Origin of the sequence: Bacillus sp. FSL K6-0042 (genome assembly GCF_038006685.1) — a bacterium.
GTDB classification, from domain to species: Bacteria; Bacillota; Bacilli; order Bacillales; family Bacillaceae_G; genus Bacillus_A; species Bacillus_A pseudomycoides.
Window position 1 is genome coordinate 3,546,029 of record NZ_JBBOVS010000001.1, and the last position, 115,343, is coordinate 3,661,371.

General features: G+C 37.0%; 114 protein-coding genes, 1 tRNA gene, 1 other RNA gene, 1 pseudogene and 1 other annotated feature (1 of these 118 cut by a window edge). Of the genes and pseudogenes, 84 read left to right on the plus strand and 33 right to left on the minus strand.

Going from position 1 to position 115,343, the window contains the following annotated elements; all coding sequences use genetic code 11:
• On the minus strand, window positions 1–523 hold the 5' end (the start) of the coding sequence (locus MHH45_RS18075; protein WP_016112550.1) for a glycosyltransferase family 4 protein. Its footprint begins 548 nt before the window's first position; the window shows 523 of its 1,071 coding nt (coding positions 1–523); its start codon is at window positions 521–523; its stop codon lies beyond the left edge, outside the window.
• A 643-nt stretch (window positions 524–1,166) separates the two neighbouring features.
• Here MHH45_RS18075 and MHH45_RS18080 point away from each other — a divergent pair.
• Together MHH45_RS18080 and wecB are read left to right on the plus strand one after the other, a co-directional pair.
• Window positions 1,167–2,057, plus strand: a pseudogene (locus tag MHH45_RS18080) (nucleotide sugar dehydrogenase).
• 460 nt (window positions 2,058–2,517) lie between these two features.
• Window positions 2,518–3,636, plus strand: a complete 1,119-nt coding sequence (gene wecB / locus MHH45_RS18085; protein WP_016112547.1) for a non-hydrolyzing UDP-N-acetylglucosamine 2-epimerase — start codon at window positions 2,518–2,520, stop codon at window positions 3,634–3,636.
• Window positions 3,637–3,705: 69 nt separating this feature from the next.
• Here the strand turns inward: wecB and MHH45_RS18090 are convergent, their stop codons facing one another.
• Window positions 3,706–4,806 (minus strand): LCP family protein, encoded by a 1,101-nt coding sequence (locus MHH45_RS18090; RefSeq protein ID WP_016112546.1) that lies wholly within the window; start codon window positions 4,804–4,806, stop codon window positions 3,706–3,708.
• A gap of 27 nt (window positions 4,807–4,833) precedes the next feature.
• Complete coding sequence (locus MHH45_RS18095) at window positions 4,834–5,475, minus strand: YigZ family protein (RefSeq protein ID WP_016112545.1); 642 nt, start codon at window positions 5,473–5,475, stop codon at window positions 4,834–4,836.
• A 239-nt stretch (window positions 5,476–5,714) separates the two neighbouring features.
• Between MHH45_RS18095 and MHH45_RS18100 the strand changes: the two genes are divergently transcribed.
• From MHH45_RS18100 to MHH45_RS18170, 15 genes are all read left to right on the plus strand, one after another.
• Window positions 5,715–6,557 carry a DegV family protein gene (locus MHH45_RS18100; protein ID WP_016112544.1) on the plus strand — a complete coding sequence of 281 codons (843 nt, stop codon included), beginning with the start codon at window positions 5,715–5,717 and terminating at the stop codon, window positions 6,555–6,557.
• Window positions 6,558–6,939: 382 nt separating this feature from the next.
• Entirely contained in the window at window positions 6,940–7,254 is a 315-nt protein-coding gene (locus MHH45_RS18105; RefSeq protein WP_016112543.1) for a winged helix-turn-helix transcriptional regulator, read from the plus strand.
• Window positions 7,255–7,532: 278 nt separating this feature from the next.
• Window positions 7,533–8,840 carry a C40 family peptidase gene (locus tag MHH45_RS18110; protein ID WP_088093766.1) on the plus strand — a complete coding sequence of 436 codons (1,308 nt, stop codon included), beginning with the start codon at window positions 7,533–7,535 and terminating at the stop codon, window positions 8,838–8,840.
• A 127-nt stretch (window positions 8,841–8,967) separates the two neighbouring features.
• Window positions 8,968–10,314: a DEAD/DEAH box helicase gene (locus MHH45_RS18115; RefSeq protein ID WP_016112541.1), complete on the plus strand. Its 1,347-nt coding sequence runs from the start codon at window positions 8,968–8,970 to the stop codon at window positions 10,312–10,314.
• Window positions 10,314–11,018, plus strand: coding sequence for a ComF family protein (locus tag MHH45_RS18120; protein WP_088093765.1), 705 nt, complete (start codon window positions 10,314–10,316; stop codon window positions 11,016–11,018). The genes MHH45_RS18115 and MHH45_RS18120 overlap by 1 nt, the downstream gene beginning before the upstream one ends.
• A 126-nt stretch (window positions 11,019–11,144) precedes the next feature.
• Window positions 11,145–11,342, plus strand: coding sequence for a cold shock protein CspC (gene cspC / locus MHH45_RS18125; protein ID WP_001162040.1), 198 nt, complete (start codon window positions 11,145–11,147; stop codon window positions 11,340–11,342).
• A gap of 662 nt (window positions 11,343–12,004) precedes the next feature.
• Window positions 12,005–12,547, plus strand: coding sequence for a ribosome hibernation-promoting factor, HPF/YfiA family (gene hpf / locus MHH45_RS18130; protein WP_016112539.1), 543 nt, complete (start codon window positions 12,005–12,007; stop codon window positions 12,545–12,547).
• 413 nt (window positions 12,548–12,960) lie between these two features.
• Window positions 12,961–15,471 carry a preprotein translocase subunit SecA gene (secA, locus tag MHH45_RS18135; RefSeq protein WP_016112538.1) on the plus strand — a complete coding sequence of 837 codons (2,511 nt, stop codon included), beginning with the start codon at window positions 12,961–12,963 and terminating at the stop codon, window positions 15,469–15,471.
• A gap of 304 nt (window positions 15,472–15,775) precedes the next feature.
• A protein-coding gene (gene prfB / locus MHH45_RS18140; RefSeq protein WP_097786915.1) for a peptide chain release factor 2 occupies window positions 15,776–16,877 on the plus strand; the annotation gives its coding sequence in 2 pieces (ribosomal slippage) (window positions 15,776–15,847 and window positions 15,849–16,877; 1,101 coding nt in all).
• Window positions 16,878–17,330: 453 nt separating this feature from the next.
• Window positions 17,331–17,654, plus strand: coding sequence for a cytochrome c551 (gene cccB, locus MHH45_RS18145; protein ID WP_016112536.1), 324 nt, complete (start codon window positions 17,331–17,333; stop codon window positions 17,652–17,654).
• Window positions 17,655–18,512: 858 nt separating this feature from the next.
• Window positions 18,513–19,199, plus strand: coding sequence for a cell division ATP-binding protein FtsE (gene ftsE, locus MHH45_RS18150; protein WP_077294635.1), 687 nt, complete (start codon window positions 18,513–18,515; stop codon window positions 19,197–19,199).
• Window positions 19,189–20,082 (plus strand): permease-like cell division protein FtsX, encoded by an 894-nt coding sequence (ftsX, locus tag MHH45_RS18155; RefSeq protein WP_016112534.1) that lies wholly within the window; start codon window positions 19,189–19,191, stop codon window positions 20,080–20,082. Before ftsE ends, ftsX begins: the two co-directional genes overlap by 11 nt.
• A gap of 118 nt (window positions 20,083–20,200) precedes the next feature.
• Window positions 20,201–21,637: a S41 family peptidase gene (locus tag MHH45_RS18160; RefSeq protein ID WP_077294632.1), complete on the plus strand. Its 1,437-nt coding sequence runs from the start codon at window positions 20,201–20,203 to the stop codon at window positions 21,635–21,637.
• A 321-nt stretch (window positions 21,638–21,958) separates the two neighbouring features.
• Window positions 21,959–23,161 (plus strand): PDZ domain-containing protein, encoded by a 1,203-nt coding sequence (locus MHH45_RS18165; RefSeq protein ID WP_051124575.1) that lies wholly within the window; start codon window positions 21,959–21,961, stop codon window positions 23,159–23,161.
• Between the two features lie 90 nt (window positions 23,162–23,251).
• The gene (locus MHH45_RS18170) at window positions 23,252–23,563 is read left to right on the plus strand and encodes a heavy metal-binding domain-containing protein (RefSeq protein ID WP_016112531.1); all 312 of its coding nucleotides are present in this window, start codon (window positions 23,252–23,254) and stop codon (window positions 23,561–23,563) included.
• A gap of 145 nt (window positions 23,564–23,708) precedes the next feature.
• Here MHH45_RS18170 and MHH45_RS18175 read toward each other — a convergent pair whose 3' ends face one another.
• From MHH45_RS18175 to MHH45_RS18190, 4 genes are all read right to left on the minus strand, one after another.
• Window positions 23,709–24,434, minus strand: coding sequence for an ATP-binding cassette domain-containing protein (locus MHH45_RS18175; RefSeq protein ID WP_016112530.1), 726 nt, complete (start codon window positions 24,432–24,434; stop codon window positions 23,709–23,711).
• 289 nt (window positions 24,435–24,723) lie between these two features.
• Window positions 24,724–25,257 (minus strand): flavodoxin family protein, encoded by a 534-nt coding sequence (locus tag MHH45_RS18180; protein WP_016112529.1) that lies wholly within the window; start codon window positions 25,255–25,257, stop codon window positions 24,724–24,726.
• A gap of 6 nt (window positions 25,258–25,263) precedes the next feature.
• Complete coding sequence (locus MHH45_RS18185; RefSeq protein ID WP_016112528.1) at window positions 25,264–25,632, minus strand: MerR family transcriptional regulator; 369 nt, start codon at window positions 25,630–25,632, stop codon at window positions 25,264–25,266.
• 51 nt (window positions 25,633–25,683) lie between these two features.
• A complete protein-coding gene (locus MHH45_RS18190; protein WP_003201848.1) occupies window positions 25,684–26,577 on the minus strand; it encodes a LysR family transcriptional regulator in 894 nt (297 codons plus the stop codon).
• Between the two features lie 302 nt (window positions 26,578–26,879).
• On the opposite strand from MHH45_RS18190, the gene MHH45_RS18195 reads away from it, so the two are divergent.
• Complete coding sequence (locus tag MHH45_RS18195) at window positions 26,880–27,902, plus strand: YeiH family protein (protein WP_016112527.1); 1,023 nt, start codon at window positions 26,880–26,882, stop codon at window positions 27,900–27,902.
• 38 nt (window positions 27,903–27,940) lie between these two features.
• Here the strand turns inward: MHH45_RS18195 and MHH45_RS18200 are convergent, their stop codons facing one another.
• Complete coding sequence (locus MHH45_RS18200) at window positions 27,941–28,294, minus strand: hypothetical protein (RefSeq protein ID WP_016112526.1); 354 nt, start codon at window positions 28,292–28,294, stop codon at window positions 27,941–27,943.
• A 95-nt stretch (window positions 28,295–28,389) separates the two neighbouring features.
• On the opposite strand from MHH45_RS18200, the gene MHH45_RS18205 reads away from it, so the two are divergent.
• The 5 genes from MHH45_RS18205 to MHH45_RS18225 all read left to right on the plus strand — a co-directional run bounded on the left by MHH45_RS18205 (window position 28,390) and on the right by MHH45_RS18225 (window position 30,770).
• Complete coding sequence (locus tag MHH45_RS18205) at window positions 28,390–28,587, plus strand: helix-turn-helix transcriptional regulator (protein WP_016112525.1); 198 nt, start codon at window positions 28,390–28,392, stop codon at window positions 28,585–28,587.
• Between the two features lie 13 nt (window positions 28,588–28,600).
• The gene (locus tag MHH45_RS18210) at window positions 28,601–28,990 is read left to right on the plus strand and encodes a hypothetical protein (protein ID WP_016112524.1); all 390 of its coding nucleotides are present in this window, start codon (window positions 28,601–28,603) and stop codon (window positions 28,988–28,990) included.
• Window positions 28,991–29,014: 24 nt separating this feature from the next.
• Window positions 29,015–29,230, plus strand: coding sequence for a hypothetical protein (locus MHH45_RS18215; protein WP_016112523.1), 216 nt, complete (start codon window positions 29,015–29,017; stop codon window positions 29,228–29,230).
• Between the two features lie 170 nt (window positions 29,231–29,400).
• Entirely contained in the window at window positions 29,401–30,162 is a 762-nt protein-coding gene (locus MHH45_RS18220; protein ID WP_016112522.1) for a MerR family transcriptional regulator, read from the plus strand.
• Window positions 30,159–30,770, plus strand: coding sequence for a hypothetical protein (locus MHH45_RS18225; protein WP_016112521.1), 612 nt, complete (start codon window positions 30,159–30,161; stop codon window positions 30,768–30,770). Before MHH45_RS18220 ends, MHH45_RS18225 begins: the two co-directional genes overlap by 4 nt.
• Window positions 30,771–30,789: 19 nt before the next feature.
• Here MHH45_RS18225 and MHH45_RS18230 read toward each other — a convergent pair whose 3' ends face one another.
• Entirely contained in the window at window positions 30,790–32,199 is a 1,410-nt protein-coding gene (locus MHH45_RS18230) for an amino acid permease (protein ID WP_016112520.1), read from the minus strand.
• A gap of 212 nt (window positions 32,200–32,411) precedes the next feature.
• On the opposite strand from MHH45_RS18230, the gene MHH45_RS18235 reads away from it, so the two are divergent.
• The 19 genes from MHH45_RS18235 (at window position 32,412) to MHH45_RS18325 (ending at window position 52,693) form a co-directional block, all read left to right on the plus strand.
• Window positions 32,412–32,840: a DUF4362 domain-containing protein gene (locus MHH45_RS18235; RefSeq protein ID WP_016112519.1), complete on the plus strand. Its 429-nt coding sequence runs from the start codon at window positions 32,412–32,414 to the stop codon at window positions 32,838–32,840.
• A gap of 309 nt (window positions 32,841–33,149) precedes the next feature.
• Complete coding sequence (gene uvrB, locus MHH45_RS18240; RefSeq protein ID WP_016131105.1) at window positions 33,150–35,126, plus strand: excinuclease ABC subunit B; 1,977 nt, start codon at window positions 33,150–33,152, stop codon at window positions 35,124–35,126.
• A 5-nt stretch (window positions 35,127–35,131) separates the two neighbouring features.
• Entirely contained in the window at window positions 35,132–38,002 is a 2,871-nt protein-coding gene (gene uvrA, locus MHH45_RS18245) for an excinuclease ABC subunit UvrA (RefSeq protein WP_033670868.1), read from the plus strand.
• Window positions 38,003–38,472: 470 nt separating this feature from the next.
• Window positions 38,473–38,847 carry a phage holin family protein gene (locus MHH45_RS18250; RefSeq protein WP_016112516.1) on the plus strand — a complete coding sequence of 125 codons (375 nt, stop codon included), beginning with the start codon at window positions 38,473–38,475 and terminating at the stop codon, window positions 38,845–38,847.
• A gap of 162 nt (window positions 38,848–39,009) precedes the next feature.
• Window positions 39,010–39,939 (plus strand): HPr(Ser) kinase/phosphatase, encoded by a 930-nt coding sequence (hprK, locus tag MHH45_RS18255; protein WP_016112515.1) that lies wholly within the window; start codon window positions 39,010–39,012, stop codon window positions 39,937–39,939.
• Window positions 39,940–39,962: 23 nt separating this feature from the next.
• Complete coding sequence (gene lgt / locus MHH45_RS18260) at window positions 39,963–40,775, plus strand: prolipoprotein diacylglyceryl transferase (protein ID WP_016112514.1); 813 nt, start codon at window positions 39,963–39,965, stop codon at window positions 40,773–40,775.
• 66 nt (window positions 40,776–40,841) lie between these two features.
• Complete coding sequence (gene ppaX, locus MHH45_RS18265; protein ID WP_016131103.1) at window positions 40,842–41,480, plus strand: pyrophosphatase PpaX; 639 nt, start codon at window positions 40,842–40,844, stop codon at window positions 41,478–41,480.
• Window positions 41,481–41,501: 21 nt separating this feature from the next.
• Window positions 41,502–42,023, plus strand: coding sequence for an acyltransferase (locus MHH45_RS18270; protein WP_003201873.1), 522 nt, complete (start codon window positions 41,502–41,504; stop codon window positions 42,021–42,023).
• Between the two features lie 131 nt (window positions 42,024–42,154).
• The gene (locus tag MHH45_RS18275; RefSeq protein WP_016112512.1) at window positions 42,155–43,666 is read left to right on the plus strand and encodes a tetratricopeptide repeat protein; all 1,512 of its coding nucleotides are present in this window, start codon (window positions 42,155–42,157) and stop codon (window positions 43,664–43,666) included.
• Window positions 43,667–43,743: 77 nt separating this feature from the next.
• Window positions 43,744–44,700, plus strand: coding sequence for a thioredoxin-disulfide reductase (gene trxB, locus MHH45_RS18280; protein ID WP_016112511.1), 957 nt, complete (start codon window positions 43,744–43,746; stop codon window positions 44,698–44,700).
• Between the two features lie 230 nt (window positions 44,701–44,930).
• Window positions 44,931–45,740, plus strand: a complete 810-nt coding sequence (locus tag MHH45_RS18285; RefSeq protein WP_016112510.1) for a DUF368 domain-containing protein — start codon at window positions 44,931–44,933, stop codon at window positions 45,738–45,740.
• A gap of 214 nt (window positions 45,741–45,954) precedes the next feature.
• Window positions 45,955–46,680 (plus strand): (Fe-S)-binding protein, encoded by a 726-nt coding sequence (locus tag MHH45_RS18290; RefSeq protein WP_016112509.1) that lies wholly within the window; start codon window positions 45,955–45,957, stop codon window positions 46,678–46,680.
• 16 nt (window positions 46,681–46,696) lie between these two features.
• A complete protein-coding gene (locus MHH45_RS18295) occupies window positions 46,697–48,130 on the plus strand; it encodes a LutB/LldF family L-lactate oxidation iron-sulfur protein (protein ID WP_016132402.1) in 1,434 nt (477 codons plus the stop codon).
• Window positions 48,111–48,812 (plus strand): LutC/YkgG family protein, encoded by a 702-nt coding sequence (locus MHH45_RS18300; protein WP_016112507.1) that lies wholly within the window; start codon window positions 48,111–48,113, stop codon window positions 48,810–48,812. Before MHH45_RS18295 ends, MHH45_RS18300 begins: the two co-directional genes overlap by 20 nt.
• Window positions 48,813–49,056: 244 nt before the next feature.
• Window positions 49,057–49,515, plus strand: a complete 459-nt coding sequence (locus tag MHH45_RS18305) for an NUDIX hydrolase (protein WP_001190078.1) — start codon at window positions 49,057–49,059, stop codon at window positions 49,513–49,515.
• A 20-nt stretch (window positions 49,516–49,535) separates the two neighbouring features.
• Window positions 49,536–50,417 carry an RNase adapter RapZ gene (rapZ, locus tag MHH45_RS18310; protein ID WP_016112506.1) on the plus strand — a complete coding sequence of 294 codons (882 nt, stop codon included), beginning with the start codon at window positions 49,536–49,538 and terminating at the stop codon, window positions 50,415–50,417.
• Between the two features lie 3 nt (window positions 50,418–50,420).
• Entirely contained in the window at window positions 50,421–51,374 is a 954-nt protein-coding gene (locus MHH45_RS18315; protein WP_016112505.1) for a gluconeogenesis factor YvcK family protein, read from the plus strand.
• Window positions 51,375–51,461: 87 nt separating this feature from the next.
• On the plus strand, window positions 51,462–52,412 hold the full coding sequence (gene whiA / locus MHH45_RS18320; protein WP_016112504.1) for a DNA-binding protein WhiA: 951 nt from the start codon (window positions 51,462–51,464) through the stop codon (window positions 52,410–52,412).
• A 23-nt stretch (window positions 52,413–52,435) separates the two neighbouring features.
• A complete protein-coding gene (locus tag MHH45_RS18325; RefSeq protein ID WP_016112503.1) occupies window positions 52,436–52,693 on the plus strand; it encodes an HPr family phosphocarrier protein in 258 nt (85 codons plus the stop codon).
• A 247-nt stretch (window positions 52,694–52,940) separates the two neighbouring features.
• On the opposite strand, the gene MHH45_RS18330 is transcribed toward MHH45_RS18325, so the two are convergent.
• From MHH45_RS18330 to ric, 4 genes are all read right to left on the minus strand, one after another.
• A complete protein-coding gene (locus MHH45_RS18330) occupies window positions 52,941–54,170 on the minus strand; it encodes a DUF438 domain-containing protein (protein ID WP_016131099.1) in 1,230 nt (409 codons plus the stop codon).
• A gap of 12 nt (window positions 54,171–54,182) precedes the next feature.
• A complete protein-coding gene (locus MHH45_RS18335; protein ID WP_016112501.1) occupies window positions 54,183–54,410 on the minus strand; it encodes a DUF1858 domain-containing protein in 228 nt (75 codons plus the stop codon).
• 322 nt (window positions 54,411–54,732) lie between these two features.
• Complete coding sequence (locus MHH45_RS18340) at window positions 54,733–55,419, minus strand: Crp/Fnr family transcriptional regulator (RefSeq protein WP_016112500.1); 687 nt, start codon at window positions 55,417–55,419, stop codon at window positions 54,733–54,735.
• Between the two features lie 278 nt (window positions 55,420–55,697).
• Window positions 55,698–56,405: an iron-sulfur cluster repair di-iron protein gene (gene ric / locus MHH45_RS18345; protein ID WP_016112499.1), complete on the minus strand. Its 708-nt coding sequence runs from the start codon at window positions 56,403–56,405 to the stop codon at window positions 55,698–55,700.
• A 522-nt stretch (window positions 56,406–56,927) separates the two neighbouring features.
• Here ric and MHH45_RS18350 point away from each other — a divergent pair.
• From MHH45_RS18350 to MHH45_RS18375, 6 genes are all read left to right on the plus strand, one after another.
• Window positions 56,928–57,650, plus strand: a complete 723-nt coding sequence (locus tag MHH45_RS18350; RefSeq protein ID WP_016112498.1) for a YwiC-like family protein — start codon at window positions 56,928–56,930, stop codon at window positions 57,648–57,650.
• 164 nt (window positions 57,651–57,814) lie between these two features.
• A complete protein-coding gene (locus tag MHH45_RS18355) occupies window positions 57,815–58,522 on the plus strand; it encodes a class I SAM-dependent methyltransferase (RefSeq protein ID WP_016112497.1) in 708 nt (235 codons plus the stop codon).
• Window positions 58,523–58,682: 160 nt separating this feature from the next.
• Window positions 58,683–59,918, plus strand: coding sequence for an FprA family A-type flavoprotein (locus MHH45_RS18360; RefSeq protein ID WP_016112496.1), 1,236 nt, complete (start codon window positions 58,683–58,685; stop codon window positions 59,916–59,918).
• A gap of 21 nt (window positions 59,919–59,939) precedes the next feature.
• Window positions 59,940–61,160, plus strand: a complete 1,221-nt coding sequence (locus MHH45_RS18365) for an NAD(P)/FAD-dependent oxidoreductase (protein WP_016131098.1) — start codon at window positions 59,940–59,942, stop codon at window positions 61,158–61,160.
• A gap of 25 nt (window positions 61,161–61,185) precedes the next feature.
• Window positions 61,186–61,350 (plus strand): rubredoxin, encoded by a 165-nt coding sequence (rd, locus tag MHH45_RS18370; RefSeq protein ID WP_000759862.1) that lies wholly within the window; start codon window positions 61,186–61,188, stop codon window positions 61,348–61,350.
• Window positions 61,351–61,569: 219 nt separating this feature from the next.
• Entirely contained in the window at window positions 61,570–62,280 is a 711-nt protein-coding gene (locus MHH45_RS18375; protein WP_016112494.1) for a Crp/Fnr family transcriptional regulator, read from the plus strand.
• 311 nt (window positions 62,281–62,591) lie between these two features.
• Here the strand turns inward: MHH45_RS18375 and clpP are convergent, their stop codons facing one another.
• The 8 genes from clpP to MHH45_RS18415 form a co-directional block, all read right to left on the minus strand.
• Entirely contained in the window at window positions 62,592–63,173 is a 582-nt protein-coding gene (gene clpP / locus MHH45_RS18380; protein ID WP_001049163.1) for an ATP-dependent Clp endopeptidase proteolytic subunit ClpP, read from the minus strand.
• 251 nt (window positions 63,174–63,424) lie between these two features.
• Window positions 63,425–64,300 carry a DUF421 domain-containing protein gene (locus MHH45_RS18385; protein WP_088094067.1) on the minus strand — a complete coding sequence of 292 codons (876 nt, stop codon included), beginning with the start codon at window positions 64,298–64,300 and terminating at the stop codon, window positions 63,425–63,427.
• Window positions 64,301–64,320: 20 nt separating this feature from the next.
• Window positions 64,321–64,527, minus strand: coding sequence for a DUF1657 domain-containing protein (locus MHH45_RS18390; RefSeq protein WP_003201916.1), 207 nt, complete (start codon window positions 64,525–64,527; stop codon window positions 64,321–64,323).
• 11 nt (window positions 64,528–64,538) lie between these two features.
• Window positions 64,539–64,889: a stage V sporulation protein AE gene (gene spoVAE / locus MHH45_RS18395; protein WP_016112492.1), complete on the minus strand. Its 351-nt coding sequence runs from the start codon at window positions 64,887–64,889 to the stop codon at window positions 64,539–64,541.
• The gene (gene spoVAD, locus MHH45_RS18400; protein ID WP_016112491.1) at window positions 64,886–65,902 is read right to left on the minus strand and encodes a stage V sporulation protein AD; all 1,017 of its coding nucleotides are present in this window, start codon (window positions 65,900–65,902) and stop codon (window positions 64,886–64,888) included. Before spoVAD ends, spoVAE begins: the two co-directional genes overlap by 4 nt.
• Window positions 65,903–66,379 (minus strand): stage V sporulation protein AC, encoded by a 477-nt coding sequence (gene spoVAC / locus MHH45_RS18405; RefSeq protein WP_016112490.1) that lies wholly within the window; start codon window positions 66,377–66,379, stop codon window positions 65,903–65,905.
• Between the two features lie 34 nt (window positions 66,380–66,413).
• Window positions 66,414–66,902: a YhcN/YlaJ family sporulation lipoprotein gene (locus MHH45_RS18410; protein WP_016112489.1), complete on the minus strand. Its 489-nt coding sequence runs from the start codon at window positions 66,900–66,902 to the stop codon at window positions 66,414–66,416.
• A gap of 115 nt (window positions 66,903–67,017) precedes the next feature.
• A complete protein-coding gene (locus MHH45_RS18415; RefSeq protein ID WP_003201925.1) occupies window positions 67,018–67,224 on the minus strand; it encodes a DUF1657 domain-containing protein in 207 nt (68 codons plus the stop codon).
• A 182-nt stretch (window positions 67,225–67,406) separates the two neighbouring features.
• Between MHH45_RS18415 and MHH45_RS18420 the strand changes: the two genes are divergently transcribed.
• The 17 genes from MHH45_RS18420 (at window position 67,407) to ssrA (ending at window position 83,946) form a co-directional block, all read left to right on the plus strand.
• Window positions 67,407–67,482: transfer RNA gene (locus tag MHH45_RS18420), tRNA-Arg, on the plus strand.
• A gap of 456 nt (window positions 67,483–67,938) precedes the next feature.
• Window positions 67,939–69,246 (plus strand): RNA polymerase factor sigma-54, encoded by a 1,308-nt coding sequence (gene rpoN / locus MHH45_RS18425; RefSeq protein WP_016112488.1) that lies wholly within the window; start codon window positions 67,939–67,941, stop codon window positions 69,244–69,246.
• Window positions 69,247–69,255: 9 nt separating this feature from the next.
• Entirely contained in the window at window positions 69,256–69,501 is a 246-nt protein-coding gene (locus MHH45_RS18430) for a glutaredoxin family protein (protein ID WP_016132395.1), read from the plus strand.
• A gap of 135 nt (window positions 69,502–69,636) precedes the next feature.
• Window positions 69,637–70,665, plus strand: a complete 1,029-nt coding sequence (cggR, locus tag MHH45_RS18435) for a gapA transcriptional regulator CggR (protein WP_016112486.1) — start codon at window positions 69,637–69,639, stop codon at window positions 70,663–70,665.
• 26 nt (window positions 70,666–70,691) lie between these two features.
• Window positions 70,692–71,696 (plus strand): type I glyceraldehyde-3-phosphate dehydrogenase, encoded by a 1,005-nt coding sequence (gap, locus tag MHH45_RS18440; protein ID WP_016112485.1) that lies wholly within the window; start codon window positions 70,692–70,694, stop codon window positions 71,694–71,696.
• Between the two features lie 134 nt (window positions 71,697–71,830).
• Window positions 71,831–73,015: a phosphoglycerate kinase gene (locus MHH45_RS18445; protein ID WP_016112484.1), complete on the plus strand. Its 1,185-nt coding sequence runs from the start codon at window positions 71,831–71,833 to the stop codon at window positions 73,013–73,015.
• A gap of 32 nt (window positions 73,016–73,047) precedes the next feature.
• Window positions 73,048–73,803: a triose-phosphate isomerase gene (gene tpiA, locus MHH45_RS18450; protein WP_016112483.1), complete on the plus strand. Its 756-nt coding sequence runs from the start codon at window positions 73,048–73,050 to the stop codon at window positions 73,801–73,803.
• Window positions 73,800–75,329: a 2,3-bisphosphoglycerate-independent phosphoglycerate mutase gene (gene gpmI, locus MHH45_RS18455; RefSeq protein ID WP_016112482.1), complete on the plus strand. Its 1,530-nt coding sequence runs from the start codon at window positions 73,800–73,802 to the stop codon at window positions 75,327–75,329. The genes tpiA and gpmI overlap by 4 nt, the downstream gene beginning before the upstream one ends.
• Before the next feature lie 33 nt (window positions 75,330–75,362).
• Entirely contained in the window at window positions 75,363–76,655 is a 1,293-nt protein-coding gene (gene eno, locus MHH45_RS18460; protein WP_016112481.1) for a phosphopyruvate hydratase, read from the plus strand.
• A gap of 176 nt (window positions 76,656–76,831) precedes the next feature.
• Window positions 76,832–77,380 (plus strand): hypothetical protein, encoded by a 549-nt coding sequence (locus MHH45_RS18465; protein ID WP_229161399.1) that lies wholly within the window; start codon window positions 76,832–76,834, stop codon window positions 77,378–77,380.
• Window positions 77,381–77,698: 318 nt separating this feature from the next.
• Entirely contained in the window at window positions 77,699–78,067 is a 369-nt protein-coding gene (locus MHH45_RS18470; RefSeq protein WP_016112479.1) for a CidA/LrgA family holin-like protein, read from the plus strand.
• A complete protein-coding gene (locus MHH45_RS18475) occupies window positions 78,064–78,756 on the plus strand; it encodes an LrgB family protein (RefSeq protein ID WP_016112478.1) in 693 nt (230 codons plus the stop codon). Before MHH45_RS18470 ends, MHH45_RS18475 begins: the two co-directional genes overlap by 4 nt.
• A gap of 94 nt (window positions 78,757–78,850) precedes the next feature.
• Window positions 78,851–79,084: a preprotein translocase subunit SecG gene (secG, locus tag MHH45_RS18480; protein ID WP_016112477.1), complete on the plus strand. Its 234-nt coding sequence runs from the start codon at window positions 78,851–78,853 to the stop codon at window positions 79,082–79,084.
• Between the two features lie 199 nt (window positions 79,085–79,283).
• Window positions 79,284–80,024, plus strand: a complete 741-nt coding sequence (locus MHH45_RS18485; protein WP_340862754.1) for an alpha/beta hydrolase — start codon at window positions 79,284–79,286, stop codon at window positions 80,022–80,024.
• Between the two features lie 330 nt (window positions 80,025–80,354).
• Window positions 80,355–82,778, plus strand: a complete 2,424-nt coding sequence (gene rnr, locus MHH45_RS18490; protein WP_016131097.1) for a ribonuclease R — start codon at window positions 80,355–80,357, stop codon at window positions 82,776–82,778.
• Between the two features lie 215 nt (window positions 82,779–82,993).
• Entirely contained in the window at window positions 82,994–83,461 is a 468-nt protein-coding gene (smpB, locus tag MHH45_RS18495) for an SsrA-binding protein SmpB (protein WP_001123909.1), read from the plus strand.
• A gap of 126 nt (window positions 83,462–83,587) precedes the next feature.
• Window positions 83,588–83,946: a transfer-messenger RNA gene (gene ssrA, locus MHH45_RS18500) on the plus strand.
• Between the two features lie 484 nt (window positions 83,947–84,430).
• Here the strand turns inward: ssrA and MHH45_RS18505 are convergent.
• On the minus strand, window positions 84,431–85,198 hold the full coding sequence (locus MHH45_RS18505; protein WP_016132394.1) for a hypothetical protein: 768 nt from the start codon (window positions 85,196–85,198) through the stop codon (window positions 84,431–84,433).
• Window position 85,199: 1 nt separating this feature from the next.
• Complete coding sequence (locus MHH45_RS18510) at window positions 85,200–85,529, minus strand: PadR family transcriptional regulator (protein WP_088094068.1); 330 nt, start codon at window positions 85,527–85,529, stop codon at window positions 85,200–85,202.
• Between the two features lie 519 nt (window positions 85,530–86,048).
• On the opposite strand from MHH45_RS18510, the gene psiE reads away from it, so the two are divergent.
• The 5 genes from psiE (at window position 86,049) to MHH45_RS18535 (ending at window position 91,557) form a co-directional block, all read left to right on the plus strand.
• A complete protein-coding gene (gene psiE / locus MHH45_RS18515) occupies window positions 86,049–86,453 on the plus strand; it encodes a phosphate-starvation-inducible protein PsiE (RefSeq protein WP_016112471.1) in 405 nt (134 codons plus the stop codon).
• A gap of 262 nt (window positions 86,454–86,715) precedes the next feature.
• Window positions 86,716–87,234, plus strand: coding sequence for a spermidine N1-acetyltransferase (gene speG, locus MHH45_RS18520; RefSeq protein ID WP_016112470.1), 519 nt, complete (start codon window positions 86,716–86,718; stop codon window positions 87,232–87,234).
• Window positions 87,235–87,726: 492 nt separating this feature from the next.
• Window positions 87,727–89,271, plus strand: a complete 1,545-nt coding sequence (locus MHH45_RS18525; protein WP_016112469.1) for a spore germination protein — start codon at window positions 87,727–87,729, stop codon at window positions 89,269–89,271.
• Window positions 89,268–90,374, plus strand: coding sequence for a spore germination protein (locus MHH45_RS18530; RefSeq protein ID WP_016112468.1), 1,107 nt, complete (start codon window positions 89,268–89,270; stop codon window positions 90,372–90,374). Before MHH45_RS18525 ends, MHH45_RS18530 begins: the two co-directional genes overlap by 4 nt.
• Entirely contained in the window at window positions 90,355–91,557 is a 1,203-nt protein-coding gene (locus MHH45_RS18535) for a Ger(x)C family spore germination protein (RefSeq protein WP_016112467.1), read from the plus strand. The genes MHH45_RS18530 and MHH45_RS18535 overlap by 20 nt, the downstream gene beginning before the upstream one ends.
• Window positions 91,558–91,721: 164 nt before the next feature.
• Here MHH45_RS18535 and MHH45_RS18540 read toward each other — a convergent pair whose 3' ends face one another.
• On the minus strand, window positions 91,722–92,636 hold the full coding sequence (locus MHH45_RS18540; RefSeq protein WP_016112466.1) for a phosphotransferase family protein: 915 nt from the start codon (window positions 92,634–92,636) through the stop codon (window positions 91,722–91,724).
• 199 nt (window positions 92,637–92,835) lie between these two features.
• Between MHH45_RS18540 and MHH45_RS18545 the strand changes: the two genes are divergently transcribed.
• From MHH45_RS18545 to tyrS, 5 genes are all read left to right on the plus strand, one after another.
• Entirely contained in the window at window positions 92,836–93,231 is a 396-nt protein-coding gene (locus MHH45_RS18545; RefSeq protein WP_003201985.1) for an SET domain-containing protein, read from the plus strand.
• A 115-nt stretch (window positions 93,232–93,346) separates the two neighbouring features.
• Entirely contained in the window at window positions 93,347–93,907 is a 561-nt protein-coding gene (locus MHH45_RS18550) for a sigma-70 family RNA polymerase sigma factor (protein ID WP_016112465.1), read from the plus strand.
• Complete coding sequence (locus MHH45_RS18555) at window positions 93,877–95,271, plus strand: DUF4179 domain-containing protein (protein ID WP_016112464.1); 1,395 nt, start codon at window positions 93,877–93,879, stop codon at window positions 95,269–95,271. Before MHH45_RS18550 ends, MHH45_RS18555 begins: the two co-directional genes overlap by 31 nt.
• A gap of 667 nt (window positions 95,272–95,938) precedes the next feature.
• On the plus strand, window positions 95,939–96,856 hold the full coding sequence (gene murB / locus MHH45_RS18560) for a UDP-N-acetylmuramate dehydrogenase (RefSeq protein ID WP_016112461.1): 918 nt from the start codon (window positions 95,939–95,941) through the stop codon (window positions 96,854–96,856).
• 75 nt (window positions 96,857–96,931) lie between these two features.
• Window positions 96,932–97,152, plus strand: a binding site (T-box leader).
• Window positions 97,153–97,220: 68 nt separating this feature from the next.
• Window positions 97,221–98,495, plus strand: a complete 1,275-nt coding sequence (gene tyrS, locus MHH45_RS18565) for a tyrosine--tRNA ligase (protein WP_016112460.1) — start codon at window positions 97,221–97,223, stop codon at window positions 98,493–98,495.
• Between the two features lie 307 nt (window positions 98,496–98,802).
• Here tyrS and MHH45_RS18570 read toward each other — a convergent pair whose 3' ends face one another.
• The 3 genes from MHH45_RS18570 to MHH45_RS18580 all read right to left on the minus strand — a co-directional run bounded on the left by MHH45_RS18570 (window position 98,803) and on the right by MHH45_RS18580 (window position 101,277).
• The gene (locus tag MHH45_RS18570; protein ID WP_016112459.1) at window positions 98,803–99,981 is read right to left on the minus strand and encodes an NAD(P)/FAD-dependent oxidoreductase; all 1,179 of its coding nucleotides are present in this window, start codon (window positions 99,979–99,981) and stop codon (window positions 98,803–98,805) included.
• 44 nt (window positions 99,982–100,025) lie between these two features.
• Window positions 100,026–100,466, minus strand: coding sequence for a DUF1641 domain-containing protein (locus MHH45_RS18575; RefSeq protein ID WP_003201998.1), 441 nt, complete (start codon window positions 100,464–100,466; stop codon window positions 100,026–100,028).
• Between the two features lie 460 nt (window positions 100,467–100,926).
• Complete coding sequence (locus MHH45_RS18580; RefSeq protein ID WP_016112458.1) at window positions 100,927–101,277, minus strand: winged helix-turn-helix transcriptional regulator; 351 nt, start codon at window positions 101,275–101,277, stop codon at window positions 100,927–100,929.
• A gap of 219 nt (window positions 101,278–101,496) precedes the next feature.
• On the opposite strand from MHH45_RS18580, the gene MHH45_RS18585 reads away from it, so the two are divergent.
• The 4 genes from MHH45_RS18585 (at window position 101,497) to MHH45_RS18600 (ending at window position 105,359) form a co-directional block, all read left to right on the plus strand.
• Window positions 101,497–102,714, plus strand: a complete 1,218-nt coding sequence (locus tag MHH45_RS18585) for an MFS transporter (RefSeq protein ID WP_016112457.1) — start codon at window positions 101,497–101,499, stop codon at window positions 102,712–102,714.
• A gap of 55 nt (window positions 102,715–102,769) precedes the next feature.
• On the plus strand, window positions 102,770–103,612 hold the full coding sequence (locus MHH45_RS18590) for an aldo/keto reductase (protein ID WP_016131095.1): 843 nt from the start codon (window positions 102,770–102,772) through the stop codon (window positions 103,610–103,612).
• Window positions 103,613–103,754: 142 nt separating this feature from the next.
• Window positions 103,755–104,315, plus strand: a complete 561-nt coding sequence (locus MHH45_RS18595; RefSeq protein WP_016131094.1) for a biotin transporter BioY — start codon at window positions 103,755–103,757, stop codon at window positions 104,313–104,315.
• A 141-nt stretch (window positions 104,316–104,456) separates the two neighbouring features.
• Window positions 104,457–105,359, plus strand: a complete 903-nt coding sequence (locus MHH45_RS18600; protein ID WP_016131093.1) for a thioester domain-containing protein — start codon at window positions 104,457–104,459, stop codon at window positions 105,357–105,359.
• Window positions 105,360–105,395: 36 nt separating this feature from the next.
• On the opposite strand, the gene MHH45_RS18605 is transcribed toward MHH45_RS18600, so the two are convergent.
• Window positions 105,396–106,034 (minus strand): NAD(P)-dependent oxidoreductase, encoded by a 639-nt coding sequence (locus MHH45_RS18605; RefSeq protein ID WP_088094070.1) that lies wholly within the window; start codon window positions 106,032–106,034, stop codon window positions 105,396–105,398.
• A gap of 324 nt (window positions 106,035–106,358) precedes the next feature.
• Between MHH45_RS18605 and MHH45_RS18610 the strand changes: the two genes are divergently transcribed.
• The 3 genes from MHH45_RS18610 (at window position 106,359) to MHH45_RS18620 (ending at window position 110,818) form a co-directional block, all read left to right on the plus strand.
• On the plus strand, window positions 106,359–107,786 hold the full coding sequence (locus MHH45_RS18610) for an alanine/glycine:cation symporter family protein (protein ID WP_088094071.1): 1,428 nt from the start codon (window positions 106,359–106,361) through the stop codon (window positions 107,784–107,786).
• 323 nt (window positions 107,787–108,109) lie between these two features.
• Window positions 108,110–109,291, plus strand: coding sequence for a NupC/NupG family nucleoside CNT transporter (locus tag MHH45_RS18615; protein WP_016112452.1), 1,182 nt, complete (start codon window positions 108,110–108,112; stop codon window positions 109,289–109,291).
• 345 nt (window positions 109,292–109,636) lie between these two features.
• Window positions 109,637–110,818 (plus strand): NupC/NupG family nucleoside CNT transporter, encoded by a 1,182-nt coding sequence (locus MHH45_RS18620; RefSeq protein ID WP_016112451.1) that lies wholly within the window; start codon window positions 109,637–109,639, stop codon window positions 110,816–110,818.
• A 44-nt stretch (window positions 110,819–110,862) separates the two neighbouring features.
• Here the strand turns inward: MHH45_RS18620 and MHH45_RS18625 are convergent, their stop codons facing one another.
• The 3 genes from MHH45_RS18625 to MHH45_RS18635 form a co-directional block, all read right to left on the minus strand.
• On the minus strand, window positions 110,863–112,035 hold the full coding sequence (locus tag MHH45_RS18625) for a DUF418 domain-containing protein (RefSeq protein ID WP_016131091.1): 1,173 nt from the start codon (window positions 112,033–112,035) through the stop codon (window positions 110,863–110,865).
• A gap of 172 nt (window positions 112,036–112,207) precedes the next feature.
• A complete protein-coding gene (locus tag MHH45_RS18630; RefSeq protein WP_016112449.1) occupies window positions 112,208–112,714 on the minus strand; it encodes a ferritin in 507 nt (168 codons plus the stop codon).
• A gap of 55 nt (window positions 112,715–112,769) precedes the next feature.
• The gene (locus MHH45_RS18635) at window positions 112,770–113,090 is read right to left on the minus strand and encodes a MazG nucleotide pyrophosphohydrolase domain-containing protein (RefSeq protein WP_016131090.1); all 321 of its coding nucleotides are present in this window, start codon (window positions 113,088–113,090) and stop codon (window positions 112,770–112,772) included.
• Between the two features lie 73 nt (window positions 113,091–113,163).
• Here MHH45_RS18635 and MHH45_RS18640 point away from each other — a divergent pair, with 73 nt between their 5' ends.
• Complete coding sequence (locus MHH45_RS18640; protein ID WP_044880770.1) at window positions 113,164–113,742, plus strand: LOG family protein; 579 nt, start codon at window positions 113,164–113,166, stop codon at window positions 113,740–113,742.
• Window positions 113,743–113,769: 27 nt separating this feature from the next.
• Here the strand turns inward: MHH45_RS18640 and MHH45_RS18645 are convergent, their stop codons facing one another.
• On the minus strand, window positions 113,770–113,967 hold the full coding sequence (locus tag MHH45_RS18645; protein WP_033670863.1) for a hypothetical protein: 198 nt from the start codon (window positions 113,965–113,967) through the stop codon (window positions 113,770–113,772).
• 206 nt (window positions 113,968–114,173) lie between these two features.
• A complete protein-coding gene (locus MHH45_RS18650; protein ID WP_016112446.1) occupies window positions 114,174–114,614 on the minus strand; it encodes a Dps family protein in 441 nt (146 codons plus the stop codon).
• 212 nt (window positions 114,615–114,826) lie between these two features.
• Here MHH45_RS18650 and MHH45_RS18655 point away from each other — a divergent pair, with 212 nt between their 5' ends.
• Window positions 114,827–115,261: a DUF3920 family protein gene (locus MHH45_RS18655; protein ID WP_016131088.1), complete on the plus strand. Its 435-nt coding sequence runs from the start codon at window positions 114,827–114,829 to the stop codon at window positions 115,259–115,261.
• The last annotated feature ends 82 nt before the right edge of the window (window positions 115,262–115,343 follow it).

The following is a 115,343-nucleotide window of genomic DNA, read 5'->3' on the forward strand; positions in this document are numbered from 1 at the left end:
AGGCCATATATGCTAATGTTGCAAGGACGATAGATGAAATCCCAGCGGATAATCCATCTAATCCATCAATTAAGTTAATGGCATTTGTAATACCTACAATCCAAAATACTGTAATTGGATATGCAAGGATACCAAGTTCAGTATCTCCTAAGATTGGAATATATAGCACCTGTACTAATAATCCACTTTTTACAATAAGTACGGCAACTAATAGTTGTCCACCGAATTTTACCTTCGCTGATAATTCGTACATATCATCTAAAATACCGATGATGATAATGATAATAGCACCTATAGTAATCGACATCATTCTTTGTTCATATAATCCACTAACAAAGAACCCAACGGCTACACCAATGAAAATTGCCAGTCCACCTAGACGAGGCATAATTTTTTGGTGTACTTTACGTGCGTTTGGCTTATCAGTTGCTCCGATCTTAAATGCTAATTTGATAACGAAAGGAGTAACAACTAATACGGTAATGAAAGATGCCAAAACAGCATAAATCACTTGTGAGTCCATTAATACCCCACCTTTTATATTTTAACGTAATTTTTGAAAAAGTTATCTGAAAATTATGATGATTGTTTGCAGGCTCATAACATATGGTATCACAAAAAGATTAGAATTCAATCTTTTTTTCTATTCACTGTAATTGGAAATAGATAAAATATATGACAAGTTTATAATAAATACGATGTCGCACAAGAAGGTTATAATATATCTTATCATTAACTTGTATTGCATAGTTTTTAAATTGTGGTACAGATTTATGACATTTACATATAAGTCTGTCCCTAGTAGGGATGGTAGGATGTGACCGATTCTCTTTACTATAAGTGTTGCACGTTAAAATACGTACGTTCCGCGTTAAAATATGGAAACTTCAAATGTGCCGATAATAGAACAGTTTGTAAAGAAATACATCCAAATAAACGATGTTATTTTACAAAATCTTAAAAAAAGAAAGAGCAGGCGTCTCATATAATAGGGAGTGAGGGCTTGCATGCTATCTCATTTTTATATACTTAAAAGCAACAACTTCATGTCTTAGTATGGGAAAAAGGGTGCCTTAAAGACATCGACATATATTCAGTTTTAGTATGAAAGGGGGAAGCCTAGAATATCTAAACTATAATCTTAGGTATTCTGGGCGGAACATCTAATGAAAATTACGGTGATAGGTACTGGATATGTAAGATTAATTACTGGAGTAGGATTAACCACATTAGGTCATTCGGTTACTTGTTTTGATATAAATCAAGGGAAAATAGCGAGAATGAAGCAAGGGGAAATGCTAATTTATGAACCTGGTCTGAGGCAATTAGTAGATGCAGCAGTCCAAGAAAAATGATTAGCATTTACATCAAGTCAAACAGAGGCATTTAAACATTCAGATTTCATATTTGTAGCAGTAGGAACACCATCTTTACCGGATGGAACGGCAGATTTAACATATATTCGTAATAGTTGTTATGAAATTGGTATGTGTGCCAATTCAGATATAATTGTGGTTACAAAAAGTACGGTTCCTGTAGGTACGAACAATCAAATGAAAGAATGGATTCAGGAGAAGCTACAAGGGCGGCATATGTACCATATGATACATATGGTATCAAATCGGGAATTTTTACATGAAGGTTCTGGTATACATGACTTTTTTCATGGTGATCGCATCGTCATAGGAGCGGAGACAGAAGAAATCGCGCAGAAGGTAGAGAGGCTATACAGTAAGCTGTTAATTGAAACGTTTGTTACAGATATCCGCAGTGCGGAGATGATTAAATATGCTTCAAATGCTTTTTTGGCTACGAAAATTAGCTTCATAAATGAAATTTCTAATATATGTGAGAAAGTGGACGTAGCGTTTATTGTAACCGATTGGGAATGCATACGAACGTATCCATTAGAAAGGTATGTGCAACTTATGGGTGAACCTATTTTATTTGATGGGAGAAATTGTTATACTGGGAAAGATGTTGAGAAACATAGAATGGATTACTATTCCGTTGGCAGAAAGAGCATTCGTAATAGGAAAGTTTCTACCGTCTATTAAAAACGCTTTTTTTTGTCCTTTTGTTTTCTCAATATATAATGGTGAGTGTAACAATACTATATAAATCCATGTTGATTAGCTGGCATATAAGTTGCGGTTATGAAAACAAAAGGCGATCTCCACTCGTTTTCTCCGTTTGTTTTCACATGGCATGGGGGCTAAAGGGTCTGACCGCTACTATGCATAGCCGGACGTTCTCTTCTACCTAAAAGAGAAGATTTTATGTTAGTTTTTCAATTTGTATTTATATAAATCTATGTTGATTAGCTGGCATATAAGTTGCGGCTATGAAAACAAAAGGAGATTTTCACTCGTTTTCTCCGTTTGTTTTCATATGGCATGGGGCTAAAAGAGGGTCTGACCGCTACTATGCATAGCCAGACGCTCTTCCCACTCAAAAGGGGAGGTTTTATGTTAGTTTTTCATATATCGTAACTAGTGAAAGAAAAGAGGCATTGAAATGACTGAACGTTTAAAAGTAATGACGATTTTTGGAACACGTCCAGAAGCGATTAAAATGGCACCTCTTGTGTTAGAGTTGCAAAAACATCCTGAGCAAATTGAATCAATTGTAGCAGTGACAGCACAGCATCGCCAAATGTTAGATCAAGTATTGAATATCTTTGGTATTACGCCGGATTTTGATTTGAATATCATGAAAGATCGTCAAACATTAATTGATATTACAACACGTGGTTTAGAGGGCTTAGATAAAGTAATGAAGGAAGCAAAGCCGCATATCGTTCTTGTACATGGTGATACAACAACTACTTTTATTGCGAGCCTTGCTGCTTTCTATAATCAAATTCCGATTGGCCATGTTGAAGCTGGACTTCGTACATGGGATAAATATTCTCCATACCCGGAAGAAATGAACCGTCAATTAACAGGTGTAATGGCAGATCTTCATTTCTCTCCTACTGCAAAATCAGCAACGAATTTGCAACAAGAAAATAAAAATGAAGCACGTATTTTCGTAACAGGAAATACAGCGATTGATGCACTAAAAACAACAGTAAAAGAAGAATATAGTCATCCAGTACTAGAGAAGCTTGGAAATGACCGACTTGTACTTATGACAGCACATCGTCGTGAAAATTTAGGTGAACCAATGCGCAACATGTTCCGTGCAATTAAACGCCTTGTTGAAAAGTACGAAGATGTACAAGTTGTGTATCCAGTTCATATGAATCCTGTTGTTCGTGAAACAGCTAACGATATTTTAGGAGATCATAATCGTATTCACTTAATTGAGCCACTAGATGTAATTGATTTCCATAATGTTGCAGCACGTTCATACTTAATGTTAACAGATTCTGGTGGTGTGCAGGAGGAAGCACCTTCTCTTGGCGTACCGGTTCTTGTTCTACGTGATACGACAGAACGTCCGGAAGGTATTGAAGCAGGTACATTAAAATTAGCAGGTACAGACGAAGAAACAATCTTTACACTTGCAGACGAATTATTATCTAATAAAGAAGCACATGACAAAATGGCACAAGCATCTAATCCTTATGGTGATGGCCTTGCTTCAGAGCGTATTGTAGAAGCAATTTTACAATATTTTAATAAAAAATAAGTAGAAAAAAGAGCCGCTCCTCATATCTGTTGATATAAGAAGCGGCTCTTTTCTTTTAAGTAGTAATCTCTACTGATGATTTCGCATTAACCATTCCGCGTTAGCGTTCGTAGACGGAGGTTCCTGTTCTTTTTTCTTAGTAGATGAATTTGTTGAATTCGTATCAGAATTAGAACTTGTATTGGTTGTAGAATGCGTGTCTGTTTTATCTTGTCCTAAGTTTTTCAAAATTTCATTACGAACATTTTGAACGCTCATTTCATTTGGAATAAAGTAATAGATACCATTTAGTTTTTTATCTTCACCTTCTAATTTAATCGTTTGTATGGTAGAAGGATCGAATCCAGATAACTTATTATATAAGGCAAGTCCATCGGATACAGGTATATCAGTTTTTACGTATTTCCCAACAACCTCTGCTAAGTCTTTAATTTTAAAGACTGTAGAAGCGGAATTTAGTTTATGGACAACCGCGGCAAGTACTTGTCGTTGTCTTGCAGCTCGGCCATAATCTCCATTTGGATCTTGCTTTCGCATACGGACATAAGCGAGTGCTTCTTCGCCATTTAATTCTTGCTGTCCTTGTTTAAATTGAATCAGTTTGTAGTAATCTATATCAGATCGTTCCTCGAAATTAAACGGCACATCGACTGTAATGCCACCAACGGCATCGACAATCCCTTTAAAGCCTTTGAAATCAATTTTAACGTAGTGGTCAACAGGCACCTCTAAAAAATTCTCGACTGTGTCTAATGCCATTTTTTCTCCGCCGTAAGCATGCGCCGCGTTAATTTTATCTTTTTTATTTTTTCCAGCAATCGTAACACGTGAGTCACGCGGGATACTCATGAGTGAAACATTTTTTGTTTTTGGGTTAATTGTTGCGAACATAAGAGAATCTGTTCGTCCATTTTGTCCATCCGTTGCATAATCTTCAATTCCCATAATAAGGACGCTGAAAGGTTCTTTTGTAATTTCTACATCTTTCGCACGTAATTTTGATTTATCACGAGTAAAGCCACTATACATCTCCATGAGTGAAGAGTAAGAGTTAAACATGTAAAGCCCTACACTACCAATTAAGGACATAAAAATGAGGTAGATAAACAATCTACGTCTGCGCTTTTTTTTCACTCTTCTTTTCTGGAGATGATCATAACGCTCTTCCATACATAAACTCCTTTTAATATATATATGTTATTGTTGCACAATGTCTTGTTCTAAATACAGCATGTCATCTTCTTGTATTGTACATTTCCCATTTGTTAGTTCAATCATCCACTCTGTGAAAGTTTGTTTTTGATCTTCTGCCACATAAGTGTCAAATGTCACATTTTCTAGGTAATGAATCTCCTTAATAACATATTTTGAGTGGCGTAATTCATTTTCAATTTTTCCAAGTAGTGTATAGTCAATTTCTGTCTTCATAACTCGCATTAATTTTCGTTCGACAACACCTACATAGTTAATTCCTTCACTTGTACATTTTCCATATGCACGAATTAAACCACCGGCACCAAGTTTAATGCCGCCAAAATATCGTGTGACAACAACAACGGTATCTTTCAATCCGCGTTTTTTTAATACTTCTAGCATAGGTACACCAGCTGTACCGCTTGGTTCACCGTCATCATTTGCCTTTTGAATTTGATCTTGCTCCCCAATTAAATAGGCTGAGCAGTTGTGTGTTGCGTTCCAATGCTGCTTTTTTATCTTTTGAATAAATTCTTGTGCTTCTTCTTCTGTTTTCGCTCGACTTATATAGCAAATAAACCGTGACTTTTGAATGACAATTTCGTGCTCACCGTAGCCTTTGATTGTTAAATATTGTAATAACAATGATATACGCCCCTACCTTTCAAGATTACTAGTACTTTTATTGTAAAAGGGGGAGTTTTCAGATTCAAACATTTTTTGTAGGAAAATAGCAAGTTCTATTATAAATTTAATATTTTTGTTGTAAATTGTCCAAGTGTTTATTATAATCTTATCCCGGCATTTTTCATACATTAATGCACCTTTTCCTATTTTCGTGTAAAATTAGGAAATAAAAACTTTTTTATAAGGCAGGTACGAAAATGAGAACAGCTATTGTTACTGATAGTACAGCATATATACCGAAGCATATTCGTGAAGAACTCAATATATATATGATTCCATTAAATGTGATTTTTGGAACGAATTCTTATCAAGAAGAAGCAGAAATTACAGCGGATGATTTTTATGTAAAAGTACGTGAACATGAAGAACTTCCAAAAACTTCTCAACCAGCAATTGGAAAATTTGTGGAGCTATTTGAAGAACTAGCAAAAGAATACGATGCGGTGATTTGTATCCATCTTTCAAGCGGAATTAGCGGTACATATCAAACAGCAATGACAGCTGGGCAAATGGTCGAAGGGATAAACGTATATACGTATGATTCTGAAATTAGCTGTGAGGTACAAGGGTTTTATGTGCGTGAAGGTGCGAGAATGGTAAGCGAAGGAAAGGTGCCAGAAGAGATTTTAGCTAGGTTTGATGAAATGAAGCAAACGATAGATGCTTATTTTGTTGTTGATGATCTTCATCATTTGCAACGCGGTGGCCGTTTAAATAGCGCGCAAGCATTTATCGGTAGCCTATTGCAAGTAAAGCCAGTTTTATATTTTAGAGATAAAGTTATTATCCCGTTTGAAAAAATTCGCACACGCAAAAAGGCACTAAAGCGTATCGTTGAAATTTTCGATGAACATGCGAGTAAAGGTATGCCGATGGAGGCTGTTATCATTCATGCAAATCGTGAAGAAGAAGCGAAAGAGTGGCAGCAAGAATTAGAGGAAAAGTACCCTCATGTTACAATCCGCATCAGTTATTTTGGCGCTGTAATTGGAACGCACTTAGGAGAGGGATCACTAGGTCTAGGGTGGTATACAAAATAATAAAAATGTAAAAGCTCTCTTTTTGTAGAGAGTTTTTTACGGATATCCGTATGCCTATTTGACAAGTTAATATTTTGAAGTGATAAAATTTAATTTATATAAATACGGATTGAAAGACCGACATAAAGTGAAACTTTAATCAGTGGGGGGCTCCATCCCCCACTGATTATTAGCCCTCGCCAATCGGGCTTTTAGGGACAGTGCCTTTTTTAGCCCTATTCCATGTGAAAAAAGAAGGAGAAAATAAGTGGGAGTCTCCTTGTGTTCTTCATAGTCGCAATTTATATGTTGGAAAATCAAAATGCATTTATAAAAAATAAGGAAAGTTTTATTACTTACTTTTTATAAGAAACTATTTTATAATAAAGGAGAGGTGAAACATATGGAGCATAATTCTTGTTTATGTCCAAAGTTTGAGTCGGCTTTTACACTTCTTAGTAAAAAGTGGACGGGTTTAATTATTAAATCTTTGTTAGAAGAGCCGAAGCGATTTAGAGAAATTGCGGATATTATTCCAAATATGAGTGATCGTATGTTGTCAGAGCGTTTAAAAGAATTAGAGAGCGAAGGTGTAGTCGTTCGTAATGTGTACCCAGAAGTACCTGTTAGAATCGAATACGGATTAACAGACAAAGGAAAAGCATTAGAAAGTGTTATGAATGAAGTCCAAAATTGGGCTGAAAAATGGGTGAAATAATAGATTGTTCGATGAATAGGGAGAAAAAAGCACAAGGAGTGTTCCTTGTGTTTTTTTTATAACGAATGTATGACAATTGTACAAAAAAACAGCGCGATTTTCTTAAGATTCTACAAGAAAATACAGGATTAGAAGAAAAATGTCAGGAAATTACAAGTATAATATTACATTTATTTTACAAAATCGTAACAATGATAAAATATCTCCCGAAATATGGTATAAATTTTAATAGATTATTACATACGGAAAAGAAAAAAAGAAAGCGGTGTAAAAACAAAATGAAAAAGCTAAAAATGGCATCTTGCGCATTGGCTGCAGGATTTATGATGTTTTCAGTAGTAACACCAAATGTATTTGCGGAAAAGATTGAGGACGTAAAAACACAAATTAACACACAAAATGACACTTTACATAAACAACAACAAGAACGTGACGAGCTTCAAAAACAAATGAACGACTTAAATAAAACGGTTCAAGATTTAGATACGTCTGTTCAAGAAAATGCAGCAAAACTTGATGAAACAACGAAAAAAGTTGAAGAAACACAAGCATTAATCGAGAAGAAAAATCAAAACATTGCAGATTTACAAACGAAAATTGCAAAACGTGAAGAGTTATTAAGAAAGCGTTTAGTAGCGCTTCAAGAACAACCAAATACAAACGTTGTAACAGAAGTTGTTGTAAACTCTAAAAACATTGCAGATTTAGTAGATCGTTTAACTTCTGTTTCGAAAATTCTTGAATCTGATGAAGATATCATGACAACACAACAACAAGATCAAGCAACTGTGAAAAAAGATGTTGAAACGGTAAAAGAAAAACAAAAAGAATTAAAAGAAGCGCAAGTGAAAATCGAAACTGCAAAGAAAGAACTTGATGCTGAAAAAGCGAAAAAACAAGAAGCAGTGAACGATTTAAGCGGTAAAATGGATACAGTTGTAAACAGCATGACAAGCACAGAAGGTCAATTAAAAGAGCTTGAAAAACAAGCGTTATACTTACAACAATTAGCAGAAAAAGAAGCACAAGAAAAAGAAGCACAAGAAAAAGCAGCACAAGAAGCCGCTGCGAAGAAACAAGCAGAGCAAGCTCAGCAACCAGCACCGGCACAACAAGCTGCACCACAACAGGAAGCACCAGCTAAACAAGAGCAACCTAAACAAGAGCAACCTAAGCAAGAAAAGAAACAAGAAAATACAGTTCCGGCACCAAAAAATAATGGTGGGGGAAATGTTGGAGTAGTTGAAAAAGCAAAAGACTTAGTTGGCTTGAAATACGTATGGGGTAGTGCGGATATTTCAAGAGGCGGTTTTGACTGCAGTGGATTAGTTTCTTATGTATATGGTTTAGGACAACAAGATACAAGAAGTTTATGGGGATCTGTACAAAAAATTAGCGCATCTGAAGCGCAACCAGGTGACCTTATCTTCTTGCAAGGTACTTACAGAGCAGGCGTATCACACGTTGGTATTTACATTGGTGGAGGCCAAATGATTCACGCTGCTGATGAATCAACTGGTGTTACGTACGGTAGTGTAAATAGCAGTTATAACACAGCTCATTTCTTAGGTTACGGTAGATTATAAGATTTTTAACTAAATAAAACATGTGTATAAAGTCGATAGCTTACTATTTTAAAAGTAGGTTATCGGCTTTTTTGCGTTTTTACGAGATAAAGAGAAGGGATTATAGTAAAGCTGGGGGTGCTTTACTATGCTAGCAGGAAGACAAATGCTGTTAGAAGAGCTTTCGTTATTAAAGGATGAACTGGAGTTTTTAGAAAAGCGAAGAGATATTTCTTTAGCAAAAGGGGTAATCAAAAAATCTTCACGCTATGTATGTCAGCGCTGCGGAAATGCAGAACAACGGTTATTTGCTTCGTTTTTATGTAAAAGGTGTAATCAAATGTGCATGTATTGCCGAAAGTGCATCACGATGGGGCGTGTGGGGGAATGTACAGTGCTCGTTCGAGATATACGAGATGTAGTATGGGAAAGTTTGCCGAATCCTTTACGGTGGGAGGGCCATTTATCACCTGGGCAGGAGAGAGCAGCTAGCGGAGTAACAGAAGCAGTACGCCGAAAAGAATCCTTCTTTATATGGGCAGTATGCGGAGCTGGTAAGACAGAGATGCTTTTTTATGGTATAGACGAAGCTTTACGAAAAGGCGAACGGGTTTGTATTGCAACGCCGCGGACTGATGTGGTGTTAGAGCTCGCACCCCGTTTACAAACTGTTTTTCCAGATGTACCGATTGCTGCGTTATATGGTGGTAGCTTGGACCGTGAAAAGGAAGCGAGGCTCATCGTTTCTACAACGCACCAGTTGCTTCGTTATTATAGGGCATTTGATGTTATGATTGTGGATGAAATTGATGCTTTTCCATATGCGATGGACAAAATGCTTCATCATGCAGTAGAGCAAGCGAGTAAAGAGCGAGCTGCGCAAATTTATTTAACTGCAACCCCAGCAGAAACATGGAAACGTAAGCTATGGAGTGGTGAACAAAAAGGTGTAATCATTCCGGGGCGTTATCATCGTCAGCCTTTGCCAGTCCCAAGGTTCAGGTGGTGCGGTAATTGGAAAAAGGCGCTAAAACGAAAAGAAATCCCGCATGTTGTTTTAAAATGGCTACAGTATCATCTCCTTAAACAATCTCCTATTTTTCTATTTGTTCCTCACGTACGTTATATTGATGAAGTAAGTGTATTATTAAAAAAAATAGATGATCGCATTGAAGGTGTTCATGCGGAGGATCCAAAGCGAAAAGAAAAGGTAGCTTCGTTCCGAAAAGGAAATATCCCATTATTAGTAACGACGACGATTTTGGAACGCGGCGTGACGGTAGAGAATTTGCAAGTAGCTGTGTTAGGGACGGAAGAAGTCATTTTTTCGGAAAGTGCACTTGTACAAATTGCTGGCAGGGCCGGCAGAAGTCATCGCAGGCCAGATGGTGATATTCTTTATTTTCATTATGGAAAAACAGAAGCAATGATACGCGCAAAAAAACATATTCAATTTATGAATAAAAAGGCAAAGCAAGAAGGATTGATACATTAATGCATTGTCTACTTTGTCATGATTTTATTTCAGAAAGCGTTAGCTGGTATTCTTTTTTTATTCAGTCTGACAGGCGGTGTATATGTGAGCGATGTGAACGAAAACTTTCCTATATTATAGGAGAAATTTGTGATGACTGCGGCAGGCCATTTGAGTCTCTGTCAGAGGAGTATAGAGAAGGTAACCTTTGCAAGGATTGCGTAAGATGGCAGGAAGAGAGAAAGTTTCTACCTATAAAAAATCGATCTGTGTACGTCTATAATGATTGGATGAAGGAAATATTAGCTCGGTTTAAATTTCGTGGGGATGCTGAGCTTGTTCGTATTTTTCATGCGCACTTTTTAGCTACATTTCGTAAGTATTTTTCAGATTGTCATGCGATGATTCCGATTCCGCTTAGTAAAGAGCGAGAATACGAGCGTGGTTTTAATCAAGCGGAATTGTTAGCATCTTGTTTACCACTTAGTTTTCTACAAACATCTTTAAGTAGACAAGACACGGAAAAGCAAAGTAAAAAGAAACGTATAGAGAGGCTTTCAGTAGCGAATCCCTTTTATTTTCACAAAGAAGAAATGTTTATTGGACAGCATCTTTTACTCATTGATGATGTGTATACGACAGGAATTACGGTTAGGCAAGTTGCAAAGTGCCTGTATGATGCAGGTGCTCAAAAAATTTCTAGCCTTACTCTTTGCCGCGGATAATATATGTATGTCGAAAGATACAATAAAAAGGCGACAAGACTTCTTTGACTTGATATGTTGTCATTCGTTATAGTCAAATTATGGGGTAAATGCCCTTATTTTTAGAGTGAAGGGAATGGAACGAACATGCAAGGACGAGTAAAATGGTTTAATGCAGAAAAAGGATTTGGGTTTATCGAGCGTGAAGACGGTGATGATGTTTTTGTTCATTTTTCTGCAATTCAACAGGATGGGTATAAGTCGTTAGAAGAGGGACAAAAAGTAGAATTTGACATTGTAGATGGTGCGCGTGGACCACAAGCAGCGAATGTTGTGAAATTATAATTTCGAACGAAGAGTTTTGTGAGAAACATAGAGCTGGGGTTGTGGCAACGGTTTATATATATTCAATTTAATCTTCCAAAATATAAATTGCGGCTATGAAGAACAGAAGGAGACTTTCACCTATTGTCCCCTTCTGTTTTTTTTTGCGTGGCATGGGGGGAAAAGTCCTGTCCGCTCTTATGCAAAGACGGACGCTCGTTCTCACCAAAAAGAAATGGTTGTATATGGTTCTTTCAATTTATAACTTTAATTTGATTTCACGGCACATAAATTACGGTTATGAAAGACAAACAGGGACTTCCGCTCATTGTCTCCTTGTGTTCTTACATGGCATGGGGCTAAAAAAGGCCCTGCCCGCTACTAGCCATGGGCGGATGCTCCCTCCCGCCTAAAAGAGATGGTTGTGTTTTCGGTCGGTCTTTCCATTCAAATGATAAAAATGTTGTCAAAAAGTTGTTTCTTTTCTGTAACGAATTGTCCATACTTATATTCGTTATTTACGATGTTAATAGGGTAAAATGTAAATAGAAACGATGCATCTTTTCTTTTCAACAAAAAACGATAAAAAATTTCAATTTCCCTAACTTTTTCAAAAAAGTTAGCAGGAGTTCTTAAGCCGTTGTCGAAATTGTATACATAGGCTTGAAAGGAGGAATTCATCTATGAAATTCAACATTCGTGGTGAAAATATTGAAGTAACTCCAGCATTAAAGGAATATGTAGAGAAAAAACTTAGCAAATTAGAGCGTTATTTTGATACATTTCCAGAGATTAAAGTTAATTTAAAAGTATACTCTGACAAGCAACGTATCGAGGTAACAATTCCATTTACAGATTTATTACTTCGTGCAGAAGAAACTCATAGCGATATGTACGCTGCAATTGATTTAGTGGTTGATAAAGTTGAGCGACAAATTCGTAAACATAAAACAAAAGTAAATCGTAAATTACGTGAAAAAGGCTCTCCGAAAACTGCATTTATCCTTACAGAGCCAGCGGTAACGTTGGAAGAAGTGAAAGAGGATGAATTAGAGCTTGTACGTACAAAACGATTTGATTTAAAACCAATGGATGTTGAAGAAGCCATCTTACAAATGGCTATGTTAGGTCATAACTTCTTCGTCTTCACAAATGCGGATACAAATGAAACTAATGTTGTCTATGGCCGCAAAGATGGAAAATATGGATTAATTGAAACAAAATAATAAGTAAAGAACGCAGCTGTAAAAGGCTGCGTTTTTTTATTGTGTATAAAATGTTTTACGTGTAGACCGATGAAACATATGAAAGTCTTTGAGTTTTCACTCTATTATTTTTGGGAAGACATACCGCTGTCTCATAATGGAACAGGAAACAAAGAAGTTTAGTAAAGGATGAGATCGCTATAAAACGCCTATTAATCAAAATTTCAGCTAATTTAGGCTATGCGTTTGGCCAGTTGTTGTCATAGCTATAAAACAAGTGTTACAATTATCATTAGGTTTATACTTTTTTTGTTTTTTTAATTAGGAGAGAAAATGCTAGAAAATAAATTTGCGTTTTATAACGACTGATTAGTGAGCAGAAATATAGAGCACGATCGGAAGTTTTATTTTAATAAAAGAGGAGCGTATTTCCTATGATCGGTATTTTAAAAAAGGTGTTTGATGTAAACCAGCGCCAAATTAAACGTATGCAGAAAAATGTGGATCAAATAGAAGGGTTTGAATCATCGATTCAATCGTTAACTGACGAACAATTAAAAGGGAAAACAATTGAATTTAAAGAGCGTCTTACGAAAGGCGAGACAGTAGACGATTTATTACCAGAAGCTTTTGCGGTTGTTCGTGAAGCAGCGACACGCGTTCTTGGTATGCGCCCTTATCCTGTGCAATTAATGGGTGGTATTGCCTTACATGAAGGGAATATCTCTGAGATGAAAACAGGGGAAGGTAAAACATTAACTTCTACTTTACCGGTTTATTTGAATGCTTTAACAGGTAAAGGTGTTCATGTTGTTACAGTCAATGAATATTTAGCGCAACGTGACGCAGGGGAAATGGGACAACTACATGAGTTCCTTGGCTTAACAGTAGGAATTAACTTGAATAGCATGTCACGTGAAGAAAAGCAAGCTGCTTACGCTGCTGATATCACATATAGTACAAACAACGAGCTTGGTTTTGACTATTTGCGTGATAACATGGTGCTATATAAAGAGCAACGTGTTCAGCGTCCGCTTCATTTCGCAATCATTGATGAAGTCGATTCCATTTTAGTTGATGAAGCGCGTACGCCGCTTATCATTTCTGGACAAGCACAAAAATCAACAGAACTATATATCTTTGCAAATGCATTTATTCGTACGTTAGAAAATGAAAAAGATTACTCATTTGACGTGAAAACGAAAAATGTCATGTTAACAGAAGACGGGATTACGAGAGCAGAGAAAGCTTTCCATATTGAAAACTTATTTGATTTAAAACACGTTGCACTTCTTCACCATATTAATCAGGCGCTTCGTGCACACGTTGTAATGCACCGCGATACAGATTATGTTGTACAAGAAGGCGAAATTGTAATTGTAGACCAATTCACTGGTCGTCTTATGAAGGGCCGCCGCTATAGTGAAGGTTTACACCAAGCGATTGAAGCAAAAGAAGGCGTAGAAATTCAAAATGAAAGTATGACATTAGCAACCATTACATTCCAAAACTACTTCCGTATGTACGAAAAGTTATCAGGTATGACTGGTACAGCGAAAACGGAAGAAGAGGAATTCCGTAACATTTATAATATGAATGTTATCGTGATACCAACAAACAGACCAATTGTTCGTGATGACCGTGCGGATTTAATTTTCAAAACGATGGAAGGAAAATTCAATGCGGTTGTTGAGGATATTGTAAAACGCCATAAGCAAGGGCAACCAGTTCTTGTTGGTACAGTTGCAATTGAAACATCTGAACTTATTTCAAACATGTTAACACGTAAAGGTGTACGTCATAACGTCTTGAATGCGAAAAACCATGCACGTGAAGCGGATATTATTACAGAAGCAGGACTTAAAGGCTCTGTAACGATTGCGACAAACATGGCTGGTCGTGGTACGGATATTAAACTAGGCGAAGGTGTAAAAGAAGCTGGTGGCCTAGCGGTTATCGGTACAGAACGTCATGAAAGTCGTCGTATTGATAATCAGTTACGTGGTCGTTCTGGTCGTCAAGGAGACCCTGGTGTGACGCAGTTCTACTTATCAATGGAAGATGAATTAATGCGCCGATTCGGTGCAGATAATATGAAAGCGATGATGGATCGCCTTGGTATGGATGATTCACAGCCAATCGAAAGTAAAATGGTATCTCGTGCTGTAGAATCTGCGCAAAAACGCGTAGAAGGAAACAACTACGATGCACGTAAACAGCTCTTGCAGTATGACGATGTACTTCGCCAACAACGTGAAGTAATTTATAAGCAACGTCAAGAAGTAATGGAATCTGAAAACTTACGAGGCATTATCGAAGGTATGATGAAATCTACTGTAGAACGTGCTGTTGCCCTTCATACGCAAGAGGAAATTGAAGAGGATTGGAACATTAAAGGTCTGATTGACTACTTAAATACAAACCTTCTTGAGGAAGGTGATGTTAAGGAAGAAGAAATACGCCGCCTTGCACCAGAAGAAATGAGCGAGCCAATCATTGCAAAATTAATAGAGCGTTATGATGAAAAAGAAAAACTTCTACCAGAAGAACAAATGCGTGAATTTGAAAAGGTTGTTGTATTCCGCGTTGTAGATACGAAATGGATGGATCATATCGATGCGATGGATCATCTTCGTGAAGGTATTCATTTACGTGCTTACGGTCAAATTGACCCGCTTCGTGAATACCAAATGGAAGGATTCGCAATGTTTGAATCCATGATCGCTTCCATTGAAGAAGAGGTTTCTCGTTACATTATGAAAGCAGAAATTGAACAAAACTTAGAGCGCCAAGAAGTAGCTCAAGGTGAAGCAGTTCATCCGAAAGATGACGGTGAAGAAGTGAAAAAGAAACCAGTCGTAAAAGGTGAACAAGAAGGACGTAACAACCTATGCAAATGTGGCAGTGGTAAGAAATATAAAAACTGCTGTGGTATTGGGAAATAAGGAAAAGTGGCGCCGACTGTTCAGCACCGTTGGCTAAGGTTCTTCCGCACAGAAAGTGATTTGTACTTTCTTGTGCGGAAGCGGCTCGTTCAGAATGTGAGGAGGATGGAGCTCCTAACAGAGAGGCGTAGTTTGCCTCGCAGGAAGGCGCTCAAAATCGACCTTACACGAAATTTTATTTTCAAAATGGAAAAGTTTTAAAAGTATCCATATAATAAAAAGGGACAAACTCTCTCTGTAATAAGCGGAGGGAGTTTCCCTTGTTTTATATAAAAGCGATAGCAATTACATAGAGGTGAAGAGCATGGAACTAGTAGAAATTAGGCAAGAATTAGAGAAAATGGCTAAGAGATTAGCGGCTTTTAGGGGGTCTCTTTGACCTTCCTACAAAGGAAAAACGCATTGCAGAATTAGAAGAAACAATGATGGGTGCAGGCTTTTGGGATGATCAACAAGGCGCACAAACTGTAATTAATGAAGCGAATGCGTTAAAAGAAATGGTTGGGAAATTTCGTCAGTTAGATGAAACATTCGAAAATCTAGAAGTGACACATGAACTTTTAAAAGAAGAATATGATGAAGATTTACATGAGGAATTAGAATCTGAAGTGAAATCTTTAGTTCGAGAAATGAATGAGTACGAGCTTCAGCTATTATTAAGCGATCCTTATGATAAAAATAATGCGATTTTAGAACTACATCCAGGTGCTGGTGGAACAGAATCACAAGACTGGGGTTCTATGCTATTACGTATGTATACACGCTGGGCTGAAAAACGCGGATTTAAAGTAGATACAGTCGATTATTTACCAGGCGATGAAGCAGGAATCAAAAGCGTAACATTGTTAATTAAAGGTCATAACGCTTACGGTTACTTGAAAGCAGAGAAAGGTGTACATCGTCTTGTACGTATTTCACCGTTTGACTCTTCAGGCCGTCGTCATACATCGTTCGTATCTTGTGAAGTTGTACCTGAATTTAATGATGATATCGAGATTGAAGTGCGTACGGAAGATTTAAAAATAGATACGTACCGTGCAAGTGGTGCGGGTGGACAGCACGTTAATACGACGGATTCAGCGGTTCGTATTACACATACGCCAACGAATACGGTTGTAACATGTCAATCCGAGCGTTCGCAAATTAAAAACCGTGAACATGCGATGAAAATGTTAAAGGCGAAATTATATCAAAAGAAATTAGAAGAACAGCAAGCACAGTTAAATGAAATTCGTGGTGAACAAAAAGAAATTGGCTGGGGTAGCCAAATTCGTTCTTACGTATTCCACCCATACTCTCTAGTGAAAGACCACCGTACAAATACGGAAGTTGGTAATGTACAAGCGGTTATGGATGGAGAAATTGATCCGTTTATTGATGCATATTTACGCTCTCGTATTTCTTAAGAAAAAAGCCAACGGACTGTTGGCCTATCGTTGAGGAGATAGCGGGGAATAATGAGGTACATCTTGTCTGTATTGATAAGAGAAGGAGGAAGAGGAGTTGGGTGACAACTTCTCTTTTTGATGAGCTTGGTTTTATGATACAAGGTCGTATATTGTTTTGTAAAAAGTGAAAAATATTAAGAAGCAAGCTATAAATGATAAGGAAGCCGTATAGAATTTTTCCTTTTTTGTTTTGCAAAAACAGTATCTTTATAGTAATTTATATTTGTTCACAGAATTGAAACAATTGGTGAAAGCTTTATATGAGTAGGGTTCTCATCCCTTTTGTAAAAAATATCCTATGAAGGTTGGTTTTTCTATAAGGGGATAATTATTATAATGGCAAGTGAGAGCTATGTGAGAGTATGGCTATATCAATAATAAGAAGGATATCAACAATGGGGGGCGATAAAAGTGAAAAAGAAATTGTTGGCTATTGTATTAGGAACATCATTAGCTTTTACTATAGGAGCATGTGGAAAGAAAGAAGAAAATAAATCTTCTAATCAATCTGCAAGTACAGATAGTGCAGAGCAAATTTTCAAAAAAAGTTGTGCAGGTTGTCATGCTAGCGACTTATCTGGTGCAACTGGACCTGATTTACGAAAAGTAGGCGGTAAATACGACGCGGCGGAGATTGAGAATATTATCCAAAAAGGGCGCGGGGCAATGTCACCAGGAATTATTCAAGGTGAAGATGCAAAAAAAGTATCAGAATGGTTAGCAGAACATAAGTAAGAAAAGCGGAAGTGGCTTGTTTAAAATCGTAGGACGTTGGAACCCCCGACAGAGAGGCATTTTTTGTCTCGTCCGAGGGAGTGAAACGGCCGGAGATTTTAGCCACTGCAGCTAGACAAAAGAAAAGCGGAAGTGGCTTGTTCAGAATAGAAGGAAGAAGCAAAGACACTGAGCATTCTAGCCGCTAAAGCTAGAACGTAAAAAAAGTGGAGCTGACTGTTTAGCAGTGTTGGCTAAGGGGCTTTTTTGTGTGGAAGGTTTTTAGACATGATGGGCTAAACAGTCAGTTTTTTGGGTTGTTTTATAAAAAGCTAGACTTATAAGATGATTCATAAAATGATTCATAAAATGATATAGACTTGTTTATGATATATATGTATCCATTTTGATTTTAAAATATATAAACTGCTACTATGAAGAACAAAAGGTGACCTGTACTCGTTTTCTCTCTTTGTTTTAACTTGGCATGGGGTAGGAAAAGGATCTGACTGCTTCTTTTATGTTTGTTTTTTCAATTTGTACTTATATAGTTAGGAATTAACCTTTTATCGAGGAAAGGGAGCTTTGAATAACTGCTTTTTCTTGTTTCTTTTTGTGCTGTAACATAACTGTAACAAAATTGTATCCGAATTGGAAACCGAATGATGTTACAATGTAGTTTGTAGAATTTTGCTGAAACATGTACATAAGCAACAGTGATAGACTGAAAATGCTGTTACTGTTATTTGAAACAACAGAAATACTTCAATAGGTTTGTAGTACAGCAGAGTGTAAGTAAGAGTGGGAGCTTTTGCTTTCATGTTCAGATAGACAGAAAAAGTATGTCGAAAAAAATCATTAAGTATTGGGTGATAAATAATGATAAAAATGACGAATGTTTATAAGGAGTATCCAAATGGTATGAAAGCCATCGATGGACTCACAGTTAGCATTAAGCAAGGTGAATTTTTATACGTAGTTGGACCGAGTGGAGCCGGAAAATCTACATTTATTAAGATGATGTATCGTGAAGAAAAACCAACAACAGGATCTATCAATGTGAATGGACTTGTAATTGAAACGTTAGCAGAGCGAGATGTACCATATTTTCGCCGTCAGCTAGGCGTAATTTTCCAAGACTTTAAATTGCTACCTAAATTAACGGTATATGAGAATGTAGCGTTTGCTTTAGAAGTAATTGAAGAAGAGCCTGATGCAATTCGTGAGCGTGTTACTGAAGTACTGGGTCTTGTAAGCCTTGAAGATCGTGCGGACGCACTTCCAACTGAACTTTCAGGTGGAGAACAACAGCGTGTGGCGATTGCAAGGGCGATTGTAAATAAGCCCAAAGTTGTGATTGCCGATGAGCCGACAGGAAACTTAGATATTGATACAGCACTTGATATTATGAGTATCTTTAAACGTATTAATGAACGCGGTACAACAATTGTTATGGCAACGCATAATGCAGATATCGTAAATACAATTCGTCATCGCGTAATTGCGATTGAAGGCGGAAAAATTGTTCGAGATGAGATTGAGGGAGGATACGGATATGAAGACTAAAACCCTTAGTCGGCATTTACGAGAAGGTGTAAAAAATCTATCCCGTAACGGATGGATGACGTTTGCTTCTGTCAGTGCAGTAACAGTTACATTATTACTTGTAGGTGTCTTTTTAACAGCGATTATGAATATGAACCACTTTGCAACGAAAGTGGAGCAAGATGTAGAAATTCGTATACACATTGATCCAGCGGCGAAAGAAGCGGATCAAAAGAAATTGGAAAAAGATCTTAGCAAAATTGCAAAAGTAGATTCTGTTAAATATTCTTCTAAAGAAGAAGAGTTAAAACGTTTGATTAAAAGCTTAGGTGACAGCGGAAAAACGTTTGAGTTATTTGAGCAAGATAATCCACTTAAAAACGTATTTATTGTAAAGGCGAAAGAACCAACAGATACAGCTACAATTGCGAAAAAAGTTGAAAAAATGCAGTTTGTAAGTACAGTCCAATATGGTAAAGGCCAAGTTGAAAAATTATTTGATACAGTGAACACAGGCCGTAATATTGGGATTTTGTTAATTGCTGGTCTATTATTCACAGCAATGTTCTTAATCTCTAATACAATCAAAATTACAATTTATGCACGAAGCACGGAGATTGAAATTATGAAACTTGTAGGTGCGACAAACTGGTTTATCCGTTGGCCGTTCTTATTAGAAGGTTTATTCTTAGGTGTACTTGGTTCAATTCTCCCAATTGTTGTAATTTTATCTACTTATAATTCGCTTCAAGGTATGTTTAACCAGAAGCTTGGAGGAACGATTTTTGAACTTCTTCCATATAGTCCGTTTGTATTCCAACTTTCCGGTTTATTAGTGTTAATTGGTGCATTAATCGGTATGTGGGGAAGCGTAATGTCAATTCGTCGCTTCTTAAAAGTATAAAAAGTTGCAAACATAATTCGTACAAGCTTATCATATAGTAGAAATAGGTAAAGGCATCACACAATGTGTGATGCCTTTTGCTACACCACCTGTGTGTTCTGGAAAGGGGAATTCCGCATTGAAACGTAGAGTTGCGATTATTGGAATGATTGTTGCATTTTTAATTGGTGCTGGCGGAATGTTTGCAGGTATGTATATGTTTGGAATCAATCCATCATATATGGCGCAAACAATTACAGGCGATAGTGCCGGCACGAAACAAGGGGATTTAGCTAAAATTAATGAGGCGTATGCACTGATTGATTCGCGTTATGTGGAAGACGTGAAGGATGAAAAGCTTGTTGAGGGTGCGATACAGGGTATGTTGTCGACGCTGAAGGACCCTTATTCCACGTATATGGATAAGGAAACAGCGAAGCAATTTACAGAGTCGCTTGATCCGGAGCTTGAAGGTATTGGTGCTGAGGTGAACAAAACGGATGGAAAACTGATCATTGTCTCTCCGATTAAAGGGTCACCAGCAGAAAAAGCAGGCATTAAGCCAAATGATCAAATTTTATCAGTAAATGGAAACAGTGTAAAAGATTTATCACGTGAAGAAGCGGTCTTAAAGATTCGTGGTAAACAAGGAACGGACGTTACGCTTGAGATAAAACGTTCAGGAGTAGCAGATCCACTAGAATTTAAAATTAAACGTGAAAAAATTCCGATTTTTACTGTGTTTAGTTCTGTAAAGAAAGAGAAGGAGAAAAATATTGGTTATATCCAAATTACATCTTTCTCTGAAAATACAGCGAAAGAATTTAAAGATCAATTAAAAGAACTTGAAAAGAAAGATATAAAAGGCCTTGTCATTGATGTACGTGGTAATCCAGGAGGTTACTTAAATAGCGTACAAGATATTTTAGGATTAATTATGACGGACAAAAAGCCAATGATGCAAGTTGAACAACGAAATGGTGAGAAAAAGAAATTCTCAACTGCATTAAAAGAGAGAAAATCATATCCAATTTCAGTATTAATTGATAAAGGAAGTGCATCGGCTTCAGAAATTTTAGCAGGTGCATTAAAAGAAGGCGAAGGATATGATTTAGTTGGTGAAAAAACATTTGGAAAAGGTACTGTTCAGCAAGCTGTTCCGTTTAAAGATGGCAGCAATATTAAACTGACAATGTTTAAATGGCTTACACCAGATGGCAATTGGGTTCATAAAAAAGGAATTGCCCCAACGGTGGAAGTGAAACAGCCAGATTATTATCATGCAACGCCAATTCAAATTGAGAAAACACTTTCTTATAATTCAAATGATGTACAAGTGAAGCATGCGCAAGAAATGCTGAAAAGTTTAGGATATGTACCTGGACGTGAGGATGGATACTTTAGTAAGGAAACAGAGTCGGCTTTAAAAGCATTCCAAAATGCAAATGAAATGGAAATGACAGGTCAGCTTGATAAAAAGACAGCTGAAGCGATTCAAAATAAAATCATTGAAAAGATTCGCTCTGGTGAAAATGATCTGCAATTGCAGGCAGCATTAAAATTAATGGCGAAATAAGGAAAAATACAGGCATATTATTGAAGGCACTGAAAAAGTGTTTGCTTTGAAAAAATAACACGAATTTTATCAATATGTTGAAAAGAAAAAAGAGTCCATTACCTGTATATAGTAGGTGATGAACTCCTTTTTCTTATGAAGTGGACTTTTTCAGTGGCCTAATATTATTGCCTGTATTTTTTTGTATGTGTTTATCCCGCTACTTATGAACGGTAACACTTCTATCTCAAAATTTAGAAAAAGAAAAGAAGGTAGATGGGGGATGGAGAAAACTCCACTGATTAAAGTTTCACTTTATGATAAGATAAAAAGAAAGAATAAATGGTGGTGAAGCGATTCGTGGAGGCGTGGTCTTTTGAGATAATGCGAGCAGTTGGGCGTTTTTTCTTACACCCTGCTGTCTATGTATTTTTGATAAGTAGCATTTTTGCTGGATACTTACGTATATTACGAGAACGAAAAGATTTTTCTTTTAAAGTATATGATATTTGGTTTGAACTACGAACATCCTTATTTTCAGGAGTTGGATATGGATTCGTTGTATCCATCATAACAGTTGGAGCCGGACTAGTTATGTCGCAAGCAAGTATATGGATGATTTTAATTTGGACACTAGTATTTGGACTAGCTGCTCAATATAGATATTTATCTCCTGCTTACACATTTGGCGTGGCGATTGTAGCAGCTTTATTATCTTCTAAACTTCCAATCTCTTTCTTACAGCTTGGAGAAGGAGAAGAGAGTACCATTGCATCACTTGCCATTTTAATTGGCTTGATGTTAGTAGTAGAAGGATTATTAATTTCGAAAAATGCGGTGCGGCATTCAACGCCTAAGATGCGTAAAGGAAAGCGCGGTTTAAATATTGGACTACATGAATCAAAGCGTTTATGGCTCGTTCCGATTTTTATTCTTGTGCCGGGAGATGCTGTTACACAATTTGTTTCGTGGTGGCCGGTCATTTCTGTTGGTTCACAAACGTATTCCTTATTCCTTGTACCGTTTTTAATTGGCTTTATGCGAACAATTAGAAGTGAGGAACCGACAGAAGCATTATTATTTACAGGAAGACGTATATTTGGTTTAGCGACCCTTGTTCTTGTTTTAGGGGTGGTCAGTTATTGGTGGCCTGTTGTAGCTATTCTTGCGATGGGAGTCGCGATGCTTGGTCGCTTTACTATTGCGATGCGGGAACGTATAGCTGATGAAACGCGCCCAGCATATTTTGCAGCGCGCGATGATGGATTAGTTGTATTAGGTATAATTCCGAATACAGTCGGTGTAGAAATGAATCTGAAGCCCGGAGAGGTTATTACGAAGGTAAACGGTGTAATTCCTAAAAGTGCAGAAGAGTTTTATGATGCGCTTCAGTCCAAGACGACAGGGGCATTTTGTAAGTTAGAAGTACTTGATACAAAAGGCGAGCTCCGCCTTGCTCAAACGGCACTATATGCAGATGGACATCATGAATTGGGAATTGTGTTTGTAGAACAGAATCATAAGTGGGATACGGAAGCAGTGTAATTTAAAAGACCTTGTATATGTAATTTTAACAGAATTAGCGTACCATATAGGTAGGTAAGAAAAAGATACATATATAGGAGGCTGTAAAAAATGATCGTAACAACAACTTCTGTTATTCAAGGGAAAGAAATTATCGAGTACATTGATATCGTAAACGGTGAAGCGATTATGGGTGCAAATATCGTCCGCGACTTATTTGCTTCTGTTCGTGACATTGTCGGTGGCCGTTCTGGTGCATATGAAAGTAAATTAAAAGAAGCACGTGATATTGCGATGGAAGAGATGAAATCTTTTGCGAAGCAAAAAGGTGCAAACGCGATTGTTGGCATTGACGTAGACTATGAGGTAGTTCGTGAAGGGATGTTAATGGTTGCGGTAAGTGGTACAGCTGTCCGTGTGTAACATATAAAGAAAAAAGCCGTGCTCAGTACACGGCTTTTTGTATGCCTGTTATGTTGTATATTGTAGAAGCGACGATATATTTGCAGTCGAATCACTGATATTTCTTGGGAAATTTCAGGATCCTCGTCGAGATATCGGGAAGACATTAGAGTGCGTCCTTATAATTCCTGATTTTCTCCAATAACTGCTCATATTCTTGTTCAAGAATTGTAACATCATCATGTCGATCAGGCATCGAAATCGGGCTGATGATTTCTGTTAATTTTGTTTGCAATCGCAACAGTTCTTGCTCGGTAGTGTTTACAGAAGTTTGTTCTGTTCGATTCATATATTGATCATAGTTTCCATGGAAGAGTCGTGGTTCAGTCTCATCTATGTGTAAGATATAATCTGCAACCGAACGAATAAATGCACGGTCATGGCTAATGAAAAGGACGGTGCCAGGATATTCTTGTAACATGTTTTCTAGTTCTTCCTGAGTTGTTACATCTAAATAATTCGTCGGTTCATCGAGCAGAAGCATGTTATAGTTTCCTAAAAACACTTTCGCTAGTGCTACCTTTGTTCGCTCGCCGCCGCTCAGTGAGTTTGAAACGTTCGCAATGTGCCACTTTCCTTTTGCGAGGGAAGTGGCTGTTTCTAGTGTTTCTTCGCTAAACTGAGGAATGATGGTGATAGAACCGTGATGTGAGACAGTGCCTTCATCTGGCTCTATTTCTTTGCTTAAAATTTGTAATAGTGTAGATTTTCCGGCTCCATTGACTCCGACAATGCCGATGCGGTCATTTCCTTGAATTTCAAGCGATTGTACTGTAAATATAGTGCGGTCACCAAAGATTTTTTCAATATTACGTACGAATAAAATGGTCATAAAAAAACCTCCCTAGTTTCACTAGAGAGGATAGACGTCACCCATAGATGTAAAAAGTGTGTAGAAATAAGCGATGCACATATTTTTACACGATCGCGATAAAAGAAAGTATCGACAAATGGACAGACTCATCTTCTTCTAGTTTTCATCATTTTGTTTCACTATGCGTGATGGATGAATAAATAAGAGAATTAGAACTTCATTGGCCGGGTTACCTTCCTTTCATAATGTTATTTTTATTGTATGCGTATACGTATACAAAGAGATTTGTCAAACTAGTTTCTGGTTATTATTTCCGGAATTGTTCATTGTATAGTTTCGCCTTTACTAATGCTTCTTTATCGTTTGAAATTTCATCCGGTGCATTAGCATCACCGATAATGTAGCCTTCAAAAGAAGAACCGATAAAATCAAAGATGTATTGAAATTGTGCGATAAGTGGTAATGCCTTTAACTTTGGATTATCTCCTCCAACAATGACAACGTACATCTTTTTTTCTTTCATCTTTTCTTTAAAATGAAGGGATCTATCACGTAAACTTTGTGACCAGCGATCAACAAAGTTTTTCATATGTCCGCTCATCCCATACCAATATAGAGGTGTAGCGAAAATAATTGTATCGTGTTCTAGCATTTGCTCAATTAGGTTTTGGTAATCATCATCTACTGGTTGAAATCCTTCTGCTTCATGACGTTGGTCTGTAATAGGATGAACGGTATGATCCCGTAAATAAACTTGTTCTGCATCGATACCATCAATCATCATGTGTGTAAGGGCTTCTGTATTTCCATTTGAACGGGAGCTTCCGTGTATAACGAACATATGCAATCATTCCTTTTCCTTCGTTTTTTTTAGGAGTGAAACATGCTTCTGTAAATTCGCTTGAATATTGGAGAGCAGTGAAATTTGCTTTGTTACCTCAGCCAGCTTTTCTTCGTAAAGTGTAAGAATACTACTGCATGGATTTTCGTATAATTGTGGTTCAATTTCTAAGCAGCGCAGCATTCTTGCAGTTTCTTCTAAATTCAAGCCAAGCTGTAAGTACATCTGAATGAGTTCAACTTTTCTGGTGGCACTTGCCTCAAAATCACGATAGCCATTTGTAAGGCGTTTCGAAGGAAGCAACCCTTTTTCTTCATAATGCCTTAATGAACGTTCACTGACGCCAGTTCGCTTTGATAATTCTCCAATTCGCACTGCACTTCACTCCTTTCGTATATATTGTAAACCTTCACACCAATGTGAAGGTCAACTCTGTTTTTGTGCAAATGAATGAACGTGGTCTAAAAAGACTTGAATGGCTTTGGAAGGAATAAAGTATTTGCCACGAACGATAGAGAAAGGGCGGATGAGTTTTTCGTTTGGAACTTCGACATGGAAAAGTTCTTTTGCTTGTAGCTCTTTCCTTACGGTCCAGTCAGAAAGGATTGCAATGCCGAGCCCAGCAGCAACGGCTTCTTTTACACTTTGAATGCTGCTAAATGTAAAGAAACGCTTCATTTTTAAATGGTGCTGATGGATAAAACGATCGCTATAGGCGCGTGTTCCAGATCCCATCTCCCTGAGAATCCATACTTGATCTTGAAGTGAAGCTTCGTTAATTGCATGTGCACCCAGAAGAGGATGTTTTGGTGGAACGACTAGTTTCATTTCATCTTTCATAAAAGTCTCTACATCTATATCAGTGTATACGACTTGACCTTCTACTAAGCCAATATCGATTTGGTTGGAACGAATGCTTTGGAGAACTTCTTCTGTGTTGGAGATAAACGTGTGTACTTCCACACGCGGATTTTCATTGGCGTAGCGTGCTAATATTTTTGGGAGTAAATATTCACCAATTGTAAAACTTGCCCCGATGCGCAGTGTTCCTGTAACAACGTTATGTAGTTCGTTAATTTCTTGTTTTGCTTCTTCATAAAGAGATAGCATTTGCTTCGCATGTATGTATAAAATATTGCCAGCTTCCGTAACTTGGACATGTTTTGGAGAACGCTGAATGAGCGTAGTGCCAAATTCGTTTTCTAAATTGCGAATATGCATGCTGACGCCAGGCTGAGAGAGATTGAGCAATTCTGCCGCACGAGAGAAATGCTTTTGTTCTACGACGGTCACAAATATTTTTAAAATATCGACGTTCATGATGTTTGCTCCTTTGCTCTTTTGTTATTGATCTAGAGATTAGCTTCGGCTTTTCTATTGTCTAGCTCCGGCGGCTAAAATCTCCGGTCGTTTCGCCCCCTCGGACGAGGCGAAAAGTGCCTCTCTGTCGGGGGCTCCAACGCCCTGCGATTTTGAACAAGCCGCCTTCACTTTTTTAGTTTATCATAAGTTTTTCTGATGATTGAGATTGAATATTGATATTAAACTTATTATTGGAATGCTTTTATAATGGAAGTATAAGAAACATGCATGTTTTAATACGATTATTGGAGTGATCCAAAGTGGAACAAACACTTGTTATACAAAAGAAGAAGCGTCTCGGTTTTTCGCAGGGGATTGGGATTACATTGTTGATTGCGATTAGCGCGAAATATTTAGCAGAGCTTCCATTTTTAAATATTATGGGCCAATTAGTTATCGCTATTCTAATTGGAATGATTTGGAGAGCTACAATTGGTGTTCCAAGCGAAGCGATAGCGGGAACGAATTTTGCGAGTAAGAAGTTACTTCGCTTCGGAATTATTTTGCTAGGTATGCGATTAAATCTTGTTGATATTGCAAAGGCTGGGCCAAAGGTGCTAGTTATTGCAGCGATTGTCATTGCTTTTACACTTGTTGTTGTATACGCATTAACACGCGTTTTTAAAGTAGATAAGACACTTGGGATTTTAACAGCATGCGGGACGGCAATTTGCGGCGCGGCCGCGGTCGTGGCAATTGCGCCGCAAGTGAAGGCGAAGGACGATGAAACAGCGGTCGGTGCAGCAATTATTGCTATTTTAGGTACAATTTTCACGTTAATTTATACTTTATTATACCCAGTTCTTGGATTATCCCCGTATAGTTACGGTGTATTTTCTGGAGCGACGCTGCATGAGATTGCACATGTCATCGCTGCTGCGGCGCCAGGTGGAAGCGCGTCTGTTGATATTGCGGTTATTGTGAAATTAACGCGCGTTGCCATGCTTGTACCGGTAGCGATTTTAATTGGTTTATGGTTTAAGCGTAGTGAGAGAAATGAGCAAAAGGGTTCTTGGCGTGATATTCCGATTCCGTGGTTTATCTTAGGGTTCTTGGCAATGAGTGCATTTCATTCATTAGGTGTTATACCGGAAGTGGTAGCAGGATACATCGTAATCCTTGCTTATATGCTCATTGCGATGGCAATGGCGGGACTTGGTTTAAATGTAGAATTTACGACATTCCGTAAATTAGGAAGTAGAGCATTTGTCGCAGGGTTAGTGGGATCTGTTTGTCTTTCTGTTCTCGGGTATATTCTTGTATATGCGTTAGGTTTTATGTAAGGTAACAAAAGGAGGCATAATCGGTATGCCTCCTTTTCCTATTTCATGAATGCTTCCACATCACGGCGTAAAAGGGTAATCATAAAGGATAATTCCTTTTCCACTTCAGTAAATTGTTCTTCTTTCACAAGCTGGATAATTTTTTGTGTGCGTCTAAAGCGAAATGGGCGTACAACTTGTATGATAAGAGGTAAGGCTTCCTGTTCAAGTGTAGATAATGCTCGTTCTTTCATATAGGCTGATAAAAATTCATAAAAGCAGTCATCTTGTTCATCCCCCATAAGTTCATATGCTAAAAAAATAGCTTCTCCGACGAGATGGTTAATAAAAACTTCATCACCAGTGATATTGAAATCAATAAGGGATTGAAATGTATCGTTATGATCTAGCAAAATATTTCCCTCTATTTTGTAAAGATATCTTTACTTAAAACTGGAAAATATTTATAATAAAAGTAAAGATATCTTTACTTTTAAAGGTGGATCCTATGGGTGTAAAAAACAGAATTAAAGAACTAAGAAAGCAAAATCACATAACGCAAATTGAAATGGCAAAAGCAATGCAAGTGACAAGACAAACGATTGTGGCGATTGAAAATCATCATTACAATCCGAGCTTGGAATTGTCACTGAAGATTGCAAAGTATTTTGGGATGAAGGTGGAGGAAATATTTACGTTGGAGTAAGGGGGAAGAGAGCATGAGAGATGATAAACAATTGTACATAGTCACGATTTTAGGGCTATTTGCAGGAGACATCCTAATACGCATTATGGATTCTTCCATACCGATATTGCCGTTAGTGGTTAGTAATATTTTAGCAATCGTATTTTTGACTTTGTACGTTTATTACAAAAAGTGTAAATACAAAAAAGAAGAGCTTCCAGATGTAGATGAACGAGTGCAGGAGAATATAAAAAGATATTTAAATATCTCGTTTTTATTTTCGTTCATTCTTTTTATTACTTACATTTGTATGAGTAAAGCAATCGGGAGAGCTGTAATACCAATACCAGAAATATTTATTGTGTGTAGCTTCCTATTTACAGGTAGTTTAATCGTGACAACTATATTTGGAAAACGAGCATAAAGAGCGGATAGAGGTGGAATGAGGATGCAAGATGAATACGAAAGACATCAGTCAGATAAAGCCTTTAAATATTTAGGGGTATTTTATGCGCTAAGCTTAGCGGTATGGGGTATGTATAATTTGATTGTTTACGGAAGTGCTGGAACGCCATTTATTCTTTTTGTAATTGGACAGTTTATATACTTTTTTGTGAACTATTGGCCGAAATGGCAGTTTAGAAAGGTAGAAGAGAGTGAGTAGTGAGGTATGTTCTACAAATAGATAAATAAAGGGGAAACGGGATGGGATTACCGATTTAATCCCGTAAAAGCTGTTTACATGAAGCGTGTAAACAGCTTTTTTTGCAGTTTTCCACAAAAACACTTGAAAGTTACGTTACGTCATCTTTTACAATGAAAGAGGAAAGGGTGATGGAAATGATCTCAATTCAAGAACTTACAAAGGAAACAGGAGTTACGGTAAGAACACTTCGTTATTATGATCAAATTGATTTGCTGAAACCAAGCGGGAAAACAGAAGGTGGACACCGTTTATATAGTGAAAGGGACGTCATTCGTTTGCAACAAATTTTATTTTTAAAAGAAATGGGTTTCTCGTTAAAAGAGATTATGAATATACTAATGACAGATGAATTTAGCTTAAGAGAATCATTAGAAAAACAGCATAAGTTTGTACAAGAAGAGCAGAAAAAGTTTAATCGGATGGAACGGATTTTACAAGCTGTTATGTATTCGGCTGAGTTAGAGGGAGAGTTAGATTGGAAAATTATGTTCGAACTTATTCAACTTTCGAGGCAGTCTCCTCGTATACGTGAAGTATTTCAAAAGCGAGTGTTTTCAGAGGATGAGCAAAAACTTCTTCGCAATTTGCCAAATATGAGCGAGGAAGATGAGGATGTTCGAGAATGGGTAGATCTGTTAAAACAGTTACGCAGCTTTATGAAAGAAGGGAAGGATGCATCTCATGATGACGTGCAAGAAGCTATAAAAAAGCTAATGGCTAAGTGTTTGGAGATGGCAAATGGGGATGAAGCATTTCTAGATAAATTATGGGAAGTACGAAAGTCAGAAGAAGACTCGCAGAAGATGAATATGTATCCAATTGAAGAGGAGCTTCTAGTGTATATGGATGAAGCTTTTCGTATATATGATGAGAGGGAGAAGGAGAAATGAGTATACTGGCAGAGTATCGTTGGTATTTCTTAATTGGTGCAGAAATTGTGTTTTGGATATCAGCAATTGGTTTCTTTTTACTTCGTTACGGATTTCGATTACGGAAAGCCAGTTTCATTGCTGGCATTGTGTTACTTCTCAATGAAGTCTTTATTTTAGCTTTAGGTGTCATGGATTATTATGAAACTGGTAAGTTTTCTAACTTTCAAATCATTACGATAGTGATATTATTATATGCATTCTTCTATGGGAAAAAAGATCTAAAAAAATTAGATGTATGGGTACAAAAACTTGTTGCAAAGTGGCGGAATGAGCCGATGCCTATTATAAAAGAGCCAGTAGAAGTTACGGGCTGGGCTTATGCGAAACAGGAAATGGGGCAGTGGGGCTTACATCTCGCTTTGTTTATCGTTGTTCATATTGTCTTTTTCTTTATGTATGGACTCGTGCCGATTGAACAGTGGGGAAATTGGCTTGAAAAAGGAATTGTGTTAAATGAGGCCGCCAGCCGTGTGAGTCAAGTTTGGGGAATTGTATTTTTAGTTGATACGGTAATTACATTCTCATATGTCATTTTCCCAAAAAAAGAAAAGAAGCTGCTGTCCTAATGGGACAACAGCTTTTTCATTATGCAACGTCTTCTTTTTGTTCATTTTGTAGCGTACTATTTTTGTAACCGTAACTGAAGTAGACAACAAGTCCAATTACAAGCCATACTGCAAAGCCAATCCATGTTGTTGCTGGGAGCTGCAATGCGAGGTATCCACAGAATAGAACAGCTAAAGCAGGAATCCATGGTACTAATGGCACTTTAAAAGCACGAGGTAGTTCTGGTTGTTTTTTGCGTAAGATGATTACTCCGATGGATACAACGATGAATGCGAATAGTGTACCGATATTTGTTAATTCTGCTAGTTTGTTTAAAGGAATGAAACCAGCAAAGAAAGCAACCATAGTTGCAGTAATCCAACTATTGATAACAGGTGTTTGTGTTTTCTTGTTCACGCGAGAAAGTGCTTTTGGTAGTAAGCCATCGCGGCTAATTGCGTAAAATAAACGTGTTTGTCCATATAACATAACGAGTAATACAGTTGTAATTCCAGTAATTGCTCCTAAAGAAATGAAACCTGCGATCCAATCTTGTTGGATGTATTGTAGTGCAAATGCAACAGGGTTTTTAACACCTAACTGATCGTAAGGCACAATTCCAGTTAAAATTAATGAAACAACGATATATAAAATTGTACAGATTGTTAAAGAAGCAATAATGCCGATTGGCATGTTACGCTGTGGGTTTTTCACTTCTTCAGCAGCTGTTGATACAGCGTCAAATCCGATGTAAGCAAAGAATACAGTTGCAGCTCCAGTTGTTACGCCAGAGAAGCCGAACGGCATAAATGGTGTCCAGTTTTCAGGTTTGACATAGAAAGCGCCAACACCGATAAATAGTAAGACAACAAAAAGTTTGATAGCTACCATGATCGCATTAAAGCGAGCTGATTTTTTTGCTCCTCTTGTTAATAACAATGTCATTAGAAAGATGATACAGATTGCCGGTAAGTCTACGTATGTTCCAGCTTCAGGATTATACGCGCTTGTTAAAGCTGTAGGTAATGTAATCCCGAATCCACTTAATAGTCCTTGGAAATATCCTGACCAACCAGAGGCAACAGCTGAGGAAGCTAAGCCATATTCTAAAATTAAATCCCATCCTAAAATCCAAGCGATTAACTCTCCAAATGTTGCATAGCTATAAGTGTATGCACTACCAGATACCGGTACAGTTGATGCGAATTCAGAATAACATAGTGCTGCAAATACACAGGCTAAACCGGATAAAATAAACGATAGAATAAGTGCTGGTCCTGCGTGTTCTGCTGCGGCAACACCAGTAAGAACGAAAATGCCTGTTCCAATAATGGCGCCGACCCCGAGCATTGTGAGATCAAATGCACCGAGTTCTTTCTTTAAAGATGCCCCTTTTTGTTCTGCCTGTGCTAATAATGCTGAAATGGATTTTTTCCGAAATAGATTCATATAGATCCCTCACTCCTTAGTTGTTATAATATTCTGAAAAATATTTCCGTTTTGTCGTATCGTGTCGAATCTTTGTAGTTCGTATTCTAAAGTAAAATAATATTTTTGTAAATATTTATTTTTTAGAAAATTCTACCTATTAATATTGTTCTTCTAGTTAATCTCGTGTTGAATGATAGTATAAAGCCAAAACAAGCTGGAGAGGATTTAATATGAGAACAGGAATTGCCTCATTGTGTTTTCTATTTTGTATTGGAAGCTTAGTAGCATGTTCACAATCGGGCGGTAAAATTGATGAGAATAATGATGTGATTGCAAAAGGACATAAAATTTCTAATTTACATAAATTCGAGAAGTTCTTCATGAATGTTGAAAAAGGTAGAGCGGATAAAATATGCATTGTGAATTATACACATGAAGGAGATCCAATCTTTCAAACGTTAGAATATGATGGGAGAGAAATCAGCTATAAGGTAGATAATTCTTATGATAAATTTGCTGGTAAAGATAAAGGGATTTACTCCGATACTTGTAAAAAGATAATGAAAGATACTCGTGAAGATATAGGGTATACGCTACATGATTGTGTGAAAGAAACAGGTCATAATGGATATGACCTGTTTCGTATACCGGCAAAATAAATGGGATTAAAAAAGGAAGGAGCTTATAAAAAAAGAAACCTTCCTTTTGCTATGTTTATCCCGCTATTTGCGGGCAGTAAGACCCCCATCTCAAGATTCAGAGAGAAACGAGGAAGATAGGCGGGGGACAACTGCCCGTAAAAGATAGATTCATTAACCATCAGTAGAGATGAAGAAAACCCCTACTGATGGAAGTTTCACTTTATATTGTCGAAAACTTTACCGAATATCTGTTCGTTTTCTTGGTTTTTTCATGGGCATTCGTGGTAAAATGGGAATACAGATTTTTTACGAGGAGGTCGGTTTTGTTTGGAACATCAATTTGAGATTGTCTCAGAATATTCCCCGCAAGGTGATCAGCCAAGAGCGATAAAGCAGCTGATAGCGGGGATTAATAATGGTAAGAAACATCAAGTGTTGCTTGGAGCGACAGGAACGGGAAAGACATTTACGATTTCGAATGTTATTAAAGAAGTGAAGAAGCCAACACTTGTAATGGCTCATAATAAAACATTAGCAGGACAACTGTATAGTGAACTCAAAGATTTCTTTCCGAACAATGCTGTTGAGTATTTTGTGAGTTATTACGATTATTATCAACCGGAAGCGTATGTACCACAAACCGATACGTTTATTGAAAAAGATGCACAAATCAATGATGAGATTGATAAATTACGTCACTCAGCGACATCAGCTTTATTTGAACGAGATGATGTCATTATTGTAGCAAGTGTTTCTTGTATTTACGGCTTAGGTTCGCCAGAAGAATACCGTGAACTTGTGGTTTCTTTGCGCGTTGGTATGGAAAAGGACCGTAATCAATTGCTTCGTGAACTTGTTGATGTGCAGTACGGTCGTAATGATATTGATTTTAAACGCGGAACATTTCGAGTGCGCGGAGATGTAGTTGAGATTTTCCCAGCATCGCTTGATGAACATTGTATTCGGATTGAGTTTTTTGGCGATGAGATTGATCGTATCCGTGAAGTGAATGCCTTAACAGGTGAAGTATTAGCAGAACGTGAACATGTAGCAATCTTCCCGGCATCTCACTTCGTTACACGTGAAGAAAAAATGAAAGTTGCCATTGAAAATATTGAAAAAGAATTAGAAGAGCGTTTAAAAGAATTAAATGATAACGGTAAATTGTTAGAAGCCCAGCGTATTGAGCAGCGAACTCGTTACGATTTAGAAATGATGCGAGAGATGGGATTTTGTTCGGGGATTGAAAACTACTCCCGTCATTTGACGCTCCGTCCAGCTGGTTCAACACCATATACATTAATAGATTATTTCCCTAAAGATTTCCTAATTGTTATGGATGAGTCGCATGTAACAGTGCCGCAAGTAAGAGCGATGTATAATGGGGACCAAGCGCGTAAACAAGTGCTTGTTGACCATGGATTTCGCTTGCCGTCAGCGATGGATAATAGACCGCTTATGTTTGAAGAGTTTGAAGAGAAAACGAATCAAGTTGTGTATGTATCAGCAACGCCGGGCCCATATGAACTAGAGCTTACACCGGAAGTTGTGGAGCAAATTATCCGTCCAACGGGGCTTTTAGATCCGCAAATTGATGTAAGACCAATTGAAGGGCAAATAGATGATTTATTAGGAGAAATCCATGATCGCATTGCGAAAAATGAGCGTGTATTGATTACGACATTAACAAAGAAAATGTCAGAGGATTTAACAGATTATTTAAAAGATGTTGGTATTAAAGTAAACTACTTACATTCTGAAATTAAAACGCTAGAGCGGATTGAGATTATTCGAGATCTTCGCCTTGGCAAATTTGATGTGCTTATTGGTATTAACTTGTTGCGAGAAGGGCTTGATATTCCAGAAGTATCACTCGTAGCGATTTTAGATGCGGACAAAGAAGGATTCTTACGTTCAGAGCGATCATTGATTCAGACAATTGGTCGTGCCGCGCGTAATGAACACGGTCATGTAATCATGTACGCAGATCGCATAACGAGATCGATGGGAATTGCAATTGAAGAGACGAAACGCCGTCGTCAAAAGCAAGAAGCTTACAACGAGGAACATGGCATTACACCGAAAACAATTCAAAAAGAAGTACGTGACGTGATTCGTGCAACAACAGCCGCAGAAGAAACAGAAGTATATGAAGCTGGGCCGGCTAAGAAAATGACGAAGAAAGAACGAGAAAAAACAATCGCGAAGATGGAAGCAGAAATGAAGGAAGCGGCAAAGGCACTAGACTTCGAGCGTGCAGCTGAGCTGAGAGATTTACTGCTAGAATTAAAAGCGGAAGGGTGAAAATAGTGAGCAAAGATTTTATCGTAGTAAAAGGTGCGAGGGCGCATAACTTGAAAAATATTGATGTAACCATTCCGAGAAATCAGCTCGTTGTTGTGACAGGTCTGTCTGGTTCAGGGAAATCATCATTAGCATTTGATACGATTTATGCAGAAGGGCAGCGCAGATACGTGGAGTCTTTATCCGCGTATGCGCGCCAATTTTTAGGGCAAATGGATAAACCGGATGTGGATACAATTGAAGGGTTATCGCCAGCAATTTCAATTGATCAAAAAACGACGAGTCGTAACCCACGTTCAACAGTCGGAACGGTGACAGAGATTTATGATTATTTACGCCTATTATTTGCGCGTATTGGGACACCGATCTGTCCGAACCACGGGATTGAAATTACATCACAAACGGTAGAACAAATGGTAGACCGTGTTTTAGAATATCCAGAGCGCACGAAATTACAAGTGTTAGCACCGATTGTATCAGGTCGTAAAGGTGCACATGTGAAAGTATTAGAGGATATAAAGAAACAAGGTTATGTTCGCGTTCGTGTTGATGGAGAAATGCTTGATGTGTCTGAAGAAATTACGTTAGATAAAAACAAGAAGCATTCCATTGAAGTCGTAATTGACCGTATCGTTGTGAAAGAAGGGGTTGCAAGCCGCCTTGCAGATTCTCTTGAAAGTGCATTGAAACTAGGTGGAGGTCGTGTATTAATCGATGTGATTGGAGAAGAGGAGCTTTTATTTAGTGAGCATCATGCTTGCCCGCATTGTGGTTTTTCAATCGGTGAATTAGAACCTCGTATGTTCTCTTTCAATAGCCCATTTGGTGCGTGTCCGTCTTGTGATGGGCTTGGCTCAAAATTAGAGGTAGATTTAGAACTTGTAATTCCAAATTGGGACTTATCGTTAAATGGGCATGCGATTGCCCCTTGGGAACCGACTAGTTCGCAATATTATCCGCAATTACTGCAATCTGTGTGTAATCATTACGGCATTGATATGGATATGCCTGTGAAGGATATACCGAAAGAGTTATTTGATAAAGTGTTGTACGGAAGTGGAGAAGAGAAGGTTTATTTCCGTTATGTGAATGACTTTGGACAAGTGAAAGAAAGTGATATTTTATTTGAAGGAGTTATTCCAAATATTGAACGTCGCTACCGTGAAACAAGTTCTGATTACATTCGTGAACAAATGGAGAAGTATATGGCGGAGCAGGCGTGTCCGAAATGTAAGGGCGGCCGCTTGAAGCCAGAAAGCTTAGCTGTTTTTGTTGGCGGAAAAACGATTGCGGATGTAACGAAGTACTCTGTTCAAGAAGTTTATGATTTCTTCGAGGGCATTGAACTGACAGAAAAACAAGAAAAGATTGCTCGTTTAATTTTACGTGAAATTAAAGAGCGCGTAAGTTTCTTAATTAACGTTGGACTTGATTATTTAACATTAAGCCGTGCAGCAGGAACATTATCAGGTGGGGAAGCACAGCGTATTCGTCTTGCAACGCAAATTGGTTCTCGTTTAACTGGTGTATTATATATTCTTGATGAACCTTCTATCGGCTTACATCAGCGTGACAATGATCGCCTGATTCGTACATTACAGGAAATGCGTGATTTAGGAAATACGCTAATCGTTGTTGAACATGATGAAGATACAATGATGGCGGCCGATTATTTACTTGATATTGGCCCTGGCGCAGGAATTCATGGTGGGCAAGTTGTGTCATCTGGCTCGCCAGATGAAGTGATGAATGATGATAATTCATTAACAGGGCAATATTTAAGCGGTAAGAAATTTATTCCGGTCCCACTTGAGAGACGTAAAGGGGATGGGCGTAAGGTCGAGATTATTGGTGCAAAAGAAAATAACTTAAAAAATGCGAAGATGTCATTCCCGCTTGGGACATTTGTAGCAGTAACCGGCGTATCTGGATCAGGAAAAAGTACGATGATCAATGAAGTTCTATATAAATCGTTAGCACAGAAATTATATAAAGCGAAAAGTAAGCCAGGAGCTCATAAGGAAATTAAAGGCCTTGAGCATTTAGATAAAGTTATTGATATTGATCAATCACCAATCGGACGTACACCGCGCTCGAATCCAGCGACATACACAGGCGTTTTCGATGATATCCGTGATGTGTTTGCGCAAACGAATGAAGCAAAAGTACGTGGGTATCAAAAGGGACGTTTTAGTTTTAACGTGAAAGGTGGCCGTTGTGAGGCTTGCCGCGGTGATGGGATTATTAAAATTGAAATGCATTTCTTACCGGATGTATATGTTCCATGTGAAGTATGTCATGGAAAACGTTATAATCGTGAAACGTTAGAAGTGAAATATAAAGATAAGAACATTTCTGAAGTACTAGGAATGACGATTGAAGATGGGGTAGAATTCTTTGCCAACATCCCGAAAATTAAACGGAAGTTGCAGACGCTTGTAGATGTAGGGCTAGGCTATATGAAATTAGGGCAGCCGGCTACTACATTATCGGGTGGTGAAGCGCAGCGTGTGAAACTTGCATCTGAATTACATCGCCGTTCTACAGGTCGTACGTTATATATTTTAGATGAGCCGACAACCGGCTTACATGCACATGATATTGCACGACTTCTAGAAGTATTACAGCGCCTTGTTGAAAGTGGGGAAACTGTGCTTGTTATCGAGCATAACTTAGATGTAATTAAGACAGCAGATTACATTGTTGACCTTGGTCCAGAAGGCGGAGACAAAGGTGGTCAAATCGTTGCATCAGGTACGCCGGAGCAAGTTGTAAAAGAAGAACGTTCGTATACAGGGAAGTATTTAAAAGAGATTTTAGAGCGTGATACGGCTCGTATGAAAGAGAAGATGAATGGGGTTGAAGTAGGGAGCTAAGCCAATTGGCTAGCTCCTTGTTTTAGTTTGGGAGAGGATTTAGCGTGGCAGGTATACAAGTATAAGGGCTGGAATAAGTTGTTATATAAAGTGAAACTTTAATCAGTGGGGGTTTTCTTCATCCCCCACTGATTATGAGTTGAACGAATCGGGCTTTTACGGACAGTTCATCTCCCACCTAACTTCTTTGCTTTCGCTGAATTTTGAGGTGGGAGTGTTACTGTCCGTTAATGCGGGATAAACTCATTTCGGTTTTCAGCATACAAATCATGACTATGAAGCCAAAAGGAGACTTCTACTCATTTCCTCCTGGGATGGGGCGAAAAAAGGATCTGTCCCCCCTATGGATGGGTGGATGCTCTCTTCCCACCAAAAAAGAAAGGTTTTCCCTCGCTTTTTTTATGGTTACTTGGCGTTTGCTATCCATTAGCGTATGATTAAGTATATATATCAAAAGGATGTGTAAGAAAATGAGATGGATTCTATCACTTCTTGTAAATAGCGTCGTATTAATTGTTGTATCAGGTCTTCTAAAGGGAATTGCACCAGACGCATTTTACATAGAAAACATACAAACCGCGATTATCGCGAGCATTATTTTGTCGATTTTAAATGTGTTTGTAAAACCGTTATTAATTTTAATTACGTTACCGATTACTGTTTTAACATTTGGTTTCTTCCTAATTGTAATTAATGCAATTACATTAGAGATGACAGATTCTTTGTTAGGTGATGCTTTTAACATATCAGGATTTGGTGTAGCAATTCTTGCGGCAATTTGTATTTCTATCTTAAATATGCTGATTGATAAAGTAATTGTCGAACCATTATCTGAGAAAAAATAGAAAAATGACAAAAAGAAAAACATTTCATGAACCTCATGAAATGTTTTTTTCTATTTAGTAGAAACCATATTTCTTGTTTTCAGAAAAAAATGGTACAATATCGGTTAGAATGGAATTTTACATCAAATGAGATTGAACCCGCAGCGGAGTGGAGGTTTACATATGCCGAAAGTAAGGACAAAAGATTTAATTGAGCAATTTCAATTGGAATTAGTAAGTGGTGAGGAAGGAATTCATCGTCCAATTGATACAAGTGATTTATCGCGACCTGGAATTGAAATGGCAGGATTCTTTACATATTATCCAGCAGATCGCGTACAGCTTCTTGGAAAAACGGAGCTTACTTTTTTTGATACATTAACAACTGAGCAAAAGCAAGAAAGAATGACAGCTCTTTGTACAGAAGAGACGCCGTGTATTATTGTAACGCGTAGTCAAGATGTACCTGGAGAATTATTGCAAGCATCACGTGAGTTTGGTGTGCCTCTTTTACGCTCTTCCCAAACGACGACAAGACTATCAAGTCGTTTAACAAATTATTTAGAAGGTAAGTTAGCACCAACAACTGCCGTTCACGGTGTATTAGTAGATATTTACGGCGTTGGTGTTTTAATTACAGGTCAAAGCGGCGTCGGGAAAAGTGAAACAGCACTTGAACTTGTTAAACGCGGTCACCGCTTAGTTGCGGATGATAGCGTAGAAATTCGTCAAGAAGATGAAGATACGTTAGTAGGAAGCTCGCCAGATTTAATTGAGCATTTACTAGAAATTCGTGGTCTAGGTATTATTAACGTCATGACGTTATTTGGTGCAGGGGCTGTGCGAAACTACAAGCGTATTACACTTGTGATTAATCTTGAGATTTGGGATCAAAAGAAAAACTATGATCGTCTAGGTCTTGATGAAGAGAAAATGAAAATTATAGATACAGAACTTACGAAGATTACACTTCCAGTTCGTCCTGGCCGAAACTTGGCTGTTATTATTGAAGTAGCAGCAATGAACTTCAGATTAAAACGAATGGGAGTCAATGCAGCACAACAATTTTCTGAGCGCTTAATGAGTGCGATTGAACTAGGAAATCAAGAATAAGTTTGGAGAGAGAGGTCATACATATGCTGTTAGGTTCTGTACCACAGCTAGATCGTGTAGCGATTCAGCTTGGACCATTCCCAGTCTATTGGTATGGGGTTATTATTGGGACAGGTGTTTTGCTTGGACTTTGGTTAGCTACGCGCGAGGGTGAACGATTAGGTATTCCAAAAGATACTTTTGTCGATCTTGTTTTAATTGCGGTACCAATCGCGATTATTTGCGCACGCGCATACTATGTTATTTTTGAGTGGGAATATTATGTGCAAGACCCAAGGCAAATTATTAATATTCGTCAAGGTGGATTGGCGATTCATGGTGGTTTAATCGGAGCGGTGATTACGGGGATTTTCTTTGCGAAAAAACGTGGTATTTCCTTCTGGAAGCTGGCTGATATTGCAGCACCAAGTATTCTTCTTGGACAAGCAATTGGCCGATGGGGAAATTTTATGAACCAAGAGGCTCACGGCGGTGAAGTAACAAGACAGTTTTTAGAAGGCTTACATTTACCAGAGTTTATTGTGAATCAAATGTATATTAATGGTGTATATTATCATCCAACGTTCTTATATGAATCATTATGGAATTTTGCAGGTGTAATTCTATTATTGTTATTACGCAAAGCGAATTTACGCCGTGGTGAATTATTCTTTACGTATTTAATTTGGTATTCAGTTGGACGTTTCTTTGTGGAAGGCCTACGTACGGATAGCTTAATGTTAGGACCGCTTCGCATTGCGCAAGTGATGTCCATCGGGCTTGTTGTTATTTCTATCATTTTCATTATTGTGAGACGTATAATGGGGCAAGCTGATAAAAGATATTCAGAAAACTAGAGAAAAGTAGCATCTTATATGAGATGCTGCTTCTTTCATATTCAGGCAGTGAAAGGACCTTAGCATATGAAAATAAATACAGTGTTATTTGATTTAGATGGAACATTAATAAATACAAATGAACTTATTATTTCTTCTTTTTTACACACGTTAAATAAGTACTATCCAGATCAGTATAAGCGCGAAGATATATTGCCATTTATCGGTCCATCTTTGCATGAGACGTTTCGTTCAATGGATGAGGGCAAGGTAGATGAGATGATTCAGTGCTATCGTCAGTTTAATCATGACCATCATGATGAACTAGTGGAAGAATATGAAACTGTCTATGAAACCGTTCAGGAATTAAAGAAACAAGGTTATAAAATTGGAATTGTGACCACGAAGGCGAGACAAACAGTAGAAATGGGTTTAAAGCTTTCAAAATTAAAGGAGTTCTTTGATGTTGTTGTAACAATTGATGATGTAGAACACGTGAAACCACATCCAGAACCCATTCAAAAAGCATTGAAACTATTGGATGCAAAACCGGAAGAAACATTAATGGTTGGTGATAACCATCATGATATAGTAGGCGGACAAAACGCAGGTACGAAAACAGCAGCAGTGGCATGGACGATTAAAGGTAGAGAGTACTTAGAATCGTATAAGCCGGATTATGTACTAGATAAAATGAGTGATTTATTATCCATTTTGTCTGAATAGTAGATAAGGGGAGAGAGCAAAGTGCGACGGACAACGCGCTACCCTGTTTCAGGAGCAAATTCATTATGGAATGTGTATAAAACAGTATCCTTCTTTAAGGTAATGAAAAATTTTATTGTTATTCAAATTGCACGCTATACGCCATTTTTATCTGTGAAGAACTGGTTGTATCGCACGTTTTTACGGATGAAAGTCGGAGAGCAAACATCATTTGCACTTATGGCTATGCCTGATACTATGTTTCCAGAAAAGATTACAGTTGGAGCAAATTCAATAATTGGCTACAATACAACGATTTTAGCTCACGAATATTTAATTACGGAATATCGTCTTGGAGAAGTAATCATAGGGAATGAAGTGATGATTGGAGCAAATTCAACTGTATTGCCAGGTGTGAAGATTGGGGACGGTGCTATTGTTTCAGCAGGTACGCTTGTTCACCGTGATGTACCAAGCGGTGCTTTTGTAGGTGGAAATCCAATGCGTATCATTTATACGAAGGAAGAGATGGCAGAGAGGAGAAAGTCAATGTTAAAAATGTAACATTTCTCTTCTCTTTTTATGAATAAAAAGGAAATAATTGATTATAATATACTGTTTTGTTTTTTACGGAATCGTTTATACTTATAAATAGAAGAAGGTGTGAACGAAGAAAACAAAAAACTGGAGGATATATGGGGAAAAATCAAAGAATATTTAAGGAGAACGGACAAGTTATCTCTTTTAATCAATTAGCTGATTTCTTTTATAAAAAAGGGATGAAGTCTTATCGCAATCATAAATTACAAGATGCGATTAAATATTTTCGAAGAGCGGCACAAAGTGAGAAAGAGCCGTTTATTTTATGTCAATTAGCTACGGTATTATCGGAAGTCGGTGAGTATCAAGAATCAAATCAAATTTTCTTGAAACTGATTCGTTCGAATTCTAATATTGAACAGTGCTATTATTTTGTAGCAAATAATTACGCATATCTTGGCTTGTTTCAGCAGGCGAAGAAGTATGCGGAGCAATATTTAGAGATAGCTACAGAGAAGGAATTTGTGGAAGAGACGTTAGAATTGCTTGAAATTATGGAAGAAGAATCAATGGATGCGGAAGAGTTTGAAGATGAAGATGAGTTAATTGTCATGCAGGAACAAGCGAACCGTTATATTCGCAACGGACAATTAGAAGAAGCAATTGCTACACTTGAAGTTGTTACGAAAGATTATCCAGAATTTTGGTCGGGTTATAATAATTTAGCAATTGCTCATTTTCAGTTAGGAAATGTAGATAAAGCATTAAAGTTAACAGAGATGATTTTAGAGAAAAATCCTGGTAATATGCATGCGTTATGTAATACGCTTATTTTTCTATATTCAATTGGAGAGCATAAGCAAGTAGAAGCGTTAGCGAAGCAACTAGAATCCGTATATCCGATGTCATTTGAGCATCGATTGAAGCTAGGAACAACATTCGCGACAATTGGTCACTTTGCATCGGCATATAAATGGTTAAGGTTATTAAAGCGTCAAGGTTATGAAGGAGATGTCAGCTTTTACTATTGGTTTGCATACTCTGCTTATATGATAAAAGATCAACAGACAGCGGAAAAGATGTGGCAATCTGTTGTAGAATTACACCCTGATAAAAAAGGGAAAGAGCCGTGGAATGCCCTGCATTTAGCTGATGAAGGACAGAATGTTTTGTTTGAAGAGCTGAGGAAATCTTTCCAGCAAAGTACAACGTTAGAAGAGCAAATGTTAGCACTGTATTTAATGAATGAATTAACAACACCTGAGAAGATTGGCTTTTTCTTTGATGTGACGCAGGCGAAAAATCGTGTGCCAATTGTTTCGCAACTGGCAAAATACTTCTTTTTAATGAGCAGTCATAAGAGTATTCCGAGCGAGTTACAACCGTTTGAACAATGTATTCGGATTGCGGATGCCTTATATAACTATACAAATAAAGAAGATGAATTGATTGAAGAGTGCTTACATTTTTGGTTTTGTACCTTTATACGCCTATATACATCTGGGACGGTATTTACAAACGTGTTTGGTTGGTCTGCGGCAATCGAGTATATTGTGCGCGGAGAACAGAGAAATAAAATGACACAGGCCGAACTTGGAAATATATATAATGTATCTGTGGCAACTGTGAGAAAATATGTGCAAGTAGTAAAGCGTACTCACACGTAGGCAAATCATTGGGAAAAAACAGATGCTAACAGTATAATGAGAGTAAGTTATGGTAGGAATGAATAGGAGTGAATAGTGTGTCAGAAGAAAAAATTTATGATGTCATTATTATTGGTGCTGGGCCAGCTGGGATGACAGCTGCAGTGTATACGTCTCGTGCAAATTTAAGCACGCTTATGCTTGAACGTGGTATTCCAGGCGGACAAATGGCAAACACAGAAGATGTAGAAAACTATCCAGGTTATGAATCTATTTTAGGACCTGATTTATCAAATAAAATGTTCGAGCATGCGAAGAAATTCGGTGCTGAATATGCATATGGTGATGTGAAAGAAGTCATCGATGGCAAAGAATATAAAACAGTTGTAGCTGGTAAAAAAGAATACAAAACACGCGCGATTATTGTTGCAAGTGGTGCAGAGTATAAAAAAATCGGTGTACCAGGTGAAAAAGAACTTGGCGGCCGTGGTGTATCATATTGCGCGGTATGTGACGGCGCTTTCTTTAAAGGGAAAGAACTTGTTGTTGTTGGCGGTGGAGATTCTGCTGTTGAGGAAGGTGTGTATTTAACACGTTTCGCATCAAAAGTAACAATCGTTCACCGTCGTGATGCTCTTCGCGCACAGAAAATTCTTCAAGACCGTGCTTTCCAAAATGAGAAAGTGGACTTCATTTGGAATCATACTGTAAAAGAAATTAACGAAGAGAATGGTAAAGTAGGTAGTGTAACACTTGTAGATGTTAACACTGGTGAAGAACAAGAATTTAAAGCAGATGGTGCTTTTATCTATATCGGAATGTTACCACTATCAAAACCATTTACTGAGCTTGGCATTACAAATGAAAATGGTTATATTGAAACAAATGAACGTATGGAAACGAAAGTTCCTGGTATTTTCGCAGCTGGTGATGTTCGCGAAAAAATGCTTCGTCAAATTGTAACAGCAACTGGCGATGGTAGTATCGCAGCACAAAGTGCACAGCATTATGTAGAAGAGTTGTTAGAGGAATTAAAAACTGTAACAGAAAAATAAGGATATGAATCCTTTTAAAGAAGAAAGTTACCTTCATAGATGGTAGCTTTCTTTTTTTATCATTTTAACCGAGAAGACCCCCTCCTCTAAACGAAGTGAAGGTGGGGGTAGTTCAATTTCTGCCTAAAATGTCAAATGTTTGTCAAATTTCTCATGGGACGCACAAATAGTTATTGTTATACTAGAATTTACGAAAAAAATGATTATGGGAAATGAGGAGTTTATTCAGTATGGAATGGCGTAATATATATCGTGGTTTTTGTATGGGAGTTAGTGATTTAATTCCTGGTGTAAGCGGCGGGACAATTGCTGTTGTACTAGGGATTTATGAAAGATTGCTTGCGGCAATTAGCGGATTCTTTAGTCGTGAATGGAAAAAACATTTAGGCTTTTTAATTCCGCTTGCTGCTGGTGTAGCGGTGGCATTTTTAACATTAAGTCATGTGATTAAGTATTTACTGGCAAATCATTATGAGCCAACGCAGTTTTTCTTCCTTGGTTTAATCTTGAGTATTTTACCAATGTTAATGAAGGAAGCAAATGCAAAGGAAACATTTAAAGCAGGACATATTGTTCTACTAATCGTTGCAGCGGCTCTTGTAGCTGTAACAGCATTTTTTAAGCCAGATAAAGCGGCAGATCCGATTACTACGTTAACAATTTTAAATACAATTGGACTATTTTTGGCAGGTTGGATGGCAAGTATGGCTATGCTACTTCCAGGGATTAGCGGATCATTTATTTTATTAATTATTGGTGTATATCCAACAGCGATTAATGCATTAACAACATTAAACCTACCGCTAATTGCAGTCATTGGTGCAGGTGTTATGGTTGGATTTGTGGTGAGTAGTAAAGGGATTAGCTACTTATTAGCACATTTTAAAAGTGCAACATTCGCTGCAATTATTGGGCTTGTCATCGGATCGATTGCAGTAGTGTTTCCTGGGATTCCAGCCGGTGGTATGTCGATTGTAAGTTCTATTATTACGTTTATTTTAGGGTTTGCGATTGTATCGTATTTTAGTAAGAAAAAGTGATTGAGAGATAGCTCTCAATCACTTTTTTTGTTATTTGCATTTATATTTTTTGTATTTTTTACCAAGAATATACGAAAGCGATCCTTTTGGTGAAAAAGTTACTTGAGCTTACTTTTCTGCTTTATCTTGCCTTTCAACATTTGGTAGGAAGGTAAACCTTCTGTAAAAGTACAATTCATGACAGGCTACTTTACTTTATTTGGGGGTGTAAAATATGAAAGTGTCAATATTTATCACTTGTGTTGTAGATGTTTTTTATCCAGAAGTAGGAAAAGATGTTGTGGAAATTCTTGAAGATTTAGGGTGTGAAGTTGATTTCCCTAAAGACCAAACCTGCTGCGGACAGCCTGCTTATAATAGCGGTTATCATAAAGAAACAAGAACAGCTGCAAAACATATGATTAAAGCTTTTGCGAATTCGGAATATGTTGTAGCGCCATCAGGATCTTGCGCTATGATGGTTCACGAGTTTTCTAGTTTATTTTCTGAAAGTGAAGCAGAGTGGAAGAAAAAAGCTACTGAACTTGCAAATAAAACATATGAATTCACACAGTTTCTTGTTGAAGTATTAGGGAAAGAAGACTTAGGTGCGGAGCTTCATAAAAAAGCAACGGTTCATACATCTTGCCATATGAGCCGATTAATGGGGATTAAGGAACCGCCGCAAAAATTATTAAAATGTGTAAAGGGACTGGAAGTTGTTTCGTTATCACATAATTATGATTGCTGTGGATTTGGGGGCACATTCTCAGTGAAAATGCCAGAAATCTCTGAGCAAATGGTCGATGAAAAAGTAAAGCATATTATGGAAACCGGTGCAGAACTGTTAATCGGGATGGATTGTAGCTGCTTAATGAATATAAAAGGACGTTTAACACGCAATGGTTACCCAATTGATGTAAAGCATATTGCTCAAGTATTAAATGAAGATCGAAAATAAGAGGGGGGATATAAAGATGGGAATGAAAATTGGGAACGATCCTTTTCATAAGCGTGCTGAAACAGGTATAGGGGATCAATTCATGAGACAGGCTGTCAGGAAAGCACAAGATGGTCTTAGAGGCAAGAAATTAAAAGCTACTGAGAGTCTTGGGAATTGGGAGGAATGGCGAGCTTTAGGGGAAGAAATTCGAAAGCATACATTAGAAAACCTTGATTATTATTTGTATCAACTGAGTGAAAATATTGAGAAAAACGGTGGTTTTGTTTATTTTGCAAAGACTGCAGAAGACGCAAGGGAATATGTAAAAGGGATTGTAAAAAAGAAAAACGCGAAAAAAATTGTGAAATCAAAATCTATGGTAACGGAAGAGATTAGTTTAAATGAAGCGATTGAAGAGGTTGGAGGAGAAGTGTTAGAAACGGACCTTGCCGAATTTATTCTGCAAGTGAACGACCACGATCCTCCATCACATATTGTTGTTCCGTGTCTTCATAAGGATAAAGAACACATTTGTGAAATATTTAAAACAAAGTTAGATTATACTGGAACATCTGATCCTACGGAAATGGCGAGGTTTGTAAGGAATTATTTGCGTGATGATTTTTTTACAGCGGATGTAGGGGTGACAGGATGTAACTTTGCTGTTGCAGAGTCTGGGTCTATTTCTATCGTGGCAAACGAAGGAAATGCAAGACTTACCACGACGCTTCCGAAAACGTTAATTACAGTTATGGGAATGGAACGTATTGTTCCGACATGGGAAGAGCTTGATGTATTAGTAACACTTCTATGCCGAAGTTCTGTAGGACAAAAGTTAACAAGTTATATTACAGGGTTAACCGAGCCCGGCGGGACAGACGGACCTGAGGAATTTCATTTAGTCATTGTTGATAATGGTCGTTCTAATATTTTAGGAACAGAATTTCAAAGTATCCTTCAGTGCATTCGCTGTGCGGCATGTATTAATGTATGTCCCATATATCGGCATATCGGTGGACATGCGTATGGCTCCATTTATCCAGGACCGATTGGAGCTGTGTTGACACCACTTTTAGGAGGATATGATGAATATAAAGATTTACCTTATGCATCTAGCCTTTGTGGAGCTTGTACAGAAGCGTGTCCAGTGAAAATACCGTTACACGATTTATTAATTAAACATCGCCGCCACATTGTAGAAGAAGCGAAACAATCACCTGTAGCTTGGAACGTGGCTATGAAAGGTTTTGAAAAAGCGGTGAATAGCTCCAGGTTATTTTCCCTTGCTACAAAGACCGCTCCGTATGCATTAAAGCCTCTTACAAAAGGGGACAAGATCGAGCGTGGAATCGGTCCGTTAAAAGCTTGGACGGATGCGAGAGATTTTCCAGTTCCAGAAAAACAACCGTTTAGAGATTGGTTTAAAAAACGTGTAAAGGAGAACGATAATGGCCATCCAAAATCGTGAGGAATTTTTATTCCAATTATCAGAAAAGCTTGGCAGAAAACGTCCGGAAGCAGTAAAAAAACCGAACTGGTCTTTTTCTCCGCAGTGGACTGTTTTTGACGGATTAACACAAGATGAACTTGTACTAAAGTTAATAGAGCAATGTGAGGTAATTCATACACAAGTTAAGCGAACAACAAAGGCCAGGCTTGTTGAAACATTACAATCTTTTCTAACAGAGTGGAATATCCAATCTGTTATGTATTCTAATGATGAACGGTTCAAGGAATATGGTCTCAGTCAATTTTTAAGCAATGAAGGTACAATACATTTTCGTAAGTGGGGCTTAGATCATAAAGAAGAGAACATAGAATTTGCGAAAGCTGCTGACCTTGGCATTACGTTCAGTGATATCGCTCTTGCTGAATCAGGAACCGTTGTTCTATTTAATGATGGATTAAAAGGAAGGCACGTTAGTCTTCTTCCTAAGTCATATATTGCAATTGTTCCTAAAAGTACGATTGTGCCAAGGTTAACCCAGGCTACAAAAGTCATTCACCATCAAAATAAAGCGGGAGACAAATTGCCAGCTTGTGTGAATTTCGTTTCTGGTCCGTCAAATAGTGCAGATATTGAAATGAATCTCGTCGTAGGTGTACATGGGCCAATCAGAACAGCGTATATTATTGTGGATGATCAATAAGGATTTACGTCTCCTTACCAAATAATGAGTTAAAAGATTTGACTTGATCTTTGTATATTGCGTATAAGATATGCCAATTGTGAGGGATTCTATTTTGTAATCCAACAGCGATGGGAATTAATTTCCATCGTTTTTTTGTTTCTTTAGGCCAGGAGCTCCTTCATTGTGACAAAGTGTTTTTGATAGTATAATGAAATGAGTATGTGATGAAGAAATTCATCATAAGTAGCTGAGGTGAAGAAACATGCAAAGAGTAACAAACTGTGTGTTAATCAAAGATAATGAAGTTCTCCTATTACAAAAACCTCGTCGGAACTGGTGGGTTGCACCGGGCGGGAAAATGGAACGCGGTGAAACAGTAAGAGATTCCGTTGTTCGCGAATATCGTGAAGAAACAGGTATTTATTTAAAGAACCCAGCGTTAAAGGGGGTCTTCACTTTTGTCATTCAAGAAGGTGATAAAGTTGTTTCTGAATGGATGATGTTCTCCTTTTTAGCGACAGATTTTGCAGGAGAAAACAAATTGGAAAGCGAAGAAGGCATCATAGGCTGGCATACATTTGATAAAATTGATGAGTTAGCAATGGCACCAGGAGATTATCACATTATTGATTATTTAATTAAAGGAAATGGAATAATCTACGGTACGTTTGTATATACACCAGACTTTGAATTACTTTCATATCGATTGGATCCGAGCTAAACCGTCAAGGAGGGGATACAATGACAGCGAATAATGATATTAAAATGGTAATTATTACAGGAATGTCCGGTGCAGGAAAAACAGTAGCCTTACAAAGTTTTGAAGATTTAGGATATTTTTGTGTAGATAACTTACCACCGATGTTATTGCCGAAGTTTGTTGAACTTATGGCAGACTCGAAAGGAAAAATGAATAAAGTGGCACTTGGTATTGATTTACGTGGCCGCGAATTTTTTGAACATTTATGGGGAGCGCTTGATGATTTATCAGAACGCACTTGGATCATTCCTCATATTTTATTTTTAGATGCTAAAGATAGCACGCTTGTAACGCGTTACAAAGAAACGAGACGTTCGCATCCGCTTGCGCCGACTGGTTTGCCGTTAAAAGGGATTGAGGCAGAGCGTAATTTATTAACAGACATGAAGGCAAGAGCTAATATTGTACTCGATACGTCTGAGTTAAAACCGAAAGAATTGCGCGAGAAAATTGTTCATCTGTTTTCAACAGAAAATGAGCAAGCGTTTCGTGTAAATGTGATGTCATTTGGATTTAAGTACGGTATTCCGATTGATGCTGATTTAGTATTTGATGTTCGTTTTTTACCAAATCCATATTATATTCCACAGATGAAGCCTTTAACAGGACTGGATGAAGAAGTTTCGTCATATGTGCTCAAATTTAATGAAACACATAAATTTTTAGAAAAGCTGACGGATCTCATTACTTTCATGCTTCCTCATTATAAAAGAGAAGGTAAGAGTCAACTTGTAATTGCAATTGGATGTACAGGTGGGCAACATCGTTCTGTTACGCTTGCAGAATACCTTGGAAAACATTTGAAACCAGAATATATCGTTCATGTATCTCATCGTGATGTGGAGAAGAGAAAGGGCCATTAAGGGATGAAAAAAGAGAGAAAACCTAAAATTGTCATCATGGGAGGAGGAACTGGACTATCTGTTTTATTAAGAGGATTGAAGAAATATCCTGTTGATATTACAGCGGTTGTTACAGTAGCTGATGATGGTGGCAGTTCAGGTAGATTGCGTGATGAGTTAGAAATTCCACCACCAGGCGACATTCGTAACGTACTTGTTGCGTTATCAGATGTAGAGCCGCTTGTGGAAGCTTTATTTCAACATCGTTTTACATCCGGAGAAGGTTTAACGGGTCATGCATTAGGTAATTTATTGCTAGCTGGGATGACGTCGATTACAGGAGACTTTTTCCATGCCATTACAGAAACGAGTAAAGTGTTAAATGTAAGAGGGCGTGTTTTACCAGCGGCCAATCAAAGTGTTGTGCTTCATGCAGAACTGGAAGATGGGCAAATTGTAACAGGTGAGTCGAAAATTCCGTATTTTGGGAAAAAGATTAATCGCGTATTTTTAACACCGGGTGATGTAGAACCACTGTATGAGACATTGATGGAGATTCAGCGGGCTGATTTGCTTGTTTTTGGTCCGGGTAGTTTGTATACAAGTATCTTACCGAATTTAATCGTGAAAAAAATCGGGGACGCTGTTCTTGCTGCAAAGGCGAAAAAGGCATATGTATGTAATGTCATGACACAAGCCGGTGAAACAATGGGGTATACAGCATTTGATCATGTGCAAGCTTTGCATGATCATCTTGGAGCACCTTTCATCGATACAGCGATTGTAAATAATCATGATATTCCTGCTGGATTACGTAAACTGTATGCAGAAGAGCTGTCTGAACCTGTTGTGGTTGATGAAGATCGTTTTGCTGAAAGTAAGATTCGTTTAATTCAAGATGAATTAGCAAAGTATGATGATCAAGTTGTAAGACATGATACATTAAAACTAGCTTCTATTTTATATTCGTTGTTATAAGCATGCGTTATCTCTTTATGAGATAACGCTACTCATTCATATAGGACAAAATTGTTGTTCCCAAATATCGTATAAGGAGGTGGGGCTGTGTCATTTGCATCAGAAACAAAGAAAGAGCTGACAAAGCTTGAGATGAAGGAGTGCTGTGAGAAAGCGGAGTTATCAGCATTGCTTCGAATGAACGGATCACTTTCTTTTTCAAACCGTCGTCTTTCGATTGATATTCAAACAGAAAATGCAGCAATTGCCAGAAGAATTTACACATTGCTGAAAAAAGGATATGACGTAACGGTAGAATTACTTGTTCGTAAAAAGATGCGACTTAAGAAAAATAATGTATATATCGTTCGGCTTGTTGAAAAATCACGTGAAATATTAGCAGATTTGCATATTGTAAGAGGAGACTTTTCATTTATTCGCAATATCTCACAGGAATTGATTGAAAAGAAATGCTGTAAACGATCGTATTTAAGAGGTGCATTTTTAGCAGGTGGTTCAGTAAATAACCCAGAAACATCATCTTATCATTTAGAGGTCTTTTCGCTATACAAGGAACATAATGATTCTATATGTGAACTGATGAACGGATTTGATTTAAATAGTAAGACGTTGGAAAGGCGTAAAGGGTATATTACGTATTTAAAAGAAGCGGAGAAAATTACGGAGTTCCTAAACATTATTGGTGCACATAATGCGTTGTTAAGATTTGAAGATATTCGTATTGTTCGCGATATGCGTAATTCAGTCAATCGTTTAGTGAATTGCGAAACAGCCAATTTAAATAAAACAATTGGTGCTGCTTTAAGGCAAATCGAAAATATTCGTTACATTGATGAGACGGTGGGACTGGATGTCTTGCCAGATAAACTGCGCGAGATTGCACAATTACGTATTAATTATCAGGATGTAACATTGAAAGAATTAGGCGAGATGGTATCTGGGGGGAAAATCAGTAAATCAGGTATCAATCATCGTTTGCGTAAAATCGATGAAATCGCAGAGAAATTACGCGCGGGGGAACCGGTAGCAAAAAAATAACGGTAAAGGGGAGAAACGGAGCTATGGTTCAAAAACAGGTTGAGGTTGCATTAAAAAACGGCTTGCAAGCACGTCCGGCTGCGTTGTTTGTACAAGAGGCGAATCGTTTTCATGCTGATATTTTCATTGAGAAAGATGGTAAAACAGTCAACGCGAAGAGTATAATGGGGATTATGAGCTTAGCGATTGGATCTGGCAGCAGTGTAACGATTATAACAGAAGGGTCAGATGCAGAAGCTGCTTTAGAAGCGCTGGCTGCTTATGTGCAAAATAAACAGTAAAACAGCTATCGCCCACGCGATAGCTGTTTTACTGTGAATGGTCGATATGTTGTGTTGAATCGTCAATGAGTTCACTTTATCATTCTCATATAAAGTGAAACTTTAATCAGTGGGAGGGTCTTCATCCCCCACTGATTATTAGCCCTCACCAATCGGGCTTTTACGGGCAGTTGATCCCTCACCTATCCACCTCGGGTTTCTTTGAATCTTGAGGTGGGGGTCTTACTGCCCGTTAATGCGAGATAAATTATGAAAGAATCCGTTTTTCTCCTTGGAGCTCACGAATTGGTTGAATGTTTTGTGTGAATTCGACAGTTCCTATATATTTTCCATCTGCATTGCGCACTGCGAAGTAACGAATATATACATATTTATCTTGAAATTGAATCCAAAAATCTTCGCAATCTTTTTTTCCAGATTTGAAATCTTCTAAGAGCTTTTCAACGACATGAACGCTTTTTGGTGGATGACAGTTTTGCACTGTTCGACCAATGACAGCTTTCGTACGAGCAAAGATTCGTTCTTTTCCATGAGAGAAGTAACGCACAACATCATTTTCATCAATGAATGTAATATCAACAGGTAAGTGATTTAACATTAGTTCTAACTGTTTTAAAGATAATATACCTGTTTCAAAACGAATCAGGCCTCCGGACAGGGCTTCTTCTTTGATCATATTTCTTTCTGGTTTCCATGTACTTGTAGGACTTGTTAAGCAGTAGCCAATTTCATCACTTTCATGAGCGATTTTTAGCCATTCATCTTCTGTAAGAGTTTGAAGGGCCATCGGAAATAAAATATTTTCTTCTTTAAAAATCATTTCAGTTACGTCATGGATGACGAAAGAAACGCTGTCTAAGACTGATTTTTTATCTTGATTATAATTTACTAATTTTTGTTTTGCCTCTTTAATAGCAGCACGAATTCTGTCATCAACGCCCCACATAACTTGAGTTGGTCCATAAATGCCGTATTTCTCTAGATAAGGGAAAAGTAGATTTTCTTTCCGGCTATAATGTTTATCAACATCGATTAATAAATTTAAGTCTTCTATTAGTTTATAAATATTTTCTTCGCTATCTTCTTTTTCAAAACGTTCATAGTGAAGTTGAAGTTTGAAATTCACAAGTAGATCGATTTCTTTGTTTTCCATTTTAAATGTATAAATGGGATGGCCTGGTTGCTCTTCTTGTTTATTAGATTGATGAATTTCTTCAATGGATCCTTTAAAAACAGCTGTATGAACGGAGCATAAGCGTTGTACTTCTTCAACTGGAATTCCTTCTTCCTCCATAAGTGCCTGTTCGAGCTTTGAAATTTCTGCTACGGTAATATTTCCGATCGCTTCTTGAAACTGAGCTGTTACATCTTCAATGTTTTTTCCGTTATGAAGATCTTTAATAATCGTCTTTAAGATTGCTTGACGTTCAGCGTTATTTATATCTTCTTGTTCCCTGTTATTAATGATTTCGCTCATAAGGATTCTCCTCTACTCGTTAATGTGAAATCCACTATTTTGAAAAGCCTCTTTTACTACGTCTAATGAAATACCTTTCAGTAGACATCCTTTCGGAATCGTCATTACTCGTCCAACGGTTTGTAGCATATTAGGTTTTGTTATATTTTCAAATCCAAGATTTTTTAAAATCGGAAGAACTTCAGGACATTGAGTCGTTAAATCATAAACAGTATGATGAAAATTAATTTGCTTTGTCATTATTCTCACCTCGAAATGATTGATATTAATTATCAATTGCACTGTAACATAAAGGCAGGAATAAAATTGTGAGCCAAATCACACATTCGTTTTTTTAACAAGTTTGTCACTTTTACTTTCATCTCGTTATTCGCAGTTGGTGAGATTATGATCTCAAGATTTAGAGAGAAAAAGGGAGGTAGCGCAGAGTAAACAGCCTGTAAAAGGCTGTAATGAAGGTTCGCCATCAGTGGAAGATGAAAGCCTCCGCTGATGGGAGTATCACTAATGAAAGGGGGATGACTTCGAATAGAATATTGATTTAGGACAGTTTGGCATCTGATTATATAATTTCATTTTCCAACTTATTTAGATCGATAAGGAAATAACCATCCTCATCCGTAGCAATTATCTCATTTTTTCTTAAGTAAGTAATAGTTCGGCTCATAGTTTCTCTTGATGTTCCAATCATGTTAGCGAGTTCGCGGTTCGTAAAATGGGTCGTTATTTTATATTTGTCATCTATCTGTACACCATTTGACTTACATAAGCGTAGCAGTAGCATAATAATTCTCGCATATGTGTCATGAAGAATTTGTTCTTCTAATCTATTTTGAAGATCCACGATTTTTTCTCCAAGAACTCTAAATAATTTAATACATAATCCAGGGTGCTTAATTAAAATCATCTCAAAATCAACGATAGGAATGACAATTAATTGGGCATCTTCAAGAATTTCAGCATGAGCAGGAAATGAACCTTTTCGAAAGAAGCCGGAGTGAGGAAACATTTCTTCATCTTGAAGTATAGAAACAATTTGTTCTTTGCCAGATGCATCTGTTTTTTGAATTTTTACTTTGCCGGAGTGAATAAAAAATACTCGGTCAAGAGTATCACCCTGCATAAATACAAATGATCTTGCTTTATACATTCGCATTCGTGAAATTTCTACAATTGGTTGAATTTCTTCTTCTGAAAGTTCTTTAAAGAGGGAAACTCCCTGTAAGTGTTTTTTTATTATCTCTGACATGTATTCATCACTCCTAACATTATCCCAATGATAGTGCTTTTCTTATTAATGTATCCTAAATAGAAAAATGAAGCAGTGATAAAAATCATACTTTTGATTGAAAATGAGACGAATTTCAAAAACAAAATTGGAATTTGTAAGGTTTGTGAAACATAAGGGAGGAGAGAGGGAGGTATACGATTTTCGTGAATGGAGATATCTGTTTGGTAATAGATAAAACGGGATTCATTGAAAAGAGGTCGTTGTTCCTCTTTTCAATTATCCTGTTTTATTCTTATTTAAACTTGTGCAATTGCACGCGGAAATAAAACGTTATTTTCTAAATGTATATGCTCGAATAAATCAGATTCAAGAGCTTCAAGTCGTTGATAGACAAGACGATAAGTGCCACAAGCGCCTACTGGAGGAGTAAAGTCATTTGTAACTTTACGAAGTTCTTTAATAATATCACCAGCGTGGTTGTGTTCATTTTCTAATTCATCTACTACTTTGCGTAATTTCATATAATTTTCATCAGTTGGATTTTGTTCAAATGCTAAAATCAAAGGGAAATCTTCTGTTTCTTCTTTAATTAAATGTTGCTCTAATTCTGTTTTTAATTCATGGAATAGTTTATGAATTTGAGCTAAATGTGGTTGTCCTGCCCCATGAACGCGTAACACTTTTGTTACGTAGGGGCTTAACAACGGTAATTCTTCATTTAAATAGCGATGATGTTTATTCACAATATAATCAATTAATTCGCTATAAGAAGCTGTTTTCCAATCAAATTCAGATTCGTTTAATTGTTTTGTTTCATGATAGAGCGTATTTAACTTTGTTAAAATTTCTTCTGCGGATAAACTTCTTTCATTAATAGCATCGATAATCGGTCTATTACCACCACAACAAAAATCTATTCTATATGATTTGAAAAGGTCACTTGCTTTTGGAAATTGTGTAACAATATCGCCAATAACGGAATTTTCGGTAAAAATACGTTTCATATGAATACCTCCATAAAGTTTAAATGTTTAATCTGGGTTAAGGATATCAACAATTTAGCGTTCATGTGGTGATATAAATCACTTATAATGAGTGAGTTTTATCGTTAGTGATTTTCATATATGTTAGATTCACTGCGCTACAAGGTTGGGATATTAAATGATGAGCTGGATTAAAGGTGTGGAATTCATTATGGATGAGCGCTGCTATTATTAAAGTTTCACTTTATGGTATCTAGGTTTTAGTAATCTATATGAATTTAGGAAACCTATAATAAATGAGCCATTCATATGAATTTAAAATTGCAAAGAAAAAATAATGCAGTGATTTTACTCACAGTATCCTCTTTGAACATAGCTTATCTTTAATGAAAGAGGATATGGGGAATTTATTTTATATAGATATTGACCTCGATCCTTTTGTTTGATTCAGCAGCAAAGCATTATAAAAAACATTTGAAATATTTTTGTATGTAGTACGATATGACATTATTGATCAAAACTTTGGGGGAGAGTGTCGAAAGAATGAAGTTAATTATTCCAAAGCAGCATGGAGCGTGGGGAATGTTGCTTATTCCATTTATTTTAGGTGTATTAATTGGCAAAGGGACGTGGTACCATATTCCACTTTTTTTGGCATGGTTATTCGTATACTTAGCTACGTATCCTTTATTAATGTATGTAAAACACCCCCGAAAGAAGTATTACCTATATTATTTCTTTCTTTATTTTAGTGTGGCTTGTGTGTTCGCGATCGTTGCTCTTATATATGAATGGCGTATTTTGTTGTTCTCCATTGTTATGCTTCCATGCTTTTTCATAAATATTTATTTTTCACGTCAAAAAAACGAACGAGCTTTGTTAAATGATATATTTGCTATTATTTTGTTTTGTATAGGTGGAATAATTAGTTATTATTTCACAATGAAAACAGTTGATGAGAAAGCATGTGTAATTGCAGTGATATCATTTTTATATTTTATGGGAAGTACGTTTTATGTAAAGTCGATGATTCGTGAGAAAAAGAATCCAACGTATCGTTGGGTTTCGTGGGGGTACCATTCTTTACTTGTGATTATTACTTTAATTGTATCACCGTGGTTTAGCATTATCTTTATACCAAGTTTAGTACGATCCATAATATTTTATGGTAGAAATATTTCAATTTTAAAATTGGGTATTTTAGAGATTGTAAATTCGATTTACTTTTTTATTACAGTAATGTTGTTAGCCAAAGCCTTACTGTAATAATTTCTCGTAATTATTACAGTAAATTTGTGATGGTTCAGTAATATTTTGATAAGGAAACTGATTCAAATAGCTTTTTTACATTTCATATATATTATCCTGCTATTTGCGGGTAGTAATTGATTATGATTTGAATGCTAGATACTGAAAGGACTGTATAAATAATGACTTTCTATCAAACGTTAACGCCATATTATGATGAACTTTTTCCTGCAAATGAGAAACAAATAAATTTTATAGTCTCTTATTTACAAAAAGGTAGCTCTATACTGGATGTGGGCGCAGGAACAGGTAATGTAGCCCAAGCGCTAGTTGAAAAGGGTTTTGCTGTTACTGCAATGGAACCAGAGAAGACGCTGGCTGCAAAAATTCGAGAGAAGGCTGCAGTTTACGAAGGGATATTTAGTGTAAATACATTTGGGATGCAACAAATTGAAAATGTGCCTGGAGTATTTGATGGTATTTATTGTATTGGAAATACACTTGTTCATTTAGATAATACGAAAGAAATCTTTAATTTTATCTGTGGATCTTATGAAAAATTAAAAGCAAACGGAAAACTAATGATTCAAATTGTAAATTATGAAAAAGTATTAGATGAAAATAATTTCAAATTTCCGGTACTAGAGAAGAAACATTTCTCCTTTAAGCGTAATTATACGCTAGAAGGAGAAAAAGTATTATTTACTGCAACATTGAATGTGGATGATAAGGAATTGTCAAATAGTATTCCGTTATATCCTATTACGAAAAAACAACTCCTGCCTATGTTAAAAGAATGTGGTTTTCGGGCTGTAGAAACTTTCGGTAATTTTAAAAAAGAGGCGTATTTACCTAATGGGTCTGCATTAGTTCTTGTAGCTACAAAATAAATATGTGAAAAAGTACTTTAGTAAAGAAAAAGATTTTCATTTACTAAAGTACTTTTTTTATTTGTTTTCGCAAAATGTGATTCCAGTCATCTTTTTATCTTAGGGAAATTTTTATAATACATTTGTTGTTAACAGATAACAATCAGGAGGAATGAAAAATATGAATAGAGAAATTAAGCTAACAGAGGATATATATTGGGTTGGAAAAATTGATAATAGAGAAGTTCCGTTTCATCGTTTAATTTTAGCAAAAGGAACAACTTATAATGCGTATCTTTTAAAAACTGAAAAACCAACAGTGATTGATACAGTTGATCTAGAGTTTGGAAGAGAATTTGTAGAATATTTAAGTGAATTAATTGATCCACAAGAAATTCAATATATTGTAGTGAATCATACAGAACCTGATCATTCAGGTGGCTTGGCAGCACTAGCATCAAGGGCTACAAAAGCTACAATTGTATGCACAGAAATTGCAGTACCTGAGTTGCAAGAAATGTATAAATTGCATAACAGGAATTTTTTAGTTGTAAAAGATGGTGACACATTAGATATTGGTGGAAAAACATTGAAATTTAAGGAAACCCCATATCTTCATACAGAAGAAACAATGATCACGTATTGCATAGAGGATAAAATTTTATTCTCATGTGATATTTTTAGTACTCACGTAGCGAATGATGAAATTTTTATCGATGAAGCGAATGTAGATATCACAGAAGATTTTATTGGTTATTATAATGCAATTATTCATCCACATAGAAGATATGTTAGAACGTTAATAGAGGCATTAGAAGGTTTAGATGTACAAATGATCGCTCCATCTCATGGGTACATTTTACGAAAAGATGTCCAAAAATATATCGATTTATATGCAGAAATGAGTAAAGATACAACGCAAGGTAAAAAAGTAACAATTGTATATACAACTATTAAAAACAACACGAAAAAAATTGCGAATATCATTAAAGAAACATTCGAGGCAGATAATATTAAAGTAACAGTATTTAATGCTGATAAATCGGATAAAGCTCAGATTCTAGGAAGTATTCAAGAAGCAGATGCAGTCTTCATCGGATCGTCAACTAAATATGCAGATATGATTGGAAACTTAGAAGAAATTTTAATAGAAGTGAAGGAAATGAACTTAGAAGGGAAAATCGCAGCTGCATTCGGATCATACGGTTGGAGTGGTGAAGCAATCGAGGTAGTACAAGATTACCTAAATGAAACAAACATGAATGTCCAAAGTACATCAAATGTTATTAAATCTACAGGTATGACTCATGTTGAATTCCCTATTCGCATAAGATTCTCTCCAAAGAGTGAAGAAAAAACACAACAAATCAAACATGCAACAACATTTGTTACAGACTTATTATTAAGCTCTATTTAATAGAAAAACGTAGGTGAAGACATGGAAAAGAATTTTGTTATTATCGGAAGCGGAGTAGCTGCTGTAAATGCTGCAAAAATAGTTAGAGACCATGATAAAGATTCAAATATATTCATTTTTGGTGAAGAATCGCCTTTACCCTATAACAGAATTAAACTATCAAAAGAGTTATACACAGATTTGCATAGCGAAAAAGTTTTAATCAAAAAAGAGAAGTGGTACCAAAAAAATAATATATCAGTTTTTACAAATACAAAGGTGGTAAAAATAGATACGAAGCAGCAACATATTGTTACAGCGAATAATGAAAAAATTGCTTATTACAAACTGTTAATCTGTACAGGTGCAAATAATAAGAAGCTACGAATAGATGGAATAAATAAAAAAAATGTCTTTACGATTAGAGACATGCATGACGCGGATGATTTTAAAACATGTTTAGAAGGTAAAAAGAGTGTTGTAAACATTGGGGGAGGCGTACAAGGATTAGAAACAGCTTGGTCTATCGTGAATGCAGGTAAAAAAGTAACAATTGTAGAAGTTGCAGATAAATTAATGGGAGGACAATTAGATGAGAAAACGTCTCTTTTATTAAAACAAAAAATTGAAAGTGCAGGAGTAAAGGTATATTTAAATACAACTATTGATTCTATTCTCGGAGGAGAAGAAGTAACTGGAATTAAAGTAAATGGTGATCAACGAATTGCTTGTGATAGTGTTGTGTATTCAATTGGAGTCACTCCTAACATTTCACTAGTGAATCATACTCCTATCCACGTAAATAGAGGTATTGTTGTCAATGAGATGATGGAAACGAATGTGGAGTCTGTATATGCTGCTGGGGATGTAGCGGAGGTAAATGGTGAAATTGACGGTCTATGGGGACGAGCAATGGATCAAGGAAAAATTGCAGGTAGTAACATGGTTTCTATTTCTGCTACTTACAAGAAAGCAATTCCAGTTACAATCTTTAATGCGTTTGATATATCTTTATTTTCAATTGGATGTATTGATGAAAAACAATGTGATACAACGATTGTTGAAGAGGATGGCAAAGAGAAATATACAAGGTTGTTTATTAAAGATAATAAAATAGTAGGTGTTATCTCATTAGAAGGAGTAGTTGCATCTATCCCTTACAAATCCGCTATTGAAGAACAAGTATCATTGGAAGAGATCAATATAAAAAATACGAATATAAGTGAAATAATGAGCAAGGTAAAAGAGAAACTACAATCTTAATATGGTAATAGAAAGAGGCATTATAATGAAAAAATATATTTGTTTACCATGTGGTTATATTTATGATCCAGAAATTGGAGATCCAGACGAAGATATAGAACCAGGAACAAGTTTTGAAGATTTACCAGAAGATTGGGTGTGTCCAGTATGTGGAGAAGATACTGAACATTTTGCGCCAGTAGAAGAATAGCAAAAAAAGTAACGAGAAGATTATTTAATCTCTCGTTATTTTTTATAAGGAAAGAGTTTTTTATGTGATTGGGGTCACACGTGGGTACTTTAAGAAAAGATATAATAATGTAGATACGATAGAATTCAGCAAAAGTAGAGAGGTTAGGCAAGGGATAAGAAAATTCTTACTGATTAAAGTTTCACTTTATATAATATATTTAAAGTTAGGTGAGGTAATGTGAAAGAAAAATGTTATCGTAAAAATACAGTGAAGCCTTGTCCAAGAAAGGTCCTCATTTTTCAGTCCCTATCTGATGAAGAAATTTTAAAAATAGCTTCAATGACAAAACATAAGCAATTTAAAAAGGGGCAACCATTAATTCATGAAGGAGAGAAGTCAGATACATTATTTATTATTAATCAGGGGCAAGTAAAGTTATCCAAATTAACTCTTCAAGGAAAAGAGCAAATCTTGCATATTTTAACAAGTGGTGAATGTTTTTGTGAATTAAATATATTTAATTGCGATGAGAAGAGTAATTTCAGTGCATATGCTATAGAAGATACAAAAATTTGTATGTTAACAAAAGTTGATATGGATAGTATTATGGAGCGGAATCCAGGTATTGCATTAAAATTGTTAAAAACCGTTACACAACGGTTAGCACACACGGAGAATTTAGCACACAATTTGGCAACAAATAATCCGGAAGTTAGAATCGCCTATATAATTCTAGAATTTTGTGAAACGTATGGTAAAGATACTGATAAAGGAATACTTATAAACTTACCATTGACACGAGAAGAAATGGCAAACTATATAGGAATGACAAGAGAAACAATTAGTCGTAAATTAAGTAAATTTGAAGATTTAGGATTTATGACGTCAATTGGAAATAAGCAGATTATAGTTGAAAATAAGTTAGCTTTTAGAGAATATATCGAGTAACTGGATAGGGTATATTAAACTAGATAAAAATCAATATTAAGGAGACTATGCATAATATTGAATTCCTTTCTACTTTTGGAAACATACTGCTCTTCACTTGTTCTTTCGTAGAATGAGCTCCTATCTCAAGATTCAGAGGGAGAATTAGGTGGGAGAGAAAGTGAAATTTTAACCAGTGGTACTGATTAAAGCTTCTATTAGCGTTTTGTTTCGAAACACTTTCGCTATTCCATAAGAAAAAAGCTATCGCATATGCGATAGCTTTTTTGTGAAGCAACCTTTTTAAACGAGCCGCTTCCGCTTTTAATCTATTAACGATTTGTAAAGATTTTATCGATTAAGCCGTATTCTAGTGCTCTTTCTGCTGTCATGAAGTTGTCGCGGTCTGTGTCGCGTTGTAGAACTTCTAATGGTTGACCTGTACGATCAGCAAGAATTTGGTTTAATTTTTCACGTAAGAATAGGATACGTTTTGCAGCGATTTCGATTTCAGTCGCTTGACCTTGTGCGCCGCCAAGTGGTTGGTGAATCATTACTTCACTGTTTGGAAGTGCATAACGTTTTCCTTTTTCACCTGCTGCAAGTAGGAACGCACCCATAGATGCTGCCATACCGATACAAATTGTTGATACTTGTGGTTTAATAAACTGCATTGTATCGTAAATTGCCATACCTGCTGTGATAGAACCGCCAGGACTGTTGATGTAGATGTGAATATCTTTTTCTGGATCCTGAGATTCCAAGAATAAAAGCTGGGAAACGATTGAGTTTGCTACGTTGTCATCAATTGCGCTACCAAGCATAATGATGCGGTCTTTTAATAGTCGAGAGTAAATATCGTAAGCGCGTTCTCCACGATTTGTTTGTTCAATTACTGTAGGAATTAAATTCATCTGTTATTTCCTCCTTTGAAAGCTTTCTTAGTCTTATAATACAATTATGGTCAATAAAGGTCAAACGAAACCACTTTAAATCAAAAAAATATGTAGTTGTATCATGATTTATTCGCTATGTTTTTGGAATTCCCTGCTTATGTATCTTCAACATCATAACCGAATTATATAAATTTAAACGTAATAGGAGAAGTATGTTATTTATAAAAAAACAAAAGAACGCCTTTTTTGTAGAAGCGTCCTTTTGGTTCCTATTCTTTTAAGAGGTAGGTTACTTTATTTAAAATGTGTTCGATTTGTTGTGCATTTTTACTATACATTTGGCTTGCCGATTTCGATTTTGTTTCTAAAGAAAATAATTCAAGATCAGCATGACATTTTTTTAGAGAAGCTAATAGCAATGGCTTATTTTGAGGCGAAGGCATTTGGATTTTGTCATTATAGATGTCGACAGTAAGTTGTCCGTAAGAGTCGACTTGTCCAAGAAAGACATTTTCTATTACAACTCCAATCTTCTCTAACTCCATGTGAAGCCAAGCGCGATTATGACCGCTAGCTGAAAGTGGTTCATCTAGTACATTTCCATCCATAATCACTGTATGTGTTTCCTTTTCGTTTGGCACTTTTAGTCCGATGTCTTTTGCGGTTAGTGGTTGTCTATCCTTTTTCAATAAGACGTTTAATTCGCCATTTGGCTCTAATACAGCAAATTCAACATCAGCTATGTTGAATACATCTTTTTTACGAAGGAGTTCGAGTAATTCATCGCTTGTATATTTTTCCTTCTTCAAATTATCTTCGAGTACTTTTCCATCTTTTATAAAAACAGTAGATTTTCCCTCAAAGAAGTCTCGTACTGTTTTGTTTTTTAAAGAAGCAAGTCCAGCGAGAAAAGGTACGATCGCAAAAACAAGTATACTGGAAACACCGTGGAAAAAGTTTTGTTCTAGACCAGTCGATACTTCAGCAGCGATATCACCAATTGTCATACCGGCTATGTATTCGAAAAAAGAAAGCTGAGAGATTTGTCTTTTTCCAAGCCATTTTGTGATAGCGAATAAAATAATCAAGATACATAAAGAACGTATAATGACAAGTGGCCATTCTGGTATGTGAATGTGAGGCATATAAATTCCCTCCAGTTTGCCTAAAATCCTTTATATTGTGGTTCTTCCCGTTCTAACATCGAAATTCTGTTCTTTAAATCAGCGATAACACTATCCATTTCTAACATACATTCATGGAAAACGCGTTTTGCTTCTTCGTCAGCCGCGTCTTGTGAAAGGGTACTTAAACTTGCTTGGGCACCTTTTAAACTAGCGAGACATGTTTTTACACTAGCAACAACGGTCATGGGAACACCTCTTATCCTTTTGGTTTAAATAGTAATGCGCCGATAAATCCGAATATAATGGCTGCGGAGATACCAGCACTGGTTACTTTAAACATACCTGTTATAACGCCGACAATCCCGTGCTTTGCCGCTTCTGCCATTGCTCCATGAACAAGGGCGTTTCCGAAACTTGTAATCGGAACGGTTGCCCCAGCTCCGGCAAAATCGATTAGTGGTTCATATAAATTAAATCCATCTAATATAGCACCAGCAACAACGAGTGTTGCCATTGTGTGAGCGGGCGTGAGCTTACCGACATCAAACATAAGCTGTCCGATTACGCAGATGAGTCCACCGATGACAAAAGCCCAGAAAAAAATCATTGCTCTACACCTCCAAATTCAATCGATACGGCATGAGCGATGCACGGAATGGTTTCTTCTTGTTGAAATGTAAGAGGAGACAATAAAGCGCCGGTCGCTACGACAAGCATTCTTTTGAACTCACCCTTCTTCATTCGGTTTAATAAATGTCCGTATACGACTGTTGCTGAACAACCTGCCCCGCTTCCGCCAGCTAAGACGGGTTGGCCTTCCCGATAAATGAGCAATCCACAATCTTGAAATTGCTCGCTCTTTACTTTTGTTCCGTGTTTATGCAGTAAATCATAGGAAATTTCACGTCCGACATGACCTAGGTCGCCCGTTACGATTAAATCATAGTGAGATGCATCAATTTGCATATCGCGTAAATGTGCTTCGATTGTATCGACAGCAGCTGGAGCCATCGCGCCTCCCATGTTAAAGGGGTCAGTTAAGCCCATATCAACAATCCGTCCAATTGTTGCGGATGTCACACGCGGTCCATCTCCTGCACTACTTAAAAGCGCAGCCCCAGCACCAGTTACGGTCCATTGAGCGGTAGGTGGTTTTTGACCGCCGTATTCAGTTGGATAGCGGAATTGTTTTTCCACGGCTGTATTATGACTTGATGAACCTGTTAATAAATATTTTGCACCTTTTGCATTTACAATGCTTGCACCGAGAGCAAGGCCTTCCATAGAAGTAGAGCAAGCACCAAATAATCCAAGATAAGGAGTGCCAAGTGTACGACAAGCAAAGCTTGAAGGTGTAATTTGGTTAATTAAGTCTCCGGCGAGTACAAATTGAATATCTTCTTTACGAAGTCTTGCTTTCTCCGTTGCGCGGCTACAAGCTTCTTCAAATAAAATTTTATGCGCCTTTTCATAAGAATCTTGCCCGAGCCATAAATCTTCATGAAGAGTATCAAAGTCTTCAGGGATTTTTCCTTTTGCTTCAAATGGCCCACCGATTACACCTGTTGAAATGATAACTGGTTTATTTTCAAATACCCATGTTCGGTGTCCTTGTAACATTTACAAGCCTCCCCATTGAATAAGAATGGTTTTAATAAGAGCGATTACGAAAGCAGAAAATACACCAAATAAAATAACGGATCCTGCTAATTTAAACATATTGCCACCTACCCCAAGGACAAAACCTTCCGTGCGGTGTTCGATGCATGCGGCGATAACAGAATTGCCAAAACCAGTAACCGGTACAGCTGTACCAGCGCCAGCAAATTGTCCAAGACGGTCATACACACCGAATCCAGTTAGCAACATAGAGATGAAAATGAGTGTCGCTACTGTTGGGTTTCCAGCAGATCTTTCAGTGAAATCGAAATAGGTGATATAAAAGGTAGAGATGAGTTGGCCAATAAAACAGATAAGACCGCCAACAAAAAAAGCTTTTATACAATTTTTTAAAACAGGCCGTTTCGGTTCGCGCTGTTGTGCGAATTTTTTATATTCCTGTTGTACAGGTGTTAAATTTTTGTCTTTACTGGACATTTGAATCCTTCCTTTTCTTTTAGAAAACGTACAATTACGTATCGGATTTTATTTCTGATTGAATGAGCTTTAATTGTTTTTTAATCTGATCCTTGTTTACTTCTTTTTTCTTAATTTTGTTCTCTAGCGTATCTAACAGCATGAAAATTTTTCGATCTGTACTTACTCGAATATCGAAAGTAGGATACTCATCGCTTAATTGTTTTTTGATTTTGGTGCGCAGAGGTTTTAAACCAAATCTTTCGTGATGCTCTGGTTTGACAGCTATGTAAAGATCTAAGTTGGAGTTAACGGCTGTGGCTTTTATTATTTCCTCCATAGCAAGTACTTTCTTCTTTGCCTCTTGAGAGATAGACTGATTAAAGGATTCTGTACTCATCTTCGTTAACTTTGGACCATTCTTTTCCTCTGTTCGTTTCGCTTCTTCTTTTTTTACTTTTTTATCTAATGGACTCCTACCACAGCCGGTAAATGAGCTGAGTAGGAGTACGAATAACGCGGTTATGATTCCAAGTTTTCGCATTACGATCATTCCATTTCTATTGCTTTATGTAATCTGAGTGAAAAAGGATGATATGGAATCATCCTTTTTCTGTTTCTCAAAAAGTGAGTGCCATGAGATGGTATAGTACTTTCACTTATTGTTGTCCGTATTGAGGCTCTTCTTGCTGAACTTCATCAACACGTGGGTTTAAAGAATCAATAATAGATTGTGTTTGTTGTGCAGCTGTTTGGAAAAGTTGTTTTGCTTGTTGGTTGTCCGTATCAAGAGCGAACCCTTCTAAGCTTGCTTGCGCACTTTTTAATCCAGAAACAGTTTGTTTTAATTTTGTAATTACAGTCATTGAATGAAGCCTCCTTAAGAATATGAATTCAATGATTATAATTTGTGAGTAGGACCTAAATTATAATTACCAAATTTAGGATTGATGATTTGTTTTTGAAGAAATAGTGAGGAGAGCTTTTTTATATGATAGTAGTTGCGTACATTGGCATAAGAAGATATAATTACCAATATATCATTTATGCGCCCATAGCTCAGTCGGATAGAGCGGTGGTTTCCGGTACCACGTCTGCCGGGGGTTCGAATCCCTCTGGGCGCGTCAAAAAGTCTTAACTTACATTTGTAGGTTAGGACTTTTTTATTTCCTTCTTGTTATATCTGTTCATAAGATTTACTATTAGTATGTGGTTATAAAAATGATTGTTATATATTCATTTTGATTTTCAAGCGTATCAGTCGCCGTTATGAAGAACAAAAGGTGACCTGCATTTGGTCTCTCTCTTTGTTTTCACTTGGCACGGGGCTAAAAAAGGCACTGACCGCTTCTTTTTTGAGCGGATCCTCTCTTCTACTCAAAAAAGAAAGGTTTTATGTCAGTTCTTCAACTTGTATTTATATATATTTTTTATTGTTTTCTTTCAATATTATCCATTTTTCAGTTGTAAGATGTAAATTTCATTAATACATATAAATTAATAATATTTGGAATGGGTATCTGCGCAGGATTCTCCTTTTAGGGAACTTATTGTACAATAGAAACAAGGGGGAGATTAGTTTGAAGGCAAGTCTTTTACAAGAACAAAGCTTACGTTTGGCCATGACACAAGAGTTAAGACAAGCGATTACAATGCTCCAATATAATGTGCAGGAATTATCGGAGTTTTTGTATGAGCAATCGTTAGAGAATCCCCTTATTGAGTTAGGTGGCTTTGAGAGGGAGAAGAAAAAGAGCTCAAGCAAAAGTAAAAGTACAAGCAAACAAATTGATAATCAAATGGAAATTTACAGTGTGGATTCGACAACGATTCAGCAACACTTATTAGATCAAATACAGTATTATAAAATAGATGAAGAACAGCGAAAAGCAGCTTCTTTCATCATTATGAACATGGATGAGAATGGTTATTTACAAGAAACAAATGAAGAATTAGCAGAACTACTTGCAGCACATATTGATGTAGTGGACTGTTCTATGGAGCTTGTCCAGTCATTAGAGCCAGCGGGGGTGGGAGCACGTAATATTCAGGAGTGTCTATCACTTCAATTGAAGCGCTTACAAAAACGAGATGAGCTGGCAGAAATGATTGTGGATGAACATTTCGCGTATTTTGTTAAGAAAGATTGGCGGAAACTTAGCCATGTTATGAAATGTAATAATGAAGAATTACAATCAGCTGTTGATTGTATTACATCGCTTCAGCCAAAACCAGGGCTTGCGTTTAGCTCTGAAAAACCGCTTTATATTGTTCCTGATATGGCTGTTAAAAAGGACGGCGATCGTCTCGTTTTACAAATGAATGAACGTAACATGCCAAGGATTGAAATTCATTCAGAGTATAGTGCACTTCTTCATAATAGTGAAAGTGAGGTTGCTTCTTATGTATCTGAGAAGTATCAGCATGTGCAGTGGATTATGCGCAGTTTAAAGCAACGGAAACAAACGCTTTTGCAAGTGATGGAAATCATTATGAAGAAACAACATGATTTCTTTTGGCAGGGGCCAGAGTACTTAAAACCACTCTCCTTAAAAGAAGTAGCTGAAGAACTAAGTGTACATGAATCTACAATTAGCCGTGCTACCCGTAATAAATATGTACAAACGCCGCACGGATTGTTTGAAATGAAATCATTTTTTAGCAATGCAGTGGTGACAACAGAAGATGAGGCCGTTTCTACAAAACGTGTAAAGCAATTGATGCAAACGCTTGTAGAAAAAGAAAACAAGAAAAAACCACTTTCCGATCAGAAAATTTCAAAATTGTTAGAAGAAGAGCATGAAATCGTTATTTCTCGTAGAACAGTTGCAAAATATCGAGAACAAATGAACATTCCTGCTTCTTCTCTTCGAAAAACAATTGGATAGGTGAAGAAGATGAAGGTTGTTTTATATACGAAAACAGATTGTGGCCTTTGCGTGAAAGCAAAACAGATTTTGAAAGAGGTACAGCATGTATATTCTTTTGAAATCGAGGAAATAGATATATATGAAGACGATGAGCTTTTAGAAAAGTATCAACTTATGATTCCGGTCGTGGAAATTGACGGAAAACAGGCGGGATGCGGTGTCATTCACAAAGATGTCATAATAAACTATATAAAGAATGCAGTTAAGAGTTGAATAAGTTTCTATCTCCTGTTACAATAATAAACGTAGCAGGGATTATTTTTTTAAACCTAGTGGGACATAAAATGTCACTACGGGACACAAAGTGACCACGAGGGAAAATGAACCGATGCAGTGAGGAGAAAAGATATGCGCTCATGGATTCAAAATACAAAAAAATTATTACCTGATCTGCTACCTGTTATGCAAACGAGAATGCAAATTCTTCAGCACATTCGTCTCATGCAGCCGATTGGCAGAAGAAATTTATCTGCAAGTCTTGGTATGACAGAACGAGTATTGCGAAGTGAAGTACAAGTTTTGAAAGAACAAAACTTAGTTCACGTCGCCTCTTCTGGAATGACTTTAACAGAAGAAGGAACAACTGTGGTTCTTGCTTTGGAAGACTTTATGAAAGAAATTTCCGGGTTAAAGGTTTTAGAAAAACAACTTAAGGAAACATTAGACTTGGATGAAGTTTTCGTTGTTCCTGGTGATAGTGATGAATCACCCTGGGTCAAGCTGGAGATGGGCCGTGCTTGTGTGACTTGTATAAAAGATCATCTGACAGCGAATAATATCGTTGCTGTGGCTGGAGGAACAACGCTAGCTGCTGCTGCGGACATGATGCAACTAGATTGCAAAGATTTACATATGCTATTTGTCCCAGCACGTGGTGGAATTGGAGAAGGCGTCGAATTAGAGGCCAATACCATTTGTGCAAAAATGGCACAGAATACGATGAGTAATTATCGCTTATTGTATGTTCCAGACCATGTTAGTAGCGAAGCATATGCTTCCATTGTAACAGAGCCTTCCGTGAAAGAAGTTCTTGAGTTGATTCGATCTTCCAATATCGTCATTCATGGAATAGGTGATGCGTTAACAATGGCACGTCGCAGAAGTACTTCAGAAGCAGATTGGATGAAAATTAAAACAAGTGAAGCAGTCGGCGAAGCTTTCGGTTATTACTTCAATGAACAAGGTAATGTCGTTCATAAAGTACAAACAGTAGGTATGCAGCTAAAAGATTTACATCATGTATCTCACGTTGTTGCAGTCGCTGGAGGTTCTTCAAAAGCAAAAGCAATACAGGCTGTAATTAAACAAGGGCACACTTCGATTCTAATTACAGACGAAGGTGCAGCAAAACAGTTAACAAAGGGTATTACCCTTTAATATAATCCCCCAAGGAGGAAATTCAAATGACTAAAATTGGTATTAATGGATTTGGACGTATCGGACGTGTGGTATTCCGCGCAGCTCTTAACAACCCTAACGTGGAAGTAGTAGCAATCAACGACTTAACAGACGCTAACACTTTAGCTCACCTTTTAAAATATGACTCTGTTCACGGAACAGTAAACGCAGAAGTATCTGCTAACGGCGACAGCATCGTTGTTAACGGTAAAGAAATCAAAGTTATCGCTGAGCGTGACCCAGCACAATTACCATGGAGTGACTACGGAGTAGAAGTAGTAGTAGAATCTACTGGACGCTTCACTAAAAAAGCAGACGCTGAAAAACACTTAGGTGGATCAGTTAAAAAAGTTATCATCTCTGCACCAGCTTCTGACGAAGATATCACTGTTGTTATGGGTGTTAACCACGAAGAATACGATGCATCTCAACACAATGTAATCTCTAACGCTTCTTGTACTACAAACTGCTTAGCACCATTCGCTAAAGTTCTTAACGAGAAGTTCGGTATCAAACGTGGAATGATGACAACAATTCACTCTTACACTAACGACCAACAAATCTTAGACTTACCACATAAAGACTTACGTCGTGCACGTGCAGCAGCAATGAGCATGATTCCAACTACAACTGGTGCAGCTAAAGCGGTAGCATTAGTATTACCAGAACTTAAAGGTAAATTAAACGGTGGCGCAGTACGTGTTCCAACTGCTAACGTTTCTCTTGTTGACTTAGTTGTTGAACTTGACAAAGAAGTAACAGTTGAAGAAGTAAATGCAGCATTCAAAGCAGCAGCTGAAGGCGAATTAAAAGGTATCCTTGGATACAGCGAAGAGCCATTAGTATCTATCGACTATAACGGATGCACAAATTCTTCTACAATTGATGCATTATCTACAATGACTATGGAAGGCAACATGCTTAAAGTTCTTTCTTGGTACGACAACGAAACTGGTTACTCTAACCGCGTAGTTGACTTAGTAGACTACATCGCTTCTAAAGGTCTTTAATTCTTAAGTTTATAAGTTCTCAATGACAAAACGAGGGAGAGGGTTTGTTCCCTCTCTCTTCTTTCGTTTTAGAAGCAAATGTGATAAGCTTTTGAATGGGTTTTGTCAATCCTAACTAGTCGGAGGGAAATCCAATGAACAAAAAATCAATTCGTGACGTAGATTTAAAGGGTAAACGAGTATTTTGCCGCGTTGACTTCAACGTACCTATGAAAGATGGCAAAGTTACAGACGAGACTCGTATTCGTGCAGCTCTTCCTACAATTCAATATTTAGTAGAGCAAGGAGCGAAAGTTATTTTAGCAAGTCACTTAGGTCGTCCAAAAGGCCAAGTAGTAGAAGAAATGCGTCTTACTCCAGTAGCTGCACGTTTAGGTGAGCTTCTTGGTAAAGACGTGAAAAAAGCAGACGAAGCATTCGGACCAGCTGTACAAGAAATGGTTGCAGCAATGAACGAAGGCGACATATTAGTTCTTGAAAACGTACGTTTCTATGCGGGCGAAGAAAAGAACGATGCAGAATTAGCAAAAGAATTTGCAGCTCTTGCTGATCTTTTCGTTAACGATGCATTCGGTGCAGCTCACCGTGCTCATGCTTCTACTGCAGGTATTGCAGACTACCTACCAGCAGTATCAGGCTTCTTAATGGAAAAAGAGTTAGAAGTATTAGGTAAAGCACTTTCTAACCCAGAGCGCCCATTCACAGCGATCATCGGTGGTGCGAAAGTAAAAGATAAAATCGGTGTAATTCGTCATCTATTAGACAAAGTAGATAACTTAATCATCGGTGGTGGCCTTGCTTATACATTCGTTAAAGCGTTAGGTCATGAAATCGGACAATCTCTATGTGAAAATGACAAAGTTGATTTAGCAAAAGAGTTTATGGAACTTGCGAAAGAAAAAGGCGTAAACTTCTACATGCCAGTTGATTGCGTAATTGCAGATGATTTCTCTGAAACTGCAAACGTACAAATTGTAGATATCGATTCTATTCCTGCTGATTGGGAAGGTGTGGATATCGGGCCGAAAACAAGCGCAATTTACGCAGATGTAATTAAAAACTCTAAGCTTGTTGTATGGAACGGACCAATGGGTGTATTTGAAATGACTCCTTTTGCAGAAGGTACAAAAGCAGTAGGACAAGCATTAGCAGATGCAGAAGGTACATACTCTGTTATCGGCGGTGGTGACTCTGCAGCAGCTGTTGAAAAATTCGGTATGGCTGATAAAATGAGCCACATTTCTACTGGCGGCGGTGCGTCATTAGAATTTATGGAAGGTAAAGAACTTCCAGGTGTAGTTTGTCTTAACGACAAATAAGTAGCAGCCAAAGAAAAAGGACGGTGCAAAGCATGCGTAAACCAATTATCGCAGGTAACTGGAAAATGAATAAAACTCTATCTGAAGCAGTTAGCTTCGTAGAGGAAGTAAAAGGTCAAATCCCAGCAGCTTCAGCTGTTGATGCAGTAGTTTGCTCTCCAGCTCTTTTCTTAGAGCGCTTAGTAGCAGCATCTGAAGGAACTGACTTACAAGTAGGTGCACAAAACATGCACTTCGAAAAAAATGGTGCATTCACTGGCGAAATTAGCCCAGTAGCACTTAGCGACTTAAAAGTAGGCTACGTAGTACTTGGCCACTCTGAGCGTCGTGAAATGTTTGCTGAAACAGATGAAACAGTAAACAAAAAGACTCTTGCAGCATTTGAACATGGTTTAACACCAATCGTTTGCTGTGGTGAAACTTTAGAAGAACGCGAAAGCGGAAAAACATTTGATCTAGTAGCAGGTCAAGTGACAAAAGCACTTGCAGGTTTAACAGAAGAGCAAGTGAAAGCAACTGTTATCGCTTATGAGCCAATCTGGGCTATCGGTACAGGTAAATCTTCTTCTTCTGCAGATGCAAATGAAGTATGTGCGCACATCCGTAAAGTTGTTGCAGAAGCTGTTTCTCCAGAAGCTGCAGAAGCTGTTCGTATTCAATACGGCGGTAGCGTAAAACCAGAAAACATTAAAGAGTACATGGCACAATCTGACATCGACGGCGCTTTAGTTGGCGGTGCTAGCTTAGAGCCAGCTTCCTTCTTAGGCCTTCTGGGGGCGGTAAAATGAGAAAGCCAACAGCTTTAATCATTCTTGACGGTTTCGGACTACGTGAAGAAACTTACGGGAATGCTGTAGCACAAGCTAAGAAACCTAATTTTGATGGTTACTGGAACAAGTTTCCTCACACAACGCTTACAGCATGTGGCGAGGCAGTGGGTCTTCCAGAAGGTCAGATGGGTAACTCTGAGGTTGGTCACTTAAATATCGGTGCTGGCCGCGTAGTATATCAAAGCTTAACACGTGTGAACGTTGCAATTCGTGAAGGTGAGTTCGATAAGAACGAAACATTCCAAAATGCAATTAAAAGCGTAAAAGAAAAAGGTACAGCTCTTCATTTATTCGGTTTACTTTCTGATGGTGGTGTGCACAGTCACATGAACCATATGTTTGCTCTTCTTCGCTTAGCAGCAAAAGAAGGCGTGGAGAAAGTATACATCCATGCATTCTTAGATGGCCGCGATGTTGGACCACAAACAGCAAAAGGTTATATCGATGCAACAAATGAAGTAATTAAAGAAACAGGTGTAGGACAATTCGCGACTATCTCTGGTCGTTATTACTCCATGGACCGTGACAAGCGCTGGGATCGCGTTGAAAAATGTTACCGTGCTATGGTGAATGGCGAAGGACCTACTTATAAATCAGCACATGAATGCGTAGAGGACTCTTATGCAAATGGTATCTATGATGAGTTCGTATTACCATCTGTAATTGTTAATGAAGATGAAACGCCAGTTGCAACAATCAATGATGATGATGCAGTAATCTTCTATAACTTCCGTCCAGACCGCGCAATTCAAATTGCACGTGTATTTACAAACGAAGACTTCCGTGAGTTCGATCGTGGTGAAAAAATACCTCACATTCCAGAATTCGTATGTATGACACACTTTAGTGAAACAGTAGATGGGTACGTGGCATTTAAGCCAATGAACCTTGATAACACATTAGGTGAAGTTGTTGCGCAAGCGGGATTAAAACAACTTCGCATCGCGGAAACTGAAAAGTATCCGCACGTTACATTCTTCTTTAGCGGTGGTCGTGAGGCTGAATTCCCAGGAGAAGAACGTATCTTAATTAACTCACCGAAGGTTGCAACGTATGACTTGAAACCTGAAATGAGCATTTACGAAGTAACCGACGCTTTAGTAAATGAAATCGAAAATGATAAACATGATGTTATCATTCTTAACTTTGCAAACTGTGATATGGTTGGCCATTCTGGGATGATGGAACCAACAATTAAAGCAGTAGAAGCAACTGACGAATGTTTAGGAAAAGTTGTAGAAGCGATTCTTGCAAAAGATGGTGTAGCACTTATTACTGCGGACCATGGTAATGCTGATCAGGAGTTAACTTCTGACGGTGGGCCAATGACAGCTCATACAACAAACCCGGTTCCTTTCATCGTTACAAAAAATGATGTTGAGCTTCGTGAAGGCGGTGTTTTAGGAGATATCGCTCCAACAATGCTTACACTTTTAAATGTGGAACAACCGAAAGAAATGACAGGTAAACCAATTATTAAATAATTAAATTGCATATATAAAAGGAGAGAAAATATTATGTCAACAATTATTGATGTTTATGCTCGCGAAGTCTTAGACTCTCGTGGTAATCCAACTGTAGAAGTAGAAGTTTACACAGAAAGCGGCGCATTCGGACGCGCTATCGTACCAAGTGGTGCATCTACTGGTGAGCACGAAGCAGTAGAATTACGTGACGGTGACAAATCTCGTTACCTTGGTAAAGGTGTTGTTAACGCAGTAAACAACGTTAACGAAACTATCGCTCCAGAAATCGTTGGTTTTGACGTAACTGACCAAGCTGGTATCGACCGTGCTATGATCGAATTAGATGGCACTCCAAATAAAGGTAAATTAGGCGCTAACGCTATCCTTGGTGTATCTATGGCAGTAGCTCACGCAGCAGCTGACTTCGTAGGTCTTCCATTATACCGTTACCTTGGTGGATTCAATGCAAAACAATTACCAACTCCAATGATGAACATCATCAACGGTGGTTCTCACGCTGATAACAACGTTGATTTCCAAGAGTTCATGATCTTACCAGTTGGTGCTCCAACATTCAAAGAATCAATCCGTATGGGTGCTGAAGTATTCCATGCATTAAAAGCTGTATTACATGACAAAGGTCTTAACACTGCGGTAGGTGACGAAGGTGGATTCGCTCCAAACCTTGGTTCTAACCGTGAAGCATTAGAAGTAATCATCGAAGCTATCGAAAAAGCTGGTTACAAAGCTGGCGAGAACGTATTCTTAGGAATGGACGTTGCTTCTTCTGAGTTCTACAACAAAGAAACTGGTAAATACGATCTTACAGGCGAAGGCCGCAGCATGACTTCTGCAGAAATGGTTGATTTCTACGAAGGTCTTTGCAACGACTTCCCAATCATTTCTATCGAAGATGGTTTAGACGAAAACGACTGGGATGGCCACAAATTATTAACTGACCGTCTTGGCAAAAAAGTTCAATTAGTTGGTGACGATTTATTCGTAACGAACACTCAAAAACTTGCTGAAGGTATCGAAAAAGGTATCTCTAACTCAATCTTAATTAAAGTTAACCAAATCGGTACTTTAACTGAGACTTTCGAAGCAATCGAAATGGCTAAACGTGCTGGTTACACAGCAGTTGTATCTCACCGTTCTGGTGAAACTGAAGATGCTACAATCGCTGACATCGCAGTTGCAACGAATGCTGGCCAAATCAAAACTGGTTCTATGAGCCGTACTGACCGTATTGCTAAGTACAACCAATTATTACGCATCGAAGACGAACTAGGCGAAATCGCTGTTTACGATGGTTTAAAATCTTTCTATAACTTAAAAAAATAATTTAAATGTAGTTTTTAATTGTTTAAATTAAGTGATAAAAAACCTCCTATTTATGATAGGAGGTTTTTTATATGTTTGTAATGCATGTGAGTTAACATCAATAAAACAATTTAATATAATGAACCTGTGATATAAATAGAAAATGTTTAATCAAGAGAGGAAATGGGGTAATGGGAATGGTTAAACTGAGTACAGCGATAGATAATGAAGAATCTAATGAAATTACAGAATGGTTAGAAAAATACATTTTTCCAATTGATTTTCTGGAAGACTGCTACTTTGATGTAAACACCATTTTATATTCAGTCAATTTAGCCAAACATCATACAATAGTATGTTCAATTGTTCATAATTCCGAACCCGCCACTTTTTCTCCAGAAGAGCTAAACGCAGCTATATTAGAAGGGTGTAGAAAAACAGGACTAAATGAAGGGTGTTACTATTTTAACGTTAATGTTCATGATAATATTGCAAGGGTAGTAGAGAGTATTGGATCATATAGCTTAAAGAGAGCAGAAAAGAACTATGCGCTATTTCCATTGTATTACCTATTAACAGAAAACAGAGCAGTTGAAGGTGGCACAAGTTATACGGGGCTTATTGGAAGGAATAAAGATTGGATGCTAACAATTGAATTTGCAACGAAGATAAATTTCATAGTACATGGGAGTAAAGAATTTTGTGATGTAGTATATCAGGCATTATATAAAAAGGACACTAGGTAACGTATTAGTGTTCTTTTTATGTTTTTTTAGGACAAATTTTTAGGGATATTGTGAACTTGATTCACATATTTAAAGAAATCTATAAGAGAATATTTCTTTTTTTAAAATAGCAAATCCCAAAAATCAGAAAATATAAACTTTTTATTTTAGGTCAATGTTTTTGACGTAAATTAAGCTCGGAAACCCAGTCATACCAAGGGTGTAAGCGTATAACATATGCTATTTTCTTTGTCAAGTTGATAAATTGCAGCTTTTTACAATTTATACTATGATAAGAATAGAAAACAGAAGATCGTATAAACATGAGGGATGATGAACATGAAGTTTACTAAGATTATTGTCCAAGTTGTAGCTCTTTACGTGTTTTACATGATTGGAACATGGGTGCAAGAAATGTTGAATATTCCAATTCCAGGTAGTTTGATTGGCTTATTTTTGTTGCTTATTTTACTTAGCATGAAGGTTCTTCCTGTGAAATGGTTTGATTTAGGAGCAGAAACACTCGTTGCGATTATGCCGTTTTTATTGATTCCACCAACGATTGGCTTAATGAATTACGGTGCTTTTTTTATGAGTAAAGGAATTTCTCTTTTCATTACAATTGTAGCGAGTACATTTTTAATTATTATTGTCGCAGGACATACAGGACAATATCTTGCGAATAGAAAGGAAAAAGAAACGCGATGAGCCAAATATTAATCGGAATTGGTTGGGTTATTCTTACATTGTTATTATATCAATTATCTAAAAAGATTTATAAAGTATTGCCAACACCATTTACCATTCCAATGCTTGTAGCAACAGCATTAATGATTGTCTTATTACTTGTGCTGGATATACCATACCAAGCATACATGCAAAGTGGTGGCGGCTGGATTTCAAAACTGCTTGGTCCAGGTGTGGTAGCATTTGCTATTCCATTATATAAACAGCGTCATGTGTTGCAAAAATATATTGTACCGATTGCGGGTGGTGTATTAGTCGGAACAACAGTTGCGATTGCAAGTGACTTAGCGATTGCAACGCTTATGGGAACAGATAAAAGTTTAATTTTATCTTCTTTACCCAAATCCGTAACAATGCCAGTTGCAATGAGTGTATCTGAGCAAGTTGGCGGCGTTCCATCATTAACAGCAGCATTCGTTGTTGTAGCTGGGATTACAGGAACAATTACAGGTCCGCTTTTATTGAAATGGAGCCGCGTTACAAACTCTGTTGGTAAAGGGATTGGTTTTGGATGTGCATCACATATTATGGGTGTGATGAGAGCGATGAAAAACAATGAACATGAAGGTGTTATTGGATCGGTAACAATGACATTGACGGCTATTTTAACTTGTCTGCTTGGACCGCTATTTGCAACCATGTTTATGTAATAGATGAAAGCGAGAGCAATAGGAACAGCTCTCGCTTTTCTGTTGGATTTGTGCTACAGTTAAATTAACTGAATCTTTGTAGGAGGTACGCCAGGTGCATACGTTATTATCAGTTTTACTTATTATTGTATCGATTTTTATGATTGTTATGGTACTTATGCAGTCTAGTAATAGTTCAGGCCTTTCAGGTGCTATTTCAGGCGGTGCAGAGCAATTATTTGGTAAGCAAAAAGCACGCGGAATTGAAGCGGTATTAAACCGTATTACAGTTGTTTTAGCTGTACTATTCTTTGCACTAACAATTGGAGTTACGTACTTAAGCATATAAGTAAAGGTCTTGCTTTTTGACAGATATGAAAAAAGAAGAAGCGTTAGCGGATTCGCGCTAATGGTTCTTCTTTTTTTGTCTCATTTGTATTTCATTATTCGCAAAAAGTTTCTAATTAGATTATGGAAATGGAACTATGGTAAACTAAGGGTAGAAACAATACGACTAGATTACAGAAGAGAAAGAGGAGAAGAAGATGATGAAATTAGCATCTCCGAAACCATTTACATTTGAAGGTGGAAACCGTGCTGTTTTATTACTACATGGATTTACGGGGAATTCAGCTGATGTACGTATGCTCGGGCGTTTTTTAGAGAAAAAAGGCTATACTTGCCACGCCCCAATTTATAAAGGTCATGGTGTACCGCCAGAACAACTTGTTCGTACAGGTCCTGAAGACTGGTGGAAAGATGTTATGGCTGCGTATCAACAGTTGAAAGATCAAGGATATGAGAAAATTGCGGCTGTTGGACTATCACTGGGCGGTGTATTCTCGTTAAAACTTGCTTATACAGTACCGATTTTAGGTGTTGTACCAATGTGTGCACCAATGTACATTAAGAGCGAAGAAATTATGTACCAAGGTATATTGGCATATGCACGTGAATATAAAAAACGTGAGCAGAAATCACCAGAGAAAATTGCAGAAGAAATGATGGAATTTAAAAAGACACCAATGAATACATTAAAAGCGTTACAAGATTTAATTCGTGACGTACGCAATAATGTTGATATGATTTATGCTCCAACATTTGTTGTACAAGCACGCCATGATGAAATGATTAATACAGACAGTGCAAACATTATCTATAATGGTGTAGAGTCCACGTTAAAAGAAATTAAGTGGTATGAAGATTCTACGCATGTTATTACGCTTGATAAACAACGTGATGAGCTACACGAGGATGTATATAACTTCTTGGAGCAACTAGATTGGTAAGATCTAGTTGCCTCTTTTTTTCATGAGGTATTAAAACCATTCTTTTTAGGGTGGAAGAGAGGGTCCGTCGATGGATAGAAGTGGTCAGTGCCTTTTTTCGCCCCATGCCGTGTGAGAACAGAAGGAGAGAATGAGTGGAGGTCTTCTTTTATAGACGCAACGTAGGTTCCAATAAATCAAAATGGGTTTATATAGAAATAAACTTTTAAGATGAGGATTACGCAGCAGAATAAATGGTGAAAAACGAGTGTTTATAGAAGTTTCACTTTATATAGAGTCAATGTTTCGGATACACTAAATAATATGAGGATTTAAAGGAGGTATTTGTGCTTGGAAGATATCATTCAAGAACATATTGATAAATTATTGTTATTTATGAAAGAAGAAGCGTATAAGCCGCTAACGATACAAGAATTAGAAGCTGCTTTTGGAATTGAAGATTCCGCTGGCTTTAAAGATTTTGTAAAGGCACTTGTTATGATGGAAGAAAAGGGACTTGTTGTTCGTACACGCAGCAATCGCTATGGTCTTCCAGAAAAGATGAATTTAGTGCGCGGTAAGTTAATTGGACATGCACGTGGTTTTGCATTTGTCGTGCCGGAAGAGAAGAAGACAGGGGACGATGATATTTTTATCCCGCCCACAGAATTAAATGGTGCACTTCATGGCGATACAGTGTTAGCTCGTATTAATTCACAATCTAGCGGATCACGCCAAGAAGGTACGATCATTCGTATTGTAGAACGTGGTACGAAGGAACTAGTTGGTACATATACAGAATCAAAAAATTTTGGATTTGTACTTCCTGATAATAAACGTTGGACAAGTGACATTTTTATTCCGAAAAGTGCATCTATGGGTGCGGTAGAAGGGCATAAAGTTGTTGTGAAAATTACAAGCTATCCGCAAGATCGTTTAAGTGCGGAGGGAGAAGTTATTCAAATTCTAGGTCATAAAAATGACCCAGGGGTAGATATCTTATCTGTTATTCATAAACATCATTTGCCATTAGCCTTCCCGGAAGATGTAATGGAACATGCGAACAGTGTACCAGAAACGATTTCAGAAGAAGATTTAAAAGACCGCCGAGATCTTCGCGATCAAATGATTGTGACAATTGATGGTGCAGATGCAAAAGACTTAGATGATGCGGTAACAGTAACAAGGATTGAGAATGGTAATTATAAACTTGGTGTTCATATTGCGGATGTAAGTCATTATGTCCATGAAGGATCTCCAATTGATGTTGAAGCAGCAGAGAGAGCAACGAGTGTGTATCTTGTTGACCGTGTAATTCCGATGATTCCACATCGTTTATCAAACGGAATCTGTTCCTTGAATCCGAAAGTGGATCGCCTTACACTATCTTGTGAAATGGAAATTAACAATCTTGGTGATGTTGTGAGCCATGAGATTTTCCAAAGTGTCATTAAAACGACAGAGCGTATGACATACGCTGATGTAAGAAGTATTTTAGAAGATGAAGACGAAGAGTTAATTAAACGTTATGAGCCATTAGTACCGATGTTTAAAGAGATGGGTCAGTTAGCGCAAATCTTACGTGAAAAACGTATGAGACGTGGTGCGATTGACTTTGACTTTAAAGAAGCAAAAGTACTAGTAGATGAAGAAGGTAAACCGACAGATGTTGTAATGCGTGATCGTTCGGTATCAGAAAAGCTAATTGAAGAGTTCATGCTTGTTGCCAATGAAACGGTAGCAGAGCATTTCCATTGGATGAACGTACCGTTTATGTACCGTGTCCATGAAGATCCGAAAGAAGATAAATTAGAGCGTTTCTTCGAATTTGTAACAAACTTTGGCTATGCGGTAAAAGGACGTGCGAATGAAATACATCCTCGCGCGCTACAACAAATTCTTGAAATGGTACAAGGGCAGCCTGAGGAAGTCGTGATTTCAACAGTTATGCTTCGTTCGATGAAACAAGCTCGTTACGATGCAGATAGCTTAGGTCACTTCGGTTTATCAACAGAATTCTATACACATTTCACATCACCAATTCGTCGTTATCCAGATACGATTGTTCACCGATTAATTCGTGAATATATTATTAACGGTAAAATTGATAACGAAACACAAGCAAAATGGCGTGAAAAGTTACCAGAGATTGCAGAGCATTCTTCTAATATGGAACGCCGTGCTGTTGAAGCAGAACGTGAAACAGACGAACTGAAAAAAGCAGAGTATATGCTTGATAAGATTGGTGAAGAGTACGATGGTATGATTAGCTCTGTAACAAACTTCGGTTTATTCGTAGAGCTTCCAAATACAATTGAAGGTCTTGTTCACGTTAGCTATTTAACGGATGATTACTATCGTTATGACGAACAGCACTTTGCGATGATCGGTGAACGTACAGGTAACGTCTTCCGCATCGGTGATGAAATTACAATTCGCGTTATTAATGTAAATAAAGATGAACGCGCAATTGATTTTGAGATCGTCGGTATGAAAGGCACTCCGAGACGTAAATTTAAAGATCGTCCAGTTGTGATTGAGCAGCCAAAAGACGGTAGAAAGAGACGCAGTGGTCGCGGCGAACGTAATAATGAGCGTGGTAGCGCACGTGGAAATGAACGTGGAAATGAACGTGGTAGCGGACGCAAACCCGAACGTGGTGGGCAAGGAAAAGCATCCGGTCGTCCAGGACAAAAAGATGGCAATGGTAAAAAGAAAAAACCATTCTTTGAAAATGTTCCAGGATTTAAGAAGAAAAAGAAAAAGCGTAAGTAAGAGAGAGGTGGCTTCGCTTATATACTGAGCGAGCCACTTCCGCTTTTCTTATAGGATCCAGCTTCAGTGGCTAGAATCTCTGGTCGTTTCGCTCCCTTGGACGAAGCAAAAAGCGCTTCTCTGTCGGGAGCTCCAACGCCCCGAGATTTTAAACGAGCCACTTCCGCTTTTTAATAACATTTGTTACAATAGTACAAATAGAGGAGGGACAGATCATGCCAAAAGGTAGTGGTAAGGTTATTGCACAAAATAAAAAAGTATTTCATGATTATTTCATCGACGAAACATACGAAGCAGGGCTTGTCCTTCAAGGAACGGAAATTAAGTCTATTCGCGCCGGACGCGTAAACTTAAAAGATGCTTTCGCACGTATACATAATGGTGAAGTTTGGGTATATAATATGCATATTAGTCCATATGAGCAAGGGAATCGTTTCAATCATGAGCCGCTTCGTACAAGAAAATTACTTCTTCATAAGAAAGAAATCGACAAGCTGATCGGGTATTCAAAAGAGACAGGTTATACACTTGTACCAGTTAAAATCTATTTAAAAAATGGATTTGCGAAAATGGCACTTGGTGTAGCACGAGGGAAGAAACAATATGATAAGCGTCATGATTTAAAAGAGAAGGAAGCGAAACGCGAAATCGCACGTGCATTCCGTGATCGTCAAAAGATGTAATACAGAAATTTACATTTGTAAAATATTGAACGTATGATATAATAATTCATGTAAGGCCAGTGAACATTGAAAAACAGCTCATTAAGTAGCTATCACGAATATACTTCGTATGCTCCATTCTTATATGGGGACGTTACGGATTCGACAGGGGTAGTTTGAGCTTAAGTTGCGAGTCGAGGGGATCGGCCTCGTTAAAACGTCAAAGCCAATAACTGGCAAACAACAAAACAACTTCGCTTTAGCTGCTTAATACAGCTTAGCGGTTCCTCCCTCCATTGTCCATGTGGTAGGGTAAGGGACTCAAACTAAGTGGACTACGCCGGAGTTCGCCGTCTGAGGGCGAAGGAAGAGAACAATCAGACTAGCAACTTGGAAGCCTGTCGATAGGCCGAAGAGTTTGCGAAATGCCAATATATCGACTACACTCGTAGAAGCTTAAGTGTCAATATCTTTGGACGTGGGTTCGACTCCCACCGTCTCCACCAATACATATTTGGTGGTTTTTTTATTTTGTTGTGATATGAACCATAAGTTTGCCGAAACGGCAAGCTTATGGTTCTTTTTGTTTGTGGTAAAGTGATTGTTCTGAAAAATGAAGTGGATAGAGAATACGATTGTTGAGTATGTAATGTTTTTATGTAAAAGAATCAAAAAGTGACAATGGCATAAAAAATAATTCCATTTATAAAAAATAAAGAAGTTGGTATAGTACCAGCTTCTTTGTTTTCTTTCATATCCATACCGCTTTCTCCTTCATATATTTATATATTATTTTAGTATAACGTAAATGTTTAGATTGAAAGTAGAATATTTAAAAGTATCTTGTTTAAATTTATCTCGCATTAACGGACAGTAACACTCCCACCTCACAATCCAGCGAAAGCAAAGAAGTTAGGTGGGAGATGAACTATCCGTAAAAGCCCGATTGGTGAGGGGGAATAATCAGTGGAATAGGAAGAAAACCACTTCCTAAGTATTGGAAGTGGTTCTCGCTTTCTTGTAGAAATAGATTACTAGCAAAATACCTATGACAATACTAATGATAATCGTTAGTGTAATATACATGGGGTCTTTATTTATTTCATTTGGAATAACTCGCTCTAAAAGTGGACCGATACATATCGTGAATGCTGTTAAAATTGTAATCCATGATTTTGTATATAGTGCGAACAAAATAAAAATAAGGATACATACGCCGGCGATGATATAGTTTTGCGTAGTAGTTGCTACAAAGTAATCTGTATCAAGTCGTCCATCTAACCAAAAATAAAAGCCAACCCATCCACCGATCGCAATGAAATGAGCTGCTACTAAAAGAAGAACTGAATTTTTAGTAGATGGGTATACTTTTGGAATTCCTTTAAATAGCGTAAATGCAAATATAACAAGGGCCAAGAATAAAGGTAATGATCCAAATAACAATATGTTTTGTGAAATCTTGAACTGCCCTCTTACTGCTGGAGCAAAGCACATATAAGCAAGAATAACTAAAATCGCTGCAGGAATGATTACGAGCAATCCTTCCTTGTCTACAGGTAGTTCTTTCCCAATATTCTTCATATGCTGTTTACGACTTTTTCCAATAATATGATCTACACTCTGTCCTCTTTTTTCAACTTCCGTTAAATGAACTTCTAGTTCGTCCACTATTGTATTTATATCCTCATCTTTTTTTCCGCGTTGCAGTAAATACATTCTGAGTTCAATTAAAAATTGTTCAGACTTTGTTGATAACATTCTATTCGCCCCCTTTATTAATCACTTTTTCAACAGATAGCTTTAAATCAGTCCAGCGCTCTTTAAAGTTAGCTAATTCTTTCGCCCCTAATTCTGATAGCTGATAGTACTTCCGCTTAGGGCCAGCAGTTGATTCCCTTAATACGCTCGTAACCAATCCTTCTTTTTGCATACGTAATAGTAATGGATAGATCGTGCCCTCACTAAAAGAGTGAAAACCATAGCTATGTAATTTCTCTGTTAATTCGTAACCGTATATTTCACCTTCTTGAATGATGGCTAAAATACAACCATCCAAAATCCCTTTTAGCATTTGCGTTGAGTCAGCCATTTTAGCCCTCCTGTTCGTATATCTTTTTATCCCGCATTAACGGGCAGTAATACTCCCACCTCAAAATGCGGCGGAAGCAAAGAAGTTAGGTGGGAGATAAACTGCCCGTAAAATCCCGATTGGTTCAACTAATAATCAGTGGGGGATGAAGAAAACCCCCACTGATTAAAGTTTCACTTTATATATCTTGTGATACAAGGGATATAATTGTGAGGATACCTTGCAATGCAAGTGTTGTAATAAAGGTAACATAAAATTAACTTGTAATGCAAGGTATGTGAATTAAATTTCAATGGTATTTCTCAATGTGCATATAAGTATGCTTTACAGGATTATGTACTTATTTTAGGAGTGATGATTATCAAATGTTAATTTCTGAATATTAAATAAAATTAATTCGTACGATAAGACTTGCTTATACGAGGAAGAAACTACGATTTAACGCTTCTGCAATTTATATAGCAGGATAATTTTGCTATAATATATGAGCATGACATATACGTAGAGGAGTGCTAGAAAATGCGATCATTTAATATCGATGAATTTATTGCGAGTGTTTTACAATGGATATTAAATACAGCTCTAATCATATTATCCATCGTTCTATCTATCTTTTTAATTAATGAAACGATTACATTTATACAATACATATTTTCCGCAAAAAAATATACGTCCTATAAATTAGTTGAAAGCATTATTGTTTACTTTTTATACTTTGAATTTATCGCATTAATTATTAAGTACTTCAAATCGAATTATCATTTTCCATTACGTTATTTTATTTACATAGGAATTACAGCCCTAATTCGATTAATTATTGTTTCTCATGAAGAGCCATTTGAAACATTATTATATGCAGGATCTATTCTCATTTTAGTGATTGCTTTATATATATCTAATATGAGGGATTTGAAGAAACATTAAATATGATTTTGATGCAAAAGCTATATCGTATATGAAACTACTTTTGCATGAATTACATAAAGCATACTAAAAAGTAGTGTAGACCAAGGTATTGGTTCGCACTACTTTTTTAATTCTAGTGATGAAAAGAGACAAAGCGTATGTTTACTTCCTCCTTGACCTTCAAGTTACTTGAAGGATTAGAATGTGAGTAGAGAGTTGTAAGGGAGCGTTTTGAAATGAAAACTGTTGAGAAATTAAATGAAGAATGGAGATTGAAAAAATGAGTCAAGAACCTAAACTGCGCCCATTAGAACGAGAAGATTTGAAATTTGTTCATGAACTTAACAATAATGCACATATTATGTCTTATTGGTTTGAAGAACCTTATGAAGCTTTTGTGGAGTTGCAGGATCTATATGATAAGCACATTCATGATCAAAGTGAACGTCGATTTATAGTAGAAAAAGATAATAATATGATTGGATTAGTTGAATTAGTGGAGATTGATTACATTCATCGAAGAACAGAATTTCAAATTATCATTGATCCAAAGTATCAAGGATATGGTTATGCAGCGTGCGCAACCCGTTTAGCGATGAATTACGCCTTTTCAGTATTAAATATGCACAAACTTTATTTAGTGGTAGATAAAGAAAATGAAAAAGCTACGCATATTTACAAAAAAGTCGGCTTTACGATTGAAGGCGAGTTACAAGATGAATTTTTTGTTGATGGTAACTACCATAATGCAATCAGAATGTGTATTTTCCAGCATCAATATTTAGAAATGAAATCATAAGTTTTAATGTATGATGAAAAATAAATATTTATTTGATGTACTGTTTTAAATATATAAAAGGAAGCATAACTTAGGGTTATGCTTCTTTTTTGATTGTCCAAGGGTATGCTTCATCGTTAGTAATAAACAAAGAAGGCTCAATCTTTATAAAAAGATGGGCTTTTTTGTCTAATCATATATCCAATTATAAGTTTTTGATAGTAGAAGGCTAATATCAAAAAGAAAGTAATGATAAAGCTTTGAATGGATTAAATTTCCGTACATCAGACATAATAATGCTTAAGAAATTCCAATTAGGGCGAGAAATCGCAGTGTCAACTGCGGATATTGGGTGATTAAAATGTGGAAAACGCTTGTTTCTTATCTTCCAGATTGGAAAGTGTTTGTGCAAACTTTTATAGTATTTGTCGTTCCTTATGTGACCTCAAGAGTTTTTAGTTGGATCCGTACATTAGAGAAAGAGTGATGAGGATGAAAGAGAAGGAATCAAAGATGGGGCAACAAACCGATACATATCAGGATAAGCCTTTTCAAAACGTAACAGATTATTTTACAGGCGATTTTACCTTGGATCTAGAGCTTGTAAAAAAAGAAGTTAGTTATAACTCGGATGCCCACTTTCGAGAGTTTAACATAGGGGGGACAAATATTCGAGCGGCGCTTGTTTTTGTGGAGGGACTGTCGGATAAGGATCTCATTAATATGCATATTTTGAAGTCATTGATGTCTAATTTTTATGAAGAATATAAGAGTGCACCATCTTATGTGGAAGGTACCATTTCAAAAGAGTTTATTAAGAATCGCGTTCTTTCTATTAGTGAGGTAGAAGAAGTCTATTCTATAAAAGAGTTGATGGCAAAAGTGTTGATAGGTTCAACGGCACTTTTAGTTGATGGATTAGCAGGTGTATTAATTCTTGGTACAAAAAAAGGAAAAACACGCAATGTTGAAGAGCCGATATCAGAGGTGTCAGTTAGAGGTCCACGGGTAGGTTTCACAGAAGTTTTGTCTGATAATACTGCTCTTTTACGGCTACATGGCGAAAACGAGGGATTGTCATTAACAAAATTTTATGTAGGAGAGCGGGCAAAAAAAGAGTTGGTTATTGCCTATATGAAAGAGATTGCTAATTCGGAATTGGTAGAAGAGGTTAAGAAAAGAATTCAGAAAATCAATATTGATAATGTGCCAGAATCAGGATATGTGGAGCAGCTTATCGAAGATAATTACCTCAGCCCGTTTCCACAAGCACAGAGTACGGAGCGCCCTGATCGCGTCATCGCAGCGTTGATGGAAGGGCGTGTTGCGATTTTATTAGATGGAACACCTTTTGCCCTGATTGTTCCAGTTACATTTAGCATGCTGATGCAATCGCCCGAAGATTATTATGAACGTTGGATTCCAGGCACGTTTATCCGTTTATTGCGTTTTGGAGCAGCTATTATTTCTCTTTTTGCACCTGCTTTGTACATTTCCTTTATCTCATTTCATCCTGGATTAATTCCGACCAAGTTGGCTATTTCAATTCTTGGGGGACGGGAAGGAGTTCCGTTTCCTGCAATTATAGAAGCATTATTTATGGAAATAGCCATCGAAATTTTGCGGGAAGCAGGGCTACGCCTGCCTAAGCCGATTGGTTCAGCGATGGGAATTGTCGGTGGATTAATCATTGGACAGGCTGCCGTAGAAGCGGGAATTATTAGTCCAATTATGGTAATTGTAGTAGCGGCCACTGCTATTTCTTCCTTTGCGCTCGCTCATTATAGTGCGGCAATTCCACTACGGATCCTTCGCTTTGTAGCCATGTTTTGCGCTGCCATATTTGGACTATACGGAGTCATTCTGTTTTTTCTCGTTCTATGCAGTCATATAGCGAGATTGAAGAGTTTCGGCGTACCCTATGCCAGTCCAGCTGTTGTTTATCATGTAAGTGATTGGAAAGATTTCGTGATCCGCATGCCACTTCAGATGATGAAACGGCGCCCAAAAATGATGAATATGAAAGATTCGATACGAAAAGGAAGTGAAGAGGGATGATTACCAACTCTAAAGATCGAATTCCGACTTCGCAAGCGGCTGTCATTCTTATCAATTATATACTCGCAATAGGAATTCTCACCTTGCCCAGAACAGCTGCTGAGAAAGTAAACACACCAGATGTTTGGATAACCGTTATTTTAGGCGGATTAATTGCGATGGTTGCAGGGATAATCATCGTCAAATTAAGTCAACAATTCCCTGGAAAAACATTTTATCAATATAATCAAGAAATTGTAGGGAAATGGGTAGGAGCGATACTTAGTCTATTTATTATAGGTTACTTTTTTATGCTTTCTTCATTTGAAGTCAAAACGCTGGAAGGAATAACAAGTTTCTTTTTACTGGAAGGAACACCTGGGTGGGCTATTATCATGCCATTTATGTGGGTGAGTCTCTATTTAAACCTAGGCGGAATAAACTCGATAGCACGTTTATTTGAAATTATATTTCCAATTACAGTCTTTATTTTCTTGCTTACTTCCTTTATGAGCATTGGAATATTTGAGATAGACAATCTTCGTCCTGTATTAGGGTTAGGGATTATCCCAGCACTAAAAGGCTTAAAAACAACAACGCTTGCATATTCAGGTGCCGAAATCATGTTGCTCCTTTTGGCATTTATGAAACAACCACGCCAAGCTGTAAAAGTCGTTCTAATCGGAACTGCTATTCCCTTAATTTTTTATGTCATTACAGTTGTGATGGTTATAGGAACGTTTTCTGTCGATGGAGTGTTATTGAGAACATGGCCTACGATCGATCTTATGCGAAGTTTTGAACTCCCCGGTTTGATATTTGAACGGTTTGAGTCTTTGTTACTTGTGGTATGGATTATGCAAATCTTTGCAACTTACACAATCTGCTACTATGCTGCTGCTTTGGGACTGGCACAGCTCTTTAATAAAAATATTCATTCATTTTTGTATGGGTTACTCCCGGTTATTTATATCGTTGCTCAAATTCCGAAAAACATTAATGATCTATTTAAATTTGGGGATGTGATTGGTAATGCGGCGATGATATTATTTGGTATCCTACCACTGCTTCTCCTTGTAATTTCGAGATGGAGGAAGAGAAAGAATGAACCGAAGTGTGAATAATGTACGACTTCTTTTAGCTTTATCATCAGTTCTTTTACTTCTGGCTCTTACAGGGTGTTGGAGCAGTCATGAAATTGAAGAGCAGGGGTTCGCGGTAGGGCTGGCATTTGATAAAGGGAAGGAGACGAAAGTTGAGAAAGAGATAGAAGAACATGGAGGAGGTTATCGAAAAAGGAATCTTATAACATCGACCTATCAGTTTGTTAAACCAGAATTATCAGGTAAAGGAAAGGGCGGAGGGGGACAACAAAAAGCCTACATGAATGTTTCTGAAACAGGAGATTCTCTTCACCAATCGATTCGTGAAGTCGCATTAAGAAGGCAGCGTCCTATAATCTTCCATCACACGAAAGTCATTGTTGTTAGTGAAAGCCTTGCACGAATGTATAGTTTGAAGCAGTTACTGGATATTTATATCCGTGATAATGAGATGAGACCAAGTTGCCTCGTGTTAATTAGTAAGGGACGAGCTAGTGAGACATTGAAATCGAGGGAAGCAGGAGAAATTCCAGCGTTCCTTTTGCTTGGAATTGGGGATAATCAATATAGATCATCACGGATTTTACCTCCCGTGCCGCTTGCTAAATTACCAGGAAAGATACAATCAGGGGCTAGTTTTCTTTTGCCAAATGTGATTTCGGAAAATGGAGAAGTGAAATTTGCGGGAGCTGCCGTAATCAAAGGAAAGACAAAAAAGCTGCGCGGTTTTTTGAATGAAAATGAGTTAGAAGGCTTAACATGGATAACTGGGAAAGGGAAAAGCGGTCTGGTGAAAAGCTTTGATGAAAAGACAGGAAAACCCATCCTGTATGAAGTGAAATCTATGAAAAGTAAAATCCAACCCCACGTTAAAGGAAATAACATCTCTTTTGATGTGAACATCCAATCAGAGGGACGGCTGTCTGAAAACTGGGTCGCTTCAGGGGAACCTTTTGAAAATAAGTTTCTAAAAAGTGTAGAAAAGTCCACGAAACAAGAAGTGAATCGATTGGTGAAGCATACATTAAAAAAGATTCAAAAGGAATATCAGGTCGATGTCGCTGGCTTCGGTAACAGATTAAAAATTGAGTATCCAAAAGTATGGAAAAAGGTCGAAAAAGATTGGGATAAAACATTTAGTAAGGCTCCAATCAAATATAGCGTAAAGTTAACGATCCAGGACTATGGTACGGAAGGATCTTAGAAGTGAGATTTTTTATTGCATGACATAGTATGAGATAAATGAAAAAATGTTGGCGGAATAGTGAGTGACCTTCCGCCAACATTTTTTATGTTTATAATTTCCTAAGGGAGGTCTTTTAGTTTGTTGTAAGGCAAGATGTAGAATTGTATAAGTATATCTTCTCTTTATAAAGCTTTTCTTATTTCGCTACTTATTGTTTTTACACGCTCTTTATAATGTAGTTCTTTCTCAGCTATTTTCAGTCGATCAATGAAAAGATTAGCTAGCATTACCGCTGTATCCAACTGATAAAACGAGCGCACAATAGGGGGAAGAGAGTCGAAAATGACCTTATTTCCATATCCTTCTTTAAATTCTTCCCAATTGATCTCATTCGTTTCTAATATTCTCATTAGGTCTAATAGTGGATGACCAATCAATGCATTATCCCAGTCAACGATTGCTTTTACTTCTCCTTTGTAACCAATGAGGTTCACAGGTCGAATGTCCATATGTAGCAATCTTTTTAAAGAATCTCCTTCTTTTAATATTTGTTCAATTTCTGTTTCCTTGGGTAATTGAATGTTACAATTCGCAATTTGATTGAATGCTTCCATTCTTGTTACAAGGCGTTTGGCGAGTAGCTTACTGCAAGGTTCTTCATTTTCATTTTGATAAGTTAAATCCTCAATCGATATATTGTGAAGCTGGTGAGCGATTTCTCCGATTTTATAGGCGGAAATAGGGACAGAATCAGTCGCCACATAATCTGAAATCAAGAAATCTAGTTCTGTAGAAAGATGTAATTCATGAACTGCTGGTACCGAAAGGCCTTTAGAAAAGAAAAAATTAGAAAGTGCAGCCTCTTTTTGTAAGGAAATTAGGCTACTAAACAACCCGTCATTTAGGTTGTTAACCTCGCGCTCCCAAGGCACATGGAAAGCTAAGGGGCCTTTTTCAGAATCGCCCCGAAAAACAATATTTTGTACACCATTTCCTATGATGTCTAAATGTTTTACTGCTAGGTCTGGATACGTGTCAGTTAATATAATGTGTAACTTCTCTTTTAATTCTTCTGCTTTAGACTGCATATGAATCATTTTATTACCTCCTTATTTGCAAGGGTTTGGTTCTGATTATTCCGTTAATTTTATGTTATCATATATGATCTTTAGAGTAATGAAATATAAGCTCCCACTTATATAAAAAGGAAAAATAAAACCAATTGCTTTTCTCCTCATTATCTGCCAAGCTTAAGAAGATAAAATACTTCAGAGAAAGAAATTATAGGTGACGAATATGATTGAAATCAAGACTTCCGCACTTAGCGATGGAGAATTTAATAGAGGAGTATTCGCAAAGCGTGATATAAAAAAGGGCGAACTTCTACACGAAGCACCCGTTATCTCTTATCCGAATGAACAGCATGAGTTTATAGAGAAAACATTACTTGCTGACTACGCATTTGAGTATGGAGTGAATCATACGGCAATTCTTTTAGGTTACGGTATGTTATTTAATCATTCTTATACGCCGAATGCGACGTATGAGATCGTTTTTGAGAATCACACGTTTAAATTCTTTGCTTACAAGGATATAAAAGCAGGAGAAGAAATTCTGATCAACTATAATGGTGATGTTGATGATGATGAATTATTATGGTTTGATAGGGAAAAAGAAGAAAACGATAAATAATTAAGTGTAAAAAGAGCACATTCGATTGGATGTGCTCTTTTGTATGGAATAAAAATAAATATTTGAAACCAAACTGTACTTTCATCTATCTAATAAAGTGAAAGGAGGGGATACGATGGATGAAATAAAATTAGTCAAAAAGGCAAGAAAAGGTGACGATGCAGCTTTTGAACAGCTTATTAGCCTATACCAAGATCAGTTGTACCGCACTGCTTATCTGTATGTACAAAATAAAGAAGATGCACTGGACATTGTACAGGAAACAGTATATAAAGCGTACTTATCCATAGATCAATTAAAGAAACCAAACTATTTTTTGACATGGTTGACACGTATTCTTATACATAATGCTTATCAGTTACTAGGTGAAAAGAAAAAAGTGACGAAGATAGAGGATGGAAGAGAAGCGGATACATACGGCGGGATGCCAAACAAATTACATCAAATTGAACAAAATATCGATTTGCAGGAAGCAATTCAAAGGTTGGATGAAAATTACCAAACAGTAATCATCTTATATTATTATTATGATCTTCCAATTAATCAAATTGCTTGGCAAATGAATATACCAGAGGGAACAGTAAAGACGTATTTACACCGGGCAAGAAAATCTCTAAAAAAATTATTAGGGGGGAGTGATGAGAATTGGATAAGCAGTGGTTTAATGATGAAATAAATAAAGTCGATGTTCCGAAACAAGAATTGAATCTGACTATACAAAAAGGGATTGCTAGGGCGAAGGCGGAAAAACCAGTTAAAAAGATATATAAGAGGAGAAAAATTGCTTTGTTAACTGCCGCTTCAATCTGTATAGGTGTACTAGGCTCTGGATTTGTGTTTCCACAAATGAGCCGTGTCTTGGCGGAAGTTCCGATTATCGGGAAAATTTATTCGCATTTTCATGATACAATTGGTCAAAATCTGTCGGCAAGTAAGCTTGTAACAGAGTTAAATCAGCAGGCGGTGAGCAATGGGATTAGCGTAACAATGAATAGTGTTTATTATGATGGTGGTAGAATTGGCGTTACGTTTAAAGTAGATAATCCAGATCAAGTAGAGATCAGGCATAATTCTGCTAGAGGCTTTTACTATGATTTTAAACTTGTTGATGGAAGCCAAAAGTGGGGGAGGGCAGCTTCATTTGATGGCAAAATAACAAAAGACGGTTGGTTTGGGAATATTCACATTGATTATCCAGAAAAAGAGCTTCCCCAAAATACAACGTTACCCATTACGATTACATCTATCGGGGACACAAAAGGGTTTTGGAAATTTGATATCCCTGTACAGCAATTAGAAAATAAAATCATTAACCCTCAGCAATCCGTAAGTAGTGAAGATAAAGAACATACATTTAACTTTGAAAAGATTACGCTCGGAAAAGAATCCGTTGCTATCGACTATAAAGCAATATATCCACCTGCTGGAGAAAATGATTTAGCGAGAATTGGAAAAGTAACTGACGATAAAGGAAATGAAATTGATTTTAACACGTCAGGTATTGAATTTGGAAGAGAAAAATTTGGAAATCAGATAGAATCTAATGAACGATCTATTTTCGGGAAAATTCCAGAGGGAGCGGAATTTATTACGCTACATCCGAATGTGAGATTATCTGAAAAGCCGTCTATTCAGGCTTTAAATCAAAAGACGCCATTTGAAATACAAAGTACTCGTAGCGATTTGAAGATTGTCGTGAATAAAATTCAGCATAAAAAACAGCGATTAATTGTGCAATATACACTTCAAAATGCCGATACAAAACATAAGTCTATGGATGAATTGGTCAATTGTGGAGAAGTTATGAATTTAATTGATTCTTCATATGTAGATAAGGAATTTGCACCAATTGGTCATGTTATAAAAGGAAGCGATGTAAAGGTATTGAATAAGGAAAAGCTACAATTCCAAGCGACATTTAAGTTGGATGGGGAATATGGTGTAAAGAATTTTAGTCTAAAAAATTATGTGCTAGAAGTAGCAATGTCACCATATCATCCTGAAAAGCCATTACCACCAGTTCAAATTCAATTAAAGTAATCGAAAAAAGGATGCCCTTAACATATAAGGAGGCATCCTTTTATATTACAAAAGCCTTACAGTTTTGTAATGTCTATTTTTGATGTGACAAAATATAGACATTTTTATCAGTTTGAAAAGTTCCATCTTTAAACATATTTTTTCACATTGACATGCGATATAATAGAGTTTTGTAAAGGAAGAGATTAGATTTTAAATTTTTCTATCTTAAACTTGGTTATATCGGAAAATTTTTGAAGGTAAAGTTTTCTTCTCGATTTTTTGATAAGATAGAGACGGAAGTTATCTTACAAAACTATTTAGGTAATCTATGTGATGGCCGATTATCTACTTATTTTCAGCATGGCATTACATGTAGTGTAGTGAATGAACTTGTAAGCGGAATGGAAGAAAATAAGAGAAATGGTTTTAAAAATGCCGAAACTATATATCCATTTTGATTTTCCACCATATAAATCGCTGCTATGAAGAACAAAAGGTGACCTGTACTCATTTTCTCCTTTTGTTTTAACTTTGCAGGGGGCAGGAAGAGGGGCTGACCGCTTCTATGCATGGCTAGACGCCCTCTCTCACCTAAAAAGAAAGATTTTATGTCGGTTTTTCAATTTGTATTTATATATCGAGAGGATAGGCCATTAATTATTAATAGAAATAGAGGAATCATAGAATGAATATGCAGGAAGTATATAAATATTTACGTACAGTATTACCAGAAGAACATGTAAAACAAGATGAGATGTTAAAGAATCATACGCATATAAAAGTAGGGGGAAAAGCAGATGTGTTTGTACAGCCTACTACCTATACTGAAATTCAACAAGTTGTACAGTATGCAAATAAACACAACATTCCAATTACGTTTTTAGGAAACGGCTCGAATGTCATTATAAAAGACGGTGGTATTCGTGGGATTACATTAAGTTTGACTCATATTACGGATGTTACTGTGAACGAGCAGACAATTGTAGCACAAAGTGGTGCAGCGATTATTGATATATCAAGAATAGCATTAAAGCATTCTTTAACAGGTCTTGAATTTGCTTGTGGTATACCAGGGTCTGTTGGAGGGGCTTTATATATGAATGCAGGTGCATACGGTGGTGAGGTAGCATATGTATTAACAAAAGCGGTTGTCATGACAAAAGAGGGAGAGCTAATTACTCTTTCAAAAGACGACTTTGATTTTGGATATCGTAAAAGTACATTTGCCAATAATCATTACATCATACTTGAAGCTACATTTGAACTTGAGAATGGTGTATATGAAGAGATTAAAGAAAAAATGGATGATTTAACGTATAAAAGAGAATCGAAACAGCCATTAGAATATCCTTCATGCGGTAGTGTTTTCAAGCGTCCGCCTAATAACTTTGCTGGTAAGCTTATTCAAGACTCTGAGCTACAAGGAACGCGAATTGGCGGTGTGGAAGTTTCAACAAAACATGCTGGATTCATGGTAAACGTTGATAATGGAACGGCGCAAGATTATATCGATTTAATTCATTTCGTTCAAAAGACAGTTAAAGAGAAATGTGGTGTTACGTTAGAAAGAGAAGTAAGGATTATTGGAGAAGATTTAAATTAAATAATTTCTAAAAAAGTTTTTGGGTATAATTGACAATATGCTTTTCATTCACTATAATGGCTATAATTTAACATATTCAATACGTTGAAAGAGCCTAGTAGCAGTTTGTCACTGTTGTCGAGAAAGCTAGGGGTTGATGGAACCTAGCACAAACAAACTTGTGAATTACACTCTGGAGTATCTTAGGTAATGCTAAGCGGAGTAGCAATCGATATTATTGCTAAGAGTGGCATGAATAGTAGTATGATACTATTTGTGCAATCTGGGTGGTAACACGGTTCATAATCGTCCCTATGTCTAATGTAGACATAGGGGCTTTTTGTTTTTTAATTGGAATTTTAAATAGTAAAGGGGATGGGAAGACATGAACATTATTGATGAATTAGAATGGCGCGATGCCGTTAATCAACAAACTGATGCAGACGGATTACGTGAATTAATAGAAGAGAAAAGGATTTCCTTGTACTGTGGTGTAGATCCAACTGGTGACAGTATGCATATTGGACATTTAATTCCGTTTATGATGATGAAACGATTTCAATTAGCTGGACATCATCCGGTTATTTTAATTGGAGGAGCAACAGGAACAATTGGCGATCCAAGTGGACGACAAACAGAGCGTCAGTTACAAACATTAGCACAAGTGCAACATAATGTGGATGCTTTAACAGCACAAATGAAAAAGCTATTTGACTTTGGCGGTAATAGTGAAGTGAAAATGGTAAATAACTATGACTGGACGCATCAAATCAATATTATCGAGTTTTTACGAGACTACGGTAAAAACTTTAGTATAAATAGTATGTTAGCGAAAGATATTGTAGCAAGCCGTCTAGATACGGGGATTTCATTTACAGAATTCACATATCAAATATTACAAGCGATGGATTTCCATCACTTATACAAAGAAGAAGGTGTCCAATTACAGATCGGTGGTAGCGACCAGTGGGGAAATATTACGAGTGGTTTAGATTTAATTCGTAAATTAGAAGGGCATGAAGCAAAAGTATTTGGGTTAACAATTCCATTGTTATTAAAGTCAGACGGTACGAAATTCGGTAAGTCAGCAGGCGGAGCAGTTTGGTTAGATCCTGAAAAAACAACGCCATTTGAATTCTACCAGTTCTGGGTGAATACAGATGACCGTGATGTGGTTAAATACTTGAAATACTTTACGTTCTTAACGAAAGAGAGAATTGATGAATTAGTAGTTAAAGTGCAAACAGAGCCACATAAGCGTGAAGCGCAAAAAGTGCTAGCAGAAGAAATGACGAAATTTGTTCATGGTGAGCATGCACTGTCCCAAGCACTAAAAATTACAGCAGCATTATTTAGTGGGGATATTCAATCATTAACTGCGGATGAAATTGAACAAGGATTTAAAGATATGCCGACTTTCCATGCTTCAAAAGAAACAAAAAATATCGTTGAGTGGTTAGTTGATTTAAGAATTGAACCTTCTAGACGTCAAGCCAGAGAAGATATTAATAATGGAGCTATTTCTATGAACGGTGAAAAAGTGACGGATGTGAATACAAATGTTACAGCAGAAAATTCATTCGATGGAAGATTTGTTATTATCCGTAAAGGTAAAAAGAATTACAGCTTGGTGAAATTAGGAGAAGAAAGTTTGTTATAGAGTAGAAGTGAGGAGATATCTTCATTTCTACTTTTTTACTATACACAATTTCGCCACAAAAAAATCAGTATATTAAGACTATTATAGAGGTTTGTCGAGCCTTTTTGTCGAATAAAAATAATATATAAATCGCTGCCACAAAGAACAAAAGGAGCCTTGCACTCATCATCTCTCTTTGTTTTAAAATTGGCATGGGGCAGAAAAAGGCCCTGACCGCTCCTATGCATGGCTGGATGCTCTCTCCCATCTAAAAAGAAAGCTTTTAAAAATAAAAAAGCCCGAATCATGATTCGGGCTAGTAAACGGATTAGTAAGCTAAGCTGAATAATCCTTTAATGTGTGATAAGTAACGAACGTTACTTGCTTCTTTCATTAATGATGCTGGTAAGCCTTTAAGTGGAGTTGAGCTTGCTCCGATTGTAGCAACAGCATCTTTACGACCTAGACTTGCAAGTGTTCCAGAGTTTACTGGTGCAAACTCTTCGAATGCTTTGCCTTCTAGTGCTGCGTATAAGTTGTATCCAATTAACTCACCCATTTGCCAAGCGATTTGTGCAGTTGGTGGGTATGGGCGACCTTCTGGACCGAAGACAACAGCGCTGTCTCCAGCAACGAATACGTCTTTGTGAGAAGTAGATTGTAGGTATGCATCAACAGTTGCACGGCCACGGTTTACTTCAAGACCTGATTCACCGATTAATGGGTTACCTTGTACGCCACCTGTCCAAACGAATGTGTTTGCAACGATTTTTTGACCGTCTTTTAAGTCGATTTCATTGCCAGCAACGTTTGTTACAGGAAGACCTGTTAAGAATGTAACACCGCGTGCTTCTAAGCTAGTAGTTGCACGTTCAATTAAATGGTCAGGTAATACTGGAAGGATTTTTGGACCTGCTTCAACAAGAAGTAATTTTACTTCTTTAGGGTTTACGCCGTGGCTTTTTGCAAGTTTAGGCATAATGTCAGCAAGCTCACCAACTAGCTCAACGCCAGTTAATCCGCCACCACCGATTAAGATTGTAGCATCAGCTTCGTTTTTCGTTTTAGCGTATTCGCGAATACGGTCTTCAACGTGTTTGTAGATTTTGTTTGCATCAGCAGCAGATTTTAATACCATGCTGTTTTCTTCTAGTCCTGGAATGCCGAAGTAAGCAGTTTTACTTCCTAAAGCAACTACAAGTGCATCGTAAGATAAAGTAGTGCCACCAGCTAGTTTAATTTCTTTGCTATCAACTGAGAATGACTCAACTGTTGCAATTTTAAGATCGATGTCTTTGCCTTTGAAAAGTTTTTCAAGTGGCATTGCAACTGCTTGTTCAGAAACGTTACCTGCTGCTAGGCGGTGTAATTCTGTAATGATTTGGTGTGTTGGGTATTGGTTGATTACTGTAACTTGTGCTTCTGATTTGCTGTAATATTTACGTACATTTAAAGCAGCAAGAAGTCCGCCATAACCAGCGCCTAAGATGACAATTTGTTTTGACATAGTATGATATCTCCCGTCTTTACTAATTGTTGTTATAAGATAAATTATTTATTATTGCGTTCTGCACTAATTTGAAGATAAGCATTGATAAAACGGAACATTTTTTGTGCTTGTGGATCTTTTAGTAATTTTAACAGACCGAAAAGACCGATAACTTCAGAGCTTTCTTCAGCACGATCTTTTGCTTCGATAGCAGTTGCTGCCATGCTTTTCACTGTATCTTTTACAGGTTCTACAATCTCTTGGATTGCGCCAACAGTGTCGCTTTTTAATACTTCGTCAGTAGCAACAGTTTGAGCGAAGTCATAAGACTTAGTTAAAATGTTAACAAGCTCAGTTAATTTTGGAAGCTGTTCTACTAGTGTAGTTAATGACTCTTGTACCTCAGGTTTTAACAACTGATCAAGTACATCAAGTTGTCCTTGGCTAGCAGAAATTTGTAAAGATTCTTGTTCAGGCTTTGTTTGAGTGATAGTTTCTGGCATCTCCAATTCTCCTTTACGATAGCAATACTCTTATTTTTTTAGAAATAAAACATTCCTATTACAGGTAAGCGCTAGCAAAAATTTGCGAAACTTTATGCAAAGCTTCACAAAACGCAATAAAATGCCTTTAAATTTATGATTACAAGTAGAAGGCAATCATAAATCTAAAACCATAATTTCTTACCTATTATTTATGAACTTGTCCGATACATGGCTTGTCCCTATAATGGAAAGTTCCTTTATCGGAAAGTGTATATAATATATATCCTTTATTATATACTATATACACCCAGGTTAACATAAAAATGATCCCTAATTATTTGACTTTGAGTCCATAACTTAGTATTAGCAAGGGAAAAAAGCATATATTTTATTTTACTGTTACCTAAAATGTACTGAATTATAGAGAGGAAAAGGAAAAAATGAGCAAATGAATGTTCATTTTTTCCTTTTTTTCTGATTAAGATTGATTTGTTTGCGGGATAAGCATGGACGAATCCCCATTCTTTTCTAGGTGACATTCACCCCAAGTGCAAAGAGAATCAAGAATTGCTTCTAAAGACCAACCATAGTCAGTAAGAGAGTACTCAACTTTTGGTGGGACTTGATTATAAACCTTCCTTTGAATAACTCCATCTTCTTCTAATTCACGTAATTGTTGTGTGAGCATCTTTTGCGTAATGCCAGGCATTAAACGCTTTAATTCACTTGTTCGTTTTGTTCCTTTTGTTAAGTGACAAAGAATAACGACCTTCCATTTTCCGCCGATTACTTCTAAGGTTGCTTCTACAGGAATATTATATTTCTTCATAATTACAACCTCCGTTAAAAAATTTTTATACTCACATATGGAAATTTTTCCTTATGTTACTTTTTAGTGCCTATAGTACTTTAAAGTGCGTTCTTTCGAAAAAGAATGAAACCATTCATAATAGCAGTTGTGAGCAGTAAAACTGTGTTTATTAGCAGATAAAAGGGCCTTTTTATCATACTATTATGATTGGATTTCTCATATTAAGGAGGAATTCGATTGAGTTCATATACAGTACCGTCTTCAGATGTTCAAACAAATAGAAGAAGTGTGTTTGCTTTATTAGCATTAGCGATTAGTGCGTTTGGCATTGGTACAACTGAATTTATTAGCGTCGGTTTATTGCCATCTATTTCGAACGATTTACATGTTTCAGTTACAACAGCAGGTTTAACCGTGTCTTTATATGCGCTAGGAGTAGCATTTGGCGCTCCTGTATTAACGTCGTTGACAGCTAGTATGTCACGGAAAACATTATTAATGTGGATTATGATTGTTTTCATTATTGGTAATGGTATTGCAGGAGTGGCAACAGGCTTTGGTGTACTGCTTGTTGCGAGAGTTGTATCTGCATTTGCGCATGGAGTATTTATGTCGATAGGTTCAACAATCGCTGCAGCTCTTGTACCAGAAGATAAACGTGCTAGTGCAATTGCTTTTATGTTCACAGGCTTAACAGTCGCAACTATCACAGGTGTACCAATTGGAACATTTATAGGTCAACAATTTGGCTGGAGAGCTTCGTTTATGGTTATCGTAGCAATTGGAATCGTTGCCCTTATCGCAAACAGTTTGTTAATTCCATCTAGTTTAAAAAAAGGTACGTCTGTATCATTTCGCGATCAATTTAAATTAATAACAAACGGAAGACTATTACTTGTTTTCGTAATTACCGCATTAGGGTACGGCGGAACATTTGTAACATTTACGTACTTGTCTTCATTATTACAAGAGGTGACAGGGTTTAAAGCAAGTACAGTTACAATCATTTTGTTAGTATATGGGATTGCAATTGCGATTGGGAATATGATTGGTGGAAAACTATCGAACCATAATCCAATTCGTGCATTATTCTATATGTTTTTCATTCAAGCGATTGTGCTATTCGTACTCACATTTACGGCGCCGTTTAAAGTGGCGGGGCTTATTACGATTATTTTAATGGGATTATTCGCGTTTATGAATGTTCCAGGATTACAAGTGTATGTTGTGATATTAGCTGAACGCTTTGTTCCGAGCGCTGTAGATGTTGCTTCTGCAATTAACATTGCCTCCTTTAATGCAGGGATTGCTCTTGGGGCTTACCTTGGTGGCATTGTAACGAATTCATTAGGGTTAATTCATACAGCGTGGGTCGGCGCAATTATGGTAGTTGGTGCAGTCATATTAACGGCATGGGGTATGGGATTAGAAAAACGAGATCAGGCAAAAAGTTAGTATTCATAAGTGAACCATATTATACAAATAAAAAGATGAAGGAGAGAAAAAGAATATGATTAAGAATTTACAAGATCGTGTAGCGTTGCATAACGGCGTGGAAATGCCTGGGTTTGGTTTAGGTGTATTTAAAGTAGAAGAAGGACCTGAACTTGTTAATGCAGTGAAAACAGCGATTAAACAAGGATATCGTAGCATTGATACAGCGTCGATTTATGCAAATGAAAAAGCGGTAGGAGAAGGAATCCGTGAAGGGATAAAAGAGGCAGGCGTCTCAAGAGAAGACTTATTTATTACTTCAAAAGTATGGAATAGAGATCAAGGATATGAAGAAACGTTAGCTGCATATGAAGAAAGTCTAAAAAAACTAGAGCTTGATTATTTAGATTTATACCTTGTTCATTGGCCTGTAGAAGGAAAATATAAAGATACGTGGAGAGCATTAGAAAAGTTATATAAAGAAGGACGCGTACGTGCAATTGGCGTGAGTAACTTCCAAATCCATCATTTGAAAGATGTAATGGAAGGGGCAGAAGTGAAACCGATGATTAACCAAGTAGAATATCATCCGCGTTTAACGCAAAAAGAATTGCGGGACTTCTGTCGTGAACAAGGTATTCAAATGGAGGCTTGGTCACCTCTTATGCAAGGGCAGTTACTAGATAATCCTGCGTTACAAGAGATTGCAGATAAATATGGAAAAACAACTGCGCAAATTATCTTGCGCTGGGATTTACAAAATGAAGTTGTAACGATTCCAAAATCAACAAAAGAGCACCGTATTATTCAAAATGCGGACATATTTAATTTTGAATTAACAAAAGAAGATATGGAACAAATTGATGCGTTAAATCAGAATCATCGCGTTGGTCCAGATCCGGATAACTTTGATTTCTAAAATGAACAGAGGAGAAGGGCACAAAAAATTTGTGCTCTTCTTTTTAATTGCAGAAAACTAAAAATTCAAACAAAACATTTACTCTGTATATGAAATAGGATATCTTAAATTTATAATATGAAATTTTCCTAGGGAGGCACATATGAACAATCATCGTACAAATCATTTCCGCATGTTAATTGTTACTGCACTATTTGCTGCTATTATTGGTATTTTGGCCCAAGTTACAATTCCTCTGCCGCTCGTTCCGATAACAGGACAAACATTAGCGATTGGTCTTACTGCTACAATTTTAGGTTCACGCTATGGCACTTTATCTGTACTGTTATATGTTTTAATTGGTGCAACTGGAATTCCTGTTTATGCTGGGTTTAGTGGCGGTTTATCCGTTTTATTTGGTCCTACAGGCGGCTTCCTATTAGCCTTCATTCCAACTGCTTTTTTAATTGGTTTGTTAACTGAGAAGACAAAGCTTACATTTTGGAATTCGTTAATGGCAAATGTTTTAGGAATGTTTGTGACATTAACGATTGGGACTGTATTCTTAAAGTATGTGGCATCGCTAGGATGGCAAGCTGCTTTCATGGGTGGTTTTGTGCCCTTCCTTATTGTAGGTGTAATAAAAGCTGCATTAGCTGCATGGGTTGGGATTCAGGTAAGAGGAGCGTTAGTGCGTTCGAAATTATTATTGCAAGAAAACTAAATGATGATAGAAACACGCGTAGAATGATCTCTGCGCGTGTTTTTTTATAGCGTCTTAAGAAGGGAAAAGTAATGTATAAAAAGACTTTTTAACTAGATACTATACAGTAGTAAATTTGTTATTTTATAAGGGGTTGTGAACATGAATATTAAACAATCGTATAAGTTATTGGTTGCTTTTTTGAGTGTTTTATTTGTATTTGCGAATTTATTATTCCCACTCCAAAAAGCATTCGCGGAAGTAATGGATCACACAAAGTACGAAATGGATTGGAGTTATAGTAAGTCAAAAAAGAAACCAATCCGAACAGAACTTATCAAAACAGCAGATGGAAAAATCGCCTTTTGCTTGAATGTAGATTTGAAATCACCAAGCGGTCAAGATTTACCCGAAATGGGGAAAGTGGATATTGGTGTATATCGCGTGTTATTAAATGGATATCCGCAAAAGAGTCCACAGGAATTAGGTGTCTCCGATTGGAGAGAGGCGCATTATGCGACACAGCTCGCTGTATGGAATGCGCTGGGACAAGTGGATATTAATGATTTAGATTTTCGTAATAAAAATGTAGAAAAAGTAATGAAAGATATTGTTGCGAAAGCAAAGAGCAGTGAAGAAGTACAAGAAATTACGATGAGTGTTACGCCGTCAGAAAAGCAAGAAGCGGTATTAAAAGATGAGTTCTTCGAAACAGATTTATATACGGTGCAAACAAATGCGAAAAGTGGAACGTACCAAGTGCAAGCAACTGGTGCGCCTGCAGGAGTTAAATTTGTGAATGAAAAGGGCGAAACAAAAACACAGTTTAATGTGGGGGAAAAGTTCCGTATTTTAATTCCGAAAGAGACAGCATCTGGTGAATTTAGCTTTAAAGTATCGGGAACTTTAACAAGATTACAAGGTATCGCGCATAAGGGAACACCGAAAATTCAAGATGCGGTAGTTTTATTAGAGCGCAGTGAAGAGAAAATAAGCCCGGATTTAGCGGTAAGCTGGAAAAAGGCTGAAGTTCCGCAGAAACCGAATAAACCTTATAAACGATAAAAAAGCGCTGGCGTTTGCCAGCGCTTTTTTCTATTATTATTCAGCTTCTGATACAACTGTGAAGCGTTCGTTCGCGTGTTTTGGATTTTCGATTTCATCAAGTGCAGCTACAGCGAAGTCTTCGTAACTTACATAGCTGTCGCCTTTTTCGTTAACAAGAAGGTGATCTTTACCTGCTTTGTAAGAGTCAGTACGTTTTCCTAATGCAAATAGAGCAGAAGGGCTAATGAATGTCCAAGTGATATCGTTTGTTTGTTGTAAGATCTCTAGGTTTTTCCCTTGGTTTTGAGCAGTTGCAAGGTATTCATTTGGGAAACCTGGTGTATCAAATACACGTGTTGTTTTTGCATCATCTACAAATAAACTTCCAGCGCCTCCGACAACAAGTAACTTCGTATTAGGTGCACCTTTCATTGCCTCAATTAATACGTTCCCTGCATCTACGTGAAGATGTTCACTTCCAGCAGGAGCGCCAAACGCATTCACGATTATGTCAAATGCTTGTATGTCATTAGCAGTAAGATCGAAAACATCTTTTTCTAAAACTTTTACATTATTCTCTGTGATTTTTGCAGCGTTTCTTACGATTGCAGTAACTTCATGACCGCGATCAAGTGCTTCTTTCATAATACGACTTCCAGCTTTTCCGTTTGCTCCGATAATTCCGATTTTCATAATATATACCTCCAAATGTTTAATAGAATAAATGCCTAAAATGTATGTGCAAAAATGAATCGAAGTAGTTAAGCAAGTTTGATACCACTAGTTGTAACTAGTATAGTTACAGAGTTAGTTTTTGTCAATCGCTTTGTTTATGAGAAATATTTCTTCAAGTAGTATGTGCGTTTCTAAAAATAAGAAGTCATATTTCTTAACAAGTAACACGATTGTGTTATAAAACCTAACATTTGGAAGTGATAATCTGTCGAAAAATGTTGATTTTTGAATATTTTTTAAATATAATTCAATTTATGAGAAGAAAAGGGAGGGACTAATCGTATGAATATTTTAGAACAGTTCGTTTCATCAACGAATACGATTCTTTGGTCATATATTCTTATCGCAATGTTAATAGGCTTAGGGCTTTATTTTTCTATTAAATTGAAATTCGTACAAATTACCCATCTAGGCGAAATGGTACGATTAATGAGTGATGGATTAACTGGAAAGACACGTAAAAAGGGCAGCGTATCTTCTTTCCAAGCTTTCTGTATGAGTTCAGCAGCCCGCATTGGGATCGGGAACTTGGCTGGTGTGGCACTAGCTATTTCTATGGGAGGACCCGGCGCAGTCTTTTGGATGTGGGTAATTGCAATTATCGGGGCATCCTCAAGCTTTGTAGAAAGTACACTTGCACAGATTTATAAAGTAAAAGATGGCAGCGGCTTCCGTGGTGGTCCTGCTTATTATATGGAAAAAGGTTTAAATAAACGTTGGATGGGAATTTGGTTTTCTATTCTGATTACAATTAGTTACGGTTTAATTTTCAACTCAGTACAGGCAAATACAGTTACGCTAGCATTTAAAAATGCATTCGGTTTAGAGCGTTATGTTGTAGGAATCGCATTAGCTGTATTAGTCGCGGTTATTATTTTTGGCGGTGTTAAAAGTATTGCACGTATGTCAGAGATGATCGTTCCACCAATGGCAATTCTTTATATAGCAGTAGCTGTTTTCGTTGTTATTAAAAACTTCTATTTACTACCAGATGTCTTTACGGAAATCTTTAAAGGTGCATTCGGTTTAGATTCAGCTGTAGGTGGCGGTATTGGAGCAGCGATGAAGTATGGTATTCAGCGCGGATTATTTGCGAATGAAGCAGGTATGGGTAGTGCGCCGAATGCGGCTGCGACAGCAGATGTAACACACCCAGCTAAACAAGGATTTATTCAAACAATTGGAGTTTTAGTAGACACATTTTTAGTATGTACATCAACAGCATTTATCGTACTATGCTCTGAAGCATATAAGGCAACGAATTTAGAAGGAATTGAATTAACACAAAAGGCGCTAAGCTCACAAATTGGTCCATGGGCAAGTAGCTTCTTAGCGATTATTATTTTCCTATTTGCGTTTAGCTCACTTCTAGGAAACTATTATTATGGTGAAACAAATATCGAATTCATTAAGAAAAGTAAAACATGGTTAATGATTTACCGTGCTGCAGTAGTTGGAATGATTCTATTCGGTTCTGTTGCAACGCTTCAAATTGTTTGGAGTATGGCAGACTTATTTATGGGGTTAATGGTAATCACAAACTTAATTGCGATTACACTTCTTGGCCGATTTGCATATGCTGCGTTGGCAGACTATGTAAAGCAAAAGAAACAAGGAAAAGATCCGGTCTTCAACGCGGATTCTATTCCAGGTTTAACAAATACAGAGTGCTGGGACAAGCCAGTGGTAGAAAAAGAAAAAGCTGTATAATGAAATGGGAAACGAGCATCAAGTCGAACTTGATGCTCGTTTTTTGATGGGGATAAATTAGGTGGATGAGGTAAAAGACGAACGTTAACTTGAGTTTTATAAGAAAATGTATTTTTTTTAGAAATATGAAGATGTGAGTTGGAATTTGTGTTAGAATGGATAATGGCTTCGGAGATAAGAGGTTAGCCGGATTGTATTTGTTATTTTTATATTTTGAGTGATGAATGGAAAGTTCGGATTATTTCTTATTTTATGAGGTCAGACGTTCAACGTTAAAAAACTTTAGGGAACGTTGAAGAAGGTTTAAATGGAGGATTTTATATATGAAGTTTGTTATGTTTCTTGTAGGATTACTCGTTGTATTTATACTCGGGTTTCTTATAAGTGCGGATCGAAAGAAGATTAAGTATAAACCAATTGTGGTTATGCTTGTTATTCAGTTAGCATTATCGTACTTCCTATTAAATACACAGATTGGTTATATTTTAGTAAAAGGAATTTCTGATGGATTTGGAGCATTACTTACATATGCGGAATCTGGAATCGTTTTCGTATTTGGTGGTCTTGTTAATAAAGGGGAAATTTCCTTCTTCTTAACAGCATTATTACCAATCGTGTTCTTTGCCGTATTAATTGGGATCCTGCAACACTTTAAAATTTTACCGATATTTATTCGTTCAATTGGTACCCTGTTAAGTAAAGTAAATGGTTTAGGAAAGTTAGAATCATATAATGCAGTAGCGGCAGCAATCGTCGGGCAGGCTGAAGTATTTATTACGGTAAAAGATCAATTAAGCAAAATACCGAAGCATCGTTTATATACACTTTGTGCTTCTTCTATGTCGACAGTATCTATGTCGATTGTTGGATCATATATGAAAATGATTGATCCAAAATATGTAGTAACAGCACTTGTATTAAATTTATTTAGTGGTTTTATCATTATTCATATTATTAATCCATATGACGTTACTGAAGAAGAAGATACACTTAAGTTAGAAAATAAACAAAAGCAATCGTTCTTCGAAATGCTGGGCGAATATATTATGCTTGGTTTTACAATTGCAGTAACAGTAGCAGCGATGTTACTTGGTTTCGTAGCGTTAATTACAGCAATTAACAGCTTATTTGATTCTGTATTCGGTATTACCTTCCAGGCTATCTTAGGATACATTTTCTCACCACTAGCATTTGTAATGGGTATCCCGCAAGCAGAGATGGTAACGGCGGGACAAATTATGGCGACGAAATTAGTATCAAACGAATTTGTTGCGATGCTTGATCTTGGAAAAGTAGGAGGAGAATTATCAGCTCGTACAGTTGGTATTCTATCTGTATTCCTTGTATCATTTGCGAACTTCTCATCTATTGGAATTATCGCAGGTGCAACGAAAGGGATTGATGAAAATCAATCGAACGTTGTTTCCTCATTCGGATTAAGACTTGTATATGGTGCAACGTTAGTAAGTATTTTATCAGCAATTATTGTTGGGGTTATGTTATAAAAATCAAAAGCAGTGAGCGAGGGCTCACTGCTTTTTTATTTCGTAGATATAAATTCTAGTGAGATTTGTAAGGGGAAAATTAACATATCATTTATTGAAAAAATTATGTTGCATTTTATCTAGATAACGCTTACAATTTGTTTGTGGGTGGTATCAGTTTCATACTTTAAATCAAGTAGGGAAGAAGAGCCCACTAATTGTAAATTATAATTTATGTAAACGCTTACCGGTTTTAGGATACATTGTAAAGTAAATAGTATTTAGGGGTTCTATTTTTTAAAAAATCAATGGTCAGACGTCATTCGTTGGACGACCAATAACTCATGGAAAGTGGAGGATTCACATATGAAACTAGTTATGTTTCTAGTCGGTTTACTTGCTGTATTTGTACTAGGTTTCCTTGTAAGTTCAGATCGGAAGAAAATTAAATATAAACCAATTGCAATCATGCTTGTTCTTCAATTAGCATTGGCATACTTCTTATTAAATACAAAGATTGGGTATGTGTTAGTAAAAGGGATTTCAGATGGTTTTGGTGCTATTCTAAAATACGCAGAAGTAGGGGTTAACTTCGTATTTGGTGGACTAGCGAATGATGGACAAGCACCTTTCTTCTTAACAGTATTATTACCAATTATTTTCTTAGCAGTATTAATTGGGATTTTGCAACACATTAAAATTTTACCAATTATTATTAAAGCAGTCGGTTTCGTATTAAGTAAAATAAATGGTCTAGGAAAACTTGAATCATATAATGCAGTGGCAGCGGCAATCGTTGGTCAAGGTGAAGTATTTATCACAGTAAAAGATCAATTAAGTAAATTACCAAAAAATCGTTTATATACACTTTGTGCATCTTCAATGTCAACGGTATCGATGTCAATTGTCGGTTCTTATATGAAAATGATCGATCCAAAATATGTAGTAACAGCACTTGTATTAAACTTATTCAGTGGATTCATTATCGTTCATATTATTAATCCTTATGATATTAGTGAAGAAGAAGATATCTTAGAATTAGAAGAAGATAAGAAGCAAACGTTCTTCGAAATGTTAGGCGAATACATTATGCTTGGATTCTCTATTGCAGTTACAGTAGCAGCAATGTTAATCGGATTCATTGCATTGATGGCAGCAATTAACGGTTTGTTCGATTCTATTTTTGGTATTACGTTCCAAGGTATTTTAGGTTATATCTTCTCGCCATTAGCATTTATTATGGGTATTCCAACATCAGAGATGCTACAAGCAGGACAAATTATGGCAACAAAGTTAGTAACAAACGAATTTGTTGCGATGCTTGATTTAGGAAAAGTAGCTGGTGACTTATCAGCTCGTACAGTAGGTATTTTATCAATCTTCCTTGTATCATTTGCAAACTTCTCATCTATCGGGATTATCGCAGGTGCAACGAAGAGTATCGATGGAAAACAAGCAAACGTTGTATCCTCTTTCGGATTAAAGCTTGTGTATGGTGCAACGTTAGTAAGTATATTATCAGCGGTTATCGTTGGGGTTATGCTATAAAAATAAGGAAAGCAATGGGCGCGTGAGCTCATTGCTTTTTTTATTTAACTTACTTTGTTTAACTTACGTTTAAAAGCAGGCCTTTTTAAATATGTGCCAAGACGCCATACGTATTCAACTGGCCCTATGCGATACCTTTTTAACCAACAGGTGCTAGCATATAATTGGATGACGTAAATTACAATTGTTAAGACAATGCCAAAGAAGTAGCCGATTTTCCCATATAAACCAAGTCCATACGCATAAAAAATGGTGGTAGCAATGATGGATTGCGCTAAATAGTTACTAACTGACATTTTTCCTATGTTAGCCATATATTCTAATAAGCGTGATGCTTTTTTGTAATGAAATAATAAAATGATAGAGCTTCCGTAAAAAAGGGCCATACTTATCGGTGTAACACTGTCTTTTAACATAATGAGAAGAGGTTGTTTTGTTAATAACTCTAAGATTTTTACAGCGAAAGAGAAAATACCACTCATGAGCCATAGCTTTTTGAGAGGGGAGACATGTTTATCAATTTCGAAAAGCCACCCTTTTTTACCGACATACATCCCTAATAAGAACAGTGGAGTCATGAAAATCAGTGCAAAAAGCGATATGAAAAATGTTCCGAAAAAACCAGTAATCCCAATATATTTAAAAGGATCTTCATTAAGGCGGAAGCTTACATGTTCTATATAACTACCAGTTTCATGAACCTGTTGTTCTTTTGCGATATAAGGCGCAAAGTCATCGGACATATTGGTGCTTGGTTCAAAGGGATAAGACATCAGCATAGTTAGTACTAGTATGATGGATGCCCAAATGATCAATGTTTTGGGCTTTCGATTGATAAACATCATTAATAAGATTCCTATAATTCCATAACCGAATAAAATATCTCCGTCCCAAATAAAAGCTCCATGAATATATCCAATAATTAACAAAATGATGATACGTCTTATATAAGTGGGAAAGAAACGCTTTTCTTTTGCTATAATGCTCTTTTGTAGCAAAATAATACTAATCCCAAATAGAAAAGAAAATAGGGAAATGAAATTGTGGGTGCCAAAAAACTGAATAAGCCAATTTGCCCCCGCATCAATGTTTTCGAATACATAAGTAGGCTGTTCACCGCTAAACATTCCAAATTGAATTAATGTCATGTTAACAAGTAAAATACCGAATAAAGCAAAACCGCGAACGGCATCGATTGCTTCTACACGTTGTTTCATAGAGATGTTCTCCTTCCCGTTTGTACTCTATATTGAAAATAATACCATTTATAATAGTAGTCCTATATAGAATGAGCGAAGATTTAAGCTGATTTTAATCCGATGTTAAGGTGAAAAGTGATTTAAAGGAGAAAAAAATCACCTTAACGAATTCATTAAGGTGATAAGGATATTACTCAGCAGGAGGAGTAAACGTACGTTTTTCCAATTCCGCATCTAACATAAATAGAGCGTTAGAGTCGCTTGTAATACGTTTTAGTTTTTGGATGATGCTGTCGAAAGAAGCTTCTTCTTCAACCTGTTCGTCAACGAACCATTTTAAGAATGTAATTGTCGCGTGCTCACGCTCATCCCAAGCGATATCGGATAAGTTGTAAATACGCTTTGTTACTTCACGCTCATGCTCAAGTGCGATCTCAAATGCGCTTAAAACAGATTCATATTCATTGTTAGGGTTTTCGAATCCAGTAATAATGGCGCGCTCTCCGCGGTCATTAATGTAATTGTAAAGTTTCATTGCGTGGAAACGCTCTTCTTCTGCTTGTACAAGGAAAAAGTTTGCAAATCCATCATAGCTTTCTGCTGTGCAGTAAGCAGCCATTGCCATGTAAACATGGGCAGAGTAAAATTCAAAATTCATTTGGTCGTTAAGCGCATCGTGTAATTTAGTAGATAACATAAATTCTCTCCTTTGTATGTTGTCGGAACCATTATATCATAATTGATAAATATTCTCATTTATTTTCGAAACGATTAGAAAGCTTCTCGACATGTGCCTCCATAATATCTTGTAAGTCTAAATCATATTTTTGAGAAAGGATAATGAGGTTTGCAAGTACATCTCCAAGTTCTTCTTTTAATTCAATTTTCAATTCTTCCACTTGTTTTACTTGTTCATCTGAGCGATCGCGTCCAATTTCAATGGCGCGTACAACTCGTGAAACTTCTCCTACTTCTTCTGTTAAGAAATTCAAGCGAATAAAAGAGTTATATTGTGACCAGCTTCGTTTTTCGTAAAATTCCTCAACCCATCTCTGAAATTCGGCAATATTCAATTCTTTCTCATCCCTTCAATATGTTGTACAATATTCATTGTATCATAACAATATATAGTTTCGGGGTGTAGGTATGAGAAAGATTTGTGTGTTTGCAGGTTCTAATTTAGGAGAAAGACCTGAATTTAAAGAGCAAGCAATTAAGCTTGGAGAAGTGCTTGTCCAAAATAATTGTGAACTAGTATACGGCGGTTCATGTGTTGGTTTAATGGGGGAAGTAGCCAATGAAGTGTTGCGCTTAGGCGGACGTGTCACTGGTGTTATGCCTCGCGGTTTATTTCGCGGAGAGATTGTTCATAAAGGATTAACAGAACTAATTGAAGTAGAAACAATGCATGAGCGCAAAGCAAAAATGGGAGAGCTTGCGGATGCATTTATTGCGTTACCAGGTGGCTACGGAACATTTGAAGAGTTATTTGAGGTTGTATGTTGGTCACAAATTGGGATTCATGACAAGCCAGTTGGATTATTAAATAGTAAAGATTTTTATAGTCCAATTTTGCAAATGATCGATCGCGCAGCAGAAGAAGGGTTTATGAATCCATCGAATAAAGAGTTAATTGTTTCGGCGGATAATGCAGAAGAATTATTGCTCCACATGAAAAACTATAAGAGACCTGTTATGGGGAATAAGTGGAAGCAGTTATCATAATAAGATGAATAAAAAGAGGCATTCCGTTCATTTCGGAATGCCTCTAGATTTGTTTTTCAAAGCTTTTTTATATAAATACCAGCCGCTCCAACCACCAACGATTGCAATGCAGATGAAGAAAGGATAGCTTCTGGTGTCCACGGTCAGATTGAAAATATTTGCTATACCTAAAGCAATTCCAGCAGTTAATAAGGCGGAAAATGCTCGAATCAAATAGTCTTTCAACTGAACCACTCCCGTCATTTGATGGTAATACTAGAATGTTCTATATACCATGAATAAAAGAGTTACTTAAATAAAAATATCAGACTTTTCTATATTTTAACATAAAACTACTTAAAATATATAGATATAATAATAAACCCCCCTCAAGTTAAATTGAGAGGGTTTTATTGAGTGTCTAGCTCCAGCCGCTTCCGCTTTTAATATTATTATTGATTCAAGAACGCACGTAGCATCCAAGCGTGTTTTTCTAGTTCTGTGTAGATGCCAAGTAGTAAGTCAGATGTCGTTTCGTCGTCAGCATCCTGCGCGATTTCCATACCTTTTTTCAGTTCGCCTAGCATCATTTGGTAGTCTTTCATAATTGCTTCGACCATCCCTTCTGCAGTCTCTCCGTAAGCTGCTTCTTGAATAGAAGATCGTTCTAAGTATTCTTTCATTGTTGCTACTGGTTTGCCACCAATTGCTAAAATGCGTTCTGCAATTTCATCGATGTGTCCAGCTGCTTCTGTGTAAAATTGTTCGAATTTCTCATGTAGTGTAAAGAAATGAGGTCCTTTTACATACCAATGGAAGTTGTGTAGTTTTGTAAATAATACGTTCCAGTCTGCTACCTGTTTGTTTAATACTTCGATTACTTGTGTGTTCATATGATCAATCTCCTTTTGAGTTATTATATTATATCTGTTACTAATTTATAATTATTATAATCTAGTAATTGGTATAAATCAAGCTTTTCACAAACATTAATTTTGAACATTTTTTGAACTAGATGTAATGTTGTATTGCAATATGTGTTTATTTTTCCTATATGGTGGCATACATATAGAAAAAGGGAATATAGAAAGGAGAACGGAGGGCAATGGAACTCCAGTTTCAAAACGTATATCAGCAAGCTGGGAATTGGTACGTGCTGGATTCAGAATTTCCTTGGGATATTCAGCAAGTGAAAGACGATGTATTTTCACTTATTGAGAAACGCGAAATTCCAGTTATTTTTTGCGATACGTGTGATACAAATAATGTGCTTGTAAACTTAGGAGAAGAGGAAGAAGAGTTTTTATTTCCTTTAAGCGGTTTTTATCATAAAGAAAGACAATTGATTTTTGTTTGCATGTGGGGACAGTATGAACAAGTGCTCAAAACTTTACTACATGAATTCAGGCATTCAATGCAACATGAGAAAAATGTATTATACATTGGAAAAGAAGCGTATGAAGCACGTTGGATTGAAAAGGATGCCCGAGCATTTGCAGAACGTAAAATGAATGAATATATAAGAAGAAACTTAAACTAAGGCATAGTGAGAGAAAATTACTATGCTTTTATTCATTACTTACTATAATAAAGTAATTGACATTTTTAAAGTTTAGTTCTAA

Excerpts from the sequence above, each read along its gene's own strand:
- MHH45_RS18580 (WP_016112458.1), bottom strand. The coding sequence starts at position 101,277 with ATGAAGAAATATAATATTCCTGTAGAAGCAACCTTAGAAGTAATCGGC.
- ftsX (WP_016112534.1), top strand. The coding sequence starts at position 19,189 with ATGAAGACTAAAACCCTTAGTCGGCATTTACGAGAAGGTGTAAAAAAT.
- wecB (WP_016112547.1), top strand. The coding sequence starts at position 2,518 with ATGACTGAACGTTTAAAAGTAATGACGATTTTTGGAACACGTCCAGAA.
- MHH45_RS18315 (WP_016112505.1), top strand. The coding sequence starts at position 50,421 with ATGAAAAAAGAGAGAAAACCTAAAATTGTCATCATGGGAGGAGGAACT.
- MHH45_RS18410 (WP_016112489.1), bottom strand. The coding sequence starts at position 66,902 with ATGCGAAAACTTGGAATCATAACCGCGTTATTCGTACTCCTACTCAGC.
- rapZ (WP_016112506.1), top strand. The coding sequence starts at position 49,536 with ATGACAGCGAATAATGATATTAAAATGGTAATTATTACAGGAATGTCC.
- secA (WP_016112538.1), top strand. The coding sequence starts at position 12,961 with ATGATCGGTATTTTAAAAAAGGTGTTTGATGTAAACCAGCGCCAAATT.
- psiE (WP_016112471.1), top strand. The coding sequence starts at position 86,049 with ATGCGATCATTTAATATCGATGAATTTATTGCGAGTGTTTTACAATGG.
- MHH45_RS18510 (WP_088094068.1), bottom strand. The coding sequence starts at position 85,529 with ATGGCTGACTCAACGCAAATGCTAAAAGGGATTTTGGATGGTTGTATT.
- MHH45_RS18230 (WP_016112520.1), bottom strand. The coding sequence starts at position 32,199 with ATGAATCTATTTCGGAAAAAATCCATTTCAGCATTATTAGCACAGGCA.
- MHH45_RS18485 (WP_340862754.1), top strand. The coding sequence starts at position 79,284 with ATGAAATTAGCATCTCCGAAACCATTTACATTTGAAGGTGGAAACCGT.
- MHH45_RS18540 (WP_016112466.1), bottom strand. The coding sequence starts at position 92,636 with ATGATTCATATGCAGTCTAAAGCAGAAGAATTAAAAGAGAAGTTACAC.
- MHH45_RS18640 (WP_044880770.1), top strand. The coding sequence starts at position 113,164 with ATGAGAAAGATTTGTGTGTTTGCAGGTTCTAATTTAGGAGAAAGACCT.
- gap (WP_016112485.1), top strand. The coding sequence starts at position 70,692 with ATGACTAAAATTGGTATTAATGGATTTGGACGTATCGGACGTGTGGTA.
- MHH45_RS18210 (WP_016112524.1), top strand. The coding sequence starts at position 28,601 with ATGAGAGATGATAAACAATTGTACATAGTCACGATTTTAGGGCTATTT.
- MHH45_RS18290 (WP_016112509.1), top strand. The coding sequence starts at position 45,955 with ATGAAAGTGTCAATATTTATCACTTGTGTTGTAGATGTTTTTTATCCA.
- MHH45_RS18300 (WP_016112507.1), top strand. The coding sequence starts at position 48,111 with ATGGCCATCCAAAATCGTGAGGAATTTTTATTCCAATTATCAGAAAAG.
- tyrS (WP_016112460.1), top strand. The coding sequence starts at position 97,221 with ATGAACATTATTGATGAATTAGAATGGCGCGATGCCGTTAATCAACAA.
- MHH45_RS18340 (WP_016112500.1), bottom strand. The coding sequence starts at position 55,419 with ATGTCAGAGATAATAAAAAAACACTTACAGGGAGTTTCCCTCTTTAAA.
- MHH45_RS18100 (WP_016112544.1), top strand. The coding sequence starts at position 5,715 with ATGAGAACAGCTATTGTTACTGATAGTACAGCATATATACCGAAGCAT.
- MHH45_RS18365 (WP_016131098.1), top strand. The coding sequence starts at position 59,940 with ATGGAAAAGAATTTTGTTATTATCGGAAGCGGAGTAGCTGCTGTAAAT.
- MHH45_RS18535 (WP_016112467.1), top strand. The coding sequence starts at position 90,355 with ATGAACCGAAGTGTGAATAATGTACGACTTCTTTTAGCTTTATCATCA.
- MHH45_RS18550 (WP_016112465.1), top strand. The coding sequence starts at position 93,347 with ATGGATGAAATAAAATTAGTCAAAAAGGCAAGAAAAGGTGACGATGCA.
- MHH45_RS18165 (WP_051124575.1), top strand. The coding sequence starts at position 21,959 with ATGGTGGTGAAGCGATTCGTGGAGGCGTGGTCTTTTGAGATAATGCGA.
- clpP (WP_001049163.1), bottom strand. The coding sequence starts at position 63,173 with ATGAATTTAATTCCTACAGTAATTGAACAAACAAATCGTGGAGAACGC.
- MHH45_RS18335 (WP_016112501.1), bottom strand. The coding sequence starts at position 54,410 with ATGACAAAGCAAATTAATTTTCATCATACTGTTTATGATTTAACGACT.
- MHH45_RS18655 (WP_016131088.1), top strand. The coding sequence starts at position 114,827 with ATGGAACTCCAGTTTCAAAACGTATATCAGCAAGCTGGGAATTGGTAC.
- MHH45_RS18575 (WP_003201998.1), bottom strand. The coding sequence starts at position 100,466 with ATGCCAGAAACTATCACTCAAACAAAGCCTGAACAAGAATCTTTACAA.
- MHH45_RS18110 (WP_088093766.1), top strand. The coding sequence starts at position 7,533 with ATGAAAAAGCTAAAAATGGCATCTTGCGCATTGGCTGCAGGATTTATG.
- MHH45_RS18600 (WP_016131093.1), top strand. The coding sequence starts at position 104,457 with ATGAATATTAAACAATCGTATAAGTTATTGGTTGCTTTTTTGAGTGTT.
- spoVAE (WP_016112492.1), bottom strand. The coding sequence starts at position 64,889 with ATGATTTTTTTCTGGGCTTTTGTCATCGGTGGACTCATCTGCGTAATC.
- hprK (WP_016112515.1), top strand. The coding sequence starts at position 39,010 with ATGCCGAAAGTAAGGACAAAAGATTTAATTGAGCAATTTCAATTGGAA.
- MHH45_RS18465 (WP_229161399.1), top strand. The coding sequence starts at position 76,832 with ATGGTTAAACTGAGTACAGCGATAGATAATGAAGAATCTAATGAAATT.
- MHH45_RS18115 (WP_016112541.1), top strand. The coding sequence starts at position 8,968 with ATGCTAGCAGGAAGACAAATGCTGTTAGAAGAGCTTTCGTTATTAAAG.
- MHH45_RS18090 (WP_016112546.1), bottom strand. The coding sequence starts at position 4,806 with ATGGAAGAGCGTTATGATCATCTCCAGAAAAGAAGAGTGAAAAAAAAG.
- cggR (WP_016112486.1), top strand. The coding sequence starts at position 69,637 with ATGCGCTCATGGATTCAAAATACAAAAAAATTATTACCTGATCTGCTA.
- MHH45_RS18325 (WP_016112503.1), top strand. The coding sequence starts at position 52,436 with ATGGTTCAAAAACAGGTTGAGGTTGCATTAAAAAACGGCTTGCAAGCA.
- MHH45_RS18525 (WP_016112469.1), top strand. The coding sequence starts at position 87,727 with ATGGGGCAACAAACCGATACATATCAGGATAAGCCTTTTCAAAACGTA.
- hpf (WP_016112539.1), top strand. The coding sequence starts at position 12,005 with ATGAAATTCAACATTCGTGGTGAAAATATTGAAGTAACTCCAGCATTA.
- MHH45_RS18355 (WP_016112497.1), top strand. The coding sequence starts at position 57,815 with ATGACTTTCTATCAAACGTTAACGCCATATTATGATGAACTTTTTCCT.
- MHH45_RS18545 (WP_003201985.1), top strand. The coding sequence starts at position 92,836 with ATGATTGAAATCAAGACTTCCGCACTTAGCGATGGAGAATTTAATAGA.
- MHH45_RS18105 (WP_016112543.1), top strand. The coding sequence starts at position 6,940 with ATGGAGCATAATTCTTGTTTATGTCCAAAGTTTGAGTCGGCTTTTACA.
- MHH45_RS18530 (WP_016112468.1), top strand. The coding sequence starts at position 89,268 with ATGATTACCAACTCTAAAGATCGAATTCCGACTTCGCAAGCGGCTGTC.
- MHH45_RS18620 (WP_016112451.1), top strand. The coding sequence starts at position 109,637 with ATGAAACTAGTTATGTTTCTAGTCGGTTTACTTGCTGTATTTGTACTA.
- MHH45_RS18180 (WP_016112529.1), bottom strand. The coding sequence starts at position 25,257 with ATGTTCGTTATACACGGAAGCTCCCGTTCAAATGGAAATACAGAAGCC.
- MHH45_RS18170 (WP_016112531.1), top strand. The coding sequence starts at position 23,252 with ATGATCGTAACAACAACTTCTGTTATTCAAGGGAAAGAAATTATCGAG.
- eno (WP_016112481.1), top strand. The coding sequence starts at position 75,363 with ATGTCAACAATTATTGATGTTTATGCTCGCGAAGTCTTAGACTCTCGT.
- MHH45_RS18470 (WP_016112479.1), top strand. The coding sequence starts at position 77,699 with ATGAAGTTTACTAAGATTATTGTCCAAGTTGTAGCTCTTTACGTGTTT.
- MHH45_RS18330 (WP_016131099.1), bottom strand. The coding sequence starts at position 54,170 with ATGAGCGAAATCATTAATAACAGGGAACAAGAAGATATAAATAACGCT.
- MHH45_RS18250 (WP_016112516.1), top strand. The coding sequence starts at position 38,473 with ATGAGATGGATTCTATCACTTCTTGTAAATAGCGTCGTATTAATTGTT.
- MHH45_RS18615 (WP_016112452.1), top strand. The coding sequence starts at position 108,110 with ATGAAGTTTGTTATGTTTCTTGTAGGATTACTCGTTGTATTTATACTC.
- tpiA (WP_016112483.1), top strand. The coding sequence starts at position 73,048 with ATGCGTAAACCAATTATCGCAGGTAACTGGAAAATGAATAAAACTCTA.
- MHH45_RS18190 (WP_003201848.1), bottom strand. The coding sequence starts at position 26,577 with ATGAACGTCGATATTTTAAAAATATTTGTGACCGTCGTAGAACAAAAG.
- MHH45_RS18175 (WP_016112530.1), bottom strand. The coding sequence starts at position 24,434 with ATGACCATTTTATTCGTACGTAATATTGAAAAAATCTTTGGTGACCGC.
- MHH45_RS18590 (WP_016131095.1), top strand. The coding sequence starts at position 102,770 with ATGATTAAGAATTTACAAGATCGTGTAGCGTTGCATAACGGCGTGGAA.
- MHH45_RS18225 (WP_016112521.1), top strand. The coding sequence starts at position 30,159 with ATGAGTATACTGGCAGAGTATCGTTGGTATTTCTTAATTGGTGCAGAA.
- MHH45_RS18285 (WP_016112510.1), top strand. The coding sequence starts at position 44,931 with ATGGAATGGCGTAATATATATCGTGGTTTTTGTATGGGAGTTAGTGAT.
- MHH45_RS18445 (WP_016112484.1), top strand. The coding sequence starts at position 71,831 with ATGAACAAAAAATCAATTCGTGACGTAGATTTAAAGGGTAAACGAGTA.
- MHH45_RS18390 (WP_003201916.1), bottom strand. The coding sequence starts at position 64,527 with ATGACCGTTGTTGCTAGTGTAAAAACATGTCTCGCTAGTTTAAAAGGT.
- MHH45_RS18360 (WP_016112496.1), top strand. The coding sequence starts at position 58,683 with ATGAATAGAGAAATTAAGCTAACAGAGGATATATATTGGGTTGGAAAA.
- ric (WP_016112499.1), bottom strand. The coding sequence starts at position 56,405 with ATGAAACGTATTTTTACCGAAAATTCCGTTATTGGCGATATTGTTACA.
- MHH45_RS18215 (WP_016112523.1), top strand. The coding sequence starts at position 29,015 with ATGCAAGATGAATACGAAAGACATCAGTCAGATAAAGCCTTTAAATAT.
- spoVAC (WP_016112490.1), bottom strand. The coding sequence starts at position 66,379 with ATGTCCAGTAAAGACAAAAATTTAACACCTGTACAACAGGAATATAAA.
- MHH45_RS18605 (WP_088094070.1), bottom strand. The coding sequence starts at position 106,034 with ATGAAAATCGGAATTATCGGAGCAAACGGAAAAGCTGGAAGTCGTATT.
- murB (WP_016112461.1), top strand. The coding sequence starts at position 95,939 with ATGAATATGCAGGAAGTATATAAATATTTACGTACAGTATTACCAGAA.
- cspC (WP_001162040.1), top strand. The coding sequence starts at position 11,145 with ATGCAAGGACGAGTAAAATGGTTTAATGCAGAAAAAGGATTTGGGTTT.
- MHH45_RS18570 (WP_016112459.1), bottom strand. The coding sequence starts at position 99,981 with ATGTCAAAACAAATTGTCATCTTAGGCGCTGGTTATGGCGGACTTCTT.
- MHH45_RS18385 (WP_088094067.1), bottom strand. The coding sequence starts at position 64,300 with ATGCCTCACATTCACATACCAGAATGGCCACTTGTCATTATACGTTCT.
- rd (WP_000759862.1), top strand. The coding sequence starts at position 61,186 with ATGAAAAAATATATTTGTTTACCATGTGGTTATATTTATGATCCAGAA.
- MHH45_RS18475 (WP_016112478.1), top strand. The coding sequence starts at position 78,064 with ATGAGCCAAATATTAATCGGAATTGGTTGGGTTATTCTTACATTGTTA.
- spoVAD (WP_016112491.1), bottom strand. The coding sequence starts at position 65,902 with ATGTTACAAGGACACCGAACATGGGTATTTGAAAATAAACCAGTTATC.
- ppaX (WP_016131103.1), top strand. The coding sequence starts at position 40,842 with ATGAAAATAAATACAGTGTTATTTGATTTAGATGGAACATTAATAAAT.
- MHH45_RS18595 (WP_016131094.1), top strand. The coding sequence starts at position 103,755 with ATGAACAATCATCGTACAAATCATTTCCGCATGTTAATTGTTACTGCA.
- MHH45_RS18625 (WP_016131091.1), bottom strand. The coding sequence starts at position 112,035 with ATGAAACAACGTGTAGAAGCAATCGATGCCGTTCGCGGTTTTGCTTTA.
- MHH45_RS18305 (WP_001190078.1), top strand. The coding sequence starts at position 49,057 with ATGCAAAGAGTAACAAACTGTGTGTTAATCAAAGATAATGAAGTTCTC.
- MHH45_RS18120 (WP_088093765.1), top strand. The coding sequence starts at position 10,314 with ATGCATTGTCTACTTTGTCATGATTTTATTTCAGAAAGCGTTAGCTGG.
- MHH45_RS18220 (WP_016112522.1), top strand. The coding sequence starts at position 29,401 with ATGGAAATGATCTCAATTCAAGAACTTACAAAGGAAACAGGAGTTACG.
- MHH45_RS18295 (WP_016132402.1), top strand. The coding sequence starts at position 46,697 with ATGGGAATGAAAATTGGGAACGATCCTTTTCATAAGCGTGCTGAAACA.
- gpmI (WP_016112482.1), top strand. The coding sequence starts at position 73,800 with ATGAGAAAGCCAACAGCTTTAATCATTCTTGACGGTTTCGGACTACGT.
- MHH45_RS18610 (WP_088094071.1), top strand. The coding sequence starts at position 106,359 with ATGAATATTTTAGAACAGTTCGTTTCATCAACGAATACGATTCTTTGG.
- smpB (WP_001123909.1), top strand. The coding sequence starts at position 82,994 with ATGCCAAAAGGTAGTGGTAAGGTTATTGCACAAAATAAAAAAGTATTT.
- speG (WP_016112470.1), top strand. The coding sequence starts at position 86,716 with ATGAGTCAAGAACCTAAACTGCGCCCATTAGAACGAGAAGATTTGAAA.
- MHH45_RS18275 (WP_016112512.1), top strand. The coding sequence starts at position 42,155 with ATGGGGAAAAATCAAAGAATATTTAAGGAGAACGGACAAGTTATCTCT.
- MHH45_RS18350 (WP_016112498.1), top strand. The coding sequence starts at position 56,928 with ATGAAGTTAATTATTCCAAAGCAGCATGGAGCGTGGGGAATGTTGCTT.
- MHH45_RS18235 (WP_016112519.1), top strand. The coding sequence starts at position 32,412 with ATGAGAACAGGAATTGCCTCATTGTGTTTTCTATTTTGTATTGGAAGC.
- MHH45_RS18505 (WP_016132394.1), bottom strand. The coding sequence starts at position 85,198 with ATGTTATCAACAAAGTCTGAACAATTTTTAATTGAACTCAGAATGTAT.
- MHH45_RS18415 (WP_003201925.1), bottom strand. The coding sequence starts at position 67,224 with ATGACTGTAATTACAAAATTAAAACAAACTGTTTCTGGATTAAAAAGT.
- MHH45_RS18205 (WP_016112525.1), top strand. The coding sequence starts at position 28,390 with ATGGGTGTAAAAAACAGAATTAAAGAACTAAGAAAGCAAAATCACATA.
- MHH45_RS18630 (WP_016112449.1), bottom strand. The coding sequence starts at position 112,714 with ATGTTATCTACTAAATTACACGATGCGCTTAACGACCAAATGAATTTT.
- ftsE (WP_077294635.1), top strand. The coding sequence starts at position 18,513 with ATGATAAAAATGACGAATGTTTATAAGGAGTATCCAAATGGTATGAAA.
- lgt (WP_016112514.1), top strand. The coding sequence starts at position 39,963 with ATGCTGTTAGGTTCTGTACCACAGCTAGATCGTGTAGCGATTCAGCTT.
- MHH45_RS18430 (WP_016132395.1), top strand. The coding sequence starts at position 69,256 with ATGAAGGTTGTTTTATATACGAAAACAGATTGTGGCCTTTGCGTGAAA.
- MHH45_RS18650 (WP_016112446.1), bottom strand. The coding sequence starts at position 114,614 with ATGAACACACAAGTAATCGAAGTATTAAACAAACAGGTAGCAGACTGG.